90 protein-coding genes and 9 pseudogenes are annotated in these 95,173 nt (G+C 52.5%); 50 read left to right on the top strand and 49 right to left on the bottom strand.

Annotation, left to right across the window (positions count from 1 at the left end; genetic code table 11):
- Positions 1 to 195: pseudogene (locus JMJ04_RS47835) on the bottom strand (integrase); the annotation flags it as partial.
- A gap of 20 nt (positions 196 to 215) precedes the next feature.
- Here JMJ04_RS47835 and JMJ04_RS49420 point away from each other — a divergent pair.
- Complete coding sequence (locus JMJ04_RS49420) at positions 216 to 638, top strand: helix-turn-helix domain-containing protein (RefSeq protein ID WP_420799607.1); 423 nt, start codon at positions 216 to 218, stop codon at positions 636 to 638.
- Positions 639 to 704: 66 nt separating this feature from the next.
- Here the strand turns inward: JMJ04_RS49420 and JMJ04_RS45495 are convergent, their stop codons facing one another.
- Complete coding sequence (locus JMJ04_RS45495; protein WP_201376958.1) at positions 705 to 1,220, bottom strand: 2'-5' RNA ligase family protein; 516 nt, start codon at positions 1,218 to 1,220, stop codon at positions 705 to 707.
- A gap of 435 nt (positions 1,221 to 1,655) precedes the next feature.
- A complete protein-coding gene (locus tag JMJ04_RS45490) occupies positions 1,656 to 2,885 on the bottom strand; it encodes an ISAs1 family transposase (RefSeq protein WP_201369192.1) in 1,230 nt (409 codons plus the stop codon).
- 19 nt (positions 2,886 to 2,904) lie between these two features.
- Between JMJ04_RS45490 and JMJ04_RS45485 the strand changes: the two genes are divergently transcribed.
- The gene (locus JMJ04_RS45485) at positions 2,905 to 4,185 is read left to right on the top strand and encodes an RNA-guided endonuclease TnpB family protein (RefSeq protein ID WP_307811829.1); all 1,281 of its coding nucleotides are present in this window, start codon (positions 2,905 to 2,907) and stop codon (positions 4,183 to 4,185) included.
- Positions 4,186 to 4,319: 134 nt separating this feature from the next.
- Here the strand turns inward: JMJ04_RS45485 and JMJ04_RS45480 are convergent, their stop codons facing one another.
- Together JMJ04_RS45480 and JMJ04_RS45475 are read right to left on the bottom strand one after the other, a co-directional pair.
- Positions 4,320 to 6,425, bottom strand: coding sequence for a GAF domain-containing protein (locus JMJ04_RS45480; RefSeq protein WP_201376956.1), 2,106 nt, complete (start codon positions 6,423 to 6,425; stop codon positions 4,320 to 4,322).
- Between the two features lie 99 nt (positions 6,426 to 6,524).
- Complete coding sequence (locus tag JMJ04_RS45475; protein ID WP_201376955.1) at positions 6,525 to 7,175, bottom strand: response regulator; 651 nt, start codon at positions 7,173 to 7,175, stop codon at positions 6,525 to 6,527.
- A gap of 590 nt (positions 7,176 to 7,765) precedes the next feature.
- Here JMJ04_RS45475 and JMJ04_RS49415 point away from each other — a divergent pair.
- The 6 genes and pseudogenes from JMJ04_RS49415 to JMJ04_RS45450 all read left to right on the top strand — a co-directional run.
- Positions 7,766 to 8,024, top strand: a pseudogene (locus JMJ04_RS49415) (sulfurtransferase); the annotation flags it as partial.
- A 99-nt stretch (positions 8,025 to 8,123) separates the two neighbouring features.
- Positions 8,124 to 8,546: a DUF983 domain-containing protein gene (locus JMJ04_RS45470; RefSeq protein ID WP_201376954.1), complete on the top strand. Its 423-nt coding sequence runs from the start codon at positions 8,124 to 8,126 to the stop codon at positions 8,544 to 8,546.
- A 110-nt stretch (positions 8,547 to 8,656) separates the two neighbouring features.
- The gene (locus JMJ04_RS45465; protein ID WP_268887457.1) at positions 8,657 to 9,691 is read left to right on the top strand and encodes an NmrA family NAD(P)-binding protein; all 1,035 of its coding nucleotides are present in this window, start codon (positions 8,657 to 8,659) and stop codon (positions 9,689 to 9,691) included.
- 295 nt (positions 9,692 to 9,986) lie between these two features.
- Entirely contained in the window at positions 9,987 to 10,229 is a 243-nt protein-coding gene (locus tag JMJ04_RS45460; RefSeq protein WP_201376952.1) for a hypothetical protein, read from the top strand.
- Complete coding sequence (locus tag JMJ04_RS45455; protein ID WP_201376951.1) at positions 10,226 to 10,876, top strand: TetR/AcrR family transcriptional regulator; 651 nt, start codon at positions 10,226 to 10,228, stop codon at positions 10,874 to 10,876. Before JMJ04_RS45460 ends, JMJ04_RS45455 begins: the two co-directional genes overlap by 4 nt.
- 17 nt (positions 10,877 to 10,893) lie before the next feature.
- Entirely contained in the window at positions 10,894 to 12,090 is a 1,197-nt protein-coding gene (locus JMJ04_RS45450) for an acyltransferase family protein (RefSeq protein ID WP_201376950.1), read from the top strand.
- A gap of 774 nt (positions 12,091 to 12,864) precedes the next feature.
- Here JMJ04_RS45450 and JMJ04_RS45445 read toward each other — a convergent pair.
- Genes JMJ04_RS45445 through JMJ04_RS45435 form a run of 3 tightly spaced genes read right to left on the bottom strand, consistent with a single transcriptional unit; the run spans position 12,865 to position 15,976 of the window.
- Positions 12,865 to 13,905, bottom strand: a complete 1,041-nt coding sequence (locus JMJ04_RS45445) for an RNA-guided endonuclease InsQ/TnpB family protein (RefSeq protein WP_268887455.1) — start codon at positions 13,903 to 13,905, stop codon at positions 12,865 to 12,867.
- Between the two features lie 21 nt (positions 13,906 to 13,926).
- Entirely contained in the window at positions 13,927 to 15,051 is a 1,125-nt protein-coding gene (locus JMJ04_RS45440; protein WP_236039185.1) for a threonine ammonia-lyase, read from the bottom strand.
- 25 nt (positions 15,052 to 15,076) lie between these two features.
- Positions 15,077 to 15,976 (bottom strand): class I SAM-dependent methyltransferase, encoded by a 900-nt coding sequence (locus JMJ04_RS45435; RefSeq protein ID WP_201376948.1) that lies wholly within the window; start codon positions 15,974 to 15,976, stop codon positions 15,077 to 15,079.
- 872 nt (positions 15,977 to 16,848) lie between these two features.
- On the opposite strand from JMJ04_RS45435, the gene JMJ04_RS45430 reads away from it, so the two are divergent.
- Together JMJ04_RS45430 and JMJ04_RS45425 are read left to right on the top strand one after the other, a co-directional pair.
- Positions 16,849 to 17,160, top strand: a complete 312-nt coding sequence (locus JMJ04_RS45430) for a transposase (RefSeq protein WP_201376947.1) — start codon at positions 16,849 to 16,851, stop codon at positions 17,158 to 17,160.
- 165 nt (positions 17,161 to 17,325) lie between these two features.
- Positions 17,326 to 17,523, top strand: a pseudogene (locus tag JMJ04_RS45425) (IS3 family transposase); the annotation flags it as partial.
- 16 nt (positions 17,524 to 17,539) lie between these two features.
- Here the strand turns inward: JMJ04_RS45425 and JMJ04_RS49410 are convergent.
- The 3 genes from JMJ04_RS49410 to JMJ04_RS45405 all read right to left on the bottom strand — a co-directional run bounded on the left by JMJ04_RS49410 (position 17,540) and on the right by JMJ04_RS45405 (position 20,840).
- On the bottom strand, positions 17,540 to 17,752 hold the full coding sequence (locus tag JMJ04_RS49410; RefSeq protein ID WP_420799606.1) for a Tn3 family transposase: 213 nt from the start codon (positions 17,750 to 17,752) through the stop codon (positions 17,540 to 17,542).
- 626 nt (positions 17,753 to 18,378) lie between these two features.
- On the bottom strand, positions 18,379 to 18,963 hold the full coding sequence (locus JMJ04_RS45410) for an RDD family protein (RefSeq protein WP_201376945.1): 585 nt from the start codon (positions 18,961 to 18,963) through the stop codon (positions 18,379 to 18,381).
- 941 nt (positions 18,964 to 19,904) lie between these two features.
- The gene (locus tag JMJ04_RS45405) at positions 19,905 to 20,840 is read right to left on the bottom strand and encodes a LysR substrate-binding domain-containing protein (protein ID WP_201376944.1); all 936 of its coding nucleotides are present in this window, start codon (positions 20,838 to 20,840) and stop codon (positions 19,905 to 19,907) included.
- Positions 20,841 to 21,020: 180 nt separating this feature from the next.
- Between JMJ04_RS45405 and JMJ04_RS45400 the strand changes: the two genes are divergently transcribed.
- The 4 genes from JMJ04_RS45400 (at position 21,021) to JMJ04_RS45385 (ending at position 24,287) form a co-directional block, all read left to right on the top strand.
- Positions 21,021 to 21,905, top strand: coding sequence for an alpha/beta hydrolase (locus JMJ04_RS45400; protein ID WP_201376943.1), 885 nt, complete (start codon positions 21,021 to 21,023; stop codon positions 21,903 to 21,905).
- A gap of 198 nt (positions 21,906 to 22,103) precedes the next feature.
- Complete coding sequence (locus JMJ04_RS45395) at positions 22,104 to 22,964, top strand: NAD(P)H-binding protein (RefSeq protein ID WP_201376942.1); 861 nt, start codon at positions 22,104 to 22,106, stop codon at positions 22,962 to 22,964.
- A 123-nt stretch (positions 22,965 to 23,087) separates the two neighbouring features.
- The gene (locus JMJ04_RS45390; RefSeq protein WP_201376941.1) at positions 23,088 to 23,858 is read left to right on the top strand and encodes an SDR family oxidoreductase; all 771 of its coding nucleotides are present in this window, start codon (positions 23,088 to 23,090) and stop codon (positions 23,856 to 23,858) included.
- Between the two features lie 33 nt (positions 23,859 to 23,891).
- A complete protein-coding gene (locus tag JMJ04_RS45385) occupies positions 23,892 to 24,287 on the top strand; it encodes a hypothetical protein (RefSeq protein ID WP_201376940.1) in 396 nt (131 codons plus the stop codon).
- Positions 24,288 to 24,345: 58 nt separating this feature from the next.
- On the opposite strand, the gene JMJ04_RS45380 is transcribed toward JMJ04_RS45385, so the two are convergent.
- Positions 24,346 to 25,143, bottom strand: a complete 798-nt coding sequence (locus JMJ04_RS45380) for a pentapeptide repeat-containing protein (protein ID WP_201376939.1) — start codon at positions 25,141 to 25,143, stop codon at positions 24,346 to 24,348.
- A 1,121-nt stretch (positions 25,144 to 26,264) separates the two neighbouring features.
- Between JMJ04_RS45380 and JMJ04_RS45375 the strand changes: the two genes are divergently transcribed.
- The 3 genes from JMJ04_RS45375 (at position 26,265) to JMJ04_RS45365 (ending at position 29,584) form a co-directional block, all read left to right on the top strand.
- Complete coding sequence (locus JMJ04_RS45375; RefSeq protein ID WP_201376938.1) at positions 26,265 to 27,215, top strand: hypothetical protein; 951 nt, start codon at positions 26,265 to 26,267, stop codon at positions 27,213 to 27,215.
- 33 nt (positions 27,216 to 27,248) lie between these two features.
- Positions 27,249 to 28,379, top strand: a complete 1,131-nt coding sequence (locus tag JMJ04_RS45370) for a Kelch repeat-containing protein (RefSeq protein ID WP_201376937.1) — start codon at positions 27,249 to 27,251, stop codon at positions 28,377 to 28,379.
- Positions 28,380 to 28,744: 365 nt separating this feature from the next.
- Positions 28,745 to 29,584 (top strand): SDR family NAD(P)-dependent oxidoreductase, encoded by an 840-nt coding sequence (locus JMJ04_RS45365; protein ID WP_201376936.1) that lies wholly within the window; start codon positions 28,745 to 28,747, stop codon positions 29,582 to 29,584.
- Between the two features lie 357 nt (positions 29,585 to 29,941).
- On the opposite strand, the gene JMJ04_RS45360 is transcribed toward JMJ04_RS45365, so the two are convergent.
- The 8 genes and pseudogenes from JMJ04_RS45360 to JMJ04_RS45325 form a co-directional block, all read right to left on the bottom strand.
- On the bottom strand, positions 29,942 to 30,634 hold the full coding sequence (locus tag JMJ04_RS45360) for a TMEM175 family protein (RefSeq protein ID WP_201376935.1): 693 nt from the start codon (positions 30,632 to 30,634) through the stop codon (positions 29,942 to 29,944).
- Between the two features lie 82 nt (positions 30,635 to 30,716).
- A complete protein-coding gene (locus JMJ04_RS45355; protein ID WP_201376934.1) occupies positions 30,717 to 31,358 on the bottom strand; it encodes a hypothetical protein in 642 nt (213 codons plus the stop codon).
- Between the two features lie 133 nt (positions 31,359 to 31,491).
- Entirely contained in the window at positions 31,492 to 31,887 is a 396-nt protein-coding gene (locus tag JMJ04_RS45350) for a cupredoxin domain-containing protein (protein WP_201376933.1), read from the bottom strand.
- 5 nt (positions 31,888 to 31,892) lie between these two features.
- Positions 31,893 to 32,117 carry a KOW motif-containing protein gene (locus tag JMJ04_RS45345; protein ID WP_201376932.1) on the bottom strand — a complete coding sequence of 75 codons (225 nt, stop codon included), beginning with the start codon at positions 32,115 to 32,117 and terminating at the stop codon, positions 31,893 to 31,895.
- A gap of 225 nt (positions 32,118 to 32,342) precedes the next feature.
- A pseudogene (locus JMJ04_RS45340) lies at positions 32,343 to 32,438 on the bottom strand (IS5-like element ISMra2 family transposase); the annotation flags it as partial.
- A 454-nt stretch (positions 32,439 to 32,892) separates the two neighbouring features.
- Positions 32,893 to 33,777, bottom strand: a complete 885-nt coding sequence (locus JMJ04_RS45335) for an NmrA family NAD(P)-binding protein (protein ID WP_201376931.1) — start codon at positions 33,775 to 33,777, stop codon at positions 32,893 to 32,895.
- Positions 33,778 to 34,210: 433 nt separating this feature from the next.
- On the bottom strand, positions 34,211 to 35,158 hold the full coding sequence (locus JMJ04_RS45330; RefSeq protein ID WP_201376930.1) for an NADP-dependent oxidoreductase: 948 nt from the start codon (positions 35,156 to 35,158) through the stop codon (positions 34,211 to 34,213).
- Complete coding sequence (locus tag JMJ04_RS45325; RefSeq protein ID WP_201376929.1) at positions 35,155 to 35,760, bottom strand: aminotransferase class I/II-fold pyridoxal phosphate-dependent enzyme; 606 nt, start codon at positions 35,758 to 35,760, stop codon at positions 35,155 to 35,157. The genes JMJ04_RS45330 and JMJ04_RS45325 overlap by 4 nt, the downstream gene beginning before the upstream one ends.
- Before the next feature lie 131 nt (positions 35,761 to 35,891).
- Between JMJ04_RS45325 and JMJ04_RS45320 the strand changes: the two genes are divergently transcribed.
- Positions 35,892 to 36,098, top strand: a complete 207-nt coding sequence (locus tag JMJ04_RS45320; protein ID WP_201376928.1) for a hypothetical protein — start codon at positions 35,892 to 35,894, stop codon at positions 36,096 to 36,098.
- A gap of 104 nt (positions 36,099 to 36,202) precedes the next feature.
- Positions 36,203 to 36,367: a hypothetical protein gene (locus JMJ04_RS45315; protein WP_201376927.1), complete on the top strand. Its 165-nt coding sequence runs from the start codon at positions 36,203 to 36,205 to the stop codon at positions 36,365 to 36,367.
- Between the two features lie 272 nt (positions 36,368 to 36,639).
- On the opposite strand, the gene JMJ04_RS45310 is transcribed toward JMJ04_RS45315, so the two are convergent.
- On the bottom strand, positions 36,640 to 36,966 hold the full coding sequence (locus tag JMJ04_RS45310; protein ID WP_201376926.1) for a GYD domain-containing protein: 327 nt from the start codon (positions 36,964 to 36,966) through the stop codon (positions 36,640 to 36,642).
- Positions 36,967 to 37,186: 220 nt separating this feature from the next.
- On the bottom strand, positions 37,187 to 37,387 hold the full coding sequence (locus tag JMJ04_RS45305) for an IS3 family transposase (protein ID WP_201376925.1): 201 nt from the start codon (positions 37,385 to 37,387) through the stop codon (positions 37,187 to 37,189).
- Positions 37,388 to 37,672: 285 nt separating this feature from the next.
- Between JMJ04_RS45305 and JMJ04_RS45300 the strand changes: the two genes are divergently transcribed.
- Positions 37,673 to 38,485 carry a DUF817 domain-containing protein gene (locus tag JMJ04_RS45300; protein WP_201376924.1) on the top strand — a complete coding sequence of 271 codons (813 nt, stop codon included), beginning with the start codon at positions 37,673 to 37,675 and terminating at the stop codon, positions 38,483 to 38,485.
- A 45-nt stretch (positions 38,486 to 38,530) separates the two neighbouring features.
- Positions 38,531 to 38,740 (top strand): hypothetical protein, encoded by a 210-nt coding sequence (locus JMJ04_RS45295; RefSeq protein ID WP_201376923.1) that lies wholly within the window; start codon positions 38,531 to 38,533, stop codon positions 38,738 to 38,740.
- 867 nt (positions 38,741 to 39,607) lie between these two features.
- Here the strand turns inward: JMJ04_RS45295 and JMJ04_RS45290 are convergent.
- The 6 genes from JMJ04_RS45290 to JMJ04_RS47830 all read right to left on the bottom strand — a co-directional run bounded on the left by JMJ04_RS45290 (position 39,608) and on the right by JMJ04_RS47830 (position 44,955).
- Positions 39,608 to 40,093: an iron chaperone gene (locus JMJ04_RS45290; protein WP_201376922.1), complete on the bottom strand. Its 486-nt coding sequence runs from the start codon at positions 40,091 to 40,093 to the stop codon at positions 39,608 to 39,610.
- Positions 40,094 to 40,259: 166 nt separating this feature from the next.
- Positions 40,260 to 40,712 carry a pyridoxamine 5'-phosphate oxidase family protein gene (locus JMJ04_RS45285; RefSeq protein WP_201376921.1) on the bottom strand — a complete coding sequence of 151 codons (453 nt, stop codon included), beginning with the start codon at positions 40,710 to 40,712 and terminating at the stop codon, positions 40,260 to 40,262.
- Positions 40,713 to 40,912: 200 nt separating this feature from the next.
- A complete protein-coding gene (locus tag JMJ04_RS45280) occupies positions 40,913 to 41,284 on the bottom strand; it encodes a VOC family protein (protein ID WP_236039183.1) in 372 nt (123 codons plus the stop codon).
- 65 nt (positions 41,285 to 41,349) lie between these two features.
- Positions 41,350 to 41,565: a hypothetical protein gene (locus tag JMJ04_RS45275; protein ID WP_201376919.1), complete on the bottom strand. Its 216-nt coding sequence runs from the start codon at positions 41,563 to 41,565 to the stop codon at positions 41,350 to 41,352.
- 193 nt (positions 41,566 to 41,758) lie between these two features.
- Complete coding sequence (locus JMJ04_RS45270; protein ID WP_236039182.1) at positions 41,759 to 44,644, bottom strand: winged helix-turn-helix domain-containing protein; 2,886 nt, start codon at positions 44,642 to 44,644, stop codon at positions 41,759 to 41,761.
- 20 nt (positions 44,645 to 44,664) lie between these two features.
- On the bottom strand, positions 44,665 to 44,955 hold the full coding sequence (locus JMJ04_RS47830; RefSeq protein WP_236039181.1) for a hypothetical protein: 291 nt from the start codon (positions 44,953 to 44,955) through the stop codon (positions 44,665 to 44,667).
- A 555-nt stretch (positions 44,956 to 45,510) separates the two neighbouring features.
- Between JMJ04_RS47830 and JMJ04_RS45265 the strand changes: the two genes are divergently transcribed.
- Positions 45,511 to 46,041, top strand: a complete 531-nt coding sequence (locus JMJ04_RS45265; RefSeq protein WP_268887454.1) for a response regulator transcription factor — start codon at positions 45,511 to 45,513, stop codon at positions 46,039 to 46,041.
- A 78-nt stretch (positions 46,042 to 46,119) separates the two neighbouring features.
- On the opposite strand, the gene JMJ04_RS45260 is transcribed toward JMJ04_RS45265, so the two are convergent.
- The 3 genes from JMJ04_RS45260 to JMJ04_RS45250 all read right to left on the bottom strand — a co-directional run bounded on the left by JMJ04_RS45260 (position 46,120) and on the right by JMJ04_RS45250 (position 49,481).
- A complete protein-coding gene (locus tag JMJ04_RS45260; protein WP_201376917.1) occupies positions 46,120 to 47,541 on the bottom strand; it encodes an IS110 family RNA-guided transposase in 1,422 nt (473 codons plus the stop codon).
- Positions 47,542 to 47,984: 443 nt separating this feature from the next.
- Positions 47,985 to 48,914, bottom strand: coding sequence for an aminoglycoside phosphotransferase family protein (locus tag JMJ04_RS45255; RefSeq protein WP_201376916.1), 930 nt, complete (start codon positions 48,912 to 48,914; stop codon positions 47,985 to 47,987).
- A 342-nt stretch (positions 48,915 to 49,256) separates the two neighbouring features.
- Positions 49,257 to 49,481: a hypothetical protein gene (locus tag JMJ04_RS45250; protein ID WP_201376915.1), complete on the bottom strand. Its 225-nt coding sequence runs from the start codon at positions 49,479 to 49,481 to the stop codon at positions 49,257 to 49,259.
- Positions 49,482 to 49,508: 27 nt separating this feature from the next.
- Between JMJ04_RS45250 and JMJ04_RS45245 the strand changes: the two genes are divergently transcribed.
- A complete protein-coding gene (locus JMJ04_RS45245; protein WP_201376914.1) occupies positions 49,509 to 50,726 on the top strand; it encodes a sensor histidine kinase in 1,218 nt (405 codons plus the stop codon).
- Here JMJ04_RS45245 and JMJ04_RS45240 read toward each other — a convergent pair.
- The 6 genes and pseudogenes from JMJ04_RS45240 to JMJ04_RS49405 form a co-directional block, all read right to left on the bottom strand.
- Positions 50,653 to 51,648 carry a PLP-dependent cysteine synthase family protein gene (locus JMJ04_RS45240; protein ID WP_201376913.1) on the bottom strand — a complete coding sequence of 332 codons (996 nt, stop codon included), beginning with the start codon at positions 51,646 to 51,648 and terminating at the stop codon, positions 50,653 to 50,655. The genes JMJ04_RS45245 and JMJ04_RS45240 overlap by 74 nt on opposite strands.
- Before the next feature lie 21 nt (positions 51,649 to 51,669).
- Positions 51,670 to 52,383, bottom strand: a complete 714-nt coding sequence (locus JMJ04_RS45235; RefSeq protein WP_201376912.1) for a pyridoxal phosphate-dependent decarboxylase family protein — start codon at positions 52,381 to 52,383, stop codon at positions 51,670 to 51,672.
- Positions 52,358 to 53,131 (bottom strand): pyridoxal phosphate-dependent decarboxylase family protein, encoded by a 774-nt coding sequence (locus tag JMJ04_RS45230; RefSeq protein WP_201376911.1) that lies wholly within the window; start codon positions 53,129 to 53,131, stop codon positions 52,358 to 52,360. The genes JMJ04_RS45235 and JMJ04_RS45230 overlap by 26 nt, the downstream gene beginning before the upstream one ends.
- Positions 53,132 to 53,409: 278 nt before the next feature.
- Positions 53,410 to 54,648 (bottom strand): IS110 family RNA-guided transposase, encoded by a 1,239-nt coding sequence (locus tag JMJ04_RS45225; RefSeq protein WP_201371172.1) that lies wholly within the window; start codon positions 54,646 to 54,648, stop codon positions 53,410 to 53,412.
- 358 nt (positions 54,649 to 55,006) lie between these two features.
- Positions 55,007 to 55,432: an FAD binding domain-containing protein gene (locus tag JMJ04_RS48385; RefSeq protein WP_201376910.1), complete on the bottom strand. Its 426-nt coding sequence runs from the start codon at positions 55,430 to 55,432 to the stop codon at positions 55,007 to 55,009.
- 17 nt (positions 55,433 to 55,449) lie between these two features.
- A pseudogene (locus tag JMJ04_RS49405) lies at positions 55,450 to 55,665 on the bottom strand (FAD binding domain-containing protein); the annotation flags it as partial.
- Between the two features lie 211 nt (positions 55,666 to 55,876).
- Between JMJ04_RS49405 and JMJ04_RS48380 the strand changes: the two are divergent.
- The 7 genes from JMJ04_RS48380 (at position 55,877) to JMJ04_RS45185 (ending at position 62,767) form a co-directional block, all read left to right on the top strand.
- On the top strand, positions 55,877 to 56,293 hold the full coding sequence (locus JMJ04_RS48380; protein ID WP_201376909.1) for a LacI family DNA-binding transcriptional regulator: 417 nt from the start codon (positions 55,877 to 55,879) through the stop codon (positions 56,291 to 56,293).
- Between the two features lie 35 nt (positions 56,294 to 56,328).
- The gene (locus tag JMJ04_RS48375; protein WP_268887456.1) at positions 56,329 to 56,901 is read left to right on the top strand and encodes a substrate-binding domain-containing protein; all 573 of its coding nucleotides are present in this window, start codon (positions 56,329 to 56,331) and stop codon (positions 56,899 to 56,901) included.
- Between the two features lie 81 nt (positions 56,902 to 56,982).
- Entirely contained in the window at positions 56,983 to 58,284 is a 1,302-nt protein-coding gene (locus JMJ04_RS45205) for an extracellular solute-binding protein (RefSeq protein WP_420799609.1), read from the top strand.
- A gap of 270 nt (positions 58,285 to 58,554) precedes the next feature.
- Positions 58,555 to 59,463, top strand: coding sequence for a carbohydrate ABC transporter permease (locus JMJ04_RS45200; RefSeq protein ID WP_201376961.1), 909 nt, complete (start codon positions 58,555 to 58,557; stop codon positions 59,461 to 59,463).
- Positions 59,464 to 59,517: 54 nt separating this feature from the next.
- Complete coding sequence (locus tag JMJ04_RS45195) at positions 59,518 to 60,405, top strand: carbohydrate ABC transporter permease (protein ID WP_201376960.1); 888 nt, start codon at positions 59,518 to 59,520, stop codon at positions 60,403 to 60,405.
- Between the two features lie 148 nt (positions 60,406 to 60,553).
- On the top strand, positions 60,554 to 61,612 hold the full coding sequence (locus JMJ04_RS45190) for a glycoside hydrolase family 130 protein (RefSeq protein WP_201376906.1): 1,059 nt from the start codon (positions 60,554 to 60,556) through the stop codon (positions 61,610 to 61,612).
- Positions 61,613 to 61,630: 18 nt separating this feature from the next.
- Positions 61,631 to 62,767 carry a Gfo/Idh/MocA family protein gene (locus tag JMJ04_RS45185; protein WP_201376905.1) on the top strand — a complete coding sequence of 379 codons (1,137 nt, stop codon included), beginning with the start codon at positions 61,631 to 61,633 and terminating at the stop codon, positions 62,765 to 62,767.
- Positions 62,768 to 62,904: 137 nt separating this feature from the next.
- On the opposite strand, the gene folE is transcribed toward JMJ04_RS45185, so the two are convergent.
- Entirely contained in the window at positions 62,905 to 63,510 is a 606-nt protein-coding gene (folE, locus tag JMJ04_RS45180) for a GTP cyclohydrolase I (protein WP_201376904.1), read from the bottom strand.
- Between the two features lie 273 nt (positions 63,511 to 63,783).
- Positions 63,784 to 64,668 (bottom strand): Rieske (2Fe-2S) protein, encoded by an 885-nt coding sequence (locus tag JMJ04_RS45175; RefSeq protein ID WP_201376903.1) that lies wholly within the window; start codon positions 64,666 to 64,668, stop codon positions 63,784 to 63,786.
- Between the two features lie 188 nt (positions 64,669 to 64,856).
- Between JMJ04_RS45175 and JMJ04_RS45170 the strand changes: the two genes are divergently transcribed.
- The gene (locus JMJ04_RS45170) at positions 64,857 to 65,489 is read left to right on the top strand and encodes a helix-turn-helix transcriptional regulator (protein ID WP_201376902.1); all 633 of its coding nucleotides are present in this window, start codon (positions 64,857 to 64,859) and stop codon (positions 65,487 to 65,489) included.
- 99 nt (positions 65,490 to 65,588) lie between these two features.
- A complete protein-coding gene (locus JMJ04_RS49400; protein ID WP_201376901.1) occupies positions 65,589 to 65,780 on the top strand; it encodes a transposase family protein in 192 nt (63 codons plus the stop codon).
- A gap of 275 nt (positions 65,781 to 66,055) precedes the next feature.
- Here JMJ04_RS49400 and pdxR read toward each other — a convergent pair whose 3' ends face one another.
- Positions 66,056 to 67,567, bottom strand: a complete 1,512-nt coding sequence (gene pdxR / locus JMJ04_RS45160) for a MocR-like pyridoxine biosynthesis transcription factor PdxR (protein WP_201376900.1) — start codon at positions 67,565 to 67,567, stop codon at positions 66,056 to 66,058.
- A gap of 343 nt (positions 67,568 to 67,910) precedes the next feature.
- On the opposite strand from pdxR, the pseudogene JMJ04_RS45155 reads away from it, so the two are divergent.
- The 3 genes and pseudogenes from JMJ04_RS45155 to JMJ04_RS45145 all read left to right on the top strand — a co-directional run.
- Positions 67,911 to 68,093: pseudogene (locus JMJ04_RS45155) on the top strand (NAD-dependent epimerase/dehydratase family protein); the annotation flags it as partial.
- Between the two features lie 19 nt (positions 68,094 to 68,112).
- Positions 68,113 to 68,778 carry a nitroreductase gene (locus JMJ04_RS45150; RefSeq protein WP_201376898.1) on the top strand — a complete coding sequence of 222 codons (666 nt, stop codon included), beginning with the start codon at positions 68,113 to 68,115 and terminating at the stop codon, positions 68,776 to 68,778.
- 215 nt (positions 68,779 to 68,993) lie between these two features.
- The gene (locus JMJ04_RS45145) at positions 68,994 to 69,782 is read left to right on the top strand and encodes an SDR family NAD(P)-dependent oxidoreductase (RefSeq protein WP_201376897.1); all 789 of its coding nucleotides are present in this window, start codon (positions 68,994 to 68,996) and stop codon (positions 69,780 to 69,782) included.
- Positions 69,783 to 69,913: 131 nt separating this feature from the next.
- Here JMJ04_RS45145 and JMJ04_RS45140 read toward each other — a convergent pair whose 3' ends face one another.
- Positions 69,914 to 70,327, bottom strand: coding sequence for a hypothetical protein (locus JMJ04_RS45140; RefSeq protein WP_236039178.1), 414 nt, complete (start codon positions 70,325 to 70,327; stop codon positions 69,914 to 69,916).
- A gap of 427 nt (positions 70,328 to 70,754) precedes the next feature.
- Here JMJ04_RS45140 and JMJ04_RS45135 point away from each other — a divergent pair, with 427 nt between their 5' ends.
- The 3 genes from JMJ04_RS45135 to JMJ04_RS45125 all read left to right on the top strand — a co-directional run bounded on the left by JMJ04_RS45135 (position 70,755) and on the right by JMJ04_RS45125 (position 72,767).
- A complete protein-coding gene (locus tag JMJ04_RS45135) occupies positions 70,755 to 71,003 on the top strand; it encodes a hypothetical protein (protein ID WP_201376896.1) in 249 nt (82 codons plus the stop codon).
- Positions 71,000 to 71,758 carry an SDR family NAD(P)-dependent oxidoreductase gene (locus JMJ04_RS45130; RefSeq protein WP_201376895.1) on the top strand — a complete coding sequence of 253 codons (759 nt, stop codon included), beginning with the start codon at positions 71,000 to 71,002 and terminating at the stop codon, positions 71,756 to 71,758. Before JMJ04_RS45135 ends, JMJ04_RS45130 begins: the two co-directional genes overlap by 4 nt.
- 130 nt (positions 71,759 to 71,888) lie before the next feature.
- The gene (locus JMJ04_RS45125; protein ID WP_201376894.1) at positions 71,889 to 72,767 is read left to right on the top strand and encodes an ABC transporter substrate-binding protein; all 879 of its coding nucleotides are present in this window, start codon (positions 71,889 to 71,891) and stop codon (positions 72,765 to 72,767) included.
- A gap of 155 nt (positions 72,768 to 72,922) precedes the next feature.
- Here JMJ04_RS45125 and JMJ04_RS45120 read toward each other — a convergent pair whose 3' ends face one another.
- Positions 72,923 to 75,229, bottom strand: a complete 2,307-nt coding sequence (locus JMJ04_RS45120) for an FUSC family protein (protein WP_236039187.1) — start codon at positions 75,227 to 75,229, stop codon at positions 72,923 to 72,925.
- 261 nt (positions 75,230 to 75,490) lie between these two features.
- Here JMJ04_RS45120 and JMJ04_RS45115 point away from each other — a divergent pair, with 261 nt between their 5' ends.
- On the top strand, positions 75,491 to 76,387 hold the full coding sequence (locus JMJ04_RS45115; RefSeq protein WP_201376892.1) for a LysR family transcriptional regulator: 897 nt from the start codon (positions 75,491 to 75,493) through the stop codon (positions 76,385 to 76,387).
- Positions 76,388 to 76,778: 391 nt separating this feature from the next.
- Positions 76,779 to 78,656 (top strand): annotated as a pseudogene (locus tag JMJ04_RS45110) (PAS domain-containing sensor histidine kinase); the annotation flags it as partial.
- A gap of 502 nt (positions 78,657 to 79,158) precedes the next feature.
- On the opposite strand, the gene JMJ04_RS45105 reads toward JMJ04_RS45110, so the two are convergent.
- The 3 genes from JMJ04_RS45105 to JMJ04_RS45095 all read right to left on the bottom strand — a co-directional run bounded on the left by JMJ04_RS45105 (position 79,159) and on the right by JMJ04_RS45095 (position 83,468).
- Entirely contained in the window at positions 79,159 to 80,610 is a 1,452-nt protein-coding gene (locus JMJ04_RS45105; protein ID WP_201376890.1) for an amylo-alpha-1,6-glucosidase, read from the bottom strand.
- A 19-nt stretch (positions 80,611 to 80,629) separates the two neighbouring features.
- The gene (locus JMJ04_RS45100) at positions 80,630 to 82,387 is read right to left on the bottom strand and encodes a class I mannose-6-phosphate isomerase (protein WP_201376889.1); all 1,758 of its coding nucleotides are present in this window, start codon (positions 82,385 to 82,387) and stop codon (positions 80,630 to 80,632) included.
- 94 nt (positions 82,388 to 82,481) lie between these two features.
- Entirely contained in the window at positions 82,482 to 83,468 is a 987-nt protein-coding gene (locus tag JMJ04_RS45095; protein ID WP_201376888.1) for an ROK family protein, read from the bottom strand.
- A gap of 119 nt (positions 83,469 to 83,587) precedes the next feature.
- On the opposite strand from JMJ04_RS45095, the gene JMJ04_RS45090 reads away from it, so the two are divergent.
- From JMJ04_RS45090 to JMJ04_RS45060, 7 genes and pseudogenes are all read left to right on the top strand, one after another.
- Positions 83,588 to 84,376: a GntR family transcriptional regulator gene (locus JMJ04_RS45090; RefSeq protein ID WP_201376887.1), complete on the top strand. Its 789-nt coding sequence runs from the start codon at positions 83,588 to 83,590 to the stop codon at positions 84,374 to 84,376.
- Between the two features lie 112 nt (positions 84,377 to 84,488).
- Positions 84,489 to 84,590 (top strand): annotated as a pseudogene (locus tag JMJ04_RS49395) (transposase); the annotation flags it as partial.
- A 503-nt stretch (positions 84,591 to 85,093) separates the two neighbouring features.
- Positions 85,094 to 86,464, top strand: coding sequence for an ABC transporter substrate-binding protein (locus JMJ04_RS45080; RefSeq protein WP_201376885.1), 1,371 nt, complete (start codon positions 85,094 to 85,096; stop codon positions 86,462 to 86,464).
- A gap of 57 nt (positions 86,465 to 86,521) precedes the next feature.
- Positions 86,522 to 87,442, top strand: coding sequence for a carbohydrate ABC transporter permease (locus JMJ04_RS45075; RefSeq protein ID WP_420799608.1), 921 nt, complete (start codon positions 86,522 to 86,524; stop codon positions 87,440 to 87,442).
- 22 nt (positions 87,443 to 87,464) lie between these two features.
- The gene (locus JMJ04_RS45070) at positions 87,465 to 88,358 is read left to right on the top strand and encodes a carbohydrate ABC transporter permease (protein WP_201376883.1); all 894 of its coding nucleotides are present in this window, start codon (positions 87,465 to 87,467) and stop codon (positions 88,356 to 88,358) included.
- An 18-nt stretch (positions 88,359 to 88,376) separates the two neighbouring features.
- A complete protein-coding gene (locus JMJ04_RS45065; protein WP_201376882.1) occupies positions 88,377 to 89,687 on the top strand; it encodes an amylo-alpha-1,6-glucosidase in 1,311 nt (436 codons plus the stop codon).
- A 140-nt stretch (positions 89,688 to 89,827) separates the two neighbouring features.
- Entirely contained in the window at positions 89,828 to 90,799 is a 972-nt protein-coding gene (locus tag JMJ04_RS45060; RefSeq protein ID WP_201376881.1) for an acetylxylan esterase, read from the top strand.
- 20 nt (positions 90,800 to 90,819) lie between these two features.
- Here JMJ04_RS45060 and JMJ04_RS48370 read toward each other — a convergent pair whose 3' ends face one another.
- From JMJ04_RS48370 to JMJ04_RS45040, 4 genes are all read right to left on the bottom strand, one after another.
- The gene (locus tag JMJ04_RS48370) at positions 90,820 to 90,951 is read right to left on the bottom strand and encodes a hypothetical protein (RefSeq protein ID WP_268887453.1); all 132 of its coding nucleotides are present in this window, start codon (positions 90,949 to 90,951) and stop codon (positions 90,820 to 90,822) included.
- A 556-nt stretch (positions 90,952 to 91,507) separates the two neighbouring features.
- Positions 91,508 to 91,747 (bottom strand): hypothetical protein, encoded by a 240-nt coding sequence (locus JMJ04_RS45050; RefSeq protein WP_201376880.1) that lies wholly within the window; start codon positions 91,745 to 91,747, stop codon positions 91,508 to 91,510.
- A gap of 70 nt (positions 91,748 to 91,817) precedes the next feature.
- Positions 91,818 to 92,243, bottom strand: a complete 426-nt coding sequence (locus JMJ04_RS45045) for a J domain-containing protein (protein ID WP_201376879.1) — start codon at positions 92,241 to 92,243, stop codon at positions 91,818 to 91,820.
- Positions 92,244 to 92,421: 178 nt separating this feature from the next.
- Positions 92,422 to 93,294: an SDR family oxidoreductase gene (locus tag JMJ04_RS45040; protein ID WP_201376878.1), complete on the bottom strand. Its 873-nt coding sequence runs from the start codon at positions 93,292 to 93,294 to the stop codon at positions 92,422 to 92,424.
- Between the two features lie 316 nt (positions 93,295 to 93,610).
- On the opposite strand from JMJ04_RS45040, the gene JMJ04_RS45035 reads away from it, so the two are divergent.
- The 3 genes and pseudogenes from JMJ04_RS45035 to JMJ04_RS45030 form a co-directional block, all read left to right on the top strand.
- Positions 93,611 to 94,627 (top strand): hypothetical protein, encoded by a 1,017-nt coding sequence (locus JMJ04_RS45035; protein ID WP_201376877.1) that lies wholly within the window; start codon positions 93,611 to 93,613, stop codon positions 94,625 to 94,627.
- Positions 94,540 to 94,788 (top strand): annotated as a pseudogene (locus tag JMJ04_RS49390) (zinc ribbon domain-containing protein); the annotation flags it as partial. The gene JMJ04_RS45035 and the pseudogene JMJ04_RS49390, both read left to right, overlap by 88 nt.
- A gap of 9 nt (positions 94,789 to 94,797) precedes the next feature.
- A partial coding sequence (locus JMJ04_RS45030) for a MerR family transcriptional regulator (protein WP_236039177.1) occupies positions 94,798 to 95,173 on the top strand: 376 nt, incomplete at its 3' end.

The raw sequence follows: 95,173 nt of genomic DNA, 5'->3' as shown, positions 1-95,173 counted from the left end.
GACGGTGAAGAGGTGCTCCGTGATCTCTTTTGTGCCCTGTTTTGTGCTGGTGCTTGCTTGCCATAGAAGATGGGAACCATGTACCAGTCGACACAAGACATGTGTTGTCTTCTCGTGAAGTGCAGACAGAGAGCCAGGCTCCATCTGTTGCACGTGTAGCGCCAGCATAGCAGGATGGATGGAGGGACTCAACATCCACCCTGCTATCCCTTCTTATGCGCTGCGGTTCTTACGTATGGGAACGTATGTTCTGCTATAATACGGGTGAGCGGAGGCTGCGGTTACACGTTTTTCTCCACTTTCTCAAAAAGCGGCCTTTCTCTTGGAAAAAGAGAATAAAGCGTCCCTCATCTGCACCTCCATCTCCGGGCCGATACAAGCGCCGACGAAGCCAAACAGAAATTGCCGCTTCAAAGGTTGCTCGCCTGAGGCGTCAGGCGCGATATGAAGAAATGGTGACCCTTTACAAGCAAGGAATGAGTATCCTTGGCATTGCTGATCAATTGCGAATGAGCCGCAGTACAGTGCGCAATTTTGTGTCTGCAGGGGCTTTTCCTGAGCGCGCCACTGCTTTACGAACCAAGAGCCTGCTCGATCCTTACACTCCTTATTTGATTTCTCCCTCCAACATTCTGTAAATTGCAAGGTCTGAGGCTGAGATACTACATGATGTTATGGAGGTAGAGTGAAGGAAAAAGCTATCATTATTCTTGGAGAGGAAATGCACTGATTTTTTGCCAATCACTCACAGCGCCTTCAGTGAGATAGAGATAGAGAATGGTAGCCTCAAATGCATCCGTAAAGTGATCCCCTATCTTCTGTATGATTTCTTTTTTTGTCTCAACAGAAAAATCTCCATAGAGGAGACTGAGATGGGGCACATAATCGGTTTTTTTTGCGCTTGGAAAGAGTCTTCTTGCCTGTTGATAGGCGCTCAGTACCTCTGCCGAAGCTTCTACGCGCACAAATAGTGCCCTGTAGTAAAGGTCATTATAGTCGACATTTGTCAATTGAAGAGGATAAGGATGAAGCGATGACGCTAGTTCTTGTGCTTTCGTAAGGATCTCTTCCTCTTGTGCCTCTATACTTCCAATCAAGGTGACATGTGGGAGAAACGTCGGGGAAGAGTGGCGTTGTGCTAGTTGTGAAATAAGTCGCGAAAATTTTTGCGCTGTTGCTCCAGCTGGCATAAGCCACAATGAATACTTTCGCAGTGACATCTTGCTACTTCCTTTCGCTACTGCTTGAGAAACTGTGGGTAAAGGGTTATGCCCTTCTTTTTTTGCCCATGCGCGTCCTCTGTAAGCCAGACATAACGATGCGAGGCCTCTGGCAAGTCTAAGCGAATCGCGTCTAGCGCGTCTAGAAATTCCTGTTGGTGGGCCGTCTGGGGGCAGCGCTACTGAAACCCCTGCGAGATCAGAAACTCCATTAAATGGAGCGCAATCCTTCTGGACAGTGAGTGCTTTAACACCCGGCGCGGGAAGTCCCGTCTCCATTCATGGGACGGGATGAAAGCGCCGTCCCTTTCGGGCTGGGTGGGGGCCGACTCCACCCAGGTTGTTCTCACGTCCCCTGACACGCTTCTCTGGAGCCCCTGATCGTTCTGAGGGACAACTGAAGAGTAGGTATATCCGATTCAGGGCTTTCCAATTCTAATAAACAGAACATTGACCAAGGAGGATAAGATCAAGAGCCTGATCAACATGGGCGTTCAAGTAGCGCATCTGGCGAGCAACATTGCGAACGCCAAGGCGATCCATCAGACTCAATACGGCGCTATTGAGCTGAGCAAGCAAACTGGGAACGGATCCTGTACGGGTTTGACAGCGATCTTCCCCCAAAGTGACATCTCGCCGATGATGCAGCCGATTTTCGATGGCCCAGTGGTCTCTGGCGAGTTGGAGCATGCGTTGGGGAGGAGCCTTGCTCATCGAGAGACTGCTGAGCCCATAGACCACTTCGTGGCGAAGCTTTCCCGTTTTCAGGATGCGCGTCGTTCGTTCGAGGCGAAAGACTTGCTCGATGCCTTCCCAGTCCTTGCGAAACCAATCGTTGAGATCAGGGCTAGAGAGAAGCTGGCGATGTTCCAATCGTCCATGTCCTTTGTCCCAGGTCTCTGCCTGCTTCCAGCGCCGCCGATCAGGGAAAGCGTCCTCAAACAAATCAGCAATATCCTCTTGGAGGGTGGGCTGATTGTCCTTGGCAATGAGGAGATAGTCTCCTCTCAAGCGATGGATCTGCGCACAGAGGTCGCGTTGCGTATGCAGAGCGTCGAGGGTCAAAATGCGTCCACTGACCCATGATGGCGCCAACAAGGGCTTGAGGGCACTGATCTCATTTTCCTTCTCCTGCACATTGCAATGCCAAAGCACGATGCCAGTCGCCATTTCATAGCAACTGAGTTGGTGAACCGGATGGACCTCGTTGCTCGTCGCCCGTAGAGCTTTGCCATCAACAGCGACATGAGCGTGATTGGTCTGTAGGCTTGGAATGAGGAGGCGACTGGATTGCTCCCCACATCGAGCCTGAGCTTCCCAACGGATGAAAAATGCCGAAAGAAGCTCGTCGAGATGCTTGCTGTCTACCATCGCCAGGACATTGCAATAGGTCATCTGGCATGGCATTTGCTGGCGACGAAGTCCAAAGCGCTGTGCCAAAGGCACGCCATGATGACGAATCCAATCGGTGGCTCCACTGAGTGTCTGTTGCCCTGCGAGCTTGGCGAGCACAATCAGAGAAAGGACCAGAGCCAATTCGTAGCGTTTTCCTTGTTTGCGTCTCTTGTCTGAGAGGGCTTGCAAGGTGTGGTACAGCGAAGCTGCGGGAACCATTTCTGGGGGATGTTTCGCTCGTGTTGAAAGCGTCAATGTGGTATAGTCCATGCAGAGTTTTCCTTGAGAGATGATTTGGTTTTCGTATTCTACAAGGAAAACTCTTCTTTTTCATCACCCTTTTGAGAATTGGAAAGCCCTGATATCCGATTCTCCCCACTTGTACATCCTGCTCTTTTCTGGTATCATGCTCTGCATGCAAATGGTGAAAATTTACCAATTGAATCACCTGTCGCGCAAACAATTCCAATGCCTTAAAGCTGCTCAGATGGAAGCCGCACAGGTGTGGGATTGCTGTATGGAAACACGTAAATCTGCCCGTCTGGCCCATCTGCCCTGGCCAGGACGAGACGCGTTGCAGAAAGCCACCAAAGGGCGTTTTGCGCTGCACAGCCAATCGGTGCAGATGGTGGTTGCCGCCTTCCTTGCCAACGTCCAGACCACACGCCAGCTTCGTCACACCCATCCCCAGATGAAGATGAAGTATCCCTGGCGGATCAAACGTTTTTACCCCGTCAAGTGGCCTGCTCAAGCAGTGAGCAAAGAACATGGGCGTGTGGTCCTGCCCATGGGCAAAGGACGCCCATCCCTGGTCTTGCCCATTGCGTTGCCCAAACACAGCGGCGCGTGCAGCCTGGTCTGGAACCATGGTTTTGCGTTGCATGTGTGCGTCGAAAGATCACAGGCAGCAGAAGCTCCCGGCACGGTTGCAGCCACCGTCGACCTGGGCGAGATCCACCTTGCAGCTGTCACCACCACGACCAGCGAAGCCTTGATCGTCACTGGGCGCGGCATCCGTTCGCTCAAACGACAACGCCAGCAACAACTGGGCAAGATTGCCAAGAAGCAATCTCGATGCCAGAAGTCTTCTCGTCGTTGGAAGAGGCCGCAACGTGCGAAGAACAAGCAGTGTCGACGAGCAGAGCGGCGCATTCGAGACCTGCGGCACAAAGCCACTCGCAAGGTGATCGACTTCTGTGTGCAACACCAGGTTGGAACCCTCTTCATTGGCAATCCTCATGGGGTGCGTGACAAGAAGAGTGGCAGACACCACAACCAGCGCATGGCCTTGTGGGAATATGGCAAAGACAGAGACTATCTCACGCACAAAGCCAAAGCCGTCCACATCATGAGCTTCACTGGCTCGGAACGAGGAACCTCGAGCCAGTGTCCTGCATGTGGGCACACACAAGCCCAAAGGCAGAAATTGGGCTTGTCGCGCCTGCCAGTTCTCGGGGCATCGGGACCTGGTGGGTTCGATCAATATGCATCGGCTTGCCTTTGGGACCCAAGTGAGGTTTCCTCGTTCCTTCACGTATCTCCGTCCTGGCCCGTCCAGGTCAAGGAGTAGTCGGGCAGACACGCCCCAACGTTGTCTAAGCAAGACTCAGGCTCAACCACGTCTCGCGGAGACGGTCTCTCCGGAGACAGGCCCCCCCTCTGAACGGGCTTAGAAGCCCGTCCCGTTCTACGGGACGTGGAGTGTCACCGAGGAATAATGGCGTGAATATGTGTTCCCATTCCTGGCACACTGGTGATCTCCAATGCTCCTCCCACAAGGGTGAGACGTTCATGCATTGACATTAATCCCAGGTGGTGAGGAAAAGACTGGTTGGGATTGAAACCCACGCCGTCGTCGATCACTTCGAGGAAACTCCTGGTCGTATTCTCATACAGTCGCACTGTGATTTTCTTCGCATGGGCATGTTTCACACTATTATGGATGGCCTCCTGCGCAACACGGTAGAGTGTTTCTTTCACTTTGAATGGCAAGGAGGGTTCTTCCCCTGCTTCCATGTTGACCATGAGCCCCTCGCGTCTTTGCACTACCTGAGCTTGCTTCATGAGAGCATTCACTAACCCTTCTGTCTCCAGAGAGGCTGGACGTAACTCGAAGATCAAGGCCCGCATCTCCGTCAGAGCATCTTCTGCCAGCGAAAGGATGTAGTCTAATGGTTCAGCCAGTTGGTTGGGATTACGCTCTAACAGTGTACGGGCGGTACGTGTGCCTAAGACAATGCCGTAGAGTGCCTGAGATACTGAGTCGTGTAACTCACGGGCAAGACGCTGCCTCTCTTGAAGCACTGCGAGATCTCGTGCCTGCCCGTAGAGATGTGCATTCTCTAATGCCACTGCCGCCTGATTAGCAAGCGCCTGGACAACACTGACATGGTGTTGCGTATAGTACTGCGGTTGATTGTGGGAGAGGACGAAGAGGCCAATAATGCGATCTTTGACCATTAATGGAACACCCATCCAGGACCGGAGATGGACAATGTTCCTCTCGTTATGGGTATACATGGAGAAGGGAGAGAGACGAGTATCCTGGTAGATATCGTCAATAATGAAAGGATCGTGGTGATAACCCTGGATAACACGTGTTATGTCTTGTTCAATCAGGAGAAGCAGGTGCTTCATCTGTTCTGGTAGCAATGGTCCCTGGGAATGCAAAATTGACAGTTGTTCATCTCGGAAGGTATACAGGATGACTTCGCTATAGGCTACGACCGTCTTGAGTTGCGTAAGAATGATATCAAGCAACGGCCTCAATTCAAGTTTCGATGCGATGTTGTGGGACACATCAAGTAATAATGCGAGTTCGTTGGTTCGCTCCTTCACACGCTCTTCCAGCTGTTCCTCCGCCCACTTTCTTCCAATCCCCTGGGCAATTGCTTGCGCGACGGTTGCCAGTGCATCAAGTGTATCCTCTGTCAGTGGTTCATGAGCAAACATCGCCATGACTCCGACAACCTGATCTTCCACCAGCAAAGGATAGCCCGCAAAGGCGACCATGCGTTCACGCCTGACCCATTCCTTATCGATGATACGGGGATCGTTAAGCGCATCGTTTGTGAGGTATGCTTGACGCTCCTGGGCAATTTGACCGATTTTATCAACTCCCAGAGGAATACAAGCGCGCGAGCCAGTGATAGAGGTGTATTCACCTGCACTTGCTTGTAATACCAGGACAGATGACTCCTGCTTCAGCGTCCAGATACGAGCAAAAGCTGCATATAAGTGCAACACTATTGCCTCTGCACAGTGTTGCAAGATAGCTTGCAACGTTGCCCGCTTGGCCAGAGCCATGCTGACGTCAGCACGGAAGAAGGCGTGTTGCGCATGGCGTGCCTGCGTTTGTTCCTCCAGTTTTCGTTCCGTGATATCTGTGTGCCACCCTGCAATACGAGAGATGGTTCCTTCAGTATCGCGTTGTGCACTTCCACGTGCTCGTATCCAGCGATAGGTACCGTCTCGATGTCGCACACGATGGTCGGCCTCATACGTCTCTATCTGACCATTCATTTGCTGCTGCAAGATCATCTCGAGACATCCCCTATCATCTGGATGGACGCGCTCAATCCAGGTTTCAAAGCAGTTAAGAGGCTCATCCTGGGTATAACCAAAGATTTGCTTCCAACGAGGAGAAAAATAGGCGATGTTCGTTCGTAGGTCGCGTTCCCACCATCCATCAGTGGAGGTCTGCATAGCGAGAGTGAAGCGCTCCTCATACATGTGGAGATCTTGCGTGCGTTGAGATGACATTCCTTGTTGCTGCTGGCACATGTACTGTTGTGACGATTCTGGCTCCATCTTGTTTATTTCCCTTTTCGCTTTGGAAGATGCGATGAGAACATTGCTCTTGCCCATACGATCTACCTTGCCGTGATCGAAGCGGGTACTGCTGTGCAATCATCTCTTCTGACTCAAAGAGGTGGAATGCAGCAACCCAAGGTGTACCGCTTCGAGGGCCGCCTGTGTCCGGCTCTGTACTCCGAGTTTCCCTAGAATATTACTTACATGCGTCTTAATGGTCTTCTCTCCCAGAGAAAGCTGGCGAGCAATCTCTTTATTTGAGAGCCCTTGCGCCAGCAATTGTAATACCTCAGATTCGCGCTCGGTCAGTGCTTTGTGGGGCTCTGGTGCTCGAATTTCACGCATCAATCGTGTCGCGGCCTGGGGAGAAAGCTGCACCTGTCCTTCCACCGCTGCCTTGATTGCTCGACAGAGCTCATCAGCCTGGGTGTCTTTCAGCAGATAACCAATAGCCCCAGCTCGTATCACTTCCACTACCAATGCATCTTCCAGGACACTGGTCAGAGCCAGCACTTCGATTGTGGGAAGTTCTCGCCGTAGTATCTCTGTTGCCTTCACCCCATCCATTCCAGGCATGATCAGATCCATGATTACCACATCTGGTTGCAGTTGTCGCGCGAGTTGTAGTGCGTCCTCTCCATTCGCCCCTTCCCCTACTACCTCTAGTTCAGGGTCCAAAGCCAGAAACATACGTAGTCCCTGGCGAACTACGCTATGGTCATCCACGATCAGGATACGAATCGTCATGTCTTTACCGCCTTGTGACAAGGAACTCTTCCACCAATCTCCATGCGACGAAACCATATTATAAAGAAGTAAATCATCATATCCTCTGCCTCTGGATACCCATGCCTGGAGGGTTTACGCGTACGCACAACTATTGGACCTAGACGAAAAACGTGGAAGCGTTGCTCTGCATATGCCTCGTTTTTCCATACGAGAGGTGGCTTGCTTGTCTCGGAAGAAGCCGTTTGTCTCGCCAGGGTTGAAGCACATCATTGCGCATTTCTTCCGGTGTTTTTTACATGGTTACGCGGAACTTCCACAAATTTTCAAACTTGTGTGTATGTGTAAAGCCTGAAGGGCGGGGGCCTGACAGAAACAGGAACATCTGGCTGTCATTGTAGCATACTGTCCTGTTCAGGAAAACGAGATATGTGCCTGCTTCAAAATCATCAAGTTTAGAGTAACAAAAAGCTTCTCCGCCAAAAGACGGAGAAGGAAACTCCGCCTGATTACGGAATAAAAAAGGGCCCTTTGCCCGATGATGACAGCCATACTCTCAGATTACAATATAGGTATTGGTGCATTTGCTTTAAAGAAAGCGATTGCTCCGAATTGATGCCTGCTCTCCACGGGAGCAAAGCGGTGAATTAATACATCTGGTTTATTATCCGTAGAAAGGTGTTCAACGTGGGGGGCATATTCCTGGAGCATTAAATGTTCCCTGGTCAACCGCAGCCAATATTGATGGAACCTTTAAGTCTGCTGATGAGCTCCGTGAGATCTACGAAAGCAAAGGCATCGAGTCTTACGGATGAGGTTATTACCTATTGCCGTATTGGTGAGCGCTCGGCACATACCTGGTTCGCCCTTTAGAGGGGGGAGTGACTCTGGTGTGCTGTTGCTATTGTATAGAGAACGGACTTAGACGCTTCAGTGTTTTGAAGCGATGGGTATGGATGAGGTTGTATTATGCATATCAAGTTGTGGCAATTGCTGTGGCGTGGTTTTATCCTGCGCTGTCCTATCTGCGGTAAGGGCAGGCTGTTCCGTCGACCTTTCAAAATGTATGATCAGTGCCCTTACTGTGCGTTCCCCTATGAGCGTGGTGAAGAGGGCTACTTTACCAGTTCTATGGCGATCAATCTTGTACTGAGCGAGTTTATTGTTGTGGCCTTTACTGTGCCCCTCTCGGCTATGCGGTCCGTATCCCTGTTCTGGATCTGGGGCATTGGCATTCCTATGACGGTCTTGCTCCCATTCCTCTTCTTCCATCATAGCCGGAGCTTCTGGATGTCGATAGATCACTTCTTCCACCCAGTTTCACGTGAGCATCTGGAGACACGAACGCGCATCTTTGAGATATTAGGCAAAAGTAAGTCATCCCAAATTTGAGGCTCATCGTCACTTATAATGGAGAAGGCTTGAGGAAAGTCATCAGAAAAAAGACATTCCAGGCTGAGACCGATCCTGATGTGCCTTCTCCTTCTCAGGCGTAGCTTGTTCTGGCCGCTGCTGGACGAACGGGCATGCCCGTTGTGTTGCAATTGCTGGACGAAGGCTTTCCCGTCACCGCTTTTGTGCATCGCGCCGATCAGCGCAGCGAACGCCTTAAAGCCAAAGGCGCGGATATCGTCGTCGGCTCGCTCACCGATCCCACCGATATGAGAACCGCGATGGCAGGAGCCAGGCGTGCCTACTTCTGTGTTCCCAACGAAGCAGGATATCTCAAAGCGGCCGCCATCTTTACGGTGGTCGCGGCGGAGCAGCAGCTAGACAGTGTGGTCGCCATGAGCCAGTGGCTGTCCCATCCCACGCACTCCTCCATCCACACGCGCGAGAGCTGGCTGGCGGACCGGTTGTTTGCGTTGCTACCGGGAACCGCCGTGACCTTCATCAACGTCGGATTTTTCGCGGACAATGAGATGCAAGTCTTACCATTTGCCGCGCAATTTGGGCTCTTGTCTTTGCCCTATGGCTCAGGCAAGAACGCGCCCCCTTCCAACGAAGATATCGCCCGTGTGGTGGCGGAGATTCTCGCAAGGCCAGAAGGACACACCGGAAAGACGTATCGCCCCATGGGTCCACAGCTGCTGTCTCCGCAAGACATCGCGGCCATTCTCGGAAAGGTCCTTGGGCGAAAGGTCACGTACCGCCATGCCCAGATGCAGATGCTGTTGAAGATGATGAGAGGCCGCTTGTCTCTGTACAACCTTGCCGCGTATTCGCAATACGTGATCGATTACCAGAAGAATGCGTTTGCGGTCAATGCGCCGACGGATGTGGTTCGCCGCATTACGGGGAGAGAGGCGGAGGATTTTGAGACCATCGCGAGACGCTATGTGGCCACCACCCCGGGAGCTAGGCGGAGCTTCGCCATCCAGTTCAGGCTGATGCTCGGAATGCTCATCTCGCTGCTCCGTCCGGTACCCCAAACGGCTCCCTACCTGGCGCTCGATGAATTTTCCGAGAGATCGCATGTGGCCTTGAGCGCGGACTCACCTGAATGGCGTCAAAGCCACGAACCAAAGGCAAAGTAGCTAATCTTCATCAGCCATAAACGGCTCTTCCTTTTTGCTCGTGTTACTTGCCAACCACTCCCCAGTTCATTTCACGCTTCGCCCACTGGGGTTCTGTTGAGAGCGAGCGTTTTTTGCGCCGGTTGTGAGATTTAAACTGGAGGATTCGATTGTGCGGAGAAAGTGAGCTAGTGCTGGTACAATCGGGGCATTCAACCAAGTGAATCCCGCTGTCCAGAAACTTCTATCAGATCCGTCGACACTACTACCGGTCATCCAGGAGACGAGTAGTTCGCAGAAAGGAGCGAGAACTCTTATGATTAACGCAACCTTTCCTTATCCTAAAAAGTTTCAAGAGGTGCTTGGACTACAAATGGCCTACGCAGAGCTCCGGAGCGGCGATCCGATTGTCTTCCTGCATGGGAATCCAACCTTCTTCCTACCTCTCAATTTGAGTTCAAGGATTGAACACGTTCATTCTCCTCTTGACGGGTATCAGTTGGTGTGGTACACTCCATTTCTGAAAATGAATTCATTTTCAGAAATGGAGTGTCTATGAATCAGAAAAGCGAAAGCCATCAGCAAGTAAAGCAGCCCAGAGGGGCGAGAAGGCGTGCACGCACCCGCGACAGCCTGCTTGTTGCAGCCCGTAAGGTGTTTGCAGCCCGTGGATATCATGACGCCACTATCACCGAAATTACCGAAGCTGCTGCGGTTGGCGTCGGGACCTTTTACCTGCACTTCCGCGATAAAGAGGCGATCTTCAATACCGTTCTGGCAGAAGGACTCGAAGCCATACGCCGGCAGGTGGGGGAGGAGATAGCACACGAGGATAATCCTTCCCTGCCTGTGGTCGTTCGTGCCATTTTTCATCAGGTTTACGCGCAACGCGATATTATCCGTATTGAGAGGACGGGAGAAGGAGTAGCGGCACGATCTAGTGGGCCAGGAATACTTATGGAGACGTTCACGCGTTTCCTTGAGCAGGCTGCCGACCTTTCTCCTTTCTCTGAAGAGGAGATTCCCTTACTCGCTGCACTGCTTGAAGGCCTGATGGACCGGGCCTTCCACTGCTGGTGGGATGAACAGGACGAGCCAGGTCCAGACCTCATGGCAGATCGCGTGTTGCACGTCATGAAGCATGGCTTCCCTGCCTCCTTGTTTGAGGAACCACAGAAACCATTCTTCGCTCCCTCAGCTCTTTGAGTAAAAAAGGATCAAACATGTCATCACACGTTGAACGAACGACTTCTCACGGTGAGAATGTGGCATCTCAGGCCCTTAGTACGGAGTTTCAAGCACCCAAGGGGACGCGCGTCTTCTTCGTTGACAACCTGCGCGTGTCGCTTACTGCCCTAGTCATTGTGCATCATCTGGCGATCACCTATGGTGCTCTTGGGGCGTGGTATTATCAAGATCCGAACAAGGATATGCTGGCAACAGTCGTCCTGAGTATCCTGATTGCAATCGATCAAGCGTTTTTCATGGGTTTCTTCTTTTTGCTCTCTGGGTACTTTATCCCTGGATCTTACGATCGCAAAGGCGGGCGCACCTTTCTGTGGGAGAGATTCTTACGTTTGGGCATTCCGTTGTTGATCTATGATCTGGTGCTTGATCCTCTTATCATCTATATGGCCGGTGGCATACACCAATCCTATTGGAGTTTTTACAGTGCCTTCCTGCTCAAGGGGAAGATGATTGGTGATGGGCCTTCCTGGTTTATCTTAGCACTGCTCTATTTCGCTGTGCTGTATGTTCTGGGGCGCTGGTTCACCAGGCAGCGGGAAAGCCAGCTCAGGACCGAGAGCCATCCGCCGACCTTTCGGGGTATTCTCCTGTTTGTTCTGGCCTTGACGGTCGTTACCTTTGTGGTGCGTTTCTGGTGGCCACTCAATTCCTACGTGATATTCGGCTTCCAATTGGCTGAATTTGCGCAATATATCAGCCTGTTTGTCATCGGCCTCTTGGCCTATCGTCGCAACTGGTTCCTGCGCCTTTCCGATGCATTGGGAAGAGTCTGGCTGAGGATAGCCATTGGAGCGATGCTCTCGTTTCCCATCATGATCATTGCGCTGGGAGCAGTGGGCCACGCAGACCTCTTCGAGGGGGGATGGCATTGGCAGGCATTGCTCTATGCGCTGTGGGAATCGGTTGTCTGTGTGGGGTTGTGCATAGGGCTGTTAGTGCTGTTTCGCAAGCATTTGAATGCCCAGGGAAGGGTGGGAAAGGCGCTATCGGCCAGTGCTTACACTGTCTACCTGATCCATCCTCTGATCATTGTTCCACTGGCGTATGCTGCTCGCACTATCGCGTTGTATCCCTTGCTCAAATTTGCGCTGGTGGTTCTCATCGCTGTACCATCGTGCTTCTTAGTTGGTTACGTTCTTCGTGAAATTCCCTTGCTGCACAAAATATTATAAAAGTGCTAGAATTTGACACTCCCCCTGCTAAAGCAAGGGGGATTCTTCTTTCATCCAGCCCGCTTGCCCGATCTGGCCTTGCGACCAGAGCGAGTAGAGGCGGTCTGTCCAGAAGCGTTCGGTGTGGCTTGCGCCTCACCCATTCCTGTCTGCCCGACAGTACGATAGGCCTTGGCTAAAATGTTGTAGAGTAGACGGCCAGCGAGGTTCTGTTTCCAGACCTTTTCTGTCCGTCCCTCTCCGAACCTGGGCTTGCACCCTTTCGATGCACCCGGCTCTCCAGTTTCTTGTCGCTTCGTGGAGGTAGGCGTTGCGCATCTCGCGCACCGCTCCGTTCACGACAATACTCCCTGCTTCCCTTCCCCTTGTATCAAGCATTACCTTGATCATTTGAGTACTATGAAAGCTCCGTCGTCATAGGCTCGCACCCGTAGACGATCCCGCATTTGCGCATATCAAACGTTGAGTACGTGTAGGTGCCCCGTTCGTTTCCTTGAACCAGCTCATTGCTGGTCGTTCATCGGAGAGAGTCTTCCGCACTCGCCATCAATAAGTGCGTATTCCGATGACATCGCCACAGGTATGTTGCGATGAGCCAACGCTTAGACCACTGGAGACTAGGGTTCAGCCAATTCAGGTTTCACCATGCGTACAGGACTTGCGGTGCATCACAGTACATACCTTCCTGTTTAACCGCGTTCCCGACATGCTAATTTTCCCTTTGTGTTTCCACGCCAGGTAAGTTGGGCGCCCTTGAGGTTCTTACTCTCAACCTCATCTCCCTCTGGGAGAAATTTGATATGTACCGAAGCGGCGCACGAGAGCCGCATTGTGGTCGCGGTCAAGCACCAGGCCACAGGAAGGACAGATGTGGGTCCTCACACTGAGCGACTTCTTGACCCGTGCCCCACAGGCGCTACACTCCTGGCTCGTGAAGGCTGGCTCGACGGCGATCACAGGGATGCGATGCAAGACTCCATAGGAGGTGAGCCACCCAATGAAGCGGCCCCAGGCGGCATCGCTGATCGACGTTGCTAGCTTGCGGTTCTTCACCAGATTGGCGATTCTCAAGTGTTCATAGGCAATCAGATCGTGAGATGTGATGAGCGCGTTCGCCGTCTTTCTGGCGAAATCTTCACGCTGCCTCTGGACCTTGAGGTAGCCTTTGGCAAGCTTCTTTCTTGCCTTTTTGCGGTTCTGAGATTGCTTCTGGGTGCGAGAAAGGCGGCGGTGCAACCGCTTGAGCTTACGCTCGGCCTTTCTCAGATGGCGCGGGTGAGCGATGGTATTGCCCTGGGCATCGGTCAAGAACGCTTTGAGTCCGAGATCAATGCCGGTCTGCTTGCCTGTTGGGACATGCTCAATGTGCCGTTCAGCTTGTATGGCAACTTGAGCATAGTAGCCATCGGCACGCCAGATGAGACGAACCCGCTTGATCTGCTTGAGCGGGAAGGTTTCCATGTCGCGTGTGCCCACCAGCCGGAGCCGCCCGATGCCACAGCCATCAGTGAAGGTGAGATGTCTGCCATCTGGCTCAAGGCGCCAGCCCGTCTGTTTGTACTCCACACTGCGGCAATCATGCTGAAATTGGGGATAGCCTTTCTTGCCGGGTTTCTGGGTGCGGCAGTTGTCATAGAAGCGGGAGATTGCGACCCAGGCGCGATCAGCAGCAGCTTGTCGGGCCTGAGAATTGAGGAGTTGGGCAAAGTCGTAGGCTTGGGCAAGCTGGGAGCAAAAGCATTGCAGATCGTTGCGGTTGATGCCACGAGTCTCCATCCAGAGGCGCAGGCACTTGTTGCGGATGAACTGGGTCACGCTCAGGGCCTGGGGACGATGTCAATCTACAATCAACGTTTCCATGGTCGACGGATCGACGTTGCCACCAGTCAGAGGGGTGACAACCTTTTTGCCGCGCAGATCTATCTCCTTACCTCTGGCACCTTTCAATACCCCTTTACCGCTCAAGAGGGCCATGGGACCCAAAACGGCAGCCCCCTCAAGAAGGCTATCACAGATGCCAGCTAGCAGCCCCATCCCCCACCTGATACTCTTCTCCGGGACTTTCACGATCTCATCGACTTGGTTTTGTAAGATGGGAAAGAGATGCGCATCGGGAGTCTGGACCCTGAGTCCATCAGCTATAGTCTCACAACAGTCCAGGGTAACCAACTTGCCAGCCTTAAGTGACTCGTAGCAACATGCAGCCCCATCCGGCTCTGCGCCGATGACTAGGATCTCCCGCTGTCTTATCTTAGCAAATTCTTTTGCCGCAATAGCCACACCGGCGAGCAGTGCGCCCCCACCGACCGGCAGAAGGATAGCATCAACGTCGGGAGCCTGTGTCAATATGTCCAGCGCGAGTGTCCCCTGACCTGCGACTGCAAGCCGGCTGGAAACATCAATAAATGTCGAGTGGCGTTCCTTTGCTAACTGTTTAGCATGGCGGTAGGCATCATCGTAGGTTAATCCATGCCGAATGATAATCCCACCGTGCGCTTCTATCATGCTGGCTTTGATGTCTGATACGGCAGTTGGCACCACGACCTCACAGGGAATGCCTAGCTTTTTTGCGAGGTAGGCAACCGCTGTCCCATGATTGCCCGAAGATGCTGTGAAAACGCCTTTGTTGAGTGTCTCTGGGGGAAGAGCCATGAGTTCGGCAAAAACGCCTCGTATTTTGAATGAATGAGTGGGCTGTTTATTTTCGAGTGCGAGAAATATTTCCACTCCGTTACTGAGTTTGTGCAGCAGAGGAGAGCCTTTTATTAACTTTGTATGGCTGCTAAACAACTCTCTTTCCGCAGAGATATGTGTATACGCCTGCCAGATATCATATATAGTAGGGGGGGCGAGACTGCGATCCGTTGATGGTTGTGTATCCTGCAATGCATTGAGAAGTTTGTTGGGAGAGACAGACCTCTTGGTATCTGCCAAACAATGAACTTGATTTGTTGTTCCCATATATTCAGATTGAACCTCATCGTTTTTAAATTGATGGGTGCACCGGATGGTGGATCTGGTGCATTGATTCCTCGGATTGTGCTGGGTGTGGGTTCTGGCTATTGATGCGTGTACCTAGAATGACAGCCATGCCGTGGTACCCTTCACGAAGTTTCTCATTGGAAACGCTTGTTGGGATTAACTCGTATTCGATACCAGATATACTAGTAAAGATGCGCCGAAAGTCTTCCACGGACAGGTTGGCGGCAGGGAAGTGCGTATTTTCTCCTGCGGGATAACCTTTTGATCCTACCATAACGGCAAATATGAACCAGCCGCCAGGCCTTACGGCTTGCACGACGGATGATATAGCTTGTACACACTCGGTTTCGTCAGTAGTGATCGATTCGGCGACAAAGTATGAACTGACAAGGTCGTACCAGAATTTCGGCAATTCATGAATATTACCTTTAATGCTGCGGGAAGCTATCCTTGCTCTGTTAAATGTATCTTGGAAGTTTTTTCCGCCTATATCAGCAATCAATGCATCAAACTTGCCCCAAGGGTAATGTGTATCTATTGACTGCTCTATCCCTACTTTGTTTATATTTTTGTAGATGTGATCACCTTCACTGAGTAGGACGCGCATAAAGTCTATGTTGGGTTGCGCGTACTCGATCAGATCCATCTTGTTATCGGGTTTGAGTAGGGATGCCAGGAGCATCGCGGGGTAGAAGTTAGGCCCAGAACCAATGTCTGCCACCCGTTCAAGGCTGGTCGGTGATACACCGAGCAACTCTAAGCCAGTGATGACCGTCCTGATAATTTCTTCATCTTCGGGGAGTATCATTCCACCGTAGTTGCGCTCGACGTACTCAATGGAATCAAATGCGTCCCATGTGTCCATGCTTAATGGGTCTATGCCTTCTGATGTACAATCTTCCATGCTTTCCCTTTTATATTCCTAATCTCAATCCTTAGAGCTTACCCGGGTAACTGAAAGCTGTTCACAATGACGAAAACAAAAGAGAGCACAGACCAAACGCAGGAAAGTATCGTACTCGTCGTAGATTTGTAGGCCAGCTTGGCAGAGGCGATCAAGCATGCCTTGGGCTTCCCATTGGCGAGATCGGCCGTAGATGGTGCTGCCAGCCCCCAATTATCGGGGTAAGGCATTCCGCTGAAGCCTAGCATAATCATCAATGATCACCTGCTCAAGATCGATTAACTTTGTATTCTTTCCATTGGCTCAATCTATGTGCCGCTTGTATAGTTTTTCTAGAGGCCCTTATCTGTTTGAAAGATCTACGAAAACACAGGGGGCCTACTATTGTAGGCTTTATTAGTGCTCTAAAAATCTTCTCTGCTTATCTGAGACAGATGTAGCTACCCCGCATATATGAGACGTAGCCTGCTTATCTCTCTATGGTCCTTAGAAAGGGATCCAGTTCAATAGATTGCTCATGCGTTTTTCCTTTCTCATCATGTGAAACTGTTTCTTCAAGATCACAACTGGTGATCTTCATACATATGTAAGTTGAACGGTCCATTTTGTGACAACTTTTCGATCTACTCTTTATTTATTCAAAAGTCTGAGCGGAGCTGGTTAACAGAGCTGGCACCGAAGAAGAAAGGGGAAGCTTGGCCCTATTCCTGATGGAGTGGTGACATATAGCGATGGTAGCCTTATCGCCATAGAAGTCGAACTGTTATTAAAGAAAAATGACCTATCTCTGCCCTTCTCAGGATAAAGGGAGCTATAATGGATCCCATAATTAAGACAAAATGTTGAGGTGGCTGAAGGTGGAAGGAGGAAGCATGTCGGTCATCAGAAAAACATATACAACTGAATTTAAAATGAAGGTAGTGAGGGAGATTCTGCGAGAGGAGAAAACACTCTCACGAATTGCTACGGAGTATGGAACGCATGCTAATGTGATTTCCCGATGGCGGGATCAAGCATTCGCCGCTCTGCCAGGGGCCTTCAATGACCAGGTAGCAACAGATCAGGCAGCCAAAGAAATGGCCTGGGAAAAAGAACGAGAGGAATTGTACGCCGAGATTGGGCACGTTGAGTACGCAACTGGCCTGGATCAAAAAAAATGTGGTCACCTGCTTAACTCGCGATGAGCGGGTCGGGTTGAGGGACTGGACCAAGGCGGACCTTTCCTTAAGCGTGCAGGCTCAATTATTGGGACTCAATCGAAGTAGTCTGTACTACCAGCCGGTTCCGCCTTCAGCCGAAGAGGTCGCGCTTAAGCATCGGATTGATCGAATTTACACAGACATCCCTACTACGGATCGCGCCGAATCGCTGAGGAACTCAAGCGAGAAGGGATGCAGGTCAATCGCAAAGCGGTCATCCGGCATATGCATGAGATGGGGTTGGTCGCAGTCTATCCTGGTCCTAATCTCTCCAAACGCGCTCATCAGGCGGCAATCTATCCGTACTTACTTACCAATATTACCGCGAGCTACTCCAACCATATCTGAGGGTTAGACATTACGTCTATTCGGTTGCGGCAAGGCTGACTCTATCTTGTCGCAATTTTGGATTGGTATTCTCGGTATGTGTTGGCGTGGGAGCTCGATCAGAGCATGCAGGTTGATAGCGGCCAAAACGATTAATATGCTGACGAACATAGGGAGAGAGAGCCGCGACCCCTTGTTCGCCGAGCTCTGCGCCTTCTTGATTCAACTTCTGCAATGCCTCGCTGATCACAAGGAAAAGGATATTCTCGCGTGAGAATTCCTTAGCTATGCTGAATCAGGGACCACCACATCATTTCTTTAGCGAATGGAACGAGTGTTCCATTCACTATCACTATACTCTTCTGGTCTGTCTCTGTCTAGAGAGGAAGTGGATTTTTCTGGCATAAATCCTTGTACGAAACTGGGAAGAGAAAACGATCGTTTCTCTTCCCACATTTGCGTCATGATCGGGCGAAAAGGAGCAATCGTCACTCCAGATCGCGCCGGCCAGGGGGGGGCGGCAAGTTTTTTGTGTAAGGCAGAGTCCAGCAATGAAACGCTGCCACAAACGACGCCAACGCGCTGAGAGCTTTCTTGAGGGGATGATCGTGGGAGTTGGCTAGGTCTGCATATGGGCTGGCAGGGAGGCCGAAGCATTCTCGGCCGCGCGGCGAGTTGCTTTGACGGCTCGTCCTGTTCGTCGAATATCCTTGAGTTGTGCCGTCCCGAAGGTCTTTTAGATCCAGCGTTCTGGATCCAGGAGATCTGGCACATTCTTCTTTCTTTTCTAAAATCTCAGTTACATGTGTAGAAAAGATAGCCTCAAGGCAGGGTCCTCTTGCCCAGCTCATGGTAGCATTGGCTCTCTAACTTTCTTCACCGCATCTCAACCTGTCTTTTTTCTGAGGCGAAGAGACGGTCATGACGTGGCACAACAACAACATAGGTGCCGACGATCCAATCGTAGAGAGTCCGGTGCTTTTTCCCCACAAGCATACTTACGAGGTTGGCACCCACCAAGACCCAGACGAGCACCAGCCCAGTGGTAACAATGAGAGAAGGGGTAGTAGGAGCGACAGGCCAGCCTGGGATGCGCCAGAGACAGGCATGCGTCAATTCCCAGGGGACCAGTTTGAGCAACGAGCGTACAAGCGAGCGAGGCAAGCTCAATCGAATACCAGATGCATTGGTCACACGCAAGCCCATCTTGCGTTTTCCCCAGGTTGCCTGCCAGGACGAATGTTCGGATAACGCGAAATAGAGAAGGACAGGCAACACCAGCAGGAGAAACGCGCTAACTTCGCTGACATTTGGGTCAGCGAACATGGCTTGAAATATAGTTTTAAGAGGTCCCAACCCTAGCCTAATGCCCACAATGACCAGAAGAATGAGATAGGCCGAAATAATGAGATAATCAAGCAAAAACGCACTACAGCGCCGCCACATGCTTGCAAACGTCATATAGAGAGTCTCCTATTCTTTTCGCTTCAATCTTGGTCGTGTCTTTATTTAAAGACAGGTTGCCAAACCTTCCTTTGGGTCTACTCACCCACGAGTGACGGTATAGTGTACCACATGCGTCGGTCTCTCACTGTGCGTGTTGTTGGCTTACTTTGCAAATAAACTCCCAATGTGGTAGCACAATTGGTATTTAAGTGTTTTTTCACCGATGTCACAACAAGGAGGGAAACAGAAGTATCTTCGCAGAGAAAACACACCAGCAACAGAGCCACTGACCGCAAATGTACAAAAACTGACACCTACAAGACTGGGGAAAGGGCTCAGCGACTTTCGATTATGGTACGATGATGATCCTGCTGTGGCTGCTTATGCTGGCGCACTTGAATGCCAAAACATATATGACTTTTGTTGTCACTAACGATAGCAATTATTCACTCAAAGAGGTATGGTTGTTTCTTGCAACTATACCTCTTTGGCTTATTGTTGAAGTTCCTAGCATAAAGGAAGAAGAAAAAGTTGGCACAAACGCGGGTACATGACTCGCCTGACATCTCTATTGCGGTGGTGGTAAGATGAGATATCGTTTCTCTCGTTTCATCTTTGGATACTGTTCCAGAAGGTCAGCCCTGGCGATCGTTTACGTTCTCGTCCACCGATGGCCGGGAGATTCAGGGGTGGCTCTGTGTTTCGGAAGGCGAGGGACCGTTTCCTACGATTCTGGAAACGCATGGTGGACCGAATGCCGTCACGGTTGAGCGATTTGATGCCGCGTCAGGTATGGGTGGACCATGGCTCTGGGCTGGCGGTATGGGTGGCAGAATGTTATCTCTTCCTTCAAGAAGCAGCGCTGCATTTGTTCCCCGAAGTCAATAAACGAGCCCGCTTCGAACTCGGACGCTTGTTTTCTGACAAGCTTCTCGGCGGATAATGCCGGAACGAATTTATGATTGGCTGTACTTAGAAGAAGTGAGAAGCGCCTTTTGTTGCGCCTCAATACGTTGGGAGACTTCTCTGACAATGTTTAGGAAGTTCTCGATGAAAGGCGAGGGATGCTCCCGTTTCCAAGTAACAGCATACTCGACCGAAGTTCTTGGGTCAATAAGTGGCCGATAGCTCACTTCATCAGTGCGTAAACCGCTCAGACAGGTCGGAACCAATGCGATTCCCACGCCAGCAGCAACTAATCCAATGACCGCCTGCTCGGATGCCGCTTCCTGGATAATGGTGGGACTAAAACCAGCTTGCAGACACATCGCTATGACCTGGTCGTGGATCAATGACCGTTGGCTGCGCTCATACATCACAAAAGGTTCCGAGGCAAGGGTACGCAACGGAATGTGTGCTTGCTTTCCGAGGGGATGATTTTTCGGCATGGCGACTATCGCCTGTTCGTGCAAGACTGTCTCATTGGCTAGCTCAGGAACGTGCATTCCCCGCACAACAAGACCAACATCGAAAGCCCCCTCTAAAAGTTGCTCTTCGAGATCAGGCGAACACAACTCACGGAGCGTGATTTGCACATCGGGGAAGCGCTCACGAAAGAGGCGCACGGCCGGCGGGATCAGGTTATAGAGGGCTATACTTACATAACCAATCACGAGCGATCCTGTTTCTCCTCGCTCTGCACGCCTGGCTGTTTCAACCCCCATCTGTAGATGCGCAAGCGCGGAGTACACCTCTGGAAGTAAGACTCGCCCCGCCTCAGTCAATTCGACTCGGCGTGTTGTGCGCCGAAAAAGCGTTACCCCCAGTTCTTCTTCGAGTTGTTTGATTTGAAAGCTCAGAGGTTGTTGTGTCATATGTAAGCGCTCAGCTGCACGAGCAAAGTGCAACTCTTCGGCGACGGCGACAAAATAGCGTAGGTGACGCAGTTCCATATCTAAGAGTATCTCCTCCTGGGAAAACCACAAATGGTGACGCTTTCGTTTTTGCCATTATGTATGGTTTTAGTGTGAATAAGCAAGAAATAAGTGTTGGCAAGAGAGAGTATATCTTGTATGGTGTACTTCAGCAAGAGGAAGCGATTCTCTTCTCAGTTCCTCTCAAAGGAGACCTGCATGAAGCGTCTTGATATCACATTTACGTCGCAAGGAAAACGGTGTGCCGCCTGGCTCTACCTGCCATCAGGATCAGCCCCTTTCCCTTGTGTCATTCTTGCGCATGGTCTGGGTGCGACTCGCGAACTGCGTCTTGATGCCTATGCCACGCGTTTTGTTGAGGCCGGATTGGCGGCCCTCGTCTTCGATTACCGGTACTTTGGAGCAAGCGAAGGAGAGCCACGGGGCCTGGTGAAGATTACAGATCAGCTTGCAGATTGGGCTGCTGCTATTGCGTATACACGTGCTCATCAGGAACTTGATGCACAGCGCATTGCGTTATGGGGGATCTCGCTCGGTGGCGGTCATGTGATTGTCGCGGCAGCTCGTGATCATGGCGTGGCCGCCGTGGTATCCCAAAATCCCTTTACTGACGGCTTCACGAACCTTGCCTCTGCAAAGCCTTTGGAGACACTGCCGCTGCTGGGAATGGCTCTCAGGGATCAGCTTCAGGGTTGGTTGAGGCAACCGCCCTCCTTTGTAAAAGTTATGGGCGAACCTGGCGAGCAGGCAATGTTCGTCTCAGGCGAAATGAAAACACATTACCACTATCTGGTGCCTGAAGGCGTCCGATGGGAGAATCACATCAGCGCACGGGCGCTTTTGCACCTTCCGCTCTATCGACCCGTTACCTATGCATCTCATGTGCAATGTCCCATACTCCTCTGTGTGGGCAACCGCGACACCTCTGACTCGCCTCAAGCCGCTATCAAGGTCGCCGAGACTGCACCATACGGTGAAGCACGACGATATGATTGTGACCACTACGATTTTTATGCAGGGGAAATTTTTGAACAAACTATGGCTGATCAGTGTGCATTTCTTGTACAGCACCTTTTGGGATGATCGCGAGGAGTGCGTCAGTGATCTAGTATGGACAAAAATAGGCTGAAAAGCTGTCCCAAAAAGAACATTTCATCCCTCTTTAGATATGATGGCCATGTAATTGGTTCTCATAACCATGCCTCTCCTGAGAGAACGTGCAGAAAAATGGTTTATATGCAACCAATAGAGATTTTTTTCTTTCGATGAAAGGAGTTTTCTATGATCCTGATTACTGGCGCGACAGGAAACGTCGGGCGCGAGGTCGTGAACATATTACTGGAGAGCGGTGAGAAGGTGATTGCGGTTACCCGTCATCCCAGCACCGCTGCCTTGCCCAATGGTACTGATGTCTTTCTTGGAGATGCCTCTCGTCCGCACACTCTGACATCCGCCCTCAAGAAGGTTAAGACGATTCTCATTAGTCCTCGCGCCCTGGGCGATAGCACAGCTGGAAGCGCGACCGCTGAACTCCTCAGACTTGCGAGTGAACAGGGGGAGCCGCGAGTGGTTGTGTTATCGGCTGCCACGGTGGAGTATGGCGGAGGGTATCAGCGCTTTGTCGATGCCTTCAAAGCAGTTGAGGATGCTGCCAAGGCCTCTGGTTTGCCGTGGACCATCCTGCGCTGTACGGACTTTGCCTCCAATGCCCTGGCCTGGGTCCCGCAGGTCCGTCAGGCTGGCATAGTGCGTGGAGTCTACGGGGACGCAGCCACCTTGACCATCCATGAGCGTGACATTGCTGCCGTCAGCGCACGAGCGTTGGTAGATCCTACCCATGCAGGACACACATATGTGCTCACTGGTTCCCAATCGCTGAGTCAACGCGACAAGGTCGATCTGATTAGCCGAGCCATTGAGAAAGAGGTGCGCTGGGAGGAGGTCTCACCCCAGCAGTTTCGCCAGGCCATGCTCGCCCAGGGGCTGCCTGAGGATGTCCCCGAGAGGGTCATCGGCTTCTGGTCTAGCCTCAGCAGCCAGCAGGAGATGCTCATTTCGCCCACTGTGGAGCAGATCCTGGGCCGCCCTGCTCTCACCTTCGCGGAATGGGCAATAGAACACGCTACCGTCTTCCGGAACTAACCTTTCAGTCAGCCAAGTATTCATCCCTGTATAAGCAGGACCCTCAGACTTTGTGCCCCTGGGGGCTTCAAAGCGCTCGTGAAGAAGCCAAAGATAACCATTTTTAGATGAAAAGGAACGATCATGACAAAGACGCTTATTGGGAAGCAGGCCGTAGTAACGGGAGGAACAAGTGGTATTGGGGCCGCAATTGTGCAGTATCTACAGGAAGAGGGTGCAACTGTGCTCACATGTGCCCGCTCCTCCAAAGAGATCCTCCCGCCTGGAGTCTTGTTTGTGCAAGCCGACCTCAGCACGATCGAGGGGACGCAACGCCTGGCTGAACAGGCCCTGGCTACTCTTGGCGCCATCGATATTCTGGTCAACAATGTTGCCGCAACACAGCACCTGTTCCACGCCGCCGGGTCAATGGCTATCGAAGATACAGCCTGGGAGCAGGCGCTTAGCGTCAACCTGCTCTCGGCAGTTCGACTCGACAAGGCGCTCCTGCCAGGCATGCTTGCGCGTCGCTCAGGTGCTATTATCCACATTTCTTCGGGGACGGCACGCGTGCCGATGCCTGCAATGTTGCACTACGCAGCATCCAAGGCCGCGCTAACGACCTATAGCAAAGGCCTCGCGCTTGATGTTGCCTCAAGAGGAGTGCGTGTCAATATGGCCACTCTGGGCATGGTCGAGACTCCTGGGCTTGATCGAGATCAACATGATATTGCTCAGGCCAGGGGAATTGATATCGCCACAGCACGTCAGGCTGCTCTGCATCGAATTCCGCTCGGTCGTTTTGGACAGCCGCGTGACATTGCGGAGCTGGTAGGGTTCCTCGTGTCAGATCGAGCATCATGGATGACTGGAAGTAACGTTGTTATCGATGGTGGTTTAATGCCTACCGTCTAACATAGACGCGTCAATGAAGGGAAGGAAACTTCTATGAAGAGAGCACGTCTTGTGCGAATTATCGCCACAATTGCAACCGTGATCACTGCGGCTTTGGGAATGGGTACATATACCCACGCGAATTTCACCAATATTCATATCCTTTTTGGACTTCTTGTTGCTCTCATTCTGTTGCTCCTGTCGCTTGTAGCAACCTTCACTCGTGGGTTGAGAGGACTGGGAGCAATAGGGATTGTGTACGCAGTCCTCATGCCTATGTTGGGCGTTACACAACAGTTGATTCTGATAGGCGACCTGCACTGGCTCGTTGAGACAACCCATCTGGCTGTGGGATTTGGTGCGCTCGCGCTCATTGGCGTCATTGGTGAGCGCTTGATACACCGCAAGGCAGTGATGAGTAAGAACACTCTCTCTCCTGAAGCTGCCTGAGCGGCAAATAGAGAGCAGAAATGATAGCTCTCCATTTCAATGCTGCTGAAGACTCTTTTTAGTCGGTTGAGAGATCCCATTGAATGCCGGAAAAGTTTGCACCCGATTGCAGGGTAAGGTTCATGACGATCAGCCAGGGGATGCCGCGCAGGTCGGCTTCCTGGAAGTCCGCACCACTCACTGTGACCTGTTCCAGATTGGTTCCCTGCAAGAGGGCTTGGGTGAGCTTTGCGTCGTTGAGGTTAGCCCCGCTCAGATTGGCTTCACGCAGGTTGGCATTGCTCAGGTAAGTGTTGCTCAGGTCAGCTCCGCTCAGGTCCGCCTGGTTAAGCTGGGTATCGTCCAGCTTGGCCCGGTTCAGCACGACGTTGGTCAGCCGGGCTCCGCTCAAGACGGCTCCGCTCAAGACGGCTCCGCCCAGGTCTGCTCCGTCCAGGTTGGCTCGGGTCAACCTGGACAGGTTCAGCCGGGCCCGGTTCAGCGAGGCATTGGTCAGCTGAGCCTGGTTCAGCTTGGCCCGACGCAATTTGGCATCACACAGCTTAGCCTTGCTCAAGTCCGCGCCGCTTAGGTCAGCGTCACTCAGATCGGCATACTCCAGAATGGCCCCCCTTAGCGAGGCACTGGTCAGCCGGGCCTGATTCAGCTTGGCCCAGCGCAGGTCTGCCCCACTCAGGTTGGCCTCGCTCAGATTTGCTCTCATCAGCCTGGCACTGATCAGGTTGGCTCCGCGCAGGTCTGTCCCGCTCAGATCAGCATCACTCAGATCGACCATCACATCTGGATATTGCTCTCGCCATTGGTTCCACCCCGCTACTCCTTGTCTCAGCCAGACAACGAGTTTCCGGTTTGCCATGAAGGGCCCTCCTTGTTGCTTTCTCTACCCGGAGTATAATGGCGCATTTGCAGCAAGTCAAACTGGCAGAACCTCGTACTGATGTTTGGCAAGTTTCCGACGCCATATCTTTTCGTTTTTGCGGGGCGCATTGAGAATCGCGGGTTTGGCGGGCATAGCACTCTCGATGACCAGGCAAAGAAATCATGAGGCAGCGTTGGGAGAGGAAGCCTGTCCCAGAGAACAATGTGGAGAGGCTGATTGGCTAGGCTGCCTGCAGACCCAGGAAGGTCGTGAACTGCTCAGGCGCCCCAAATAGCTTGATCCCTGACTGAACCTCCAGTTGAAGCCCGCGCATTGCGGGCGAGCCTCTCTTGCCAGGAAAGCCGATAATGAGTTCGTTGCGCGCGGGTCGGCAGAGAAGTCTGCTGATCTTTCATAGCGAGGGAGGCCGGATCATGGCTCACCTCCCAGCTCGTGCTAACCAATAACAGGTCGCAGCGCCTATACGACCGGCGTGGTTTTTCCAGCAGCCCCTCGACTGTCCTACCAACTCAGTTCACCAGCTTGAGAACGATGCCAATGATGTCCGGCGTTTGATCGAGAATCTTTCGGACCAACCGGCGATTGTCTTTGGTAGCAGTTCGGGAGCTATTGTCGCCCTCGAAGTCCTCACCATCATCTTGGAACCGTGTGCCTCGTATACGAGCTATCCCCCATAAGGGCTAGTAGGCAAGACCATCAGGTTCGTAGTTGATACCAGCCAGTCGAGATTCGCGGCATAGTGTATCGCTGTACTCAATTTCCTCTATAATCATTAATATGATGAGGTGCCCGCTTCTTTTTCTTCTATTGCTTTATTTGTCAAATTAAGGGGGAGCGATTTTTTATGATCTTTTTGTTTTAAGGAGTGTATTTGTGTTTTTCTTTGTTTTATTTTGTCTCGACAATAAGAATTATCTTAGTTATACTTAGCAATACATCCACCATCCAATTTATGAAAGGGGAAAACTACTAAAGCAGAAATGTTGAGATGGCCTTCTTGGGAAGTTACCAGAGAGGGTCAATGGAGAGAAGAACCTGAACGATTGTATTTAACATTGTTACATTTGCATGTATTTATGAGAGAGAGAGGATTCTTTGTGAAAAGCCATTCCCCTTTTTCCCTTGCTCGACGCGGTAAACAGGCACTGTTTGCCCTATTTTTACTGTTGATGTGTTCCCTTCAAGTTCCCGTTGCCCATGCAAGCTCGCTTGCACCCGCCTCGACTGGCCCTGGTCAAGGTATACAACCGGGTCAATTATTTACTGGAGGAAAGGGGCACCAGAAACAGAATTCCACCTTCTTGCAGCAAAAAAATCAGTGGAAACCACACGTTGTACTGCCTTCACAGGCTCACCTGAGCTATTCTCCGGCACAATATGTCAGTGAGCCTGCTTATACCGGTACCGATTCGGCTGGGCGCGGCTATACAGATAAATATTTCTGGAATGAGTGTGGACCAGGCGCCTCAACAGCCACGCTGGGGTACTGGGGCGTCAATCTCAAAAAGGGGGCGCATACATACCGTGATCCTTACACCACGACAACATGGGATGATACCAATTACACTTCCTATGTCCAGTATATTGCGACGCAGAGCTATCCCTCAGCTTTTACTTCAGCTGGTGAGATGAGTTACCAGAGCTATCCAAATGCTTACGCTACCTTCGATGATGTCAGGGATGTTTTAAACTGGGAAGCCTCGGGCCATAGCTCCAACTATTTCAACTATTTCTACGCAGTGGTTGGCGTAAATAGCTTGACCAAGGCGAGCTTTAAGAATGACGTGCAGCAAGATATTGCCTTGAGCAAGAAGCCGCTCATTGTTTCTGTCAATGACAATGTCCTGCCGGATTGGATCAACTCGCCTGGAACAAGCCATTTTATCACCATCCTTGGGTACGATTTCAACAATAACACCATGACCTACTCTGAGACCTGCGGGCAGAAGTCTTGCAATACACAGGGTACAGGCGTTTACACCATTACTATTGATCAGCTTTGGAGTGGGATGGTCTATGATAACGGCAATGGTGGCATCGTCTGGTAACAAAGGTTTCTGGTGAAAGAAGAGATTTACCCTATGAGCAAAGGCACGCGGTCGTCTACCTGGCTGCAACTCATGGCAGGCCTCTGTATTCTCGGCCTCGTCCTGCTTTTGACAGCCTGTGGAGAGCATCCAGCAGCAGTTTCACAGATTAAAGCGACACCACAGGCAAGCGCGACGCCGAATCCTGATGCGCACATCGCCCCGGCTTTTATTGACGATAAAACTGGACCAGGCTCAAGAGCTGTGCCGCAATTTGCCTATGATAGGCAGCACAATACGCTTGTGCTCTTCGGTGGTAAGAGCTTCAATGGCTATTTACAGGATACGTGGACCTGGGATGGGCAAGCCTGGACGCAACAGCATCCCGCGACCTCGCCAGGACCCATTCTTGGGGCCAGTATGGCCTATAATGATGCCACGGGTCTCGTCGTGCTCTTCGGCGGCTCTCCCATCTTCGGTTCAGCTACGACCGATACGTGGACCTGGGATGGCCGCACCTGGACCCAGATGCATCCTAGCATCGCCCCACCACCACGTAGGGATGCCACCCTGGTGTATGATGCAGCGATTAGACAGCTTGTCCTCTTTGGGGGGTATGGAACGGATACAAAATCTCCCTTGAACGATACATGGACCTGGGATGGGCAGGCCTGGACCCAACAGCATCCCGCGACTTCTCCTTCAGCCCGTTTGAATGCAAGCATGGCCTATGATGCTGCCATGCGCACGGTGGTGCTTTTCGGGGGAGATGACATGGGCGCACCTATTCCCCTCTTGAACGATACGTGGACCTGGGATGGCACGACGTGGACCCAACAGCATCCCGTCACCTCTCCCGAGGTGCGTTTCACCAACGATGGGACCTTATATGGAGCCTACTCCTCTCCCAGCGCTATGGTCCTGGATGAGGCTTCTCAGCAGGTGATCCTGACGCTGGCGGGAGGTGAAAATTCTGACAAACAGAAAATCCAGGTTTCCTGGGCCTGGAATGGAAGAACCTGGACTCAACAGTCAATACAACATCTTCCAGAACAAAAGATGTACCTGTTCTATAGTGCGGAGCAGAAAACCGTCTATGCCTTTGGCACTTCCATCACTATGAGTACATTCAATGATAGCTTATGGCGGTGGAACGGCAAAACATGGCAATCCCCTACAGTGTAAGTTTTGAGAGCTCTAGAGCTTAGATCAATGCGGAGGCATAATCGCCTCCGCATTGATCTTCTTATCGTCAATAGAAAGAGCAGGGCGGTGATTTCTTCCTGATAGACATCCAATTTGCCACGAATCTCTACGAATCGCTTTCTTGTCAATTTTTCGAGTAAGGAGGGAAAAGCGGTTGCAAGACCCGCACGTACAATTCGTTTTTCTTGTTGCTTTCAATTTCTTCACTGGCTGACGTTGGATGTAATGGCTGGGAAAACTGTTTGACAATGGTGCCAAGTCGTAATAGACTGGTGCTTATCTTTTTATGTTGAGGGCTGGTTGAGGCGAGGTGTCTGAATAAGTTTAAATGAAGGAATATATCTTTGGTAAATACGCATGATCAAAAACAACTTCTTATAGGTCAGGTAGCGGTGGTCACTGGCGGCAGCCGTGGGATTGGGCGAGCGATTGCGCTGGCCCTGGCCGCAGAAGGTGCCTCAGTTGCAATAGTAGCACGATCTGAAGAACAATTGGCAGAAACAACCATGCTCATCCGGGAGATGGGGGGCGAGGCAATCGCGATTGTTGGAGATGTAAGTGATCGTCAGGCAGTCGTACAGATGGCCGAGCAAGTTGTGCAGCAACTGGGGCCGGTGGATATCCTTGTGAATAACGCAGGGCGTCACTATGCTCTTGGACCGCTGTGGCTGGTCGATCCCGATGAGTGGTTGAAGGACGTGGAAGGCAATCTCTTCAGCACATTTCTATGTATGCACGCCATCATGCCAGGTATGATCGAGCGTCGTCAGGGCAGAATCATCAATATCTCCAGCGGGGCCGGTAATCTGCCACGTCCACACTCTACTGCCTATACAAGCTCCAAAGCGGCGGTCACACGCCTCACAGAGAGCGCAGCCATCTCGGCCAGGCCATACGACATCTCTATCTTCGCCCTCCATCCAGGTTCGGTGCGGACCGCCATGGCAGACTATCTGGTGAACTCTGAGGAAGCAAACAAGTGGGTGCCGGAATTCCGTACGATCTATGATGAGACAGAGATCCCGGCGGAGCGAGTTGGTGAATTGGTCGTTTTCCTGGCATCCGGAAAAGCGGACCTGCTCACGGGCCGCTTTCTCAACGTCTACAATGATATCCAGGAGCTTGTCAGACAGGCCGAAGCCATTCAGCAGCAAGATCTCTATACCTTACGCTTGCGTCAATAATTCTTTTCCTCTGTGAACGTCTCGTGGTAAATTCACTCAAGGGTGAGCAGATTTTAAACCGAAGGGTGGAAAATTGACCTGAATCAGGGGAAGCGGCTTCACGCCGCTTCCCCATTCCGCTGAGCGGGGAAAACACCGGTAAAAAAAGTCGGGACCCCTTGTTCCACCGGCGCCACAAAGCCGGGCAGCAATCGGCGGATGCAAGTATCCTGCCGCACCTGCCCGAGCCTGATCCACAAGCCACCCCGACCACGAACGCACCAACACATGAGTGCCATCACGCACGATGCCACCAACGCAGCAACGCACCTTCACACAAGAGCAGCAGCGTGAAAGCGCACAGCAGGCTCTTCGGTCTCACGCCTCGCTTTCAGGAGCCGTCTGCTCGTCTTGCAAGAGGGCAAGACGATGTGGACTCGGGCTGTGTATATAGTAGGTGAAGGCCCAGAAGATCCACAGGCAACTGCACAAGCCCAGACTTACATAGGGATTCCAGAAGGCCAGCAGGGTCGCCAGCAGGTAGAGCGGCAATCCCAGCAGTTGGTTGCGTGTGAGCCTCTTTACCTGGCGGGAAGTCACGGCTGGGTGCAGCAGACGGCGCTGATGCGTGGCTGCCCACCAGAGCAGGTTGTAGGCCACATTGATCACAACAAAGACCCCAGCATAGACAGCACACGCTAGAGATGCCGCGGGCGTGATGAGGTACTGGGTCACCAGAGAGGTGGGAAAGGGCACCACGGTGACTAACAACAGTAGCAAGCCATTGGCGAACAGAAAGGGGGTGTCGGTCTTGTACACCAATTTGAAAAGGCCATGATGGCTTGCCCACATGATCAAGATCGTGGCAAAACTCGTCATGAACGTGAGGTAAGATGGCCACTGTGCAAGCAGTGCGCTGCCCAACACGGGCATGGAGATCGCTCCCGGCAGGTGTGGCACCTGCAAATTGAACACCAGCAACGTAATGGCGACGGCAAAGACGCCATCGCTGAAGGATTCGAGGCGACCGGTCTCTTTTTCGACGGCCCCTGCTCGCTGTTCACGGCTCATTCTCTCTCCTTGCAGATATGCCAAGTACGTTGCCGCACATCTTGGGGTAATGGGAGCATCTGTGTCCTGTACTGGCCTCTGCTCACGCTCTATGCTTGGTTTTGTCGCCCTGCTTGAGCTGGCCTGCAATGATAACGACGCTTGCAGCGGCAAGGAAGAGTCCGGTGTCCATTGCACCACCGTAGGCGACACCGGGAGTGAACCAGGGAGCAGGCATACCATCCAGCATGAAGTAGCTTAGACCGAGCAGTCCTGCACCGATAGCGGCAAGCAGCCCCAGGATCACCAGCAGCCGACCGCCATAGGCGAACAGGATCGCACTTCTTCCTCTGAGAGCACGCTTGGCAAACGGGCGCAGCAACGTTACCAGACCAGCGGTAATGAGTCCCAGACCGGCGAGTGCCTCACTCCATTCGATGAGGAAGCCGAAGAGTGCAGCGTTAGGCACAACCAGTCCCTGCAGCAGAGCCACGAAGAGGCCTGGCAAGCGCCCGCTGCTGGTAGTGGTGTGAAGAAGCTCACTGAGCTGATCAGGGAAGGTTCCCAGCAGGATCTTATCGACACCAGCTAGCAACCAGGCATAGCCAACGATCAGTTGCAGGCCGACCAACGCCAGATTCGCGATCGGAATTACGCGTTCTGGAGACTGTCTGTCAGATTGCGGCTTTACAGATTCTTCTAGTAGTGGTCGAGTTTCAATACGAGGATGAGTCGTTGTATTCATTGCTTTCACCTTTACTAGCCCACCATGCGCCTGAAAATGTATGGCTGGTGCGCTCTCATCTTTTGTACCTTTTTGTTTATTTAGGAAGAGATGGTATGTATTTCATTCATCCCTGCTTGACGGTTCGGTACTCCTACACTACCTGGACAGTCAGGTTCATACCAGAATGGATCGTACAATAGAGCTTGAACGTTCCTGCCGTAGTGAAAGGACCAATCGTCTGCGGACTATTGCCTGCAACTTGCAAATCCTTGATCTGCGATGCACCCGGCTCGGCGCCTGGATGTGCCTTACCCTGCTCCCAGGTTCCATTAGCGATAATGTGCGTCGTTATCGTATCAGCAACCAATGTGACACTTTCTCCCTTTTTAATAGTGATGGACGACTGGACAAACTGCATACTGCTCATATGAACGGTGTTCTCTGTAGCGTGAGAAGCAGGATTCGCATTGCTCGCAGTGCCACAGGCTGCTAGGAGAAGGACGATAACGCTCCATAGGGCCAGGATGACGCCTGATTTTCTCAACATATGCTTTATCTTAATTCTAAAAGAGCATCTATGAATTCGATCTCGTTGTGCTCAAACCACATTGGTTCCCGTAGCGAGTCCAGAGCAATCAGGTAAAAACCAAAAAACGGGTCATCTTCTTCGCCATCAATAATGTTAACGCGCACAATCGTTCCTTTCAATCCCCGGAACGGACCGTAACTCGTGACCCGTATTCGCTTTCCTTCTTTAGCGAAGTGCTCATGACTCATAATAGGTCAACTCCTTTGTTCATCGCTCATGCTTCAAGGTGAGAAATCTCTTTCTCTCTAAAGGAAAGAGCGCAACACTTGCTCCACATGTATCATTTGTATTTTCCTGCTATCACAGATGCAACACGTTATTACCAGAAAAAAAAGGCGTACGGAGAAAGGCGAACGCATCAAACGAGTCTATGAAATCGTGTTCAGTTAAATGAACTCGGGCCTGTTTGCAAATCATAACCAAAGCAGAATACAGGCAAGCGTGACCATAGCCAGGAAATTGAGCGCACGCTTCTCGTAGCGAGTGGCCACGCGCCGAAACTTGCTCAATGGGAACATGTTGCTTGGCGGCCATCAACGTTTTAATCGCTGTTTCGCGTACATGTTTCCCCTCATGACGCAAATAGGGCAAAATCAGATGAAGAGGAATGATCTGCGAGGACCGGTAGCACCACACCTCCATGACCGCAGTACAAACCGCCGGTATTGGATCAGTCATCAGCGTGAGCAGTAATTTATCAGAAACTCGCTCTTTCCAACTCGGGAAATCACCTACCAGTATTTCGCGTAACCAGAGGTGCTCTTCTGGATCCAAAGCCAAACGAATGCAGAGATCACATGCTTCTTCCGCGCACGCCGCTGCCAGAGTGTGGAGCACATCCATAGCAAAAAGATGCTTGAGGTTTCAACATCCTCAAGATCGCCATCAACGCATCGACAGGCAGCAGCTTCTTAATTTCGCACATCAGCCCTAGAATAATCGCCTGTTCCGTCGCCGTGGTGCTCAGGCCAAGACGGTTGGCTTGAGCACTTCCTCACACCACTGGCGAAAGCTGGTAGGGGCGGTGGACTCGGGGGTGCGCGGCTCAGCGTTGTCGATACCGTTGTCCTTGGCCACCATCATATCGACCATGCCCTGCGCCATAGCGTCGGACATCCCGGATCCGGTCAGATTGGCCTTCAGGGCCTCGCCGGAGATCTGCTGGTAGCGCACTGGCCTGCCTAGCACCTCCGACATGATCTGCGCCATGTCGTTGAAGGACAGGTCCTCAGGGCCAAGCACCGGGACGCTGCCCTGTCCACTCCAGGAGTGATCGAGTAGCAGTCTGGTGGCGACCGAGGCGATGTCGCGGGTGGCGCAGGTTGGGACCTTGCGCTCCCCGGATATCATGTCGAAGAACATATCCTGGCTCTTGATCGACCTGATCTGACGGAGCAGATTATCCATGTAGGAGGCTATCGTCAGTGCCCGGTAACTGACCCCCGTGCTTGCGATCAGGTCGTCCTTGGCCAGCAGCCCCGCCACCAGCCCGGAGTTTTTTTCCACCGCCGTGCCGCGACCGAGGGCCGAGATCCCAACCACTCGCTTAACCCTCTGACTCTTGAAGGCCTCGCACGCTGGCCTGCTGAAGTTCACGTAGGCGGCCTCGACGCTCGCGGCGTGGGGGTCCGGGGGTACCACCCAGAATACAGAGTCTGCACCTGCGAACGCCCGGCTGACGACGTCGAGGTCGCCATGCGATCCTTGCACGACCTCGACGCGCTCACGTGTGTGCGCGGGAAGGCGAGAGGGATCGCGTACGATCACGCGGATCGGCTCGTTACTATTGAGCAGGTTGTTCAGAACTTGATGGCCGAACTGGCCTGTAGGTGCGGTGACGACAATCATGAAAACCACCTCCAAGGTTGTGAACCCTCTGTTTCCCGTATGAGAAATACCTAGTGCTCTGTCAATCTTCATCCGAAAGTTTTCACGCCGCCTACGGCGGCAAGGGGAGTGCAGAGGGGCTGACGCCCCTCTGCACTCCCCAACTTTCCAATTAACTTTGACAAAGTACTAATACAATCTCAGAAGATCTAATGTGTAAGAGAGAGTGTCCCTCATCTTCGTTGACACAGGAACCCTGGCTCTATTGCACTACAGGTCTCTGGAACTTGCACTAGCGCTGACCTTCGCAGGAAGCATACTCTAGAAAGAGAGCCCCTTCAAGAGTCATTTTTGCAAATTTCATGGTATCATTTGCTGGAATCTTCCGAGCCAGGATTTCTTTCAGGACGGTATTCCCAACAGCACTCGTCGTGCTTGTCACAAGCATCATAGGTCATCCCCTTCCTTCCTCGTCCTCTACGCGCAAAATGATTTTTCCGCGCGTGTGCCCTTGTAGGGCCTGCTCAAACGCCTGTGATGTCTCTGAGAGCGGGAATACTCGCTCGGTGATTGGCCGGAGCTGACCTGCATCTATCAGGTTCCCGATGTGTATGAGCTGTTCTCGATTGGGCTTGACGACAAAGAAGAACGCACGCACGCCAAAGGCGGCAGCCTGCTCCTGGGATGGGGGGCTAAACACACTCAGGAGCAGTCCGCCCTTCTTTACGACGCGCCAGGAGCGAGCTACTGTCTCACCGCCTACGGTATCAAGCACCAGATCAACATCACGCACCACATCCTCGAAACGCGTGGTGGTATAATCAATAATCTCATCGGCTCCCAACGTGCGTAGGAATGCATGATTGCGTGCAGAGGCTGTCGCGACCACCGTGGCACCAGCCCACTTTGCCATTTGAACCGCCATGCTTCCCACGCCACCAGCGGCACCATGAATGAGAAGCGATTGCCCACTGGTAAGCCCTGCGTGCTCAAAAAGCGCTTGCCATGCTGTCAGTCCAACCAGGGGGACTCCGGCTGCCTGGATGTGCCCAAGGGTTCGTGGCTTGGGCGCCACATCAGTCGCACGCGCAACAGTGTACTCCGCAGCCGCGCCATCCCGCCAAAATTCGGTGAGCGCATAGACGGCTTCTCCTACAGCCACACCGGTGACGTCGGGTCCTACTTCAACGACCTCACCAGAAACATCATGACCTGGTATAGGATGCTGACGTTCGATACCAGCCGGCGTTTTCCAGGTTTCCGACCAGGTCGGTTCCTGCCACATCACACTTGTCGCATAGACACGAATCAGGACTTCTCCTACTCCTGGCTGAGGTTGCGGGGCATCTTCGAACACACATTGATCGGGTCCACTCTGACCATATAGGTGAATAGCTTTCATCTCTTACATGTCTCCTTGTTCTTCCTCATTCTTCTAGAGTATTCCCAGGCTGATCTCTCCAGCAGGACCCACACATGATGTGCGCCAGCATTGCGTAGGGCTTGTTGCGTTCCTGGATATCCCGGATCTTCAATCCAGGCAAGCTCCCCTGGGTTGAGGAGGATACGTGCAGCCATATCTAACGCCGTTTGCGCGCCTGGAACGATAAGAACTTGCTCGGCCTGGCAATGCACGCCTCTAGAAATACTCACATGAGAGGCGATGGCCTCGCGTAGCAGAGACGCGCTTTCCTGCCGGGACTCATGGGTGAAGAAAAAGGGCTCGGGGAGCTCGCATGCAACCCAGGTTCCATGACCGACCCTGCGCTCAATATATCCTTCCGCACAAAGTTGCTCATAGGCATTGCTAGCCGTGTTGCGCGAAATCCTCAATTCGTTGGCCAGATCCCGCGTCGATGGCAGGCGTTGACCAGGGGGCAATTGTCTATTCAGAATAGCGCGGCACAATCGATCATACAACTGTCGATGCAACGGCTTGCTTAACGCCCGATTAAGTGCAATATCTGCCGCAATTTGCGGTACGCGGTGGCGTCTCTTCGCCATGACGAAAGAAGCTACCTTTCCCAATATGGATCCATACTCCCTACAAAAATGACCCTGGAAGAGGCCCTCTTTCTAGAATATGCTTCCCTCACAAACCATAGGTGTAGCACATACTCAGGAGGTTTCACAACATGAAAGCGATGTGGTTTGACAATCGGGAGGGGCAGCAGGATGAGCCGGATAGGCAAGCGATACGCTATCTACAGCAAGAACAAATGATCTGTGGCTCTTATGCGTTCATTCCTGGTACGGATCAGACGTACGAAGATGCTATTCAGGCGCTTGTGGCAAACGACTTGCGCTGGCAATATGAAAGGCGAAGAATACGAACTGCATAAACAGGATTTTTCGACAGACTCCTGACCTGGTCCGGACACCTGGTCGGCTATTGTGGAGTTTATACCTCGGGGCGATGGCAACATGAGGATTTGCGTATAGTCATTTGGAGCGGGTTCTGGAAACGGGGGAATATGAGCAGTATCGTCGTCGCCTGGTACCTGAAGCGTCGAACGTTTCCTCGTCCACTCAGGGAAGTGATCCAGAGGTGGACTACGAGGTAGATGAAGACCTACCGAGCATAGGCTGCGTCTCGAACGAATTCTGCTGAAGAAGGGGAAGCCTCGCTGGAGCATGTGCCCCTGTCGGTTTGATGTTGGGCAAGCAATCTCGCGAAATGGATTGAGAACGGTCCCTATGTGTTGCGCGGCCGCCTTGATCCTGTCAGCCAGGAGTATGAGATTGAGGTGAGGGACGCGAGAAAGCAGACAACTCCTGGTTCCTGGAGGATGCAGATCAGATGCTCCGATGGATGTGGTGGTACCGCTCTTCCCAGGGGGGAGCAACGTTCTCCGTACAAACTGATGTAGGCATAATATGCTCTTATTTCGTTGGGCCTGAGAATGGGTTACTTCCAGCTTTACGCATTGCCTCCAGGGCCTCATCCATGGTAAAAAGCCTGGTGATCTCGTTCACCTTCATATCTCCTGAAGCCTTGACGGCGAGGCCCACTGCCGAAGCCGAAATGTCATCAGGGATCTCAAAGAGCGCCATGCCATCGTACTTCCCCAAGGAGTAGTACAAACCAAGCAACTTTCCACCTAACTTCTGCACTAAATCTCTACTAGGGATGGTGCGGTCTTGCGGCTTCTTGATCATGGCAGCCCAGGCTTCAGAGGTGTACGTAAATTGCACCATATATATTGTCATAAGAAGTTTTCCCTTCTTTTTAACAGGATCTCATGAATAAATGGCAAAGGAAACCAACAAGAAAGAAGGACCTCTGCACTTTCAGTATAGGGAGTGCTCTCAACTAACCCAAGGACGGCAAAGATCTTTTGTGATGTGCGAGGAGCCTCTATCTGATACCCAGAACGAGAGACACAAGAAGAAGGTGGAGTGAGCCCCTTTTGCCGGACACACGAGGAAGTCAACTTCCGGCCACAGAGGCATAGGCTGCCTCAAACTCAGCAGGCGGAAGATACCCCAAGCTAGAATGCAAGCGCTTGGTATTGTACACCTGCTCGATGAATTCCCCTAAATTGGTTTCTGTATTGGCAAACGACTCGTACTCTTTGAGATACACTTCCTCCATTTTTAATGTCTTAAAGAAACTTAAAGAGCATGTCACGCTTCATAGCTATCTCTTTCATGATTTCAAGGACGTAGAGTCATCTATAGATCATAGAGAACAGTAACGACACTTCAACCAATCACCTGAGTACAGTCTAGAAGGTCTCGGGTGTTGCAATACTATTGCATCTCTTTCACACGAGTACCGTTGATCTGGTGTCTAACAACTCGCGTTTTCTCCGCGTGAGCTCTACACTTCTTTTAGCTCTGCCTGCGGTTCTCAACAGAGTCATGCATCACATCCTCATCATCGTGTAGCAAAAAATAAAGGAGATAGCATCCATTGAAAATCGTACATTTTATTTTTCACTTCACTATACAAGAAGCGCTCTCATGTATGTTTCCTGCTGTCATCTTCCTCTCACTGGCGCTCTCAAAACACTTTGTGTTGCCACATCGTTATGATATTCTCTTGGGCGTTTGTCTAGGAACGCAATGGATCATGTACCGTAGTGGGTTGGAGACGAAAGACGAGATCAAAGTGATTGCCGTCTTTCACCTCGTGGGACTCCTCCTGGAACTCTACAAAGTTCATATGGGTTCGTGGGCATATCCAGAGGACGCATGGACAAAGGTGGGCGGTGTTCCACTCTATAGCGGCTTTATGTATGCCAGTGTTGCAAGCTATATCTGTCAGGCTTGGCATCGTCTGCATCTGGAGATGGTGCGCTGGCCATCGCCATACTGGATCGTTCCATTGGGAGTGCTGATCTACCTGAACTTTTTTACGCACCACTTCATTCCTGACCTGCGCTGGCCGCTAGTTGTTCTCCTAGCGTGCGTTTTCTGGCGGACAGGCGTTCTCTATTCAGTCGATGACCAGTCCTATCGCATGCCGCTCATCGCAGCATTTTTTTTGATAGGCTTTTTTATCTGGATTGCGGAGAACATTGCAACCTTCTTCGGAGCATGGGCTTATCCTGACCAGGTACAGATATGGCGTATTGTCTCGCCTGAGAAGATTAGCTCGTGGTTCCTGCTTGTTATCATAAGCATCTTGATTGTGACACAACTCAAAGGAGGGAGAAAGGGCAAACAGAAACGCGTGCGAAATGCAAGAGCCTACGGGTCCGCAACGAGATGTACCTCTGATTGAAGTGGCATTCGAACGTCCTTCATTGTTGAGGAAAGGCAAGGGCAGATGCCTGGACCGAAACGTAATCGCCGCGAACGCACCGACGAATGGGCACAGATCAAGCAGTGGACGTTGTGGCCTGAGCAGGAATGGTATGAAGCGATCAGACCCCTCATCCTTTTCCACGAAACCGCAGGAGGGCGAGCGAAAGAAATCGATGTTCCCCAGCGCACGCTGGCTCGAAAATTGGAGGCAGAGACAATTCCTGTTGCATAGGAAGTAGGCAGTTTGCCCGCCATCCGTGGACAATATTCCCATTTCCAACTTGGCTTGACTTTCTCTGAGATGAGCCATTTCATCGGTGGTGGTGTCCCGCAGGGACATGGCGATTTATACATTTTGGGGAAAAGAACCAGGCATGAAACTCTCGTGAGGTAAGATAGAAGCTGATCAAAGCCAATCTCACGCAGGAGGATGTTCACGCCGCTACCCGTTCCCAGTGCCTCTCGGCAGGTAGGCGATCCCGTGTTTCATCCTGACTGTACGTCTCGAGCGCACTGTAGGCCACTCACTTATCCCCTTCAACGATCTCGTTGATCATCGCCACTCTTGTAAAGGTTACCCAGTTCTTATGTAGAAACCCAGGTGTAAGAGAGCATCGATTTCAGACATGGTATCGATGGGAGGACACCTACACCTCTGGAGATTGGGCTTTGGGCAATCCAGCTCTAGCCATAGCACGCGGAGCTTGCGGCACCTCAGCTTACATGCCTTCCGCTGACCACCGCTTTCCATAACAGGCTCTTTTCCTCTCCATCTTTCGATTTCAGGTGATTAGGTGCTCCAAGAACCTCCCTCTAAGTTTTTCCCGGTTGCACTGGGGATCTCATCAAGCGCGACACGGCGCGCACATAACGTGTCATCAGACGCAAAGGAGCGGGCACCAACGACACAAGAATGGAAACGTGGACATGACGCTGTCGATTTTTGGGGAATTCCTCTGCTGATGGGAGAACCTTTTTCTTGGCCAGTTGCTGAGAAATCGCCTGAAGAGGCCAAAAGAGGAGCAATGCAATCGCGAGGATACTTACCCGAAAATCGACAGCGTCATGTCCACATTTACGCCAATGGCGAGTTCAGTCCTTAGCCCACCGCTTTCTTCATAAGCGCAATGATTTTCGCCTCTACTTCAGCATTCAGTTCCTTCAGCGCGAAGTAGACCGGCCACAGGGAGCCTTCGTCGAGGTTCGCGCTATCGTTGAAGCCGATCGTCGCGTACCTGGTTTTGAACTTTTGCGCGGGTTGGAAGAAGCAGACGAGTTTGCCGTCCTTAGCATACCCAGGCATCCCATACCAGGTTTTCGGCGAGAGGACTGGCGCGCTCGCTTTGATGATCTCATGGAACCGCGTGGCCATAGCGCGATCCGGTTCCGACATCTCGGCGATCTTCGCGAGCACGTCGCTTTCCCCTTCCTCCCTGTTCTTGGTAGCGCGCTCTTCCGCCTTCCGCTCTTTAGCACGCTCCTTCATCGCGTCTCGTTCCTCGTCTGAGAATCCCTTGGACTTCTTGTTGATCGATTCGGCGCTCTTGGCGGATTCCTGTGTAACTTTCTTTTCAGACTGGCTCATAAAAATCTCCTCACCTTTACTTAGGTTAAAACCTCACCGCAGTTCGACTGCGGACTTATGCTATTCTCGTCATGTGTCGCCTCATGTGGCAATGAAGCCACGGGCGGGATTTCTTCACGTATGCTCTCTCAGATTGAGTGCCCTGGAGGCATCGGCCCGTTTCTACTCAAGAGCCTTGCTGGCTCTTCCATCTTTTCCGTATTGGCTCACCGGTATCAGAGTATATCGTTGAAAACGCGCTTTCTACAGTCAACTCGAATAAAATGTAATGATCCTGTGGCTGGTACCCATATGTAGTAGCAAGCTCCCGCATGGCGGGACTATCAGTGAAAAGAGCATGTCCTACCAGCCAAAACTCTCCTTCGCCCCCATCATTGCTACTTACCCAACAATGCAACGAATAGCCAGAACCACGTTGTAAATCATGCCCTTTCGGAGAGGTTGGCTCCATAAACAAGAAAAGATGCCCCTCGCCTATAATTGGCGTCACAGGATGAACTCGGGGCATTCCGTCAGCACGAACGGTTGCCAGATAGGATGGACCACTTTTCAATCGAGCTTCGCCAAAGGCAGAGAGTTCTGGTTCAGCGAGCGCAAAATCTTGCCAGCACTGTTTCATATGTTCTCCTGATGTTTCTGCTTCACTTAGAGTCAATCGGCGCGACGCCTCGTCTGATCCAGTTTCGCGCCGATGTGCCCGGCGGCACGCGTTTGAGCAGTTCTGACCTGCTCCCTGTCTGGTGGGAGCGGCTGCCGGCTCCCACGGTTGGTCACCGCGATCATGGCAATGAGGATCGCGCAGCGCGATCGCGGAGGCGACTAGGATTGAACCACCAGCCACCGGTTGCCATCGGGATCACGGAGGTCAAACCACTTGACGCCAGACCCCGGGCCATACAGGTCATCCTTCACTTCGTTGACCTTGACGTCCTTTGCTTTGAGTTCGTTGTACGCCGCTTCAATATTTGAAGTCGAGAGATAGAGATTCATCGTACCAGGTTTCATGTGCTCATGCATCGTCGACAGCGTCAAAGAGGCACCTCCTCCTGGGAGCGAAAGCGAGACCCAGTGGTAATCGCCTTGTCCGTAGTCTTGGGTGACAGACCAGCCCAATTGCTCCGCGTAGAACGCTTTGGCCTTCGCCATATCGGTGACTGCCATCATCACCATCAGGATTTTTTCATCAGCCATTGTCATAAACAACCTTTCAATTGTTGTAAAACAGTGATTTCCTAACTTGAATTGAGCATACATGCTCAAGCATCATTCTTCTTGCTCTCGCTCGTTTCAAGTGAGAGCAGCGTCAGACCAAGACGGACAATCTGTAGGAGCACTCCATGCAGCGCGGCCTGATCGGGCAACGTCCCCGAGAGCCGCGTTGTCCCGGTCTCCTGCTGTTCGATGCAGAGCCCGCCAAAGCGGTCTTGCCAGGACGGGTCCAGGTGTCCTTGGATCCGTATCGTGTAGAACATCTGCCTCCTCCGCATTCTGCGCGTTTCACGGCCTTCGCGCCGTGCTCGGAAAAGCGAACCAGTAAGATCACCAGGATCGCCTCCCCGCGTCTTCACAAAGAATAGCAGAACGCGAGGCATTCCACAGTCGCCAAAAGGATGCCAAAGGGATTAGTTGCCTGAGGAGAAAGACCACCTGTTGGGAGGAATCTCGTTAGAGCAGGGAGCGAGCCCGCGCCAGGGCAACCGCCTGGGTTCGGCTGGTGGCTCCCAGTTTACCGAGCAGATTGCTGACGTGCTTTTTGACGGTGGGGAGCTCGATCACCAGGGTCCGGGCGATGTCCTGATTCGAGGCTCCTGTGCCCAGCAGGCGCAAGACATCCTGCTCACGCTGCGTAAGGGAAACACCCGGCGCGGATGGACTAACGGACTCCTGCTGGGCTGAGGAGGGTCCAGGCGCGAGCGCGGGTGTCGCCACCAGAGATCTGTTTGCGCCAGGCTGCTCCTGGGCGATCGCGGCCAGCAGCTGTGAGATGTAGGCCATCGTAGAAGCGGCCAGATCGTGCTGATGGGAATGTGGGAAAAGGAACGCCTCAAGTGCCTGGCGCATCGGTTCGCCTTCATCCAGGTACACGCGCAGGTAGCCCTCTGGTTCGGTCAAGGCAAACAGGCGCGCCGCGACCTCGTGGGCTTGCTCGTTCTGGCCTGCATGGTGCAGCGCCACCATGTACTGGGCCAGATATGTGAAGGTGATCCTGCTGTTGGCCGAACGACCTAGATTCCCGCTAAAGCGCTCCAGCAGCTCCAGCGCCTCTGTCCAACGAAGCTCTGCAAAATACACCCGCATCACGACCGGGAACGCGTCATACAAGCTGGCTTCCCATGCCGCTTCCGGAAAGATGAGGCCCGTTGTCCAGGCGGATGCCTCTCTCACCTGCCCCTGTGCCAGCCACCAACGCGCTCGTATCACCGGCAGCCAGCGCCAATTGCCGCCATATCCTCGATGTTCTTCTAACAGCTCAAACTCGTGCAGCGACAGCTCTACCGCAGACAGGTCTCCACTTGCCAGTTCGACCTTCATCAAGGCTATGTATCCCATCGTGAGCAAATCACTCTGCTGCCAGGTGGCGGCATCCTGAATGATCGTTTGCAGCCTGCCCCGCGCCTCTTCCAACCGATTCCACTGATACAACACCTCGACCTGCGCGGTCTGAAAGTAGCCTTTGAGCAGGGCATAGCCTGCCATCTGCTCGATCAGCTCGAGGGCAGCCAAACTCTCCTGATAGGCCAGGCGTAGCTGCCCTGCCTCCACGGCTGCCAATGCCAACCATTGCCTCACTCTGGCGTTCGCAAAGAGGCTTCCCGACAGGCTTACCTGCTCTTTGGCAGAGAGCAGTTGCGGCACCAGCCTCGCTCCCTCTCCCCAGACCCTATAGTGGAGGATGAAGTTGAAAGCAAGCGGGAGGATGTGCCAGATAACCTCCTCGTCCTGGTCAAGCTCCTGCATCTCCTGATGAAGGGCGTTCAAGCGCTCAAAGTCTAAGGCTGCTATCGCCTCATGCCCGCCCATGCCCGCACGTAACAGGCGTAAACGCCGGTAAAGCCTGGCTTCCTCGGGGAGAGAGACGGTGCCAGCGCCGGTGCCTGTGGTAGCAGTCAGGTGGGCGGTTCCAGCCACGGATCGCTGCAAGATGCTCTCGACCCGCGCCATGATCTGCCGCACCTGCTGATGGACCCTGGCCCGCTGCACCTCGGTCGTTTGCCCGACAGTGTGGAGCAGGTAGAGAGCGATCGTGAGCAGCAGGGGAGTGTGCTCACGCACTGTCTGCTCAGGCAGCGCCAACACCCAGCGCGCCATCGTCGCTGCTTCCCCACGGAGCCAGAACTGCTCGACGGTCTGCTCCATCAGCCGCGCTGCCGTGGAGAAGTCAGCTCCGGCAAGCGCATGGGTAATGGCCTCGGCCCACTGCTCCTGTGCCTCATAAAAGCGGGCAACCCGGTGGTGCAAGACCGGCTCCAACTCTGGTTGAGTGGTGTGCAACGTTGCCAGCAGAGCTTCGCGAAAGAGATCATGCAGCCGATAGGTGCGCCGCTCCTCATCAAGCGGCACCAGGAAGAGGTTCGCTCGCTCCAGCAACACGAGCATGTGCTGACTGGCCGCCTTCGTCGGTGCTGCGGTGACGGCCTGGCACACAGCAGCGTCCAGGCGCGAGAGGATGGCGATATGGAGTAAAAAATCGCGCGTATCGGGGGACAGACGTGCCAGGATGTCCTCCTGCACGTAGTCCAGCAGATACCGCTGGCTACCGGTCAATGTCTCAATGTATGCTGTGCGATCCTCACGCTTCTGCATAGTGAGCGCGACCAGGTGTAGACCAGCGATCCAGCCTTCCGTCCGGCTCACCAGCAGCTGCAACTCTTCTTCCGAGAGCGGCGGGGAGAGCATCTTGTGCAAAAACTGACTCGCTTCGCCCTCCTGGAAGCGCAGTTCGTCTGCACGAATCTCGGTCAACTGCCCGTGGGCTCGTAGACGCGCAAGGGGCAGGTCTGGGTCCACGCGGCTGGAGAGGATCAGATGCAGATGAGCGGGCAGATGCTCCAGTAAGAAGGCCATACCCTGGTGAATGACCGACTCTTCGATCACCTGATAATCGTCCACAATGAGGACGATGGGAGCAGGATGCGGCGGCTCTCTTTCCAGCTCATGGAGAAGCACGGTAAGACAGGAGGAGAGCGGCGGTGGCTGGGGCGATTGCAACTGTGCCACCACGTTTTCCCCAACGTTCGCTGGAAGATCAGGGCAGCGGCGCAGGGCCGCGATCAGCGCGACCCAGAAGCGTGTCGGGCTGTTGTCCAGTTCGGAAAGCTCCAGCCAGGCCACCTGCATCTTTTGCCGGTGCGCCCACACCGAGAGCAGCGTGGTTTTGCCCCAGCCCGCTGAGGCTGAGAGCAAGGTCAGCGGTGTCGAAAGCGCCTCATCGAGGGCGGTCAGCAAGCGTTCGCGCTCCACCAGGGCGTTCGGCAGTCGCGGCGGAGCAAGTCGGCTGGAGAGCAGCATCATCCCCTGCTCGGTCGTGGTCGCGGGCTGCTGCGTGTGCAAGAGCGTCTGTGCCGTCTCCTCTAGCCGCGAGAGCCTGAGGGTCTCCGTCCGTCCGAGATAGCGCTTGCGGGTGCGGCCCTCTTTGGTCTGGTAGGCATACCAATACGCTCCCCACGTGGCCTCTGCTCCTGGTAGACATTGAGAGAGCCTCTTGCGCCATGGAAGGCAAAGGAGGACACCCCGTGGAGCCAGGTCAGCCAGGCGGCTTCCTCCGCTGGTTGAAAACGTTGCTCAAACTGGCCCTGGGCGTACAACTCATAGAAGCGCTGCTCTTTAGACCAGATCAGGGCGTGAAGAGGTGCTCTGGACATCGAACCTTCCTTGTGTCTGCATTGTTCCCAACGACCCTTCCATTCCTCCCAACACCAGGAAGTATACCAAAGAGGAGGCTCACCGGCAAGGAGCATCTCTCTCGGCGTGGCGACCCGATCTGCCCACTTCTCTGACACCGCGAGACGATCCGTTGACGAGCCAATAATGCGTTGACCTTGATACCAGAAGTATACGAAAGATCAACAACGGCTGCAACTGTCCGCAACCCTTTACTTTCCTCTTCTGATCTTATTTCCACCCCATCTTGCCACGCCTTGTTGAAAATGCAAGAAAACTGGCAGAAAATTTGCTGAAAAAGCTCTTACCCGGAGATGAATGGGAACGCAGTCCAATGGCGTCATTAGTCTACGTTCCCATTCATCACTGAACTTAACTGAACTTACAAAATGCTTACATTTTCATGTGCTTTTCTTGATGACGCAGAGATACGCTATGACTAATAGTAGTGGATACATTTATAACAAGGATTTATAAATCAGATGCCAGAAACTATCAGAGACAGTGCCCTCGATAAAACCAGATAGCCCAGTGTCTTGATCGTCGATGATGAGCCTCAGGTTAAAGACCTTCTCCAGATGTGTTTCTCCTATGAAGGATTTCAGGTATTTCTCGCCACAAATGGGCCTGATGCAACCCAGGTTGCGCAGGAGCAGCAGCCCGATGTGGTTATTTTAGACCTTATGCTGCCAGGCTATGACGGGCTGGAGGTCACGCGCCGGCTACGTCGCAGCCGCGACCTGCCGATCATTATGCTTACGGCCAGGGACGAGATAGACGATCGTGTAACCGGGCTAGATACAGGGGCCGACGATTATCTCACCAAACCATTTGCCTTTCGCGAACTCATGGCAAGAACGCGCGCAGTGCTCCGGAGGCGCGGCAACAATATCGCCGATATTCTGACTTTTCAAGGTATCACCCTGAACCGGGGAACGCACCAGGTAACATTTCATGATCAGCCCATCGATTTAACGCCGCGTGAATTTGATCTTCTCGAATTTTTTCTGATGAACCCCAGGCAGGCGCTTTCTCGCGATATGATCATGTCACGCGTCTGGTGGTAATGCGTATGAGAAGTGAGGAGCAAATACCCGAAAAACGCTCTAACGTGCTCAATACCTACGTAACAGAGATAACCATCTTCACGAGGAGTGCTGAACAATCCGATTCTTTGGACCTTCCTTGCGGAGTGGGGAATAGTGCCCTGTCCGGTGACGGTGATGCAGTTCAGGGTCATAAAGGGTCAGTGGAGGAGGTTCCGCGCCAGGCGAAAGCTTGTTGAGGAGTTCGTAATCCTTCTTGAGGAGCGCAAAGATCAGTGTAATTAAGCGGCCAATGATATGGCCCAAAGCCTTCCCTTTTCCTTTGTAGGCTTGCATCCTCTCATCATAGAAACAGAGTCGAGGAACCAAACGCTTGTAGAGCTTTGCCCATTCGGTGTCCATCTGGATCGCTTTCCAGGCCACAAGGAACATCACTTTCTTCATCTCACGTGATCCCGCCCTTGTGAGGCGAGTGCGATCAAAAGACACACCTGTTTGCGTTCTGATTGGTGCCCAGCCAAAATAGGATTTGAGATGAGCTGCATCTTCAAAATTGCCAATAGAGCCGATAGTCGCGATGATCGACGCTGCAAAGAGCGGACCAATGGGAGGGATGGAGGTCAGAATCTGACCCTCGCGACTTTTCTCAACGATCTGGCCGATTTTCTCTTCAAGTTGCTCCAGATGGTTTTGAAGGAGTCGAAGTTCTTGAATCAACAAGGTTTGTTCGACAATCAGGCTGTCTTGTCGGGCGGTGTCTTTCGTTCCAATACTCTGCCTGGCGAGCTGCTGGATCTGTACGAACTGGGCTTCGGAGGGATGATTTCTCCTTCGCACTGTTCGAAGTTCTACTGAAGTCGCGGCAGCTATAGCGCTTGGCGTAGGAAAATGCTCACGCAGATCTAAGGCAAGAGCAGCATTCGGGTCTTTAAAGACTTGGGTGAATTCGGGAAAAAGTTCGTCACAAATGGCTGTCAGCTTGTTTTTCCGCTGAGTGGCTTCGTTCACCAGTTCATAGCGGTGGCGCACCAATCCTTTGAGTTGGGCTGCGGCCTCAGAGGGAGGAAGTGCCCGACGAATTGCCTGAAGCGTGTTGGCAACCTGTGCACCGAGTTCAAGTTGGGTGTAGAGCTGGTTTGCTAACCCTAACGCATCGCGTTTATCGGTTTTGACCATGCCCTCCTGACGGCGTTGAATATGGATAACAAAAACCGGAAGATCCAGCTCTAACAAATACTGGAGGAGCGATTGATGATAATGGCCCGTTTGTTCCATGAGAATGAAACACTGCTCAAGAGGACAATAGGCTTGGATACGCTCTACAAAAGCCCGGAACCCTTCTCGCGATTGCTCAAAGGTGAAGGCAGGACAATGATCAAAATGTTTATGGCGTTCTAAAAGTGTTTTCGAGAGGAAGCCAGCAACATGCTTGAATTTGCCGATATCAATACCAATGTAAAGGGCCTCATTCGAGAGAGTGGGCTGGCCCTGGACTTCGCGTCTCTGTTTGCTGCTGGTCATTGTCATATCTCCTGGTGGGTAGAGAGGCAAAGACCCGTGGACGTGGCCTGCCCAGTTACATACGAAAAGTTGTACTGGCCTTCAAATGCGTATGAAGGATTTCGCGCACGCCCCCCAATTACCACCGAAAGGTTGTGCCTCAAAATGACCTGAAGGTTCTCCGAGTCCTCTTCTGAGGGGAGCTACTCCTCAGTGCCTCTCCATTTGCAAGAGTACCTGAAATATGGAAAACAATCAACAAACAGGTAGCGATAGCTTATCATCAAATATTGTATGAAATGACCTACCAAGTGAGCAGGGTTGGCCCTCAAATGTAAGCATTTGCCCTGAATGTTGAGCAGCACAACCATTGACAGCCGGGAAAACGCTCCAGAAGCGGTTCATTGCACTCAACGTGTGTAAATTCACGGCGAACAGGAGCACAAACCTGAGAGCGCCCCGCATCAAACGGTGAGATGCGAAAGAATGTCCGCACATCGAAGTATTATTCCGTGCGGGTCCATGCTCAACTGGTTATTCGCCACCATGCTCCACGCATTACGCACACATTGTGCCAATCCCCATCCGCGTATGCGCGCTCGCTCCATTCCCAGTTCCTCGCTTAGTTGAGCGACGCGCCGGGCGAGCATCTGCTCCAGGTTGGGTACCTCAAGGAGGCGAGGCATAGGGTTATAGAACGAGGCTCCCACCTCATACCCAGGATCACCAACTACACCTTTCGGATCAATAGCCAGCCACGTATCACCCGAACGCAAGACATTATGGTGATGGAGATCGCCGTGCAGCAGCATGGTCTGAGGAACTGAGGCGCTTAATATCGCGAAGAGGTCCATCGCCTCGTCGACCAGGCGCGGCGGAAACGGACCATAGCCGCCAGCGTAATGTGCGCGGAGCTGCGTCAAGCCTTGTCCCAATTGCTCGACCGTCGGAAAGGTGTGCTCTGTAGGTGCCGGTCTCCAAAGTTGACGCATGATCCCGGCCAGAATGGATGTAGCTCGCTCATCCTGCTCCGGCACCAGTGACTCAAGCATGGTTCCCGGTTGCAAACGCTCCAACAGCATCACCTTTTGTTCCTCGTCATACTCCAGGAGACGAGCGATGCCTCGTCCATTGAAAAGACGTAGCGCGGCCAGCCCATGTTCAAATTCATCGGAAAACTCGCACGTCTTCAGAATAACTGGTGTGCCATCCGCACGTACAGCCGGTGCCACATAGTGAAGCGAGAGATTTTCAAACGGGGGCAAGATCGTGAGTTGCCAGCGCTCCGCGCATTCCTCTAAAAAAGAGGGGAGCCGTTGCAACCAGGCATTGGCCGCCTCTGTTCCGTAAACATCGCGCATAAATTGGAGAAAATCTTCGGGCAAAGCAGACATCAAAAGGACTCCTGTATCTGGTGCATCATATGCATCCGACTGAGAAGATCAGGAACCTTTTTGTCGGGGAGAGCTATGATGATCCGTTTTTTGAAGCTATGGTACTGCTTCTCTTCATGTGGGTCAAGGGTGGTTTCTTTTGACACTGCTAGATACTTACCAGGATCAAGATGGGATTTACAGGTTTGGCGCAAAATGCGACTTCGAGCTGAACTCCCGAATTTACAAAAACGATGCGCAACGCTCCGCTTCTGGAGCGTTTTCCCGGCTGTCAATGGTTGTGTTGCTCAACATTCAGGGCAAATGCTTACATTTGAGGGCCAACCCTGCTCACTTGGTAGGTCATTTACCATGAGCGCGTTGGGCATCATCGTCTCGTTTATTGCGGAACAGGCTCTTGTGACCAACTAGGTCAATGTTCTGCATAATGAGGCTCAGGTAGCACTCAAGGGCGTTACCAAAGACCTTCACCAACCGCAACAACGTCCCTTTGGGCTGGGCATTAATTTTCTCCCTTCGGCTGCTCCAGACCCTGGCTTTGACGATACAGCCAGGTCCCTGCTCCACGCGTTGACCAGTCCAGGTACGAGTGCGGTGATTCTCACGACCACCGGGACGCCGTTGATCACAAATGCCTCCTCATCATTCGATGCTCCTGGTATAAACATCGCCTCTAACCAGGTGCAACAAATCATCAAGAGCAATGTGCCTTATCTTCTGGCCAAAGACAATCTGGGACAGCATCAGCTTGTCGTATTTATTCCGCTGATCAAAAATTTCCACACAACGGCCATTTTACAGGTCAGCACGCCGACCGCACCTATCGACGATTTTCTCACAACGTTCCACCTGATCTTGTTTCTGGGCATTATGTGTACATTCGGTATAGCCATTGCACTCATATTTCCGCTCGTAAGCATTGCCCTGCGTCCGCTGGTTGAGATCGAACGTACCAGCCGGCAGATCGCACAGGATGAGCTTTCGATACGCATCGATCAGCCACCGACCGATGACGAGATCGGACGATTAGCGCGTTCATTCAATGCCATGGTTGCTCGCCTGGAGACAGCTTTCCAGAAACAAAAACGCTTTGTCAGCGATGCCTCGCATGAACTACGCACGCCACTGACCGTGTTAAACGGAAATCTGGAGATGTTATTGTTAGGAGTGGATCGGGGAGATCGTGAAATCACACGTCACCTGGCCCGCGGAATGTTTGCCGAGGTGCGGCGTATGCACCGCATGGTTGAAGATTTGTTAGCCCTGACTCGTCTGGATGAAGGAAGATTGGTGCTGCGCAAAGATACAGTCACTGTGGATACCTTACTCCACACAGTCTGCGAACAGGCAATCTATCTCGCGCATGGACAAGAAATTCGCTGCCTGATTGAGCCAGGTCTCCCCGCGATCTGCGCAGATCGCGATCGGCTTCAGCAAATTCTGCTGAATCTGGTCGATAATGCGCTCAAATATACTCCTTTAGAGGGTCAGATAGAGCTACACGTTCTGAAAGAATCTCAGCGTACGGTAGCTCTCACCATCAACGATACCGGCCAGGGCATTTCGCCTGAAGCCCTGCCACATGTCTTCGACCGCTTCTACCGGGCTGATCCCTCACGTAGCCGCTCCTCCGTCTACTCAGGTGGGAGCGGTCTGGGCCTTGCTATTGCCAAAGAGTTGGTGGAGGCCCAGCACGGAACCATTGAGATCAGCAGTACACTGGGCAAAGGCACGAGTGTTACTCTCCGCTTTCCCGCTCTTGTACAATTGGAGCGCTTGAAACGTCACGAATGGCCGGAGATGAAACGGTAGATTGCCGAAACCGGGTGATTCGCCATGTGTATAGTCCAGTCCAGTTCTGTTCGCTGAGGTATTTCCAACCACCATCAGCCAGGATAATCACGATCTTTCCCTGTTTCATGCGTTCCGCTACACGTAAGGCTACATCCAGAACCGCGCCGCTGGAAGGACCAGCGAAAATGCCTTCTTGTTTGCGCAATTGCAGAGTGCGCAACCATGCCTGCTGGCTCGTAATCAGCATTTTGTCATCGAGCAGCGATTGATCAAGCACTGGAGAGATAAAACCATCTGCGAGACTGCGTAAGCCCTGAATGCTTTCGCCCTGCATCGGCTCGGCAGCGACCACGCGGATGGCGGGGCTGTGCTCTTTCAAACGTTGCCCCATTCCGGTGAGAGTGCCTCCTGAGCCAAGGCCCGAGACCAGCACGCTGACATCAGGCAAGTCACGCAGACTCTCTGCGCCAGTCGTTTCATAATGGGCGGCGGCATTCGCCAGATTGCCATATTGAAAAAGCATCACATAACGCTTCTCTTGATGAACCAGTTCCTGAGCGAGCCGGATCGCGCCATTGCTGCCTGCCGCTCCTGGTGAAAGAATAATATCGGCTCCGTAAAGCTCAAGCATTCTGCACTTCTCTTGAGTGCCTTTTTCGGAGACGACAGCAGTAAACTGATAACCTTTCATGCCAGCTACCAGAGCCAGGGCCACGCCCGTATTCCCGCTGGTCGGCTCCAACAAGATTGAATCGGTGTGCAGCAGCCCCTGTGCCTCCGCCTGTTCGATCATCTTTCTGGCAATTCGATCCTTAATGCTGCCAGAGGGATTGACGCCTTCCATTTTTGCGAAAATCTGTACTCCAGAACGCGGGCTGAAGCTTTTGAGTTCAATCAGAGGCGTATTTCCAATGGTTTCCAGGATATTATGATAATACATAATGTACTCCTTTTTAGGGCATCAAATCGCTTCGACCTCACCCCTGAAAGAAGACAGGGCTTTGGCAGTACGAAGTACTTCATTGACCATAGCGCGTACATCTGTTTCGGTGGTCATATAATTGACAAAGCACGCTCGCAGAGTCTCTTTCCCGGCGAAATGGGTGCTGGTAAAGAAAGCTTTGCCGCGCTCCTGGATTGTATGAGCCAGAGTTTTGTTCAGCCGATCCAGCAGGCGCGGCTGATCAAGCAGCGTGTCTGGCGCGTAGCGAAAACGCACAATGCTCAAAGGGCCATCGGCGAGAAGCTCCAGGGCGGGTTCTTCTTCGATCAGTTGCGCGAAGAGTCGAGCCATGCCGATATTACTGGCGATAGCGTTGGTCAGCCCGCTGCGTCCAGCCGTGCGCACAACAGCCCAGACATCCAGGGCGCGAAAGCGGCGCGTGCGCTGGAGGGTATATTCTGACATCCAGGCTTCATGCTTATCGGGCTCGGTATGATTCAGGCGAAACGTATCGTGCAGCGCTGCACCGTTACGGACCAGGGCACATCCGCAATCAATGGGCACCGAGAGCCATTTGTGCTGGTCGGTCGCGAGTGAATCCACGCGTTCCAGCCCCTTGTAGAGCGGCGCGACCTTCTTATCCAGTACGCCAAAGGCTCCATAAGAGCCATCGACATGCAGCCAGAGACCTTCCTCAGCACAGAGGTTAACCAGCTTCGCCCAAAGGATCAATGGCTCCCGTTTCAACCGTTCCGGCGGTTGCTGCGACACAGAAAGGAGTAAAACCGGCAGCGCGATCGGCGCGGATGCGCCTGGAGAGCTGACCCACATCCATTTGCCAGGTCGAAGTGGAGGAAATGATGTGAATAGCATCGCTACCCAGACCCATGGCCTCAACGGATTTGCGCACGCTGAAATGGCCCTGGTCCGATTGATAGAGCACAAACGGACGCTGGAGGCCCTGAATACCCTGCTTCCGCACATCCCAGCCCTGAGCCTGAGCCGCCCAATGACGCGCGGCCTGCAGACAGGTGAAATTAGCCTCTGAACCACCACTGACAAAGACGCCCGCGCTTCCTTCAATGGGAAAACCACACAGCTCCATCACCCATTGCACTGCCCGTCGCTCCAGTTCCTGGCCAGCATGCTCGCCAATACCGCAGTTGGGATTCATTGCCGCCTCCAGCGGTTTCAGCAAAATTCCTGCGTGCGCGGGAGCCGAATTAATCCACCCCGCAAATCTGGGGTGCCCATTGCCCTGAGGATAAGGCAGCAGCATTTCGCGCAGAAAAGCCAGCGTCTCCTTGAAAGGTTGACCCTGCTCTGGTAAGACCTGGCGACGAACAACCGTGCGTACATCGTCTGGCATAGCTTGCCAGATCGGGCGATTCTGGATACCAGCCAGATAGGTCGCCATTTCATCAATAATCTGATAGCCCAGATCCCGCAGTTCGGCTTCACTGAAAGAGAAACCGGGCACCTGTGCTCTTCTGGAATCTACGGTATGCTCATTATATGCTTTTGCGTCTGTTTTATTGAACAGAATAATTTATCACATTCTCCGTATTGTCAACATGCTTTATATGCTCAAGCGCCCTTTAACCAGCACACAACTCATTGCTAAACGATAAGAGCCAGAGGCCACTGTGTCATGGAGAGGTTCCTCTGAAAGAGCTGGAGAAAGAGACAAAAACACCCCCCTGTGGGTCAAGTGACCCAAGAGAACCTCATCCGCAAGCTCGTATGCTGGAAGCAGGATTAAGCGATCTGAGTAGGGGTCAGCGTCACCTGATATCCCAACCGTTCAAGCTGCCTGGTTGCCCGTCGCTCAGCATGCTTGCGATCTAATTCCGAAAAGTAGTTTGCTCCTCTTTCCTGATAGGGCTCACCAGTCGTGAGCATGTGATAGTAGATGACCAGAATGCTGTGAGCCACCGCCACGACAGCACGTTTGTTGCCACGACGAGCAGCAATCTGATGATACTGTGCCGAGAGATAGCTGTGCTTGGTTCGAGCGGCGGCATTGGCGGCTTGAACCAGCATCGCTTTGATCCAGCGATTGCCTTTGCGAATGCGTCCACTTTTGCGTTTGCCTCCACTCTCGTTATTGCCAGGACAAATGCCCACCCAGGAGGCGAGGTGAGCGGCATCCGGAAAAGGAGACACATCCGAGCCTATCTCAGCCAGGAGAACTTCGATGATTCGACGGCTACATCCAGGAATAGCATCGAGCCGCTGAATCAACGCCTCCTGAGGGCGCAAGCGCTCCTCAATCTCCCTGTCCAGGCGCGAAATTCCCCGATCATGTCGCTCGATCAGGGAGAGCAGTTCCTGCAAGAGGAGGCGGTGATGGTCCCTCAGGCGTCCACGCAGCGCTTGTGCCAGCGCGTCACGTTTGCTCATCGCACGTCCCAGAGCCAGATCTGCTAACACGGCTGGATCTTCCTCTCCGCGAAGGAGAGCCGAGAGAATCTGCTGTCCTGATTTCCCCATGATATCCGTCAACACGGACGAGAGCTTCAGATTGGTATCTTCCAGCGTTTTGTGGAGCCGATTCACCAGCCGGGTTCGCTCGGCGATCAGAGTTGTGCGCAGACGGGTCAGATCACGAAGCTCTCGTTGTTGGGGTGACGGGATAAAGCTGGGTTTGAGGAGCCCAAACTGCAAGAGTTCGGCGATCCACTCCGCATCCTTTTTATCGGTTTTGCGACCTGGAACGCGTTTGAGATGTTCGGCATTGACAATCATGACCTGCTCAAAGTGCCCTTCCATGAGGTTGAAAGGGGACTTCCAATACACCCCGGTTGACTCCATCGCGATGGCCTGGCACCGCGCTGTTTTCAGCCAGTCAACGCACGAGAGTAATTCACTCGTCATCGTCGAAAAGCGCCGCAGCTCTTTGTGTTGCTGTCCTTTCTCATCGACAGCGAGCAAACATGCCACCAGAAATTGTTTGTGGACATCAATCCCGCAACAGCTTCGATACAGGACTTCCATCAGGGTTCCTCCTTCTGATACGCTGTGGTCAATGGTTAGCGATCAGCGACCAGGAAGTACCCGGCCTGTGAGGTTAGATTCCTCTACGTGCTTCTGGAAAAGAGCGACAACTGGCGGTGCAAACGGGTACCTGGAGACAGCTTCGGGCTCACGCTCATGTTCATAACTGGGCGTCCGTTCTCACCTGGCCGCGATCTCTCCAGTATATCCTCTTTCATCCCTGGTGGTGTCCCGGCACGGGGCATGCTGCTTCGGGCAAATCCGCGCGCAGCAGACTTATGCAACAATCAATGACCGTTGCTCGCAGAGGCAGTGCCTCATCATTGAGCAAAGTTTCTACACGCCGTGGGCGAAAAGGCTAGGAGGCGAAAGCTCCCACTGCGATGCGAGCTACGGTAATGCGCTTCTCTCGGAAAGCGATATGCGTTGCAACACTGGCAATCGTTGCGGCTCCAGCCTTACGATTGCTCATTTTTGTATAAAAAGATCGTGAGTCTGGGGAGCAAACAGGCACGCGAATCCAGGTAGTCAACTCGCGGGAATCTGGCTCCTGGAGCAGGTAGTCGGCCACGCTGACTGTGCGCTGAGTAGCGGGCGCACCCACTTGCAGGATCAGCTGTGCGTCGAGGGCAAGTAGTGGAACCACTGCGTCTGTGATCGTAGTACGCGCAGAAGCAATATTTCCACCAAGAGTCGCAGCGCGCCGGATGAGAGGATTGCCCAAAGATCGGGCCATTTGCGCCAGGAGAGGGATATGTTCCTGAATAATGGATTCACTCTCCAAATAAAAAATGTCGCTAATGCTCCTATGTATATTGCCCGCTCATCCAGATAAATCTGCCTCAGTTCCATCAGCAAACGTAAGTCAAGCAGTGTATCGGGTTGGATTGCACCCCGTCGTAAATCGACAAGCAAGCGCGTCCCCCCTGCCAGTGGTTGCGTCGCAAGATCTGTCTGACTCAAAGCTTGTAGGGTTGCTTGCAAAGTAGAAGGCACAACATATGCGAAACCGGTCATCTGGTATAGACACTCCTTTCACAGACAAGAGTGCCATAGTAAGTTGAATTTGGAGTGACCATTCCTAAAAATTTGCTTAATAAACCCTGCTATTACAGATCTGAGCTTTCTCAGCAAGATTGAATGAGTTTTTTTGATGAGCCTTGACAGGAATGAAAAATAAATGTATGCTCTTTGCAAGCGTTTCCAAAAAGTTTTCAAGGAATTGCAAATGTCTGTAAGTTTGATTGAAATTGCGGCGAAAGCTGGTGTGTCGCTCGCGACAGCATCTCGTGCTCTAAATGGCAAAGGTGGTGTGAAGCCAGAGACACGCGAACGGGTCCTTGCCGTGGCGAAAGAGCTGGAATATTCGGTGAATATGGCAGCGCGTGTGCTGGCCACATCGCGTACAGAAACCATTTGTTATGCTGTGAACCAGCGCCGGGCTCCACTGGATGTCGATCCGTTTTATCCCAATATCATGCACGGTGTTGAAGCAGAGTTGAGCCGCCATGGGTACCATCTCCTGCTGAGCACTATTGGTGATGAGCATAAGAGCATCGCAACATTTAAACCAATCGCCGAAAATCGGGTGGATGGAGTGATTTTAGCGGGGCCAGATATCCCCCCCGTTTCATTTTGGAACTGAAACAGCAGGGAATCCCTCTGGTCCTCGTCGATAATATGCTCTTGAATACCTCCATTGACACGATCAATAGTGACGATGTTCAAGGGGCATACAAAGCAACAATGCACCTCATCGAGCATGGACATCGAGATATTGTCGCATTACTGGGGCCAGAGAACTGGGCCAGCTCTGCTCACCGTGGGCAAGGTTACACCAATGCTCTCGTTGCGGCAGGTCTCACCCCTCATCTCTTTCATGCTGAAGATACCACTTCAGAGACTGGTCACGCGTTGCTGAAAGAGGCTCTGAACACCATTCCCAACCTTACAGCGATCTTTGCAGTCAATGATGCCGTCGCCTTAGGAGCACTACATGCTTTGCAGCTATTACAGCGCCGTGTGCCAGAAGATGTTGCGCTTATAGGTTTTGACGATACCTATTTTAGTGCGCTTAGTACTCCTCCACTTACGACGGTGAAAGTTTTTACGCATGAGATGGGAAAGCTTGCGGCTCGCCGTCTGCTCACGGTTCTGGAAGAAGAGGAAGAAACATATCCGACTGTGCAGACACAACTCGCGACCGAACTGATACTGCGCCGTTCATGTGGATGCACTTTTCGCGGCTACTGATTTCATCGCATACGCCGATGGAAAACCTTATCGCAGCATTGTTGCATGTGAATATACTACAAGGAGGACTCAGCAGTGAAGCTGACAAAATTACTCTGGGGTTCGTTACTTCTTCTCATCGTGTGCCTTCCTTTGGCCGCTTGCGGCGAAGGAAGTACAGGCGATGCGAAAAACCTTACTTTCTGGTCAGCGGCCAATCCCCCACAGCAGGCCTTCTGGACAGAAATGGCGAAAGCGTACATGGCACAACACTCTGACATCAAAATTTCGGTCAAGGCTATTCCGGAAACCCCCACGTCAGAGGCAAGCATTCAGGCAGCGTTAGCAGGCGGTACTGCACCAACTGCTTCGGAGAATATTTTTACTGGCTTTGGAGGTCAGTTACAAAGCTCTCAAGCTATCGCACCTCTCGACCAGATGCCCGGATGGAATGATGTCATTAAGGCTCGCCACATGGATAAGACCATTGCGAGCTGGAAATTTAGTGATGGCCATACCTACATCCTGCCTATGTATACCAATGCCATGCTCTTTGGGTGGCGTATGGATATTCTCAGGCAGATCGGCTATAATGAACCGCCCCGCACCTATAGCCAGGTCATCGATATGGGTCAAAAGCTCAAGCAAAAATTTCCTGATAAATTTGTTTGGGCACGTGACGCGCTCGTAAAAGATACCTGGTACGAACGTTGGTTTGATTTCTTCAGCATCTATGATGCCGCCAGTAATGGGCAGAACTTCATCTCTGGAGGGAAGATTACCGCCAATGAGCAGGCCGCGGTCAGCTCCCTGTCCTTCTTGAGGGATCTATCTCAGAAGAAACTCCTTCTGACGCAAACACAGACCGATGCCTTTGAAACAGGTCTAAGTGTCATGGATATTATTGGTCCCTGGCGTTTTGCTACCTGGCAGCAGAAGTATCCGAATCTCAAACTCAATGACACCTACGTCTTGACGCCGCCACCAGTTCCTGATGCTATGGCAAATAGCCAGGCCATCAAAACGTTTGCCGACGCGAAAGGTCTTGCGATCTACAAGCAGGCCTCTTCTGAGCAGCAGAATGCGATCTGGGAATTTGTCAAGTGGGTTCTCTCAGACCCACAACATGATCTGCAATGGCTGCAAACAACAAGCCTTCCCTCGGCGCGCGATGATTTGAGCACAAACGCAACCTTCAAACCGTTCTTTGACAAAAATCCAGAACTTGTCAAGTACGCTGAAAATATTCCAAATGCTGTGCCGCCAATCGCTGCATCGAAGTACACGGATATACAGGTGTCACTGGGGGACCAGGCGGTCATTCCAGTGGTCAAAGGGGACGCTACTCCGCAACAGGCATGGAATAGCTGGAAAACCGCTGTTCAACCTATGTTGAACCAGTAAGAGCCTCTTTGCGATTGAAGTGATGTTCGCGTAAACAATCTACGGGTAGGCATCCAGTATCTACTGGATATCTACCCGCAGACAGAAATACCTGCTGCATATGGAACAGATATCCCCGAGAAGATAATCACTACGGGGCAAGGCAATAGCGCCAACCACACTGTTCCCTCCTGAAGCCAGGACAGGGTATCTCCCAACTTTCTTTTTGCACTCACTGGGTGCCCTTTTAACACTTAAACCTATTCAGTGTCGAAGTGAAGGAGAATTATGATGGCACATGCGCAAAGCGAACAGGGAGTAGCCATACCTTCGGTTTCATCGGCAACTACTGTTCGTACAGTCAATTCAAAAACGTCATCAACCCATCGTTCAAAGGGCAACTGGTTATATGTTATCGCCGTACCAGTACTGCTCATTATGATTTTGCCTTATGTGTATCTCCTTTTACAGTCTTTTGCTCCCTGGGACCAGGTCAATAAGACGTTTTTCCCCAACGCGCTTACCCTGCGCTCGTATCAGTGGATCTTGAGCGGAGGGGGCTATACTTCACTCCCATTAGTCAATGCCTTGCTGAATAGCTTCCTGGTGACGATCGTCGATAGTATCAGCGTTGTTGTTATCGGCGCTGTCGTTGGGTATGCGCTTTCCATCCTTGACTTTCGAGGAAAGCGTTTTATCAATAGCTTTATCCTTTTTCAAATGTTCTATCCAGCCATCATTCTTCTTGTGCCGACATTTCTTATTATACGTTTTGCGGGTCTATACAACACATACTGGGCAATGATTATTCCGAAACTGGTCAGTTTGTGGGCGATTTTTATGTATACCAGTTTCTTTCGTTCGACTCCTCTCGAAATGATTGAAGCCGCACGTCTGGACGGTGCAAGCAATTTCTCCATCATTTTTCGTATTATGATTCCTATGGCGCGCTCAATTAGCACGATCATCTTTCTGTTCGTCTTTATGGAGCGCTGGACTGAGCTCATGTGGGATATCATTGTTGTCAAAGAGCCAACCAGACAAACACTCAATGTGTTACTCAGCTCCATGTTTGGCCCTTATGGCGCGTACCCTGGACCACTCTATGCTGCCGCCGCTCTACTCACGTTCCCGATTCTTCTCTTATTCATTCTGTTTAGCCGTAACTTTGTCAAGGGTGTGCAACTGGTCCTGCGCTAAGAACAGCATCAGAGAAAGAAAGGAGCGATGACAATGAGCACAATACCCGTTACTATGAAAAAGCAAGCAGCCAAAAAGGAGCTTCAGGGGTGGTTACTAGCCAGTCCCTATCTTCTCTTTACGCTTATCTTCTTTTTCATTCCACTGCTATGGAGCCTCTTTCTGGTCTTCCAAAACTGGAACCTGATCTCGCCTACCCCAACATTTGTCGGATTGGCAAATTTTCAGGAAGCATTGACCAGTCCACGTGTCTGGCAGGCCTTTCTGGTTTCCTATAAATTCATGGCACTCTTTATCCCGCTCGTGCTGGCGGCTGCTATCGGGCTTGCGCTGATTATCCATCTTGTTCCACGTTTCAAGCCTCTCTTCGCCGTTGGCTTTTTCTTACCGTACCTGGCCTCAGGTGTCGTCACCTCGTTAGTTGTTCGCGGCTTTCTTTCCTACGACAGCCCACTGAACTCCTTTCTCCGTACGATTTTTGGCACATCCCCTGACTGGCTGGGGAATGGAACACTGGCAACGCTGGTCATCGTGCTCATGATGGTATGGAAATTTGCCGGGTACTATTCGCTCATTTTTTTATCCGGGCTTCAGGGTATCCCTGCTGAAGTCTATGAAGCGGCCTCTATTGATGGTGCCAATGCCTGGACGCGTTTCTGGCGTATGACGCTGCCCATGCTCTACCCTGCTTTCTACACAGTTATTATTCTGGCGGTTGGTTTGATGTTCTCCATCTTTACTGAACCATTTACATTGACAAATGGTGGCCCACAGATGGCAACCCAGACCTGGCAGTTAGAGATTTATTATCAGGCATTCAACCAGTTCCGCTCGGGGTATGGAGCAACGATTGCGCTGCTCAATGCAGTTGCGACCTTCATCTCCATCATACTTATCCGCCGTATTGTTGAGGCATGGGGTCATCACTATGGGTGGGACTAACCTTCTTACGGCTTTTCCTACTGGTTCTTTCTTTCATGAGAGAGTGGAGGAGCTAGAGGGAGACCTTCCTGCCAGGGCGTAACGTAGTCCTGGCAATTTTTCCCTCCCTTTCCTACCGACTGTCTCACTACCTAAGGAGCGAAGTAAAATGACAGATAAAGCGAAACGTTTCTCTCAAAATCCTCTCTTGCGGCCTGAAGATGTCAAGCCCAGTCTCGATGGAATCGTTGTCGAATGTCTCCTGAATCCGGGGGCATTTACGTTTCAGGGCAAGACCTGGTTGTTGCTGCGCGTTGCGGAGCGCCCGGAACAGACAGACGATACCGTAAGCGCATTGGTCATTGATCCTTCCACAAAAGATGGTTTGCGTATTCTTTCCAGCCAGAAAAGTGACCCTGATCTGGCGTACGGGGATGATCCACGTAGCTTTGTGTATCAGGAAAATACCTATCTTACGACGCTTTCCCACCTGCGGCTCGCTTCAAGCGATGATGGAATCCACTTTCAGGTCATGCCTACACCTACGCTCATCGGTGAGGGTGAACTGGAAACCTTTGGTATCGAAGATTGCCGCGTGGCGCAAATTGGAGGACATTACTACTTGACTTACACGGCTGTCTCAAAGTGGGGGTATGGGGTTGGCATGATAAGTACGGAGGACTGGCAGCACTTTACACGTCATGGGATGATTTTCCCTCCTAACAATAAAGATTGCGCCCTCTTCCCAGAGAAAGTTGGCGAGCGCTATTTCGCGCTACATCGCCCGACACTGGGTGGAACCGGGCTCGGAGGTAATAATATCTGGATCAGTCAATCCCCTGACCTCTTGCATTGGGGTGAGCATACGTGCCTGCTGACAACACGCTCTGGCATGTGGGATTCAGCACGAGTAGGGGCTGGGGCCGCACCAACCCGTACTGAGGCTGGTTGGCTCGAAATTTATCATGGCGCGAATGAACAGAATCGTTACTGCCTGGGTGCTGTATTGCTTGATCTTGATGATCCCACAAAAGTGATAGCGCGTTCCGAGAAACCACTTATGGAGCCGCTAGCGGAATACGAGATTAATGGCTTCTTTGGGAATGTTGTTTTCGCCAATGGTGTCATCGAAAATGGGGATACGCTGACCGTATACTACGGCGCTTCCGACCTGGTGGTCTGTGGTGCGACCTTCTCGATTAAAGAAATTCTTGACACACTTCTCTAGAAATGGGGTAATTCTAAGATGAAACCACTTGGGCTGGGTATTATTGGATATGGGGGTTTTGGTGAATTTACCGCGCAAGCTTATGCTACCATGTCTCGGGTCCGTATTGTTGCTATTACTGATGTTGCGGCCTCTCGAAGAGAAGGGGCCGCCAGGCGTTTCGATGCCAGGGCATATGCCGACATTGATCAACTCCTTGCCGATCCGGATGTTGATATTGTGACGATCGCCACGCCTCCCTGGCTACACGTTCCTCAAGCGCTGAAAGCGATTTCTGTGGGCAAACATGTTTTTCTTGAAAAGCCTCTTGCCACCACACTCACAGAGGCGGATGCCCTTGTAAGTGCAGCTAGGACCCATGGTATCCACATTCAGGTCGATTATGTCCTCCGCCATGTTCCTTTATATACTACTCTGCAGGCCCTGGTGCGAAGTAAGCTCTTGGGTGAGGTGACCTATATTCGCCTGGAGAACACTGCCTCAAACGAGGCGCTCCATCCACAGCACTGGTTTTGGGATCGCTCCCGGAGTGGTGGCATCTTCATTGAGCACGGAGTCCACTTCTTTGATCTGTGTAGCCAGCTTGTCGCGAGCAAACCTGTTCTCGTATCCGGCAATGCACGCACAACTTCCGATGGCAGGCAAGACCGGGTCATGTCGTCAGTCTCCTATGCCAGCGGCGCGCTTGCTCATTTTTATCATGCGTTTGATCGTACGGCTATCCTGGAGAAAACGGTGCTTCGCGTGGTGATGGAGCAAGGAACGGCAACGGCGTATGGCTGGATCCCGGATCGCCTGGAGATAGAGGGATCGCTTGCTTCAACTGATTACCCTGCTCTGACACATCTTCTGCAAACAGAGCTCGACATAAAGACCATGCCTGCGCCAGAAGGGATTACAGGCGCGACGGCAGGTCAACTGGTGCATGCAACGCTCACGCGGCCTGACCGCACCGCGGATTATGCAAATGCCATTCGCCAGGGCATGGCTGACCTTGTTCTATCCATTCAGGAACCAGGCTATACATCAGCAGTAACGCTGCAAGATGCATATGAGAGCTTCCGACTGGCGTTCCTTTCCCAGCAATCTATTGAGCAAGGTCATAGTATGCACTACGCTTCTCGATATGATTTCAGTCGTTCCTCTCCATCATAAGAATCGTGCCATGCGGGGACCCTGGCTTCAGACACTGTCTTTTAAGGTTCATAAGAAAGCTTCAGTTCCCTATTAGCAGGGAACTGGATTGTATTTGCACTGGAGAAGAGAGAATTTGGAGCCCAAATGGGTATATCTCATCGTAGAAGTTGCAAAAACTCCATGCGTACTTCGCCTTGCTCATGAAAAATACCCCGCATCACTGATGAGATCATCTGTCCAGGTGTTCGGATGCCACGTGTTGCCATACAGAGATGTTCCCCTTTAAGTACTACAGCCACGTTCTCTGTACGTGTAATGCGACTGACCTCATCAGCGATCTGTTGCCCTAATTGCTCCTGGAGTTGCAATTGATGGGCAAATTGATGGGCAATACGTGCGAATTTGGAGAGGCCCAACACGGTTTCGTGAGGAATATAGCCAATACAAACATCACACCAGAAGGGAAGAAGATGATGCTCACAGAGCGATGAGACTCGTATTCCAGAAACACAGACCATCTGACCAGTCGTTGTCGAAGAAAAGGTCGTCTCAGTCATACCAGGATCATACTCTATAAATTCACGCCAGGAGTCGGCCCAACGTCGAGGCGTCTCGCGGAGCCCTTCACGATCAGGATTTTCTCCAATGGCTATCAATAACTCACGACCTAACGTGAGCAGTCTCTGATAATCGACCCGTTTTGGCAGTTCTTCCATATGGGAAAGAGGTTCATTGCGACATCGATAATCACTATCTATCATAATTGTCTCTTTCTGTATTGTTCAATAGAGAGGTAATAAAAACACTATCTATACTTGATTCTTGTATGCATTGCCTCACCAGAATTGAACCAGGGAAGATCCCCATCCCAGATGAAATCTTTTCCTGGTTCTCACATACATGAGCAGCATTCCATTGCTTACCTTGCTTTTCGAGCAACCGCTCGAAACAGTCTTTGGCAGGTCGTTCTTGAAATGCTTGAAAGATTGCTATTGCAGAAATCACATATTCTGCGCGAATGTCTCTTGTGTTTATCACTCCTTACTTATGCGCCTGATTTCTACCTGACCATCACGGACTCGCACATTATAGCGAGGGGCATTGACGGTAGCTGGTCCGGTGAGTACTCGCCCATCGCGCAGACAGAAACGAGACCCATGCCAGGGGCATTCTACAATGTCTCCTTGTAGTGTCCCTTCGTCGAGAGGAGCACCTGCATGCGGGCACGTTGCAGAGATCGCATACCACTGTTCTCCCTGCCGAAGCACGAGGACTGGGACACCTGCCGCTGTCACCCGATAGAGCTTATTTTCTTCGACCTCTTGTGCTGAGAGCACCGCTTCATACTGTTCACTTCCCGCTTCCCAGGCAGTGTGGTTGATACCAGTACCTTTGACAAAGACAAGATCACCTCCCAGATAGGCTGCATACATGACGGCGGCTAACCCAATCAAGCCGAGTATCGCTGCAGGAAGGCTTTCACTTGAAGGTTGCAAGAAACGCAGTACCGAGGAAACAAGATAGAGAAGGGTTGCAGTCGCATTGAATATGGCGTGATACAGCCCCACCCGTCGTTCAGCTCCATAGGTATCACTCCAATCGGTCAATCCAGTCACAATGGCACCCAACGCTGCAAGCAGGCCGAGCAGAACGGTGACCTCCGCACTACGAGCCGCCCAGGCAAAAGCATCAGGTCCGAAGACCCAAAGCACATCAAAGACAGCTGTGAGCAGCCAGGCAGTGATAGGAATATCAGTGAGCGCTGGATGTAGAGGATGCCCCAACCAGGTCCCAGTGAGGAAGCTTTTGAGATGTCGAGGCGGAGTGCGCTGCGCCCCCACCAGAATCTGGATGAAATGCTGCAATTGCTCACTCAACCGTTCTACAAAGGGTTGTGGTGCAGGAGGGGTTTCGTCCATGATGTCTTACTCCTCTCGTGTGCCTCATAACGTCATAACAAGAAGTCAGTTAACAACCTGAATGGGTTCTTGTCTATCTCTATACCATAGATCACAAAGAAAGTCAAATAATCATTTGACTTTCTTGACTAAGCGATCGATGGCGTGATAGAGTGAGAGGAAAATGAGAGGAAAAGGGGAAGGAAGAAATGCAGCAGCCGCCAGGGGAGACTCCCTTTTTGAGCAGTACTCGCGGGAAGCTGGTCAGGCTCTTGCGTCGATCTAGTCATACCGTCGAGGAGTTAGCTGAGCAGCTTGGTCTTACGGACAACGCAATCCGTGCGCAACTCATGGTATTGGAGCGCGATGGGCTCGTCCAGCAGCAGGGACAGCGTCGGAGCCGGAGTAAGCCTGCAACGCTCTATGCTCTTACCCCAGCCGCTGAGGAGCGCTTTCCCAAAGCCTATGGTTTGGTGTTACATCAGCTTCTAGAGGCGCTCGTTGGCCATCTAACCACTGAGGAGATCGACCGATTGATGCGAACAACGGGTCGGCGTCTGGCGGCCTTGTGGCCTGCCTCACAGGGAGAGCCAGTACCTCGTCTGGAGCGAGCGCTTGCCCTGCTTGATGCTCTGGGCGGGCTGGCAGAGCTAGAACGAGGAGAGCACACATACATCATCCGTGGTTATCGCTGTCCATTGGCAGCAGCTGTGCCAGGACATCCAGAAGTATGTCGTCTTCTGGCTACAATGCTTTCAGAGGTTGTTGGTGCCTCTGTCCAGGAGCAGTGTGATGGGAGGAAGGCCGCTCCCTGTTGCTTCATCATTCATGGGATGGAATGATCAGAAGTGCGTGGCGCCTCTTTGGGGTGGAATTGCCCCAGAAAAATGTTTCTCCGTCATCTTCCGTGCAGGAAAATGTGGTAGAATTAGGAAGCCATTGTGATCGCGGCCTGCGCCACGACTTCGCACGCCTCCTGCCCTGATTGTCAACACATCTCATCTCAGGTTCACAGCACGTATACCCGTCCACCAAAGGCACTGCCTTTGAATGGGCAACCGGTTCGTCTGCTACTCCATGTGCGAAGATTCCACTGTTCTCATCCCATCTGTTGCCGCAAAACGTTTGCATAATCCTTTCCTCTCCTGATTGCTCCTCATGCTCAGCGGACCAGTTCTGCACAAGAATTGTTGCGAATTATTGGCGAGACGATGGGAGGCGAAGCTGGTGCACGGCTAAGCCGACGACTGGCAATGACGTGTCGTCCCACGACTCTCTTGCGTCTCGTTCGCCAAGCCCCACTGCCTTCTTTCTCCACTGTACGAGGAGTGGGAGTGGACGAGTGGGCATGGCGCAAAGGCCAACGCTATAGGACGCTCCTGGTTGATTTGGAGGTGAAGGTAGCATGTTATGAGGGAAAAACGCTCACCAGTTGACGAACGCCAGCCTGAATCTCCTGCTCATTGATGGCTCCATAGCCAAGAACAAGACCTCCTCGCTGTGATGAACCGAGCGTCAACGCCGACAGGGGAATGATATCGAGCCCGCAGCTTGCAGCTTGTTGTGTAATCTGCTGATCGTCAAGAGTCGGCGGAAGCCACCCCATAAGATGTAAACCGGCTTGAGGAGGCTGCACGTCTATGCTCCCCCCAAGTTCCTTCTGCAACGACTCGATGAGGAGCGCTCTTCTGGCTGCATAGAGGTCGCGCATATGGCGGATATGACGCAGCAAATACCCTTTGGTCATCCAGGCTTCCAGGGTCAATTGGTCAAGAATAGGCACATGAATATGGGTATAACTACAGAGGGCGAGGAAAGGGGGGATGAGTTGGGGCGGGACGATCAGATAGCCGATGCGAAGTGCTGGAAAAAGCACTTTGCTGAACGTTCCAATGTAGATGACGCGCTGGGCGAGATCAAGCCCCTGTAAGGCATCAAGTGGTCGACCACTGAAGCGATAATCGCTGTCATAATCATCTTCGAGAATCCAGGCATTGGCTTGCTTCGCCCATTGCAGGAGGGCAACGCGTTGCGACAGATGCATGGTAATACCCGAAGGGAATTGATGCGATGGAGTGACGAAGGCCAGGCGAGCTTGTGGGTAGCGCTTTTGCCCAATTTCAACATTGATCCCTTCCGATGTCACAGGGATAGGAGCCAGTTGCGCGCCCGCGTTGAGGAGCGCGTGTTGTGCTCCTAGATAGCCTGGATTTTCCATCCAGGCAAGATCACCTGGGTTCAGGAGGAGGCGCGCTGCCAGATCTAATGCTGTCTGCGCTCCTGGCACAATAATGACCTGCTCGGTCTGGCAATGTACGCCTCGTGTGATGCTCGCATGGATAGCGATCGCTTCACGGAGCGGGTAATAGCCCGCGATCTCCTGATAATTGGCCATGTTTCTGGGCATAGATCGTGCGCAGTGAGCCGCGATCTGGTTCCACTGTGGAAAGGGAAATGCACGTAGGTCTGGGGTGCCCGTGTGAAAAGCACGTGGGGGCGTCGGTCGACGATAGGTCTGGATGGAGGACTCAGGTGCCTGGCGCGTTAAATCCTCTCCCAGGTGAGACAAGAGGAGAGGGGCGTGTGTGCTTTCGTCGGGAGCTGTGTTTCTCTGTGGAGCCCCTTTGGGAAGGGAAAAGGTCTCAGGAAGGTCGCGCGCCACCCTGGTCCCCTGCCCGACCCTTCTTTCGATATAGCCTTCGGCACAGAGTTGTTCATAGGCATTGTTCACTGTATTCAGAGAAATACCTAATTCGCTTGCCAGAGCCCGTGTTGATGGGAGGACCTGACCTGGTTGCAATTGACCACTGAGGATGGCATGACGCAGTCGATCATACAACTGGCGATGCAATGGCATCGTAAAGGTGCGATTGAGGGCAAGATCTGCTATGTTTTGAAGGGCGTGTCGTCTTTTTGCCATGCTTGAAAAGGAAGCCTCCAGCAATGATACCATGAAATTTGCAAAAATGACTCTTGAAGGGGCTCTCTTTCTAGACTATGCTTCCTGCAAAGGTCAGCACACGTTTTGACTGCAAGGTTTCTTAGTAGGTAGAGATTGCTGAGATTGTGAGTGCACATCAATGCATGTGCATTCTGCAAGGATATGCACATCGAACTGGTGAGCCTTTGATTGGTAACAGAGACGTTGATGATATTCTATTGAATTTCCATAGAATGCTTCTCCAAGGCTTTCCAACGCACATCAGAATATATATTTCGACATCATAAGCCCGACTTACGGGCTACGAAGGAGGAGGTTCAGTATGAAGATTGTGGTTATTGGCGGCAGTGGACTCATCGGAAAAAAGCTTGTGAACACGCTTCGTGAATTTGGCCATCAGGTCGTGGCGGCATCACCTAGCACAGGCGCCAACACCATCACTGGCGAGGGGTTAGCTCAAGCGCTTGTTGGCGCTCAGGTGGTCGTCGACGTGGCGAACGCGCCTTTTAGGAAGGTAGGAGATCTTGGACGTCTATGAGGCGGTCACGAGCCGACGGGCAGTGCGCGCATTTACCGACCGGCCTATCCCGAAGGAGGTGCTGGAGCGCGTGCTGTCCGCCGCGGCTTGGTCGCCGTCCGGATCGAACCTCCAGCCGTGGCACGCCTACGTGCTGACCGGCGCGCCGCTGGCCGAGCTCAAGAAGCGCGCTGGCGAGCGTGTGGCCGCAGGCGACCCCTGGGACGAGGAGGAGTACGAGATGTACCCGCCCGCACTGAAGTCCCCGTACCACGAGCGCCGATCCGGCTTCGGCAAGCAGCGCTACGGCGCACTCGGTATCTCGAGCGAGGACTGGGAGGCGCGCCAGAGAGCCGCTGCCGCGAACTGGGACTGTTTCGGCGCGCCCGCCGCCCTGTTCTGCTACATCGACCGCGACATGGGCCCGCCCCAATGGGCCGACGTCGGCATGTATCTGCAGACGGTCATGCTGCTGCTCCGCGCCGAAGGGCTGCACAGCTGTACGCAGATGGCGTGGGCGAAGTATCACAAGACCGTCGCGGAGATCCTATCACCCCCGGACGAGCTTATCCTCTTCTGCGGCATGTCGATCGGGTTCGAGGACGTCACAGTGAGTCAAGCCCGTCTGGGTCGGGCACCGCTCGACGAGACGGTCAGGTTCGTCGAGGGTTAGAAGGCGTTGCTCTACCAATCATGGTGAACGTTGCTGGTGACAAGAGCTGTTTACCTATCTGCAAATGAGTAGGATGTAAACTTTGGCTTTCTATGACGCAAAAATGGCACCATATCTGAAGTAAGAAGATGTTCTGCGTCGGTCGTTTTTTGGTCGGCTTATGGCTGAAATGTGCTGATCATTTGTATTGGAAAGACAAAAAAGGAGAAACCGAAATGGGAAAGCTTGATGGAAAGGTCGCGATCGTGACCGGAGCGGGGCGAGGGATAGGACGCGCGATCGCGGAGGCATACTTACAAGAAGGAGCATCAGTGACCGTAACGGCTGCGCGTGAACAGGCCGAACTCGATCAACTCGCGAAGCAGGATGGGTCTGAACGTGTGTTGGCACTGCTCGCCGATGTGACGAATCCAGAGGCATGTGAACAGGTAGTGGACCAGACCATCCAACGGTTTGGGCACGTCGATATCCTGGTCAATAACGCCGGTCGAGGCATGAAGTATGTCAATGCTTCTTTTCTGATGGAGCCCACTCGCTTTTGGGAAGCAGAGCCTGCGGCCTGGCATATGATTATAGACACGAATGTCAATGGACCATTCTATATGGCTCGTGCAGTTGTGACACGTCTGCTGGAGCAGCAGTGTGAGGGGAGCATCATTAACATCAGTATGGACTATGAAGGGATGAAACGGCGCGGTTTTTCTCCCTATGGACCGTCGAAGGCTGCGCTTGAGTCTGCCTCGGCCATCTGGGCACAGGAGCTGATTGAGGCGCGTATTCGGGTCAATATTCTGCAGCCGGGTGGCGCGACCAATACTGGTATGGTCCCGGCTTCGACGCCAGCGAATGTCCAGGCGCGTTTGCTCCAACCGGAGATCATGCAGGCTCCGGCTGTGTTTCTCGCCTCCGACGCTTCGCAAGAGCTCACCGGTCGTCGCTTGATTGCGAGGGAATGGAGTGCGGCCAATCCACAAGGCCGAGCTATTGTGGAGGGAATTGGCTAGCTCTTGCGGATCGAGAGAGCACACGACAATGCTCTGCGGGTGCCCGCATGCTTCCGGTGACTGGCTTCGTAGGAGCGACTGAGGGCCACATTGCGGAGATGTGTCTTTTTTCGGCCCGGTGGGACATTAAGCTACTGAATAGGGAAGCGCTCCATAGCTTGATTGTATGAGGGTTGAGCGTCTGCCAGTGAAAGCCGGGAGTAGATTTCTAGTGATTGGTGTGTCGAGGATGAGATACTTGGCATGGGTTGTTGCCTCATAATCCATGCAAATCGTGCACTTACTCTGTTCATCTTCTCAAACTTCGGAATTGGCTTGATATTGATCTTGTTTCCATCAATGCCCATCAGAATTGCATAGCCAGTAGACATTCGGCCTTTAATGAAGTACTCTTGCCCCTGATAACGCACCGTATCAAACTTCCGAAAACCGCCAATCTTGCCAGTGGTAATTCGTTGTTCGCTATGTCGTCCTTGGGTTTGCTGATAATCTCCATCGGCGACGCATCGCTTCTTGAGGACGACCGTTGTCTGAAAAGTGGGCATTGTACCTCGTGTGGCAATCACACAGCATCAAAGCAATGCTCCTTTGGCAAGCCTGCCAACTGACAGCGTTCTTTTGTCACAAATCCCCACGTTTCCTCTGCCTGAACCTGCCTCAGCAATTGAAGACGAATGCTATTTATCTGCGTGGCATGTTTCAAATCTCCTTATAATTGTTGTATTTCCAATATCAGAATACTGGGATTTACAGATATAAGCTTTTCAACTTGAATATCACAAACTATTGACTTACAGAAAAAAATATGGTATGTCAATTTCATTGAGGTCAAGCCAGCGCCCAACAAGTACCAAGCGAAGAAGCGAGCTCAGCCTCCTCCCAAACCCTTTGAGCCTGATGAAAGCTTTCTCGATTTTGTCGATTTGCTCGATCCTCTTTGTCTCACCCCTTACCAAAAGAATGGAGCCTAAAGTGAGATGTATTGGACTGCTGCCGGCGCCGCCTGAACTACTGAGTGAGATCACCTGCGGCGCGTTGGAGCGGCTGCTCACCTCGCAGTTGCCGCGCGAACTCGACTGGGCCGCGACCGATCTGCTGCGGGCGACCGTCGACACCGTGCCTTACGGGGCGATCCGCTCAGCACATCCCGGCATCGACGGTGAACAACTCCGGGTGGTCATGCCGACGGCCCGCGATGATGAGCAGGAGGTGGGCCCGTGACTGGGACAACAGGCAGGGTGGCATTGGTGACAGGGGCCAGCAGCGGAATCGGTGCGGCCATCGCGCGCCTTCTGGCTGCGCGAGGGATGCGCGTGGTGGTCAACTACCTCCGCAACGGCACGGCAGCCGAGGAGGTCGTGGCCAGCATCAAAGCCGCGGGCGGCCAGGCCATGGCCGTGCAGGCCGACGTGCGCGAGGCAGCGGCGGTCGAGAGCATGATCAAGCAGGTCCAGGCGGCATGGGGCGGCATCGACGTGCTCGTGCACAACGCACTCACCCCGTATGTGATCAAGCCGTTCCAGGACATGACGTGGGAAGAACTGGGCGACAAGCTCGACGACGAGATGCGTGCCGCGTTCGCGGTCACCAAAGCCGTCCTGCCCGCCATGACCGAACAGAGCTGGGGACGCATCATCTATCTCGGTACCGGTCTCAGCCGCCAGCCCCGAGAGGGCATGATCGCACTGGGCACGGCCAAGGCCGCACTGGCGCAGTTCGCCCGGTACCTCGCCCAGGAACTGGGCCCGCGGGGCATCACGGTCAACGTCGTCGAGCCCGGCCCGGTGGAGGACACCCGCATGGCGGCGGATGTGTTCGACGAGGAGCACAAGCAGCGGCAGGTGGCTGCTACTCCCCTGGGCCGCCTGGCACACCCGGGCGACGTCGCTCAAGCGGTCGCCTTCTACGCCAGCGAGGACAATGCCTTCATGACCGGCACTACGGCTGCGGTCAACGGCGGGATGTCCATGTACTGACGCCCCGCTGTCCTCCGCACACGGGGCCGGACCGCATCCGGCATACCGTCACCTCAGCACCATGGGCCGCAGCAGCCGGGCCTGCGGCACGCGCGGGCGCATGGCGGTGACACGAGAAAGGGAAATGTTCATGTACACGATCGATATTGCCTACGTCGGGCGGGGCCTGCACGAGGAACTGGTCGCCTACATCGCCGACCAGCAGGGCTACTACGCCGACGAGGGCGTCCACGTCGCACTGCGCGACGGCTGCTCCTGGGACGAGGAGCGGCTGCGCCACGGCGCCACCATCGGGCTTGGCCGGGCACTGCTGTCCCGACTGGCCAATGGCATCCCCTGGGTTGCACTTAATGTCAACACCCACCACCCTCTGTTCTGGTTCCTCGCCCGCCCCGGCCTGACCTCCCTGGCTGACCTGGCCGGCCGACGGCTGGCGGTACATGCCCCCAACACTGCACCTGGGTGCTTCGCCCGGATCGTGCTGCGCCAGATCGGCCTCGACCCGGACCGCGACATCCAGACTATCGTCCGCCCGCCCGGCGACTACGGCATGGACCTGCGCTGGCTGCACGACGGCAGGATCGACGCCGCCCTGGTTGGCAGCACCATGGCACCGGAGGCGATAGCCGCCGAGCACGGCTGGCAGGTGCTGGCCTGGGTCGGCGACTACTTCCAGATCCCCACCGTAGGCGTGGCCGTCGACCCCACCTACATCCACCCGGACGACCCCGCGGTCCAGGCCGTCGTACGAGCCCACCGGCGCGCCTTGCAGGTGATCCACAACGAACCCAACACCACGGTGCGGCACATCCAGACGTTCCTCGGCCGACACACCGCAGACGAAGCCCGAGCCCACTACGAGACGTTCATCGCACCGTATTTCACCACCGACGGCCAAGCCGACCTCACCGTCGGCGCCACCGCGATCACCGCGGTCGCCGCCGAACTCGGCGTCCCTGCCACCGTCACCGCAGCCGAGTTCTACCGCACCGCAACTTCCACACTCTAGGATCCCAGCGACGGCGACGCTGCCGAAGTTCACACAGAGACGCCCGCGGCCGCTGGGTCGGCCTCCTGCCCCACGCGCTCCCTCAGCGATCTGCCTTCTTTGATGAGATAAGCAAAAGCAATAGAAAGAAGAGAGAGTGATTCAGCGCGAAATTGCTATTCACACATGCTATATGCGCGTCGCGCCATCTCTCCCTTTCCCTCCTGTTGTTCGGCTATGTTTGCCGGGTAAGTAGCAAGCAGATATTGGAGTGAGGCTAGCACATCGCGCAGCATCCCCTTGAATGGAGAATTGACGCCAATGCGTTGCCCGGTACGGGCTGCTTCCTCTACGTCGAGCAGCATCCACTTCATCTGCTGGCTAAAACGCTCGAGTTGATGAAACTTGTCATGCTCGGGCCGGGTCGAAATGTGAGCCGCGAGCGCGGTGGCATTATCACAGATACGCTGGTTATACGTGACGAGTATGTGGAAGCGCTCAATTTCATTCTCACTGGCCCTTTGTTCGTTCAGCAGGCGCTGGAAAGCCGCCGCCGCGTTCACGTTCTGCACGTGCGCGTCTTTGCTTGCCCGCCGCACCGCTTCCAGCGCGGCCTTCTTGTCGCTGTCAGCTATAAAGGCCGCGAGAACGCTGGCAATGTATGCCCGGTTGGCCAGGATGGTGCGTCCCATTTGCTGGGGAAGACGCTCACGCTCCCACAGAGGCCAGAAGAGATAGCCAGCCAGGATGCCCATACTGCCACCAGCCAGAGTTGTGGCGATGCGGATGAAGGGCACCAGCCCGTTTCCCGGCATAATCAAGTCGAGCATTATGATAATGAAGGTCGTGAAAAACAGAATGAAGAGGGTATTATTTTTCTCCTGGTACGCAAAGCAGAAGAAAGACATGACGATCATCACTGGAAAAATGAGAAAATTTATGTGCAGGACGGTTATCAGCAGCATCCCCAGGATTGCGCCAATGATGGTTCCTAGAATCCTTTGAACTGTTTGCTCGCGCGTCGCGCCATAATCAGGCCTCAGGATAAAGAGGATGTTCAAAGCGATCCAACTACCATCGGGGATGTGCAGCAGTTTGGCGATTGCCACTGCAACGGCTGAGATAGTCGCCAGGCGCAGGGCATGACGTAAGGTAAACGAGCGCAGTGTCAGGTTGTCTTTGAAGAGCGAGACACGTTCCCGCACAACGGCATAGAGCGCCTTCCAGGAGAATTTGCCTTTGCTTGTTGCCTCGGCCTGAAGCATTTCCTGCAAGATCTCCTGGCCGTCCGATTGCGTGAGAAGATCGCGCGCCTCGCGGGTAAGCTCGCTCATACGTTTGAGCAGATTTGCCAGATTGCGCGTGTTGACGAGACGTAATGAGAGCCAGTCATGGATTAATGAGTGCTGGTGCTCGGGTTGGATCTTCAGCATGCGCGTGTTGGCGAGCGTGTAATACTCTTTCTTCAGTTGTGGAAGTGAAGCGCGCAGGACATACTCCTGCGTTTCGATGGCATACAGAGAGTGCTCCAGGGTTTCTAGCCGGAGACCCTGTTTCTTGCCTGCGATAGCGTACGCCAGTTGTTCAAGGAGCGCCGCACACTCTTCCATTACAAATGCTGACTGCTCGTCTTGATGATAGTTCTGCGTGCGCGCCACCGCCAGCTCTTCGACGAGGGCAATCACGGCTTCCATGAGAGAATCGGCCTGGAGGACGAGCATCAACAGAAGGGAATGGAAAGGATGAGCGTCCGAGCGTTGAGAGCGCTGGCCCGCAACGATCTGGTGAGCCTTATCGTGGGCCCTCTGCAAGCGTGCCCGTTCCTGCTTGACCTCCTCATTCCAATGCTGCTCCAGTTCTATATGGCAGGCCTTACGTAACAGAGCACTCACCGCCTGATAGTATCCGCTCACCGCCTGGCGTGCGGGGAGAAAGGGGCGGAAAGGCCAGAGCCAGAGAGAGATTGCCAAAGACCAGGCAGCGCCAATGATGACGGCAAGCATACGCATCCAGGCCACACCGATGCTCGCGGGCTGGCCCATAACGAGAATGAAGACGAAAATGGTGGAGAAGCCGACTTTACCAGCCAGATGGCCATAGAGACCGGCCATGCTCCCGAAAAAGGCCCAGGCGAACATGAGGAGCGTCACCAGCCAGGGATTAGCTCCCGTGATCGTCGCAACCAGGACCGTAACGGTCATGAAGACAGTTGCGCTGAACATGGATAGGGCACGGTTCTGATACTCCCCACCCACATCCGCGAAAGCGACGCCGAGCGCGCCAAGGAAGGCCATAACGCTCAACGCGAGATGAGCAGTGAGCACGCCAATGAGAATGGGTGCCACGCTGATAATAGCCATGCGCACGCCGTTCTGCCAGGCAGCGGTATCAAGGGTGATCATGGTGCGAATATGTGCATGGGTCGCGTTCCGTGCACGATCAATATTTGGCTGTAAGAAGGAGAAGAGCATAGGATTTATCATCACTTTCAGGCGCACTTTATAGGTTACAGCTCCGCAGGCTTGAGATCACACAGGCCGTCATAAATCACAAGCGGAGTTATGCAATAGTATTTATTCATATGCCTCTTTCAATAGAACCAGGAGCACGAGATTAAACATGTTCCCTTCACAATGCATCGTTTGTTTCTCTTGAGAAAACTATACCATCGCGTTTTAATACCGTCCAATATATAGTATAATATATATATAATATGTTGAATGGTATAAAAAAGGAGAGAAACGGTGGAACTCTTGCAGCTCAAATATTTCCTGGCAGTTGCACGATTGGAGCACATGACCCGCGCAGCGGAAGAGTTGGGGATTGCCCAACCACCTCTCAGCCAGACCATTGCTCGCCTGGAGGAGGAGTTGGGCGTACCTTTATTTGATCGTCTGGGACGAAACATTCACCTGAATCACTTCGGTCGGGCTTATGTCCAGCGCGTTGAGCGGATCTTCGAGGAACTTGAGCAGGGCAGGTGTGACCTCAGCGATCTCGCGAATGGCAGGCAAGGGCAGGTTGGGCTCGCGATGGATGCGGCAACCCACCTGCTTCCAGACCTGCTCAGCGCCTTTCGCAAAGATCACCCGGGAGTTCATTTTCTGCTCTCGGGGCATCACAATGCCGTCACCAGTCTGGTGCAGCAACTTGCCAGGGGAACGTGTGATCTGTGTATCTCCTCTCCTCCACTCCAACAGCCGGGTATCACCAGCATTTCCCTGCTGACCGAGGATATTTGGCTTGCTTTTCCCTCGATTCACCTGTTGGCCCGGCGCTCCCAAATTCGTCTGCAGGAGGCTGCCCAAGAAGCCTTTATCAGCATGAAGCCAGGGCACAGCTGGCGCGAGCTGACCGATAGTTTCTGCCAACAGGCTGGCTTTCGTCCCAGGATAGTTTTTGAAAGTGACGACCCATCCACAATCAGAGGATTGATCAGAGCGGAGCAAGGAATCGCTTTTGGGGCGGCGATTTCCTGGCGCGGAACAGTCGATCCAGCCGTCATACAAATACCGATTTCAGAGCCGAAGTGTCAGCGTACGATCGGACTCTCCTGGCTGACCGATCGTCGCCTCTCGATGGCTGCACAGCAATTCCGCCAATTTGTCATCGATTATTTTGCTCGCCTCTCCCTGACATGACGTAGTCGATCATACAACTGGCGATGCAATGGCATCGTGAAGGTGCGATTGAGGGCAAGATCTGCTGTGTTGTGAAGTGCGTGTCGTTTTTTTGCCATGCTTGAAAAGGAAGCCTCCAGCAAATGATACCATGAAATTTGCAAAAATGACTCTTGAAGGGACTCTCTTTCTAGAGTATGCTTCCTGCAAAGGTCAGCGATGAGGTTTCAACTCAATACCTCCGGTAGATCGTCAAATGAACCGCCTGTGTTTGCGAGGAAGGGTGTTCGCGTCTTCTCACATCTATCAATTCTGTTTCGAGATATCGGAGCAGGGAAGCAACTTCCTTCCAGGGATGGGACCATATGAAAGGGATAGCTACTGCATGGTCAGGCATCTCACTCTTCCACTCTGGAAGGCGCTCATCAAGCATATTGCTGCGCAGAAGCGAGCTGAGCAGCAACTCAAAGCCAGCGAGGAGAACTTTCGTCTCCTTGCCGAGACAGTACCACAACTCATGTGGACAGCCCAACCAGACGGCTTGCATGAGTACACGAACCAGCGCTGGCGTGACTGCACCGGGTTCGCGCCTGAACAGAGACAGAGATGGGACCATCTCCAGTTCATCCACCCTGATGATCAGGAAGGCACCCGAGCCCAATGGCAGCATGCCCTGGACACGGGAACCATGTATGAGCGCGAAGAGCGTCTCAGAAATGGCCAGAATGGAGCGTATCGCTGGTTCTTAACGCGCGCCATGCCGATGCGCGATGAAGGCGGTCACATCGTCAAGTGGTTTGGCACCAGCACCGATATCGAAGACCAGAAACGAGCGGAGCAGCAGCTCAAAGAAAGCCGGGAGAACTTGCGTGTGCTGGCTGAAACGGTGCCACAGCTGGTGTGGACGACGTCACCAGATGGCTGGGTTGAGTACTGGAATCAACGGTGGTATGACTATAGTGGTTCCTCCCCCGCACAAGCATTGGGTCATAGATGGAGTCAGTTTTTACACCCTGACGATTCTCAGCGCACCCTGAAGATCTGGCATCATGCGTGCGCCTCGGGTGAACCCTATGAGATCGAATATCGCCTCAAGGATGGACAAACGGGCGAGTATCGCTGGTTCTTAACTCGCGGGATACCGGTACGTGATGAAGGAGGCCAAATCGTCAAGTGGTTTGGCACCGCCACCGATATTGAGAATCAGAAACGAACGGAGGAAGCCTTACGCCAGAGTCAGGAGCGTATCCGCGTCCTGATCGAATCCAATATTATCGGGATTACTTCTGTCGAGATGGAAGGAGAAGTGCTCGCTGACGCCAATGAGGCGTTTCTTCGCATGACCGGTTATACCCGAGAAGAGGTGCAGAGCAGAACGTTGAACCGGGTGAAGATCACTTCCCCAGAACAAGCGCCGCTCTTCGAGCGCTCGATCCAGGAGCTCACCGCACGCGGACAGCACGCGCCCTTTGAGACCGAACTGGTATGTCAAGATGGCAGTCGTCTGCCCGTGTTGGTGGGAGGCGTTATCTTCCAGGAGCAGCCGCGCCAGATGGTCGTCTTTCTGCTGGATAATTCGGCGCGCAAGGAACTAGAACAACGCAAGGATGACTTTATCAGCATGGCCAGCCATGAACTGAGAAACCCGCTCACCGCCTTGAAGATGCAGATCCAACTGGTGCGCAAACAACTCGAAAAGCACTCCCAGCCCGAGGCGGCCACCGCGCTTGCCCGGGTGGAGGGTCCCGTCAAGCAACTGGAACGCCTGATCGCAGTGTTACTGGATGTCTCCAGGATGCAGGCAGGGAGCCTCGAGTATCGGCGGGAGCGGGTGGACCTCGACGAGGTGTTGCGGGAGGTCACCGCCACCATCCACCACCTCCATCCCAGCCATACCATCCTGGTCCGCAGGAGCGTGCAGACCAGCCTGATCGGGGATCGAGACCGGCTGGGACAGGTCTTCACCAACCTGCTCAGCAATGCCATCAAGTATTCGCCCGATGCCCAGACCGTTGAGATGGATCTCTCCGCCTCCGACGATGCGGTCACGATCCGCGTCCGCGATCATGGCCTGGGCATCCCGCGAGAACTGCGCGACAAAATTTTTGAGCGGTCCTATCGGGTCACTGATCCCAAGCGGAAAGCAATTCCGGGCCTGGGCATGGGGCTCTATATTGTGGCCGAAATCGTCAAACATCAAGGGGGAACCATCACGGTGGACAGCGCCGTTGGGAAAGGCTCGACCTTTACGGTGACCCTTCCTCTCAATGAGGGATGCCTGAGCAGTTGACGCGCGTGGCGTGCGCGTCAACTGAGATGATGATGGCGGAAGCTGTTTCGGCACGACTGCCGCCGCCATCACAAACCAGATTCTTGCGGACCCACTCGGCGTTGAATGCCCTGCCTGAATCCGGCGGCTTTGCTGCGCATCACGGCGCCTTTCTTTTGCATTCTACCTGGCTTGGGTCATGACTTTTGATGCGTCGATCAAGCGCTCGCGCAGATCGGCCAATCAAATGTGCTTATCCACCCTCGAATAGATTCAGTTGTTGCACTTGGCCCTCACAGCGTAAGTCCCATGCAGGCGGCTTGCCGCCTGCGGGAGAAGTCCACATGACTTCTACGCCACTTTGGGTCACGTGCAGCACATCGCACTCAGGATAAGCCTGTTGTTTGCTCGGAATCACTTGCCCCATCGCTCGACCCTCTCACGGTTTCTCGCCGCCCTTGATCACGCTCCCGTAGAAGCAACGATCCTAAACTGGTTAATCATCTCGATACGCACACATAACTTAACGTGCTTTTCTATATTGTTCAGCAAGCTGAATGAAAATGGCGGCAGGCCAGCTAAAGGTTGCAAATCCGAATTGCCTGGCATTATCTTCTCGCCCAGGTCGTGCTTCCCCCTTCGTTGGATCATAATATTCGTAAAATCCATTTTTGGCGATCATATCTAGTGTTCTATCCACGAGCTCTTCTCCCATTTGTCGAGCCTGAGCGCTTTGTGGGGCATATCTCATCAGGCCCTCGATTATCAAAAGATTTGTAATCGGCCATGTAGGACCTCTCCAATAACGTGTCAGTTCAAATTTAGGGCTATTGAGTGCGATACTTGGTACAGGATATGCAGGCCAGAATTGCTCGGGATCAGAAAGTCGTGTAAGTACCTTCGGGAGTTGCTCATCTGTTACTGCGCCTGCCAGGAGCGGCAGAAACATGGCATTTGTTGGCTCAATGATTGGTTCACGCCTTCCCTGCGCAACATCAATGTCACAATATTGTTGGTGTTCCTCATCCCAAGTATGGGCTAAAGCCTCTTGTGTTTGCTGTGCCCATTTATGGTATTTTGCTGCTTCATCAGTCCTCCCGACACGAGTAAGCGTGTCCGCTAATGCTTCATTTGCTCTGGCCCAAAGAGATGAAAACAGTATATCTTTAATCGCAAATGGCGATTGAGTAACAATTTTCTCGTAATCCCAGCCTAGCTTAGCAAAAAGAGCCACAAGACCCATAAAGCGGTAGTAATCTTCTTGTGTTGGTCGATGCGATGCTTTTCCTAATTTGTCATCAGTTCGATTAGCATCTACATCTTCTCTTACGGCTTGGGGAACATCGTTGAGGTTTATATGCGTATAAGAGCTATCCCAGCGAGGAGAATTGTCAGTACCGCTTTCCCAGGGATGTACGATAGTGAGTAACCCACCATCTTCTGGATCACGGTATCTTTTTAGGTAATCATGATACTTCATCACAGCAGGAAGCACTTCATCTAAAAAATCCCCTGCTGCACCATCTGGAGAATGTTTATACACGTAATCAACTGCAATACTCAGGAGAGGTGGTTGGGTAATACCTGATGTAACAATTTCGCCTCTTCGGAATTGTTCTGTATGCCATTTCCCTGCTTGCGGATAGTATCGTGTTTCCCCAGGGTTATATGTTATATGCGCGATTAAGCCATTATTCCATTGGCCTGAAACTAGCGCACGAAGTTCATCATAAGCACGTTCAGGATTGAGATGGACAAGCCCCATTGCTACTGCTGCACTGTCCCAATTCCATTGATGCACATAGAACTCTTTGGAAGGAACGGTTCTCTTATATGTTTTCTCATTAAGAGTAGTTACATAGAGATTATGCTTAAGAGCATGATCAGCTACCTTCAGCATTTCAAGCAATTTTTGCTCTCTTGATTGAGGAAAACCGCTATTAGATGGCTTAGGAGTTTTATAATGATCACTCATTCTATACAATCCTTCGTCTCTATTTCACAAAGGCTTTGACAACCTTACACGGTGCATTTCCAGTATTACGCAGGGTATAATGACCTATGCTCGCAGGAAGAATAATGCTTTCGGCGAAGTGCAATTCTACGGGCTCATTGCCAGGACTATGGATCTCACAGCGGGTTCCCTCAACGAGATTAAGCGCCACAAACTTTCCATGCGTCTCATCATCGATAGCGGTAGTGAATTCGAGGCGATGTATGGCGAAGAAGAGGTGTCCGATATCCCCAATACGATATTCAGCCCAGCCAGGGCCATCTCTCAGCAATTCCGGTTGGGGAATGAGGTTCTGACGCACCCAGTTGGTTGTGCGTGTCGGATCAAGGTTGGCGAACGCATGATCGAGATGAACGTGGCGCAGATTGCCAGAGAGGTCGCGCCGCAGATAGTCGTAGACCTTGAATGTGAAGATATAGGGAGTCGCACTAATCTCCAGCACCAGGTTGTTTGCGCCGCTACAATGGATGGTCCCACTAGGAATGAGGAAAAGATCATGCGGCTTACTGGGAAAGCTATTCACATAATCTGTAATCTCGAATGGCTGATCTTGATCGCGTGCCGCCAGCGCATCCGCCTTGAGTGCACCACAATCCGTGTCCTCACGCAAGCCCAGATACACCTGTGCGTCTTCCTCACAGGTCACAATATAATAGGTTTCATCCTGGGTAAAAGGCTCGCCAAACTGGTCACGGATATAGTCGACACGCGGGTGGACCTGACAGGAGAGGTTTGTTCCACCCATAGTATCCAGGTAGTCGAAGCGAATAGGGAAATAGCTGCCATAGCGGGCGGCGACCGGGACTCCAAGCACTGCGTCCGTCTCGGCCCATAGCAAGTAGTCGAAGGCACATTCAAAAAAGTTTTCCCTATTCCCCAATAACAGGCCGTTCTCAGGGGCTATCAGCTCAAAGGACCAGGCATAGTTGGGAGCCTCAGTTGGTAATCCGAACTGTTCCTTCATCCACTGTCCTCCCCAGACACCAGGGGCGAACCAGGGCTTGACACGAAACGGTCTTCGAGCCAGTTCATGCAGGGCGAGCCGGATGTCGTCGCCGTGTACAAGTTTCGGCGCGGTGTGGTCGCTACCATCTACAAAGAGGTCCATTCTTGCCAGTTGCGCGCGCTTGATGCGATTGAGCATGGGCCAGTCGACAAAGTAGAAGCGTTTGTACATTGCGACAAAGCCTTCTGGCTCGCACGCACCCACGTTCGTAATTGCCTTTTGCCCCGCTAACTGCTGCCCCCGGTCCTTGGGCACATCAACATATATATGCCATCCCTGGTCAGTGATAAGGGATGCCCCAAAGCCGTAAATAACGGTGATCGTGTCATTATGCACCTCTTCAACGGTGCGCTGAAGTCGCTCCAAGCGTTTCGCCTGCCAGAGGTCTCGTAGATCACCGTGAAAGACGCGCCCGAAGACAGGATCATCAGTGAGCGATGTCGCTAATAAGTGCTGGATCTCGCTTGTGGAGCGGAAGCACGTTTCGGTTGAGAGCCAGCGTATCGCTCTCTCTTGCGCTACCTCTTGCAGTGCGACACGTAGTCGCGCTATGAAATTGTCCCAGGGCAAGCCAACAAAACCATCAATGACCACTACCTCTGGGCCAGTTAAGCCCTTAGCAGCGTGAGAGAGCTTGCGCGCGAGGGCCAGATGTCCTTCTTCAATGCTGAGCCAGGGGAAACGATGAACAGGGTGTGTACGATACTTTGACGTAGCAGATGATTCTTCCATTACACCGGTACTTCCTTTATATATATGCCCTAACAATCCAGAGCACTGTTTCACTATCGAGTGGTGGCAATGTTCGCTCTTAGATACCAACGTTTCATAGCAAGACGTTCAGTCCGCTCGCGAGCGCGGAGACGCCAACCAATGCAGCGGTATCCCCGAGTTCTGCTATCTTAATCTGTGTGCGACCACGAGGAAAGGTCCATGTGTGCTCGTCTACGTATTGCTGGACACTGGGCAGGAACTGCTGAGAAGAGCCAGCAATCCCTCCACCGAGCACGACGAGGTCTGGATCGTATGCATGGATTAATGAGACAATCCCGACACTGAGATAATGCGCGAAGTAGGTAGCAACTTCACTCGCAATCTTGTCACCAGCCAGGGCGGCCGCAAAGATGCCTTGAGGGGTCATTTCGGGGGGAGTGATACCACTTCCGGCATAGAGCGTTACAGCCTTGCGCATCAGGGGTGCGGTCCCGATAAATGCTTCAAGGCAACCAATGTTGCCACAGGTACAGCGTGGCCCATCAACCTGCACGGTGATATGGCCGCCCATTGATCCGAAGAGCCCACGCGCGCCCCGCACGACCCGGCGTTGAAGTGCGACCCCGCAACCAATTCCGGTGCCAAGCGTCAAACAGAGCAGATTCTCGACCTGTCTGCCCGCGCCATAGACCATCTCACCCACCGTATACAAACGGGCATCATTCTCCACGAAGGTTGGTAGGTGGAAGGTTTCCGCCAGGGTTTGCGCGATGGGGAAGCCGATAAGATCAGATAAGGACTCGTTTACATCCAGGATAGTACCCCGTTGGGGATCAACAATACCCTTCAAACTAATACCAACTGCGTGAACTGTCTGCCTCTGTAGTACGTGCTTTCCTAAACTAACCAGAGCATTGAGCACACTGGCTGCATCTCTTTGTGGGGGGAGGGCTTTAACATGGACAGAGGAGACCTCAGCTCCGCGCACAATCCCGGCTTTAATCCGCGTGCCACCAAGATCGAAGGCCAGGACAGCCGACGTTTTTGTCAACGGTCCCGATGCGGCTGTTAGGGACACGCTGTGTTTTGTGTTATTCATGCTTGACAAACACCATCGGATTGATCATAATAACGACATAACCAACTCGTTATAACAAGACGATACCATATCGCAAAGAGCGCTGTCAACACTTATTGGCAGGAGGGAATAAGGGATTTATGAAAAAAGGTGTCGTGAATGAGGCGAATATGCAGGAGAGGGATACACGACGACAGGCCTTCCCTGTCCCGAAGTATTATCAGGTTAAGGAAAGTATCTCCAGCCAGATCACTAACGGAACCTGGACTCCGGGTATGCTCATTCCTTCGGAAACCGAGCTGGAGAGCACATTTAGCGTCAGCCGTATTACGGTTCGCAGAGCGATCAGCGAACTCACGCATGAGGGGAAGTTGTTTACAATCCAGGGCAAAGGGACCTTTGTTGCCAAACCCAAGCTACCAGAACGCTTTGTGCATCATGCTTTTGGTATTTACGAAGATCTCAGGCGTCAGGGTGTAGAGTTGGCAACAACAGTCATGCGCCAGGAACCACAGCCAGCATCAAAAGAGGTTGCCTCAATGTTGGGCCTATTACCTGGTGAAGAGGTACAGGTGCTAGTGCGTGTGCGCTCGGTAGAGGATGAGAGACTTCTTGTCTCGACCACATACATTCCCAAAGTGCTTTGCCCAGATCTGGATACTGTGGACCTTGCTTCGACTTCACTATATCATGTATTGCGCACGCGTTATAATCTGGAGATCGCGCGGGGAGTGCGCAGCCTGGAGGCTGTTGCCGCCGGGCAATGGGAAGCGCGCTTACTCGAAATTGCGCTGGGAAGTCCCTTGCTCCTGCTCGACAGCATTGCCTACCTTGCCGATGGTCGTGCCTTTGAGTATTCGCGGACCTTCCATCGGGGGGATCGCGCGCGCGTCGAAGTCGAGTTTACCCCCGACCAGGACGAATGGTAACCTTGCGCCACAGCGACAATCAAACTAAGAAACTGTTTGCTAATTGAAAAATTGCCGATACAGAAAAGAAAGGAGATCGTTGCGAGCAACAGAGCCAGAAGAAGGAGCCAGAGTGAAGCGTTCCCACCGGAACCGAGCAGCATACCCAAGTGATGTCACCGACGCCCAATGGGCTATTCTTGAGCCCCTGGTGCCCAAGCCTTCGGTCGAAGGCTTGGGCACCAGGGGCTCAAGCCTTTGACCGAAACCCGACCAGCCGATTGGCTGGAGCGTGCAGGTCATTAAACTGCGCACGCCCCATCGCTTCCAGGTCCAACCCCGCCGATGTGTGGTGGAGCGAACGTTCTCTTGGATCTCTCGATGTCGACGCTTCTCACGTGACTTTGAGGGTCGTTGCGATACCAGCGAGGCATTCATCAAAGTAGCTCTCAGTAGATTCATGCTGGCTCGACTCTCCAAATTGACTGGCTAGATTTCCTTTAACAAACACATTCTAAAGAAAATCTCCATGATCAGAAGCAAAATTGGTTACTCATCTTCCCTGTTTTGTTTCACCAAGTCAACAGTGCGCTGGCGAAGGTGCATATTTTATTCCTTGACAATTCCGTAAAGATGGCTTATCATCTCATTATAACGAGTTAGAAATAACGTTATAATGTTATGTTGGGACTACGTCGTCAACGCCTCGCTTATTTATGTGATGGAGGAGTGTTCTCAATGGAGAAGGAACATGGGCTTGTCAAAGATTTCCTGGAGGGGAAGATCGATCGCCGCAATTTTATCGGCCGAGCGCTCGCGCTGGGTATAACCCTCGGTGGGGTAGAGGCGGTTCTGCAAGCATGCGGAAGCGGTGGAAACGCAGGTGGCAAAGCAAACATCAGTTGGTCGACCTGGGGAGATGCCGCGCGCTTAAAGTTATTTTTTGACTATACAAACCAGTTTAATGCCAGCCATCCTGACATTGCTGCGCAATTCAAGCCGATTCCCACAACCGACATTGATTATGGGGCCAAGATCCTGACGCAACTCACTGGCGGAGTGGCACCAGATGTGTTCTATGTCCCTAATTCATCAATGACTCAATACATCCAGGACCAGGTGATTACCGATCTGACTCCGCTCTTAAATGGATCCAAGAGTCAGGAGAAGGCAAGTGACTACATTGATAAACTGTGGGGCGTTTCCAGAACGCCCGACGGGAAGATCTATGGCGTCCCGGTGGATTGTAATCCGTATGTCATCTGGTATAACAAGACGGTTTTGCAAGAAGCGGGAATAACTCAAATGCCAGCCGACCTGTATGAACAGGGGAAATGGAACCGAGAGACCTTCTCATCAATGCTCGACAAAGTGGCTGCGAAAGGCAAAACTGGTTATATTCTCACCAATGCAACGCTTATGCTCTGGAGTTGGGTGACGACCAATGGCGGAGTGGTATACGACAACAACGGTCGTGGCAAGTTCGTCGCCAATCAGGATCCCAGGTCCATCGAAGCTTTCACGTGGCTGGCAAATAATATACGTGCAAAAAAGATCGTCTATGCTGGAGTTCTTCCTAAAGGCCAGGGAGCTGATTTTGCCTTTATCAGCAACCAGGTAGCTTTTGTAAGTGCGGGGAGATATTACCTTCCTGCCTTCAGGCAGGCAAGTAATCTTCAGTATGACATTGTGCCTCTCCCACCAAACACGGGAAAGCGCCTTGAACCCGCCGGAGTGCCAGTGACGTCTATGTCTGTGAACAGCAAGACGAAGTACCCCGATGCGGCCTTCCAATTTCTCACATCGTATGTCTCTACTGCGGGACAAAAATTTAGGATCCAGGGCGCGAGCGGCTCAATACCCTCAATCCAGGGTATTGACCAGATTGCCACCAGCGGAAATATTCCTGAGCACGCTCGATACTTCATTGATACGCGCAACGTTGGGTATGCATCATTTCAGGCTGAGGATAGCACTCCTGGATTAACCACGGATATTCTGAAAGAGTTGGAACCTGTCTGGCTACAAGGTGCAGATGTGCAGCAGACACTCAACAAGGTTGCCAACATGGCTAATCAGCGTATTACAGAGGCCAAATCCGGCCAGTAATACACTTTTGTCGCCCTTCATGAGAAAAGGGAGTACCATATGGAGACCAACGTTAAAATGAAGCTACGCCTGAGCAAGCGCGTAGCTTTAGACCCGATACGAAAAAGGCGTAGAGTGGAAGCTCTTTGGGGGTATGTCTTTCTGCTTCCCCAATTCATTGGGCTGATTGCCTTTGCGCTCATTCCACTTGTCTCTATCTTCGCTCTCAGCCTGGTGAAATGGGATGGGCTAGGCCCCATGCATTTCATCGGCCTGGCGAATTTTTTCAACCAGTTTGCCGATCCGGATTTTCAAACAGCACTCATCAATACTGTTTACTACACTATTCTTGTAGTTCCGGCAGGTCTTCTTTTAGCGCTGCTTGTCGCCATGGGGGTCAACAAGGTCCGTGCCAAAACGATTTATCGCGTGATCTATTTCATGCCGGTAATTACCGGTTCAGTGGCCGTCTCAGTCATCTGGATCTGGTTGTTGGATGGCAATTTTGGCCTCATCAATGTGCTCTTAGATCAGTGGTTTCACATTAAGGGTCCCCAATGGTTGGTTGATGCCCATCTGGTAATTCCTTCGATTGCCATTGTCAGTATCTGGTGGGGTCTGGGTTTCAACATGCTCCTTTTTCTGGCCGGGCTGCAAGGTATTCCCGGATCCTACCTAGAAGCTGCAAAAATCGATGGAGCCAATAAGTTCCAGCTCTTCCGGCATATCACATTGCCGCTGCTCTCGCCCACCCTGTTTTTTGTTACAGTAATTTCTATTATCCATTCGTTTGAGGTGTTTGATCAAACCTACGTCATGACAGGTGGCGGACCAGGGAAAGACAGTTATACTATCGTCTATCACCTTTACACGCTTGCTTTCCAAAAGTTTGAGTTTGGCAGTGCCAGCGCAGCGGCAGTGGTCCTCTTTGCGATTCTGCTGGCTCTCACCCTGCTCCAGTTCACACTTCAGCGCCGCTGGGTCTACTATGAGGGATAGAATAATTAGAAAGGGGAAATCCATGATACAAGAGGATGCTAGCGGCAAGCGCGTCGATTTGCAAGCTGCAAAAGCGCGTACTCAGCGTACATCTCCCATTAAGGTGGGATCTATCGTTATCAATCTCCTCTTAATCCTGGGCGCCATTCTTATGGCGGCGCCATTCTTATGGATGATTCTGACTTCACTCAAAACGGCGACGCAAGCCTTTAGTGTTCCGCCGACCTGGATTCCCAATCCGGTTGCCTGGCAGAATTACCCCGATTCCTTGCAGGCTCTTCCTTTTGGTCTTGCCTACTTCAATAGTATCTATATCTGCTTCGTTGTGGTTGCATCTCAATTATTGACCTGCTCCATGGCAGGCTATGCCTTTGCCCGCATTCGTTTTCCCTTGCGTGGCCCCCTTTTCATTCTGTTTTTAGCTACCTTGATGATCCCGTTGCAAGTCACGATTATCCCGCTCTTTCTCGTCATGAAACAACTGAGCTGGATCGACACGCATCTCTCTATTATCGTTCCTTATGCCCTGTTGAATGCCTTCGGCGTTTTCCTGATGCGTCAATTTATCAAGGGGATTCCGATAGAACTGGAAGAGGCAGCTATCATGGATGGGGCCAATCGCTGGACGTTGTTCTGGCGTGTGATCCTTCCGCTGCTCAAGGCTCCCCTGGCTGCACTGGGTGTTATCTCCTTCCTGAGCCAGTGGAACAACTTTTTTGCTCCGCTCATTATGCTTAGCAACTCCAATCTGTACACGGTACCATTAATGCTCAATCTGTTCAAAGGTGAGTACACCACATCCTGGACGTTGCTGATGGCGGGTTCAGCGCTTGCTGTCTTGCCCATTTTGCTTGTCTATATTATCGCTCAAAGGCATATTATTCAAGGCATCCAACTCACGGGTCTCAAAGGATAAAGGGAGGTGTCATCTGCTATGAAACACGAATATGAACAACTCGCCCAGGAGGCAATCAAGGTGCTCCAGGGGAACTGGACCGGGTCCTTTACAAGACCTGGCTCCATTCTTTACCACCATCAGTGGTCATGGGATTCTGCCTTTATTGCCATGGGCTATATCCATTATGATCAGGATCGTGCCGAACAAGAACTGCGCACCCTCTTTGCGGGCCAATGGTCGAACGGGATGCTCCCGCACATGATCTTCAATCCCCAGGCGAGCAACTACCAGGATAGGTTACAGTTCTGGGAGGTTGAGCGCTACCGTTACGCGCCTCGTGATCGAGAGACATCGGGCCTTGTCCAGCTACCGGTGCACGCGACGGCTATTCTGCACATGTATCGTCACGCGCAGAACACTGCGCAGGCACGTGCTTTCCTGGCTGAGATGTTTCCCCACCTGAAAGCCTGGCACACGTATCTCTATCAGGAACGTGATGCGCAGGGAGAAGGCCTCGTGTATATCCAGCATCCATGGGAATCACTGGATAACTCGCCGGTCTGGGATGCTATTCTCCAGCGTATGCAGCTTCAAGCTGAGGAGGTTCCAGCGTATCAGCGTGTGGATATTCAGCTTGTGAATGCCGAGGATCGGCCTACCAAGATGGAATACGACCGCTATGCCTACCTTGTCAAGCTCTTTGCCGCGCGGAACTACGATGAAGCACAGATCCGCCGCGATTGCCCTTTTCTGGTGCAAGATGTACTGTTTAATGCCCTACTCTGCCAGTCGAATAGAGATCTCGCGGAGATTGCGCAAATCCTGAACGAGGACCCGGTGCCATTTCAGGCCTGGGCCGAACTGACGTCCCAGGCCATCAACCAGAAGCTGTGGGATGACGAACACGGGATCTATCTCGATTTCGACCTTGTGGCGAATGAACAGATCCATGCCTATAGCGTTGCTGGCTTTGTACCGCTCTTCGCGAGTATCCCTGACCAGGCTCGCGCTCAGCGGATGTATACTTATCTCAACTCAGAGGCTTTCAGCCCCTTGCATGAAGCGATATACGCCGTACCAAGCTATGACAGGCTGACAGCTGAATTTTCTCCCAATCGCTACTGGCGAGGCCCGGTCTGGATTAACATGAACTGGCTGCTCGCTCATGGCTTACACCGTTACGGGTACCACGAATATGCCCGGCGTTTGCGCCAGACAATAATTGATCTGCCTCAACAGCACGGCTTTTTCGAATACTATAACCCGTTCAGTGGTCAGGGACACGGAACAGACCAGTTCTCATGGACGGCATCACTCCTCTTAGATGTGCTCTACAGCGGCGAATGAAAAAGGGCGCAGATCGTTGTCGGGTGCTGCCCCAGGCTCATACACATAGGTATAAGTCTGGGGCGGCACCCAGCTTAACTTTCTCCTTCTTCTCATGAGCTCTCATCATTGTATTGATATTTAGATAAGGGAAAAGAACTATGCTTGTTGACATGCCTCTGGCCCAGCTTGAACGCTATCGACCGCCGCTCACCAGGCCAGATGATTTCATGAGTTTCTGGCAACAAACCCTGGCGGAAAGTTCGTCTCAGTCCCTCAATATCACCAGAGAAGAGCAGGATTACCCCGTTGATCGCGTGACAGTATATAAAGTGTCCTACGATGGATTTGGGCAGGGGACTCGTGTGGCGGGCTGGTATCTTCTTCCAAAGAAGCAGTATCGCCTGACGGTTGATGGAAAAATGCCCACACTTGTACGTTATCATGGGTATAGCGCCAGCAAGCGTCTGCCAGGCTTTCATCTCGACTGGGCCTTACAGGGGTATGGTGTATTTGCCGTTGATGTACGCGGGCAGAATGGCGATACACCTGATAACAATAACTACGACAGCGGGTCTGTGCTTGGCTGTATGACCAGGGGTATCCTTCAGGCACAAAACTACTACTATCGCTTTGTCTATATGGACTGTGTACGCGCGATTGAGTCCGTACGCTCCTTTCCGGAGGTGGGCCCCCTGATCCTGCACGGCGGCAGCCAGGGAGGCGGGTTGGCGCTAGCGGCCGCGGCGCTTGCCAGACAGAAAGGTATCGTTGCGGCTCTCGCCGATGTGCCCTACCTGTGCCACTTACGGCGCGCAGTCGAAGTCTTTAGTGCCGGTCCTCTCCAGGAACTGGTCGATTACTGGAAGACCTACCCTCAGCGCGTTGAGGAGAGCTTTCATACACTAAGCTATTTTGACTGCCTGAACCTCGCACCACTCATCACCTGTCGTGTTCTGCTCTCGCTCGGCTTGCTCGATACTATTTGCCCCCCCTCGACCGGTTTCGCAGTCTATAATCACTTACTCTGCGAAAAGGAGCTGAAGGTCTATCCTTACAATGGGCATGAAGGTGGCAGTCTCATTCACGACGAAGAAAAATATCGCTTTGTGCGCCGTTCTCTGTGCATCTAACAAGAGGCCGAGTGGCTGCACTAGCAATCTGAGTTGATTTCCTGATCTTCGTCGGAGAGTGCAGGCTCGAAGGCCCCACAATGTAGATGCAATTCAACAACATCCGAAGCGGTGAACGCCTGTTGCGGCAGATCCGTAAAGAAAGAGTTCATAGATGACTCCTGGGCGCGTGACGCCAACGGAGCTCTTCTTTTTGTCAGCTGGATAGGTCGCCACGATCACGCGGCAAGGGATACCTTCGGAGCCTACGGTCACTGGGCAATCGTAGAAGCTGCGGATTATATAATGGCGTGTAGAGCAAAACCAAGGCCGAGAGAAATAATGCCCATGAAAGCTGCATACAAGCTACTTAGGCAAGTATAATAGTATCGGCAATCTATTCAATAGAGAGGCTTTTTGGTGAAGCCCCAACTCCATAGTTCTATCGAACCCCGACCAGGGAAACACTCATTCAATGAGAAGATCATAATTTCTCTTTGTCTCTGCAATGTATCCATCCCTGGACAATATGGGCTTTACCATCATCTTCCTAATAGAGAAGGAGCTCACTCGATGCAATATCCTAACTGTGAAGCAAAACTGCATCCAGGAGGCAAGTTTTGCTCGAATTGTGGGTCTCCGTCCTTCCGGGGGAAGGATGAGGTAATTGTGCCTCACACAGCCTCGCCAATCAGGATACGAAGACGCAGATTTTCAAGGTTACGATAGTCATATGCCTGGCGCATAATAGCCAGGAGAATAACGTAACTTGATGTTGTCTGTGCTGAAGGAGGGTTGGAGAGCAGGGAGATTAGGGGTGGGTGGTTGCTGCTGTGCGAGCCAAGCGGCGAGGGCCTCAGGCAGGTCCGGCATCTGGTCGTGAAGCCAGGTGAGAAAGGCAAGAACCTGTTCTGGGGGAAGATACACGGCGCGCCCATCTGAGAACCGTATTCCTCGCTTGTTGTCCATGGGGTTCACCTGCCTTCTCACTCCTGTATTAACAGGACCTGATGGCCCTTCCTGAGTAGTGATCTTTTTTCTAGCCAACAAGCGAACCGGACTTCATGTACGTTTTCAAGAGAGTATGGGCATATTGGAGTGTTTTGAATTTTGCTTCGTCACCGCCTGTATCTGGATGATAGCGCTTGACAAGCTGGCGATACTGCCTTTTCAGGTCCTCTTGCGTGGCTGTATGATCCAGGCCAAAGAAGCGTAATGCATTATCTATACCAGCCCGAGAGACCTGATATGGCTCTTGAAAGCTAGAATATTGCTGTTCGGCGCGCATCCTGGCCTCCCATAACAATGTTTCAAGTGGAGCTGAAAATTCTAGCCAGGTTGCAAAGTGTAAGAGCAATTGCTTGTGCAAACACCAGTAATTCCCCTTGACACTATATCGTTCATCAGTACGATAGAGCGCAGCATACTCAGGTAGGAGGCGATAGGCATTGATGGCTTTGCGCAAGGTAGCAAATGCGTTCTTTACAGATTGGCGAACTTCTCGATTGTGTGAATTTATACCGTGATCCTCAATATGGATCCTATAATAATCATTCCCTACATCGTAAATGTTTTTTACACGTAATAGATACATTCATTATCCTCAACCATGCGTGATACATCGTGGTTCTTTCTTTTTTTTCTTATGAGTGAACTGCCGCCTTTGTCAGTTCCTCGCTGACCTCCCACATTCGCTTCTGGAGCGCTTCGTCGTAGGAGAGCTTGCTGGAAGTCACAGGGGCGCATTTGACGAAGTATTTGCCCGATACGCCCTCGACCTCTGGTGAAGAGGCCAGGTAGATCGAGGTTTTCGCGCCCGCATCCACGTTGATACCCATAAATCTACCCACAACACTCATGAATGGTTTCAACGGGCCGGGTGCGGCATTTTGCGAGATATTGGTGGCGACAAAGCCGGGATGAAGCGCATTGACGGTTACTGATGTGTCTTTGAGCCGTCGGGCCAGTTCGTAAGTGACCAGCAAATTAGCCAGCTTCGATTGAGAATATGCCTGCAGGTCCAACCCACCATACTTTTTCTGCGATTGCAGATCGTCAAAGTTAATCTTACCGCTGAAATGCGCTCCGGAGTTCACATTGACGATGCGGGCAGGCTCGCTGGCCCGTAAGGTATCCAACAAGAGATTGATGAACAAAAATGGGGCGATATGGTTGACGGCTAGCGACATTTCGATGCCATCGACGCTCTCACGACGACTGGGGAACATCGCGCCTGCGTTATTCAGTAATACATGTAACTGAGTGTATCTTTTCTTGAACTGCTCCACCACCTGACGGATGGATTGCTGTGATGATAGGTCGGCCAGTAACAGATCAACGGCATTACTACCGCTCGCTGCCTTGATCTCTTGTTGGGCTGCTTCCCCTTTGTCGCGGCTGCGGCAGATCAGCACAACAGTCGCCCCCATCTTTGCCAGTTCTCGTGCTGCGACCTTGCCAATCCCTGAGTTCGCGCCTGTAATGATACAGATTTTTCCACTCATATGTGTCTGCATAATGTTCTCCAATCATCAAAAAAGCCTATTTTGATTGTATCATAGCTCTCTATTGGAGAGATAGCGTTTTCCAACGGTATCAGATTTCTGGTGGACGTACAAAAAGCATTGACAGAAGGAGATAAGAAGAGATAGAATGCGCAAAGTAAGAAAAAACGCGTGTGAGCAGAGAGGAAGAGAGAACATGCTGGAGAAAACGTGCGCAAAGATGCGGTAAAAGGGGAGGTCCAATGGGACAAACGGCGAGAACCACCAAACTCCTGCTGGATTTCTCTGACCGAGATCAGGGGGAGCCAATCGAGACAAACGACGGTACTTGGAAGAGACCGTTACGGTTCTTGATGCGGCTCGTCGCTTCTATCTCGATTTTTTTCTCGCTCACCCTGACAAACTGACCGAACGCGTCACCATCATCTCGAAGAAGACCAATGAGGTGCGGGCAGGGCTGATTTCTGCTGACAAGTTGCTCACCTGGGCCGAGGGGCAAACCGTGGCAACGACTGAGCATCCTGATCCTCTGCCAGATTGGAATTTTAGCACGGCCTTTCCCGCGTTTCCGAACCGGTATCGCCGCTCGGTCATCAAGGATGTGATTGGCAAAGCCAGAGGCTATCTGACCTCGCTCGCGCACTGGCAAACCACAGGCAAGACAAAAGGGAAACCGGGACGTCCTACCCCGACCAATTATCCCACCCTCTACGCAGGCACCTACCGCCTGGAGCTGGACGAGCTGGATCTGCGCAAGAGTTTCATCCGCCTCAAGGTCTATGATGGAACGGCATGGGTGTGGGTGCACTATCCCACCCGTTACAACCGCTATTTTGAACAGAGGCGAGCCGATGAGAGCTGGGAGATGGAAAGCCCCAAACTGATTGTGAGCAAAAAAGACGCGGCCATTCATTGCTTCCAACGCAGGATGATCTCAGCAAAAAAGATTGTGGAGAGCAGACAAGATCCTGATCTGGTGACGGTGGCGGTGGATCTCAACGTCAAGCAATTGGCCGTGATTACGGTGAGACAGCATGAGCAGATTCTCCACACCCGTTTTGTCTTCGATCAGGGGCTGGATCAGCATCGCTACCAACACCTCAAGCGCGTAGCGAAAAAGCAAAGGCAGTCAGACAAGCAGTCAAAGGAGAGCACAGCAATCACCACCTTTGGGCACATATCCGCCGCCAAAACCTGGACACGGCCCACAAGACCGCACGAACCATTGTCGAAGTCTGCGAACAGTATCCTGGTTGTGTGCTCCTCTTTGAGCGTTTGCGCAAGATCAAGCCCAAAGGAGGAGGCCAATCTCGGCGACGTAATCGCAAACAAGCCAATCAATTGAAAGGCAACATCAATCAGCTCGCCAAAGAAAAAGCGTATGCATCAGGTATCGTGAGCGTGGAAGTCAATCCTCATGGCACATCACAGTATTGTTCTCGTTGCGGGTGTAAAGGCGTGAGGTTCAAGTCCCTGGCAGGGCAACGGGTCGCAGGCAAAGGAGGCAAGCTGTTCTTGTGTTCCTCTTGCCGCTATGAATGTCATGCTGACTTTAACGCGAGCTACTACGACGACATTGGTCTCTTCAAACCGATGCGGGTTGATGCCGAGACCGGGTATCGGTACTACGCTATCGATCAATTGCTTCGGCTCAATCGTATTCTGGCACTCAAAGCTCTCGGCTTTGAGTTGACGCAAATTACTGCGTGTCTTGACGAAGAGCTGTCTCCAGATGCGCTTCAGGGAATGCTTCGCTTGAGACAGGCAAAGCTCCAGCAGCATATTCAGGCCGAGCAGGAACAGCTAGCTCACATAGAGGCCCGCCTGAAGTACATTGAGCGGGAGGGGAATAACCTCTCACATGAGGTTGTGCTCAAAGCGGTGAAATCAT

It is taken from the genome of Ktedonobacter robiniae (assembly GCF_016587375.1).
In the GTDB taxonomy this organism is placed as follows: Bacteria; Chloroflexota; Ktedonobacteria; order Ktedonobacterales; family Ktedonobacteraceae; genus Ktedonobacter; species Ktedonobacter robiniae.
This window is presented reverse-complemented; position numbering and strand designations above follow the sequence as displayed.

Coding starts and splice junctions, on each gene's coding strand:
- JMJ04_RS45400 (WP_201376943.1), top strand. CDS start 21,021: ATGAAGCGTCTTGATATCACATTTACGTCGCAAGGAAAACGGTGTGCC.
- JMJ04_RS45495 (WP_201376958.1), bottom strand. CDS start 1,220: ATGTCACTGCGAAAGTATTCATTGTGGCTTATGCCAGCTGGAGCAACA.
- JMJ04_RS45070 (WP_201376883.1), top strand. CDS start 87,465: ATGATACAAGAGGATGCTAGCGGCAAGCGCGTCGATTTGCAAGCTGCA.
- JMJ04_RS45325 (WP_201376929.1), bottom strand. CDS start 35,760: ATGGCGAAGAGACGCCACCGCGTACCGCAAATTGCGGCAGATATTGCA.
- JMJ04_RS45145 (WP_201376897.1), top strand. CDS start 68,994: ATGGGAAAGCTTGATGGAAAGGTCGCGATCGTGACCGGAGCGGGGCGA.
- JMJ04_RS45430 (WP_201376947.1), top strand. CDS start 16,849: ATGTCGGTCATCAGAAAAACATATACAACTGAATTTAAAATGAAGGTA.
- JMJ04_RS45320 (WP_201376928.1), top strand. CDS start 35,892: ATGAAAGCGATGTGGTTTGACAATCGGGAGGGGCAGCAGGATGAGCCG.
- JMJ04_RS45200 (WP_201376961.1), top strand. CDS start 58,555: ATGGCACATGCGCAAAGCGAACAGGGAGTAGCCATACCTTCGGTTTCA.
- JMJ04_RS45475 (WP_201376955.1), bottom strand. CDS start 7,175: ATGACGATTCGTATCCTGATCGTGGATGACCATAGCGTAGTTCGCCAG.
- JMJ04_RS45435 (WP_201376948.1), bottom strand. CDS start 15,976: ATGGAAGATTGTACATCAGAAGGCATAGACCCATTAAGCATGGACACA.
- JMJ04_RS45170 (WP_201376902.1), top strand. CDS start 64,857: ATGCAGCAGCCGCCAGGGGAGACTCCCTTTTTGAGCAGTACTCGCGGG.
- JMJ04_RS45075 (WP_420799608.1), top strand. CDS start 86,522: ATGAAGCTACGCCTGAGCAAGCGCGTAGCTTTAGACCCGATACGAAAA.
- JMJ04_RS48370 (WP_268887453.1), bottom strand. CDS start 90,951: ATGAACTCTTTCTTTACGGATCTGCCGCAACAGGCGTTCACCGCTTCG.
- JMJ04_RS45355 (WP_201376934.1), bottom strand. CDS start 31,358: ATGAATACAACGACTCATCCTCGTATTGAAACTCGACCACTACTAGAA.
- JMJ04_RS49420 (WP_420799607.1), top strand. CDS start 216: ATGCGCTGCGGTTCTTACGTATGGGAACGTATGTTCTGCTATAATACG.
- JMJ04_RS45310 (WP_201376926.1), bottom strand. CDS start 36,966: ATGACAATATATATGGTGCAATTTACGTACACCTCTGAAGCCTGGGCT.
- JMJ04_RS48380 (WP_201376909.1), top strand. CDS start 55,877: ATGTCTGTAAGTTTGATTGAAATTGCGGCGAAAGCTGGTGTGTCGCTC.
- JMJ04_RS45275 (WP_201376919.1), bottom strand. CDS start 41,565: ATGTTCTACACGATACGGATCCAAGGACACCTGGACCCGTCCTGGCAA.
- JMJ04_RS45370 (WP_201376937.1), top strand. CDS start 27,249: ATGAGCAAAGGCACGCGGTCGTCTACCTGGCTGCAACTCATGGCAGGC.
- JMJ04_RS45095 (WP_201376888.1), bottom strand. CDS start 83,468: ATGAATAACACAAAACACAGCGTGTCCCTAACAGCCGCATCGGGACCG.
- JMJ04_RS45195 (WP_201376960.1), top strand. CDS start 59,518: ATGAAAAAGCAAGCAGCCAAAAAGGAGCTTCAGGGGTGGTTACTAGCC.
- JMJ04_RS45335 (WP_201376931.1), bottom strand. CDS start 33,777: ATGATTGTCGTCACCGCACCTACAGGCCAGTTCGGCCATCAAGTTCTG.
- JMJ04_RS45175 (WP_201376903.1), bottom strand. CDS start 64,668: ATGGACGAAACCCCTCCTGCACCACAACCCTTTGTAGAACGGTTGAGT.
- JMJ04_RS45240 (WP_201376913.1), bottom strand. CDS start 51,648: ATGTATTATCATAATATCCTGGAAACCATTGGAAATACGCCTCTGATT.
- JMJ04_RS45125 (WP_201376894.1), top strand. CDS start 71,889: ATGTACACGATCGATATTGCCTACGTCGGGCGGGGCCTGCACGAGGAA.
- JMJ04_RS45440 (WP_236039185.1), bottom strand. CDS start 15,051: ATGGGAACAACAAATCAAGTTCATTGTTTGGCAGATACCAAGAGGTCT.
- JMJ04_RS45100 (WP_201376889.1), bottom strand. CDS start 82,387: ATGGAAGAATCATCTGCTACGTCAAAGTATCGTACACACCCTGTTCAT.
- JMJ04_RS45485 (WP_307811829.1), top strand. CDS start 2,905: ATGATTTGGTTTTCGTATTCTACAAGGAAAACTCTTCTTTTTCATCAC.
- JMJ04_RS45040 (WP_201376878.1), bottom strand. CDS start 93,294: ATGCAGACACATATGAGTGGAAAAATCTGTATCATTACAGGCGCGAAC.
- pdxR (WP_201376900.1), bottom strand. CDS start 67,567: ATGGCAAAAAGACGACACGCCCTTCAAAACATAGCAGATCTTGCCCTC.
- JMJ04_RS45260 (WP_201376917.1), bottom strand. CDS start 47,541: ATGACCAGCAGCAAACAGAGACGCGAAGTCCAGGGCCAGCCCACTCTC.
- JMJ04_RS45080 (WP_201376885.1), top strand. CDS start 85,094: ATGGAGAAGGAACATGGGCTTGTCAAAGATTTCCTGGAGGGGAAGATC.
- JMJ04_RS45225 (WP_201371172.1), bottom strand. CDS start 54,648: ATGGAAGTCCTGTATCGAAGCTGTTGCGGGATTGATGTCCACAAACAA.
- folE (WP_201376904.1), bottom strand. CDS start 63,510: ATGATAGATAGTGATTATCGATGTCGCAATGAACCTCTTTCCCATATG.
- JMJ04_RS45140 (WP_236039178.1), bottom strand. CDS start 70,327: ATGCCCACTTTTCAGACAACGGTCGTCCTCAAGAAGCGATGCGTCGCC.
- JMJ04_RS45050 (WP_201376880.1), bottom strand. CDS start 91,747: ATGGACAACAAGCGAGGAATACGGTTCTCAGATGGGCGCGCCGTGTAT.
- JMJ04_RS45190 (WP_201376906.1), top strand. CDS start 60,554: ATGACAGATAAAGCGAAACGTTTCTCTCAAAATCCTCTCTTGCGGCCT.
- JMJ04_RS45490 (WP_201369192.1), bottom strand. CDS start 2,885: ATGGACTATACCACATTGACGCTTTCAACACGAGCGAAACATCCCCCA.
- JMJ04_RS45105 (WP_201376890.1), bottom strand. CDS start 80,610: ATGAGTGATCATTATAAAACTCCTAAGCCATCTAATAGCGGTTTTCCT.
- JMJ04_RS45405 (WP_201376944.1), bottom strand. CDS start 20,840: ATGGAACTGCGTCACCTACGCTATTTTGTCGCCGTCGCCGAAGAGTTG.
- JMJ04_RS45380 (WP_201376939.1), bottom strand. CDS start 25,143: ATGGCAAACCGGAAACTCGTTGTCTGGCTGAGACAAGGAGTAGCGGGG.
- JMJ04_RS45065 (WP_201376882.1), top strand. CDS start 88,377: ATGAAACACGAATATGAACAACTCGCCCAGGAGGCAATCAAGGTGCTC.
- JMJ04_RS45360 (WP_201376935.1), bottom strand. CDS start 30,634: ATGAGCCGTGAACAGCGAGCAGGGGCCGTCGAAAAAGAGACCGGTCGC.
- JMJ04_RS45390 (WP_201376941.1), top strand. CDS start 23,088: ATGACAAAGACGCTTATTGGGAAGCAGGCCGTAGTAACGGGAGGAACA.
- JMJ04_RS45285 (WP_201376921.1), bottom strand. CDS start 40,712: ATGAAACAGTGCTGGCAAGATTTTGCGCTCGCTGAACCAGAACTCTCT.
- JMJ04_RS45185 (WP_201376905.1), top strand. CDS start 61,631: ATGAAACCACTTGGGCTGGGTATTATTGGATATGGGGGTTTTGGTGAA.
- JMJ04_RS45330 (WP_201376930.1), bottom strand. CDS start 35,158: ATGAAAGCTATTCACCTATATGGTCAGAGTGGACCCGATCAATGTGTG.
- JMJ04_RS45345 (WP_201376932.1), bottom strand. CDS start 32,117: ATGAGTCATGAGCACTTCGCTAAAGAAGGAAAGCGAATACGGGTCACG.
- JMJ04_RS45460 (WP_201376952.1), top strand. CDS start 9,987: ATGATTAACGCAACCTTTCCTTATCCTAAAAAGTTTCAAGAGGTGCTT.
- JMJ04_RS45350 (WP_201376933.1), bottom strand. CDS start 31,887: ATGTTGAGAAAATCAGGCGTCATCCTGGCCCTATGGAGCGTTATCGTC.
- JMJ04_RS45060 (WP_201376881.1), top strand. CDS start 89,828: ATGCTTGTTGACATGCCTCTGGCCCAGCTTGAACGCTATCGACCGCCG.
- JMJ04_RS45410 (WP_201376945.1), bottom strand. CDS start 18,963: ATGACGTTTGCAAGCATGTGGCGGCGCTGTAGTGCGTTTTTGCTTGAT.
- JMJ04_RS45455 (WP_201376951.1), top strand. CDS start 10,226: ATGAATCAGAAAAGCGAAAGCCATCAGCAAGTAAAGCAGCCCAGAGGG.
- JMJ04_RS45385 (WP_201376940.1), top strand. CDS start 23,892: ATGAAGAGAGCACGTCTTGTGCGAATTATCGCCACAATTGCAACCGTG.
- JMJ04_RS45480 (WP_201376956.1), bottom strand. CDS start 6,425: ATGGAGCCAGAATCGTCACAACAGTACATGTGCCAGCAGCAACAAGGA.
- JMJ04_RS45295 (WP_201376923.1), top strand. CDS start 38,531: ATGCCTGGACCGAAACGTAATCGCCGCGAACGCACCGACGAATGGGCA.
- JMJ04_RS45290 (WP_201376922.1), bottom strand. CDS start 40,093: ATGAGCCAGTCTGAAAAGAAAGTTACACAGGAATCCGCCAAGAGCGCC.
- JMJ04_RS45255 (WP_201376916.1), bottom strand. CDS start 48,914: ATGTCTGCTTTGCCCGAAGATTTTCTCCAATTTATGCGCGATGTTTAC.
- JMJ04_RS45470 (WP_201376954.1), top strand. CDS start 8,124: ATGCATATCAAGTTGTGGCAATTGCTGTGGCGTGGTTTTATCCTGCGC.
- JMJ04_RS45450 (WP_201376950.1), top strand. CDS start 10,894: ATGTCATCACACGTTGAACGAACGACTTCTCACGGTGAGAATGTGGCA.
- JMJ04_RS47830 (WP_236039181.1), bottom strand. CDS start 44,955: ATGTCCAGAGCACCTCTTCACGCCCTGATCTGGTCTAAAGAGCAGCGC.
- JMJ04_RS45395 (WP_201376942.1), top strand. CDS start 22,104: ATGATCCTGATTACTGGCGCGACAGGAAACGTCGGGCGCGAGGTCGTG.
- JMJ04_RS45090 (WP_201376887.1), top strand. CDS start 83,588: ATGAAAAAAGGTGTCGTGAATGAGGCGAATATGCAGGAGAGGGATACA.
- JMJ04_RS45120 (WP_236039187.1), bottom strand. CDS start 75,229: ATGATAAATCCTATGCTCTTCTCCTTCTTACAGCCAAATATTGATCGT.
- JMJ04_RS45280 (WP_236039183.1), bottom strand. CDS start 41,284: ATGGCTGATGAAAAAATCCTGATGGTGATGATGGCAGTCACCGATATG.
- JMJ04_RS48375 (WP_268887456.1), top strand. CDS start 56,329: ATGCTCTTGAATACCTCCATTGACACGATCAATAGTGACGATGTTCAA.